The sequence below is a fragment of the Streptomyces sp. NPDC088766 genome, assembly GCF_044750845.1.
In the GTDB taxonomy this organism is placed as follows: domain Bacteria; phylum Actinomycetota; class Actinomycetes; order Streptomycetales; family Streptomycetaceae; genus Streptomyces.
In genome coordinates, this window is the sequence record NZ_JBIVKQ010000009.1 from 168,154 (window position 1) to 275,497 (window position 107,344).

Annotated in this window: 95 protein-coding genes, 1 rRNA gene and 5 pseudogenes (1 of these 101 cut by a window edge); 42 read left to right on the forward strand and 59 right to left on the reverse strand. The window is 73.0% G+C overall.

Going from position 1 to position 107,344, the window contains the following annotated elements; genetic code table 11:
• The 4 genes from ACIP5W_RS15260 to ACIP5W_RS15275 form a co-directional block, all read left to right on the forward strand.
• Nucleotides 1-73: the final stretch of a DUF202 domain-containing protein gene (locus ACIP5W_RS15260; protein ID WP_363089271.1), read on the forward strand. The gene continues 320 nt to the left of window position 1, outside the view; 73 of the gene's 393 nt are visible here — the last part of the coding sequence; its start codon lies beyond the left edge, outside the window; its stop codon occupies nucleotides 71-73.
• A complete protein-coding gene (locus ACIP5W_RS15265; protein WP_401472354.1) occupies nucleotides 70-381 on the forward strand; it encodes a DUF202 domain-containing protein in 312 nt (103 codons plus the stop codon). Before ACIP5W_RS15260 ends, ACIP5W_RS15265 begins: the two co-directional genes overlap by 4 nt.
• 373 nt (nucleotides 382-754) lie before the next feature.
• A complete protein-coding gene (locus ACIP5W_RS15270) occupies nucleotides 755-1,777 on the forward strand; it encodes a phosphotransferase family protein (protein WP_401472357.1) in 1,023 nt (340 codons plus the stop codon).
• 4 nt (nucleotides 1,778-1,781) lie between these two features.
• Nucleotides 1,782-2,996 carry an acyl-CoA dehydrogenase family protein gene (locus ACIP5W_RS15275; protein WP_401472360.1) on the forward strand — a complete coding sequence of 405 codons (1,215 nt, stop codon included), beginning with the start codon at nucleotides 1,782-1,784 and terminating at the stop codon, nucleotides 2,994-2,996.
• 130 nt (nucleotides 2,997-3,126) lie between these two features.
• Here the strand turns inward: ACIP5W_RS15275 and ACIP5W_RS15280 are convergent, their stop codons facing one another.
• From ACIP5W_RS15280 to ACIP5W_RS15290, 3 genes and pseudogenes are all read right to left on the reverse strand, one after another.
• On the reverse strand, nucleotides 3,127-3,720 hold the full coding sequence (locus ACIP5W_RS15280; RefSeq protein ID WP_401472363.1) for a TetR/AcrR family transcriptional regulator: 594 nt from the start codon (nucleotides 3,718-3,720) through the stop codon (nucleotides 3,127-3,129).
• A gap of 25 nt (nucleotides 3,721-3,745) precedes the next feature.
• Nucleotides 3,746-4,328 (reverse strand): annotated as a pseudogene (locus ACIP5W_RS15285) (AMP-binding protein); the annotation flags it as partial.
• A gap of 97 nt (nucleotides 4,329-4,425) precedes the next feature.
• On the reverse strand, nucleotides 4,426-5,190 hold the full coding sequence (locus tag ACIP5W_RS15290) for an SDR family oxidoreductase (protein WP_401472366.1): 765 nt from the start codon (nucleotides 5,188-5,190) through the stop codon (nucleotides 4,426-4,428).
• Between the two features lie 203 nt (nucleotides 5,191-5,393).
• Here ACIP5W_RS15290 and ACIP5W_RS15295 point away from each other — a divergent pair, with 203 nt between their 5' ends.
• Entirely contained in the window at nucleotides 5,394-6,626 is a 1,233-nt protein-coding gene (locus ACIP5W_RS15295; RefSeq protein WP_401472369.1) for an exo-beta-N-acetylmuramidase NamZ domain-containing protein, read from the forward strand.
• Between the two features lie 71 nt (nucleotides 6,627-6,697).
• Here the strand turns inward: ACIP5W_RS15295 and ACIP5W_RS15300 are convergent, their stop codons facing one another.
• On the reverse strand, nucleotides 6,698-9,484 hold the full coding sequence (locus tag ACIP5W_RS15300; RefSeq protein ID WP_401472372.1) for a penicillin acylase family protein: 2,787 nt from the start codon (nucleotides 9,482-9,484) through the stop codon (nucleotides 6,698-6,700).
• Nucleotides 9,485-9,716: 232 nt separating this feature from the next.
• Between ACIP5W_RS15300 and ACIP5W_RS15305 the strand changes: the two genes are divergently transcribed.
• On the forward strand, nucleotides 9,717-10,322 hold the full coding sequence (locus tag ACIP5W_RS15305; protein ID WP_401472375.1) for a hypothetical protein: 606 nt from the start codon (nucleotides 9,717-9,719) through the stop codon (nucleotides 10,320-10,322).
• A 256-nt stretch (nucleotides 10,323-10,578) separates the two neighbouring features.
• On the opposite strand, the gene soxR is transcribed toward ACIP5W_RS15305, so the two are convergent.
• On the reverse strand, nucleotides 10,579-11,094 hold the full coding sequence (soxR, locus tag ACIP5W_RS15310) for a redox-sensitive transcriptional activator SoxR (RefSeq protein ID WP_401472377.1): 516 nt from the start codon (nucleotides 11,092-11,094) through the stop codon (nucleotides 10,579-10,581).
• A 112-nt stretch (nucleotides 11,095-11,206) separates the two neighbouring features.
• On the opposite strand from soxR, the gene ACIP5W_RS15315 reads away from it, so the two are divergent.
• Nucleotides 11,207-11,668: a MaoC family dehydratase gene (locus tag ACIP5W_RS15315; RefSeq protein WP_363089285.1), complete on the forward strand. Its 462-nt coding sequence runs from the start codon at nucleotides 11,207-11,209 to the stop codon at nucleotides 11,666-11,668.
• Nucleotides 11,669-11,741: 73 nt separating this feature from the next.
• Here the strand turns inward: ACIP5W_RS15315 and ACIP5W_RS15320 are convergent, their stop codons facing one another.
• The 3 genes from ACIP5W_RS15320 to ACIP5W_RS15330 all read right to left on the reverse strand — a co-directional run bounded on the left by ACIP5W_RS15320 (nucleotide 11,742) and on the right by ACIP5W_RS15330 (nucleotide 14,007).
• The gene (locus ACIP5W_RS15320; RefSeq protein WP_401472381.1) at nucleotides 11,742-12,368 is read right to left on the reverse strand and encodes a TetR/AcrR family transcriptional regulator; all 627 of its coding nucleotides are present in this window, start codon (nucleotides 12,366-12,368) and stop codon (nucleotides 11,742-11,744) included.
• A 126-nt stretch (nucleotides 12,369-12,494) separates the two neighbouring features.
• Entirely contained in the window at nucleotides 12,495-12,782 is a 288-nt protein-coding gene (locus tag ACIP5W_RS15325; protein WP_363089287.1) for a YiaA/YiaB family inner membrane protein, read from the reverse strand.
• Between the two features lie 73 nt (nucleotides 12,783-12,855).
• Nucleotides 12,856-14,007 (reverse strand): acyl-CoA dehydrogenase family protein, encoded by a 1,152-nt coding sequence (locus ACIP5W_RS15330; RefSeq protein WP_401472384.1) that lies wholly within the window; start codon nucleotides 14,005-14,007, stop codon nucleotides 12,856-12,858.
• A 129-nt stretch (nucleotides 14,008-14,136) separates the two neighbouring features.
• Between ACIP5W_RS15330 and ACIP5W_RS15335 the strand changes: the two genes are divergently transcribed.
• From ACIP5W_RS15335 to ACIP5W_RS15345, 3 genes are all read left to right on the forward strand, one after another.
• A complete protein-coding gene (locus ACIP5W_RS15335; RefSeq protein ID WP_401472387.1) occupies nucleotides 14,137-14,778 on the forward strand; it encodes a TetR/AcrR family transcriptional regulator in 642 nt (213 codons plus the stop codon).
• A gap of 57 nt (nucleotides 14,779-14,835) precedes the next feature.
• Nucleotides 14,836-15,546, forward strand: a complete 711-nt coding sequence (locus tag ACIP5W_RS15340) for an ArsR/SmtB family transcription factor (RefSeq protein WP_401472390.1) — start codon at nucleotides 14,836-14,838, stop codon at nucleotides 15,544-15,546.
• Between the two features lie 77 nt (nucleotides 15,547-15,623).
• Complete coding sequence (locus tag ACIP5W_RS15345; RefSeq protein ID WP_401472393.1) at nucleotides 15,624-16,613, forward strand: DMT family transporter; 990 nt, start codon at nucleotides 15,624-15,626, stop codon at nucleotides 16,611-16,613.
• Nucleotides 16,614-17,183: 570 nt separating this feature from the next.
• On the opposite strand, the gene ACIP5W_RS15350 is transcribed toward ACIP5W_RS15345, so the two are convergent.
• The 9 genes from ACIP5W_RS15350 to ACIP5W_RS15390 form a co-directional block, all read right to left on the reverse strand.
• The gene (locus tag ACIP5W_RS15350) at nucleotides 17,184-18,263 is read right to left on the reverse strand and encodes a Zn-dependent alcohol dehydrogenase (RefSeq protein WP_401472396.1); all 1,080 of its coding nucleotides are present in this window, start codon (nucleotides 18,261-18,263) and stop codon (nucleotides 17,184-17,186) included.
• 10 nt (nucleotides 18,264-18,273) lie between these two features.
• Nucleotides 18,274-19,662 (reverse strand): aldehyde dehydrogenase family protein, encoded by a 1,389-nt coding sequence (locus tag ACIP5W_RS15355; RefSeq protein WP_401472399.1) that lies wholly within the window; start codon nucleotides 19,660-19,662, stop codon nucleotides 18,274-18,276.
• A gap of 116 nt (nucleotides 19,663-19,778) precedes the next feature.
• Nucleotides 19,779-21,119: an ABC transporter ATP-binding protein gene (locus ACIP5W_RS15360; RefSeq protein WP_401472402.1), complete on the reverse strand. Its 1,341-nt coding sequence runs from the start codon at nucleotides 21,117-21,119 to the stop codon at nucleotides 19,779-19,781.
• A gap of 136 nt (nucleotides 21,120-21,255) precedes the next feature.
• Entirely contained in the window at nucleotides 21,256-21,528 is a 273-nt protein-coding gene (locus ACIP5W_RS15365) for a hypothetical protein (protein ID WP_401472405.1), read from the reverse strand.
• A 21-nt stretch (nucleotides 21,529-21,549) separates the two neighbouring features.
• Nucleotides 21,550-22,899 carry an MFS transporter gene (locus tag ACIP5W_RS15370; RefSeq protein WP_401472408.1) on the reverse strand — a complete coding sequence of 450 codons (1,350 nt, stop codon included), beginning with the start codon at nucleotides 22,897-22,899 and terminating at the stop codon, nucleotides 21,550-21,552.
• 62 nt (nucleotides 22,900-22,961) lie between these two features.
• Nucleotides 22,962-24,416 (reverse strand): CitMHS family transporter, encoded by a 1,455-nt coding sequence (locus ACIP5W_RS15375; protein ID WP_401472411.1) that lies wholly within the window; start codon nucleotides 24,414-24,416, stop codon nucleotides 22,962-22,964.
• Between the two features lie 124 nt (nucleotides 24,417-24,540).
• The gene (locus ACIP5W_RS15380) at nucleotides 24,541-26,772 is read right to left on the reverse strand and encodes a molybdopterin oxidoreductase family protein (protein WP_401472414.1); all 2,232 of its coding nucleotides are present in this window, start codon (nucleotides 26,770-26,772) and stop codon (nucleotides 24,541-24,543) included.
• 103 nt (nucleotides 26,773-26,875) lie between these two features.
• Nucleotides 26,876-27,490: a TetR family transcriptional regulator gene (locus ACIP5W_RS15385; protein WP_401472417.1), complete on the reverse strand. Its 615-nt coding sequence runs from the start codon at nucleotides 27,488-27,490 to the stop codon at nucleotides 26,876-26,878.
• Nucleotides 27,487-28,191, reverse strand: coding sequence for a nuclear transport factor 2 family protein (locus ACIP5W_RS15390; protein WP_401472420.1), 705 nt, complete (start codon nucleotides 28,189-28,191; stop codon nucleotides 27,487-27,489). Before ACIP5W_RS15390 ends, ACIP5W_RS15385 begins: the two co-directional genes overlap by 4 nt.
• Nucleotides 28,192-28,351: 160 nt before the next feature.
• On the opposite strand from ACIP5W_RS15390, the gene hmgA reads away from it, so the two are divergent.
• The 3 genes from hmgA to ACIP5W_RS15405 are packed head-to-tail and all read left to right on the forward strand — an operon-like array spanning nucleotide 28,352 to nucleotide 31,601.
• Entirely contained in the window at nucleotides 28,352-29,671 is a 1,320-nt protein-coding gene (gene hmgA / locus ACIP5W_RS15395) for a homogentisate 1,2-dioxygenase (RefSeq protein WP_401472423.1), read from the forward strand.
• A gap of 28 nt (nucleotides 29,672-29,699) precedes the next feature.
• Complete coding sequence (locus tag ACIP5W_RS15400; protein ID WP_401472426.1) at nucleotides 29,700-30,449, forward strand: GntR family transcriptional regulator; 750 nt, start codon at nucleotides 29,700-29,702, stop codon at nucleotides 30,447-30,449.
• Nucleotides 30,450-30,461: 12 nt separating this feature from the next.
• Nucleotides 30,462-31,601: a type ISP restriction/modification enzyme gene (locus ACIP5W_RS15405; protein WP_401472429.1), complete on the forward strand. Its 1,140-nt coding sequence runs from the start codon at nucleotides 30,462-30,464 to the stop codon at nucleotides 31,599-31,601.
• Between the two features lie 24 nt (nucleotides 31,602-31,625).
• Here the strand turns inward: ACIP5W_RS15405 and ACIP5W_RS15410 are convergent.
• Nucleotides 31,626-31,730 (reverse strand): annotated as a pseudogene (locus tag ACIP5W_RS15410) (TetR/AcrR family transcriptional regulator); the annotation flags it as partial.
• Here ACIP5W_RS15410 and ACIP5W_RS15415 point away from each other — a divergent pair.
• Nucleotides 31,722-31,940, forward strand: a pseudogene (locus ACIP5W_RS15415) (CoA transferase); the annotation flags it as partial. The pseudogenes ACIP5W_RS15410 and ACIP5W_RS15415 overlap by 9 nt on opposite strands.
• A gap of 9 nt (nucleotides 31,941-31,949) precedes the next feature.
• Here the strand turns inward: ACIP5W_RS15415 and ACIP5W_RS15420 are convergent.
• The 3 genes from ACIP5W_RS15420 to ACIP5W_RS15430 form a co-directional block, all read right to left on the reverse strand.
• The gene (locus ACIP5W_RS15420; protein WP_401472432.1) at nucleotides 31,950-32,222 is read right to left on the reverse strand and encodes a hypothetical protein; all 273 of its coding nucleotides are present in this window, start codon (nucleotides 32,220-32,222) and stop codon (nucleotides 31,950-31,952) included.
• Nucleotides 32,223-32,348: 126 nt separating this feature from the next.
• Nucleotides 32,349-33,167, reverse strand: a complete 819-nt coding sequence (locus ACIP5W_RS15425) for an anti-sigma factor domain-containing protein (protein ID WP_401472435.1) — start codon at nucleotides 33,165-33,167, stop codon at nucleotides 32,349-32,351.
• Entirely contained in the window at nucleotides 33,164-33,706 is a 543-nt protein-coding gene (locus ACIP5W_RS15430) for a sigma-70 family RNA polymerase sigma factor (RefSeq protein ID WP_401472438.1), read from the reverse strand. The genes ACIP5W_RS15425 and ACIP5W_RS15430 overlap by 4 nt, the downstream gene beginning before the upstream one ends.
• 205 nt (nucleotides 33,707-33,911) lie before the next feature.
• On the opposite strand from ACIP5W_RS15430, the gene ACIP5W_RS15435 reads away from it, so the two are divergent.
• The 4 genes from ACIP5W_RS15435 (at nucleotide 33,912) to ACIP5W_RS15450 (ending at nucleotide 40,890) form a co-directional block, all read left to right on the forward strand.
• Complete coding sequence (locus ACIP5W_RS15435; RefSeq protein WP_401472441.1) at nucleotides 33,912-35,462, forward strand: DUF4331 domain-containing protein; 1,551 nt, start codon at nucleotides 33,912-33,914, stop codon at nucleotides 35,460-35,462.
• Between the two features lie 311 nt (nucleotides 35,463-35,773).
• Nucleotides 35,774-37,570 carry a tetratricopeptide repeat protein gene (locus ACIP5W_RS15440; protein WP_401472444.1) on the forward strand — a complete coding sequence of 599 codons (1,797 nt, stop codon included), beginning with the start codon at nucleotides 35,774-35,776 and terminating at the stop codon, nucleotides 37,568-37,570.
• Nucleotides 37,567-39,222, forward strand: coding sequence for a nickel transporter (locus ACIP5W_RS15445; RefSeq protein WP_401472447.1), 1,656 nt, complete (start codon nucleotides 37,567-37,569; stop codon nucleotides 39,220-39,222). The genes ACIP5W_RS15440 and ACIP5W_RS15445 overlap by 4 nt, the downstream gene beginning before the upstream one ends.
• Nucleotides 39,223-39,273: 51 nt before the next feature.
• Entirely contained in the window at nucleotides 39,274-40,890 is a 1,617-nt protein-coding gene (locus ACIP5W_RS15450) for a serine/threonine-protein kinase (protein ID WP_401472450.1), read from the forward strand.
• Between the two features lie 4 nt (nucleotides 40,891-40,894).
• Here ACIP5W_RS15450 and ACIP5W_RS15455 read toward each other — a convergent pair whose 3' ends face one another.
• The gene (locus ACIP5W_RS15455; RefSeq protein ID WP_401472453.1) at nucleotides 40,895-41,701 is read right to left on the reverse strand and encodes an SGNH/GDSL hydrolase family protein; all 807 of its coding nucleotides are present in this window, start codon (nucleotides 41,699-41,701) and stop codon (nucleotides 40,895-40,897) included.
• Nucleotides 41,702-42,007: 306 nt separating this feature from the next.
• Here ACIP5W_RS15455 and ACIP5W_RS15460 point away from each other — a divergent pair, with 306 nt between their 5' ends.
• The 6 genes and pseudogenes from ACIP5W_RS15460 (at nucleotide 42,008) to ACIP5W_RS15485 (ending at nucleotide 48,646) form a co-directional block, all read left to right on the forward strand.
• A complete protein-coding gene (locus ACIP5W_RS15460) occupies nucleotides 42,008-43,213 on the forward strand; it encodes a S8 family peptidase (RefSeq protein ID WP_401472456.1) in 1,206 nt (401 codons plus the stop codon).
• A gap of 630 nt (nucleotides 43,214-43,843) precedes the next feature.
• The gene (locus ACIP5W_RS15465) at nucleotides 43,844-44,674 is read left to right on the forward strand and encodes a glycosyltransferase family 2 protein (RefSeq protein WP_366059201.1); all 831 of its coding nucleotides are present in this window, start codon (nucleotides 43,844-43,846) and stop codon (nucleotides 44,672-44,674) included.
• Nucleotides 44,671-45,702 (forward strand): glycosyltransferase family 2 protein, encoded by a 1,032-nt coding sequence (locus ACIP5W_RS15470; RefSeq protein WP_401472460.1) that lies wholly within the window; start codon nucleotides 44,671-44,673, stop codon nucleotides 45,700-45,702. The genes ACIP5W_RS15465 and ACIP5W_RS15470 overlap by 4 nt, the downstream gene beginning before the upstream one ends.
• Nucleotides 45,699-46,499 carry a polysaccharide deacetylase family protein gene (locus tag ACIP5W_RS15475; RefSeq protein ID WP_401472463.1) on the forward strand — a complete coding sequence of 267 codons (801 nt, stop codon included), beginning with the start codon at nucleotides 45,699-45,701 and terminating at the stop codon, nucleotides 46,497-46,499. Before ACIP5W_RS15470 ends, ACIP5W_RS15475 begins: the two co-directional genes overlap by 4 nt.
• A gap of 268 nt (nucleotides 46,500-46,767) precedes the next feature.
• On the forward strand, nucleotides 46,768-47,862 hold the full coding sequence (locus tag ACIP5W_RS15480) for a DUF5925 domain-containing protein (protein WP_401472466.1): 1,095 nt from the start codon (nucleotides 46,768-46,770) through the stop codon (nucleotides 47,860-47,862).
• Between the two features lie 15 nt (nucleotides 47,863-47,877).
• Nucleotides 47,878-48,646: pseudogene (locus tag ACIP5W_RS15485) on the forward strand (DUF72 domain-containing protein).
• Nucleotides 48,647-49,052: 406 nt separating this feature from the next.
• Here ACIP5W_RS15485 and ACIP5W_RS15490 read toward each other — a convergent pair.
• Nucleotides 49,053-49,418 (reverse strand): GntR family transcriptional regulator, encoded by a 366-nt coding sequence (locus tag ACIP5W_RS15490; RefSeq protein WP_401472469.1) that lies wholly within the window; start codon nucleotides 49,416-49,418, stop codon nucleotides 49,053-49,055.
• Nucleotides 49,419-49,488: 70 nt separating this feature from the next.
• On the opposite strand from ACIP5W_RS15490, the gene ACIP5W_RS15495 reads away from it, so the two are divergent.
• Both ACIP5W_RS15495 and ACIP5W_RS15500 read left to right on the forward strand, forming a co-directional pair.
• Nucleotides 49,489-50,496 carry a GNAT family N-acetyltransferase gene (locus tag ACIP5W_RS15495; RefSeq protein WP_401472472.1) on the forward strand — a complete coding sequence of 336 codons (1,008 nt, stop codon included), beginning with the start codon at nucleotides 49,489-49,491 and terminating at the stop codon, nucleotides 50,494-50,496.
• Nucleotides 50,399-50,899, forward strand: coding sequence for a DUF402 domain-containing protein (locus ACIP5W_RS15500; RefSeq protein ID WP_401472475.1), 501 nt, complete (start codon nucleotides 50,399-50,401; stop codon nucleotides 50,897-50,899). The genes ACIP5W_RS15495 and ACIP5W_RS15500 overlap by 98 nt, the downstream gene beginning before the upstream one ends.
• Nucleotides 50,900-51,108: 209 nt before the next feature.
• Here ACIP5W_RS15500 and ACIP5W_RS15505 read toward each other — a convergent pair whose 3' ends face one another.
• Nucleotides 51,109-51,729, reverse strand: a complete 621-nt coding sequence (locus ACIP5W_RS15505; RefSeq protein ID WP_401472478.1) for a class I SAM-dependent methyltransferase — start codon at nucleotides 51,727-51,729, stop codon at nucleotides 51,109-51,111.
• A 140-nt stretch (nucleotides 51,730-51,869) separates the two neighbouring features.
• Here ACIP5W_RS15505 and ACIP5W_RS15510 point away from each other — a divergent pair, with 140 nt between their 5' ends.
• The 3 genes from ACIP5W_RS15510 (at nucleotide 51,870) to ACIP5W_RS15520 (ending at nucleotide 53,578) form a co-directional block, all read left to right on the forward strand.
• Entirely contained in the window at nucleotides 51,870-52,004 is a 135-nt protein-coding gene (locus ACIP5W_RS15510; RefSeq protein ID WP_401472481.1) for a hypothetical protein, read from the forward strand.
• A gap of 179 nt (nucleotides 52,005-52,183) precedes the next feature.
• Nucleotides 52,184-52,387 carry a hypothetical protein gene (locus ACIP5W_RS15515; RefSeq protein WP_401472484.1) on the forward strand — a complete coding sequence of 68 codons (204 nt, stop codon included), beginning with the start codon at nucleotides 52,184-52,186 and terminating at the stop codon, nucleotides 52,385-52,387.
• A 96-nt stretch (nucleotides 52,388-52,483) separates the two neighbouring features.
• On the forward strand, nucleotides 52,484-53,578 hold the full coding sequence (locus ACIP5W_RS15520; RefSeq protein ID WP_401472487.1) for a lytic polysaccharide monooxygenase: 1,095 nt from the start codon (nucleotides 52,484-52,486) through the stop codon (nucleotides 53,576-53,578).
• 64 nt (nucleotides 53,579-53,642) lie between these two features.
• Here the strand turns inward: ACIP5W_RS15520 and ACIP5W_RS15525 are convergent, their stop codons facing one another.
• Nucleotides 53,643-54,518 (reverse strand): esterase/lipase family protein, encoded by an 876-nt coding sequence (locus ACIP5W_RS15525; protein WP_401472490.1) that lies wholly within the window; start codon nucleotides 54,516-54,518, stop codon nucleotides 53,643-53,645.
• Nucleotides 54,519-54,689: 171 nt separating this feature from the next.
• Nucleotides 54,690-55,133, reverse strand: coding sequence for a MarR family winged helix-turn-helix transcriptional regulator (locus ACIP5W_RS15530; protein WP_401472493.1), 444 nt, complete (start codon nucleotides 55,131-55,133; stop codon nucleotides 54,690-54,692).
• Between the two features lie 98 nt (nucleotides 55,134-55,231).
• Between ACIP5W_RS15530 and ACIP5W_RS15535 the strand changes: the two genes are divergently transcribed.
• Both ACIP5W_RS15535 and ACIP5W_RS15540 read left to right on the forward strand, forming a co-directional pair.
• Nucleotides 55,232-55,606, forward strand: coding sequence for a cupin domain-containing protein (locus ACIP5W_RS15535; protein WP_401472496.1), 375 nt, complete (start codon nucleotides 55,232-55,234; stop codon nucleotides 55,604-55,606).
• Between the two features lie 186 nt (nucleotides 55,607-55,792).
• Nucleotides 55,793-56,833 carry a DUF3533 domain-containing protein gene (locus ACIP5W_RS15540; RefSeq protein WP_401472499.1) on the forward strand — a complete coding sequence of 347 codons (1,041 nt, stop codon included), beginning with the start codon at nucleotides 55,793-55,795 and terminating at the stop codon, nucleotides 56,831-56,833.
• Between the two features lie 436 nt (nucleotides 56,834-57,269).
• Here the strand turns inward: ACIP5W_RS15540 and ACIP5W_RS15545 are convergent, their stop codons facing one another.
• Nucleotides 57,270-58,175, reverse strand: a complete 906-nt coding sequence (locus ACIP5W_RS15545; protein ID WP_401472502.1) for a S1 family peptidase — start codon at nucleotides 58,173-58,175, stop codon at nucleotides 57,270-57,272.
• 666 nt (nucleotides 58,176-58,841) lie between these two features.
• The gene (locus ACIP5W_RS15550) at nucleotides 58,842-60,017 is read right to left on the reverse strand and encodes a DUF5685 family protein (RefSeq protein WP_401472505.1); all 1,176 of its coding nucleotides are present in this window, start codon (nucleotides 60,015-60,017) and stop codon (nucleotides 58,842-58,844) included.
• Nucleotides 60,018-60,362: 345 nt separating this feature from the next.
• On the opposite strand from ACIP5W_RS15550, the gene ACIP5W_RS15555 reads away from it, so the two are divergent.
• Nucleotides 60,363-60,800, forward strand: a complete 438-nt coding sequence (locus ACIP5W_RS15555) for a cell division protein SepF (RefSeq protein ID WP_401472508.1) — start codon at nucleotides 60,363-60,365, stop codon at nucleotides 60,798-60,800.
• 36 nt (nucleotides 60,801-60,836) lie between these two features.
• On the opposite strand, the gene ACIP5W_RS15560 is transcribed toward ACIP5W_RS15555, so the two are convergent.
• Both ACIP5W_RS15560 and ACIP5W_RS15565 read right to left on the reverse strand, forming a co-directional pair.
• Nucleotides 60,837-62,042, reverse strand: coding sequence for an acyl-CoA dehydrogenase family protein (locus tag ACIP5W_RS15560; protein WP_401472511.1), 1,206 nt, complete (start codon nucleotides 62,040-62,042; stop codon nucleotides 60,837-60,839).
• Between the two features lie 201 nt (nucleotides 62,043-62,243).
• Entirely contained in the window at nucleotides 62,244-63,839 is a 1,596-nt protein-coding gene (locus ACIP5W_RS15565) for an MFS transporter (protein ID WP_401472514.1), read from the reverse strand.
• Nucleotides 63,840-64,095: 256 nt separating this feature from the next.
• Between ACIP5W_RS15565 and ACIP5W_RS15570 the strand changes: the two genes are divergently transcribed.
• A complete protein-coding gene (locus ACIP5W_RS15570; protein WP_401472517.1) occupies nucleotides 64,096-65,262 on the forward strand; it encodes a glycosyltransferase family 39 protein in 1,167 nt (388 codons plus the stop codon).
• Nucleotides 65,263-65,500: 238 nt separating this feature from the next.
• Nucleotides 65,501-66,514, forward strand: coding sequence for a phosphatase PAP2 family protein (locus tag ACIP5W_RS15575; protein WP_401472520.1), 1,014 nt, complete (start codon nucleotides 65,501-65,503; stop codon nucleotides 66,512-66,514).
• Nucleotides 66,515-66,572: 58 nt separating this feature from the next.
• Here the strand turns inward: ACIP5W_RS15575 and ACIP5W_RS15580 are convergent, their stop codons facing one another.
• Entirely contained in the window at nucleotides 66,573-66,788 is a 216-nt protein-coding gene (locus ACIP5W_RS15580) for an I78 family peptidase inhibitor (protein ID WP_401472523.1), read from the reverse strand.
• 420 nt (nucleotides 66,789-67,208) lie between these two features.
• Here ACIP5W_RS15580 and ctaD point away from each other — a divergent pair, with 420 nt between their 5' ends.
• Entirely contained in the window at nucleotides 67,209-68,888 is a 1,680-nt protein-coding gene (ctaD, locus tag ACIP5W_RS15585; protein ID WP_401472526.1) for a cytochrome c oxidase subunit I, read from the forward strand.
• A gap of 60 nt (nucleotides 68,889-68,948) precedes the next feature.
• Here the strand turns inward: ctaD and ACIP5W_RS15590 are convergent, their stop codons facing one another.
• The gene (locus tag ACIP5W_RS15590; protein WP_401472529.1) at nucleotides 68,949-69,662 is read right to left on the reverse strand and encodes a transglycosylase family protein; all 714 of its coding nucleotides are present in this window, start codon (nucleotides 69,660-69,662) and stop codon (nucleotides 68,949-68,951) included.
• 517 nt (nucleotides 69,663-70,179) lie between these two features.
• Here ACIP5W_RS15590 and ACIP5W_RS15595 point away from each other — a divergent pair.
• On the forward strand, nucleotides 70,180-70,962 hold the full coding sequence (locus tag ACIP5W_RS15595; protein ID WP_401472532.1) for a hypothetical protein: 783 nt from the start codon (nucleotides 70,180-70,182) through the stop codon (nucleotides 70,960-70,962).
• Between the two features lie 92 nt (nucleotides 70,963-71,054).
• The gene (locus ACIP5W_RS15600; RefSeq protein ID WP_401472535.1) at nucleotides 71,055-71,531 is read left to right on the forward strand and encodes a hypothetical protein; all 477 of its coding nucleotides are present in this window, start codon (nucleotides 71,055-71,057) and stop codon (nucleotides 71,529-71,531) included.
• A gap of 73 nt (nucleotides 71,532-71,604) precedes the next feature.
• Here ACIP5W_RS15600 and der read toward each other — a convergent pair whose 3' ends face one another.
• From der to aroH, 5 genes are all read right to left on the reverse strand, one after another.
• Nucleotides 71,605-73,083: a ribosome biogenesis GTPase Der gene (der, locus tag ACIP5W_RS15605; RefSeq protein ID WP_401472538.1), complete on the reverse strand. Its 1,479-nt coding sequence runs from the start codon at nucleotides 73,081-73,083 to the stop codon at nucleotides 71,605-71,607.
• Nucleotides 73,084-73,218: 135 nt separating this feature from the next.
• Nucleotides 73,219-73,896: a lysophospholipid acyltransferase family protein gene (locus ACIP5W_RS15610; protein ID WP_401472541.1), complete on the reverse strand. Its 678-nt coding sequence runs from the start codon at nucleotides 73,894-73,896 to the stop codon at nucleotides 73,219-73,221.
• On the reverse strand, nucleotides 73,893-74,579 hold the full coding sequence (gene cmk, locus ACIP5W_RS15615; RefSeq protein ID WP_401472544.1) for a (d)CMP kinase: 687 nt from the start codon (nucleotides 74,577-74,579) through the stop codon (nucleotides 73,893-73,895). Before cmk ends, ACIP5W_RS15610 begins: the two co-directional genes overlap by 4 nt.
• A gap of 159 nt (nucleotides 74,580-74,738) precedes the next feature.
• Nucleotides 74,739-75,824, reverse strand: a complete 1,086-nt coding sequence (locus ACIP5W_RS15620) for a prephenate dehydrogenase (RefSeq protein ID WP_401472547.1) — start codon at nucleotides 75,822-75,824, stop codon at nucleotides 74,739-74,741.
• Nucleotides 75,821-76,183 (reverse strand): chorismate mutase, encoded by a 363-nt coding sequence (gene aroH / locus ACIP5W_RS15625; protein WP_401472550.1) that lies wholly within the window; start codon nucleotides 76,181-76,183, stop codon nucleotides 75,821-75,823. The genes ACIP5W_RS15620 and aroH overlap by 4 nt, the downstream gene beginning before the upstream one ends.
• 198 nt (nucleotides 76,184-76,381) lie before the next feature.
• Between aroH and ACIP5W_RS15630 the strand changes: the two are divergent.
• Nucleotides 76,382-76,426 (forward strand): annotated as a pseudogene (locus tag ACIP5W_RS15630) (hypothetical protein); the annotation flags it as partial.
• Nucleotides 76,427-76,570: 144 nt separating this feature from the next.
• On the opposite strand, the gene ACIP5W_RS15635 reads toward ACIP5W_RS15630, so the two are convergent.
• From ACIP5W_RS15635 to ACIP5W_RS15685, 11 genes are all read right to left on the reverse strand, one after another.
• Nucleotides 76,571-77,593 (reverse strand): ADP-ribosylglycohydrolase family protein, encoded by a 1,023-nt coding sequence (locus tag ACIP5W_RS15635; protein ID WP_401472553.1) that lies wholly within the window; start codon nucleotides 77,591-77,593, stop codon nucleotides 76,571-76,573.
• Nucleotides 77,590-78,312 carry an NUDIX hydrolase gene (locus ACIP5W_RS15640; protein WP_401472556.1) on the reverse strand — a complete coding sequence of 241 codons (723 nt, stop codon included), beginning with the start codon at nucleotides 78,310-78,312 and terminating at the stop codon, nucleotides 77,590-77,592. Before ACIP5W_RS15640 ends, ACIP5W_RS15635 begins: the two co-directional genes overlap by 4 nt.
• Nucleotides 78,313-78,437: 125 nt before the next feature.
• A complete protein-coding gene (locus tag ACIP5W_RS15645; protein ID WP_401472559.1) occupies nucleotides 78,438-79,547 on the reverse strand; it encodes a pseudouridine synthase in 1,110 nt (369 codons plus the stop codon).
• The gene (gene scpB, locus ACIP5W_RS15650; RefSeq protein WP_401472562.1) at nucleotides 79,547-80,221 is read right to left on the reverse strand and encodes an SMC-Scp complex subunit ScpB; all 675 of its coding nucleotides are present in this window, start codon (nucleotides 80,219-80,221) and stop codon (nucleotides 79,547-79,549) included. Before scpB ends, ACIP5W_RS15645 begins: the two co-directional genes overlap by 1 nt.
• Nucleotides 80,218-81,312: a segregation and condensation protein A gene (locus ACIP5W_RS15655; protein WP_401472565.1), complete on the reverse strand. Its 1,095-nt coding sequence runs from the start codon at nucleotides 81,310-81,312 to the stop codon at nucleotides 80,218-80,220. The genes scpB and ACIP5W_RS15655 overlap by 4 nt, the downstream gene beginning before the upstream one ends.
• A gap of 18 nt (nucleotides 81,313-81,330) precedes the next feature.
• Nucleotides 81,331-81,894, reverse strand: coding sequence for a hypothetical protein (locus tag ACIP5W_RS15660; RefSeq protein WP_401472568.1), 564 nt, complete (start codon nucleotides 81,892-81,894; stop codon nucleotides 81,331-81,333).
• On the reverse strand, nucleotides 81,879-83,015 hold the full coding sequence (locus ACIP5W_RS15665; protein WP_401472571.1) for a ParA family protein: 1,137 nt from the start codon (nucleotides 83,013-83,015) through the stop codon (nucleotides 81,879-81,881). The genes ACIP5W_RS15660 and ACIP5W_RS15665 overlap by 16 nt, the downstream gene beginning before the upstream one ends.
• A 401-nt stretch (nucleotides 83,016-83,416) precedes the next feature.
• The gene (ald, locus tag ACIP5W_RS15670; RefSeq protein WP_401472574.1) at nucleotides 83,417-84,541 is read right to left on the reverse strand and encodes an alanine dehydrogenase; all 1,125 of its coding nucleotides are present in this window, start codon (nucleotides 84,539-84,541) and stop codon (nucleotides 83,417-83,419) included.
• A 135-nt stretch (nucleotides 84,542-84,676) separates the two neighbouring features.
• Entirely contained in the window at nucleotides 84,677-86,734 is a 2,058-nt protein-coding gene (locus ACIP5W_RS15675; protein ID WP_401472577.1) for a tetratricopeptide repeat protein, read from the reverse strand.
• Nucleotides 86,735-86,905: 171 nt separating this feature from the next.
• A complete protein-coding gene (locus ACIP5W_RS15680) occupies nucleotides 86,906-87,532 on the reverse strand; it encodes an NUDIX domain-containing protein (protein ID WP_401472580.1) in 627 nt (208 codons plus the stop codon).
• Between the two features lie 134 nt (nucleotides 87,533-87,666).
• On the reverse strand, nucleotides 87,667-89,334 hold the full coding sequence (locus tag ACIP5W_RS15685; RefSeq protein ID WP_366059245.1) for a CTP synthase: 1,668 nt from the start codon (nucleotides 89,332-89,334) through the stop codon (nucleotides 87,667-87,669).
• A 532-nt stretch (nucleotides 89,335-89,866) separates the two neighbouring features.
• On the opposite strand from ACIP5W_RS15685, the gene ACIP5W_RS15690 reads away from it, so the two are divergent.
• Entirely contained in the window at nucleotides 89,867-91,669 is a 1,803-nt protein-coding gene (locus ACIP5W_RS15690) for a glycoside hydrolase family 15 protein (protein ID WP_401472640.1), read from the forward strand.
• Nucleotides 91,670-91,789: 120 nt separating this feature from the next.
• Complete coding sequence (locus tag ACIP5W_RS15695) at nucleotides 91,790-93,427, forward strand: PucR family transcriptional regulator (protein ID WP_401472584.1); 1,638 nt, start codon at nucleotides 91,790-91,792, stop codon at nucleotides 93,425-93,427.
• Between the two features lie 45 nt (nucleotides 93,428-93,472).
• Here the strand turns inward: ACIP5W_RS15695 and ACIP5W_RS15700 are convergent, their stop codons facing one another.
• The 5 genes from ACIP5W_RS15700 to ACIP5W_RS15720 all read right to left on the reverse strand — a co-directional run bounded on the left by ACIP5W_RS15700 (nucleotide 93,473) and on the right by ACIP5W_RS15720 (nucleotide 99,062).
• On the reverse strand, nucleotides 93,473-94,594 hold the full coding sequence (locus tag ACIP5W_RS15700; RefSeq protein WP_401472586.1) for a glycosyltransferase family 4 protein: 1,122 nt from the start codon (nucleotides 94,592-94,594) through the stop codon (nucleotides 93,473-93,475).
• A 473-nt stretch (nucleotides 94,595-95,067) separates the two neighbouring features.
• Nucleotides 95,068-96,810 carry a DNA repair protein RecN gene (gene recN, locus ACIP5W_RS15705; protein ID WP_401472589.1) on the reverse strand — a complete coding sequence of 581 codons (1,743 nt, stop codon included), beginning with the start codon at nucleotides 96,808-96,810 and terminating at the stop codon, nucleotides 95,068-95,070.
• 212 nt (nucleotides 96,811-97,022) lie between these two features.
• A complete protein-coding gene (locus ACIP5W_RS15710) occupies nucleotides 97,023-97,928 on the reverse strand; it encodes an NAD kinase (protein WP_366059249.1) in 906 nt (301 codons plus the stop codon).
• Entirely contained in the window at nucleotides 97,925-98,740 is an 816-nt protein-coding gene (locus ACIP5W_RS15715) for a TlyA family RNA methyltransferase (protein ID WP_401472593.1), read from the reverse strand. Before ACIP5W_RS15715 ends, ACIP5W_RS15710 begins: the two co-directional genes overlap by 4 nt.
• 7 nt (nucleotides 98,741-98,747) lie before the next feature.
• Nucleotides 98,748-99,062: a hypothetical protein gene (locus ACIP5W_RS15720; protein WP_401472596.1), complete on the reverse strand. Its 315-nt coding sequence runs from the start codon at nucleotides 99,060-99,062 to the stop codon at nucleotides 98,748-98,750.
• 42 nt (nucleotides 99,063-99,104) lie between these two features.
• Between ACIP5W_RS15720 and ACIP5W_RS15725 the strand changes: the two genes are divergently transcribed.
• Nucleotides 99,105-99,452 carry a sterol-binding protein gene (locus tag ACIP5W_RS15725; RefSeq protein WP_401472599.1) on the forward strand — a complete coding sequence of 116 codons (348 nt, stop codon included), beginning with the start codon at nucleotides 99,105-99,107 and terminating at the stop codon, nucleotides 99,450-99,452.
• Nucleotides 99,453-99,477: 25 nt separating this feature from the next.
• Here the strand turns inward: ACIP5W_RS15725 and ACIP5W_RS15730 are convergent, their stop codons facing one another.
• The 4 genes from ACIP5W_RS15730 to ACIP5W_RS15745 form a co-directional block, all read right to left on the reverse strand.
• The gene (locus tag ACIP5W_RS15730) at nucleotides 99,478-100,347 is read right to left on the reverse strand and encodes an ABC transporter ATP-binding protein (RefSeq protein ID WP_401472602.1); all 870 of its coding nucleotides are present in this window, start codon (nucleotides 100,345-100,347) and stop codon (nucleotides 99,478-99,480) included.
• Complete coding sequence (locus ACIP5W_RS15735) at nucleotides 100,344-101,555, reverse strand: FecCD family ABC transporter permease (protein ID WP_401472605.1); 1,212 nt, start codon at nucleotides 101,553-101,555, stop codon at nucleotides 100,344-100,346. The genes ACIP5W_RS15730 and ACIP5W_RS15735 overlap by 4 nt, the downstream gene beginning before the upstream one ends.
• On the reverse strand, nucleotides 101,552-102,595 hold the full coding sequence (locus ACIP5W_RS15740) for a FecCD family ABC transporter permease (protein WP_401472608.1): 1,044 nt from the start codon (nucleotides 102,593-102,595) through the stop codon (nucleotides 101,552-101,554). The genes ACIP5W_RS15735 and ACIP5W_RS15740 overlap by 4 nt, the downstream gene beginning before the upstream one ends.
• 147 nt (nucleotides 102,596-102,742) lie before the next feature.
• The gene (locus ACIP5W_RS15745) at nucleotides 102,743-103,771 is read right to left on the reverse strand and encodes an HAD hydrolase-like protein (protein ID WP_401472611.1); all 1,029 of its coding nucleotides are present in this window, start codon (nucleotides 103,769-103,771) and stop codon (nucleotides 102,743-102,745) included.
• 71 nt (nucleotides 103,772-103,842) lie between these two features.
• Between ACIP5W_RS15745 and ACIP5W_RS15750 the strand changes: the two genes are divergently transcribed.
• Complete coding sequence (locus ACIP5W_RS15750) at nucleotides 103,843-105,126, forward strand: DUF1015 domain-containing protein (protein WP_401472616.1); 1,284 nt, start codon at nucleotides 103,843-103,845, stop codon at nucleotides 105,124-105,126.
• A gap of 69 nt (nucleotides 105,127-105,195) precedes the next feature.
• On the opposite strand, the gene ACIP5W_RS15755 is transcribed toward ACIP5W_RS15750, so the two are convergent.
• Nucleotides 105,196-105,939 (reverse strand): hypothetical protein, encoded by a 744-nt coding sequence (locus ACIP5W_RS15755; protein WP_401472643.1) that lies wholly within the window; start codon nucleotides 105,937-105,939, stop codon nucleotides 105,196-105,198.
• A 1,310-nt stretch (nucleotides 105,940-107,249) separates the two neighbouring features.
• Nucleotides 107,250-107,344: ribosomal RNA gene (gene rrf, locus ACIP5W_RS15760) — 5S ribosomal RNA — on the reverse strand; the annotation flags it as partial.

A 107,344-nucleotide genomic window follows, 5' to 3' on the forward strand; every position in this document is an offset into this window, starting at 1 on the left:
GCTGCTCGGCGTCGTCGTCGCCGTGGTGGCCGTCGCGATGGTCGTCGCCGTGCTGCTGGGGTGGGAGGGGTGAGCGGCGACCGCGATCCGGGGCTCCAGCCGGAGCGGACCCGGCTCGCCTGGCGGCGTACGACACTGTCGGCCACCGCGGCCGCCGTGCTCGGGGCGAAGGCGGCACTGCAGGACGGCGCGTCGGCGCCCGCGGTCACCGCGTGCGTGGCGTGCTGCCTGCTCTGGCTGGTCCTCCTCGTCCTCGCCCACCACCGCATCCGCGTGCTCGCGTCGACGACGCCACCCCCGGTCCTGCACCCCCGTCGCGCCACCGCGGCGGTCCTGTGCACGGTGGCGCTGGCGGTGTGCGCGGCGGTGTTGGTGGTGTGAGCGGCGGCGCCGTCGGTGCGCACGGCCCCCACTGCGGGCGCCCGCCGCGCGAGGTGCGCGAGCACCGGCACGGCGAGGGGTGCGGACACCCGGGCGTGCTCCACGGCGACCGCCTGCACGGCGGACACGGCGACCGCCTGCGCGGCGGGCACCGGCACGCCGCGCACGAGGGCCGGCGGGACGCCCGCCGGGGCGGCCCCGCGTCCGCCCGGAAGACCTGCTTCGGGCGTTCCGCGACGGCCCCCCGGCTTCTGGCCGGGGGGCCGTCGCCCTATCGTGGCCCCGATCACTTCGGGTGCCCCCTCTGGACGTACATACCGACCGGTCGGCATCATGGGGCGGGTTCCCGTCCACCCGTCCGTAGGAGCGATGTATGACCCCCGACCACCCGCCCGGACTCGACCTCGGCCGGCTGCGCGCCCTGCTCGACCGTGAGCGCCCCGGTCTGGTCGACGGACCCCTCACCGGCCGGCTGATCGAGGGCGGACGGTCGAACCTGACCTACGCGGTCACCGACGGCGGTTCCCGGTGGGTCGTCCGACGGCCCCCGCTCGGCCACGTCCTGGCCACCGCGCACGACATGCGGCGCGAGCACCGGGTGATCGCGGCCCTGCACCCGACCAGCGTGCCGGTGCCGCGTCCGGTGCTGCTGTGCGAGGACGAGGAGGTGCTGGGAGCGCCCTTCTACGTCATGGAGTTCGTCGAGGGCACCCCGTACCGCACGGCCGACCAGCTCCTCCCGCTCGGCCCGGAGCGCACCCGCGGCGCGGTGCTGTCGCTCGTGGACACCCTGGTGGAACTGCACGCGGTGGACCCGGCCGAGGTGGGCCTCGCCGACTTCGGCCGCCCCGAGGGCTTCCTCGACCGGCAGCTGCGCCGCTGGGGCAAGCAGCTGGACGCCTCCCGCAGCCGCGACCTGGCCGGCATCGACGAGCTGCACGCCGCGCTCGGCCGGTCGCTGCCCTCCTCCCCCGCCCCCGCGGTCGTGCACGGCGACTACCGGCTCGACAACGTCCTGATCGGCGAGGACGACACGATCCGGGCGATCCTCGACTGGGAGATGTCGACGCTCGGCGACCCGCTGACCGACCTGGGCCTGCTGGTGATGTACAGCGTGCCGCTGGAGGTCCCGCACTCCCCCGTCTCCACCACCGCCTCGGCCCCCGGGCACCCGGCCCCGGCCGAGCTGATCGAGCGGTACGCCGCGCGCTCGGGGCGTGACGTGTCGGCCGTCTCCTGGTACACGGCGTTCGCCTGGTTCAAGCTCGCCGTGATCCTGGAGGGCATCCACTACCGCTACACGCTGGGCCAGACGGTGGGCCGCGGCTTCGACCGCATCGGCGAGCTGGTCCCCGTCTTCATCCACCACGGACTGACCACTCTCCAGGAAGGCTGACGCCATGGACTTCGCGTTCGACGCGCGCACCGAGGAACTGCGCGCCAGACTGCTCGCCTTCATGGACGAGTACGTGTACCCGGCCGAGGCGGTCGCCGAGGAGCAGCGGGCCCTGCTCGCCTCGCCGTGGGACACCCCGGCCGTGGTGGAGGAGCTGAAGGCCGAGGCCCGCCGCCAGGGGCTGTGGAACCTCTTCCTGCCCGACGCCGAGTACGGCGCCGGCCTCACGAACCTCCAGTACGCGCCGCTGGCCGAGATCACCGGCCGCTCCCCGCAGCTGGCGCCGACCGCGCTGAACTGTGCCGCGCCGGACACCGGGAACATGGAGGTGCTGTCGCAGTTCGGCAGCGAGCGGCAGCGGAAGCAGTGGCTGGAGCCGCTGCTGGCGGGTGAGATCCGCTCGGCGTTCGCGATGACCGAACCGGAGGTGGCCTCCTCCGACGCCACGAACATCACCACGCTCATCGAGCGGGACGGCGACGACTACGTCATCACCGGCCGCAAGTGGTACATCTCCGGGGCGATGAACCCGGACTGCGCGATCTTCATCGTGATGGGCAAGACGGACCCCGACGGTCCCGACATCCGCCGTCAGCAGTCCATGGTGCTGGTGCCCCGTGACACACCGGGAGTGACCGTCGAGCGGGCGATGAGGGTCTTCGGCTACGAGGACCACTACCACGGCGGCCACGCCGAGGTGGTCTTCGACCACGCGCGCGTGCCGGTCACCAACCTGGTCGGCGAGGAGGGCGGCGGTTTCGCCATCGCCCAGGCCCGGCTCGGTCCGGGCCGGATCCACCACTGCATGCGGCTGATCGGCATGGCCGAGCGGGCGATCGAGCTGATGTGCCGCCGGGCCGTCTCGCGCGAGGCGTTCGGCAAGGCGCTGGGGCAGCAGGGTGTGGTGCACAACTGGATCGCCGACGCGCGCGTGACGGTCGAGCAGTTGCGGCTGCTGGTCCTCAAGACGGCCTGGATGATGGACACGGTGGGCAACCGGGGGGCGCACACGGAGATCCAGTCGATCAAGATCGCGACGCCGCGGGCGGTCGTGGACATCATCGACCGGGCGATCCAGTTGCACGGCGCGGGCGGCGTCAGCCAGGACTTCCCGCTGGCCGAGCTGTACGCCGGGGCGCGGACCCTGATGATCGCCGACGGCCCGGACGAGGTGCACCAGCGTTCGCTGGCACGGCGGGAGCTGAAGAAGTACCTGTGAGGCGACGGGTGAGGGGCGGCTGCGGCGAGCAGCCGCCCCTCACCCGTGCGCCCCTCACCCGTGCGCCCCTCACCCGTGCGCGCCGCGGCCCGCCCTCGCCCGCGCCAGGGCCTGTCGTCCGGATCAGGCCCTACGGCCGCAGCGCCCGCAGCAGCAGGTCGGCCAGGTGGTCGGCGACCTCCTGGGGGCTCATGGGGCCGTCCGGCCGGTACCAGGTCGACAGGTGGTGCACGGACCCGAAGTGGTAGTCCACGATCAGGTCTGCCGGGGTCGCCCTCGAGAAGACACCGCTCTCCTGGCCCTCCTCGACGAGGGCGCGGAACCGCTCGTGGTAGCGGCGGCGCTCGGCCCGGACCTGCTTGTTCTTCTCGGGGCTGAGGTGGTGCATCGAGCGGAAGAAGATCGACGCGTCGTCGAGGTTCTCGATCGTCGTGACGACCACGTCGGCCGCGGCGCCCCGCAGCCGCTTCTCGATCGGCTCGTCGGCGTTCGCGAAGGCGTCCAGGCGTTCCTGCTGGACGCGCAGCACGCGCGCGTACACCTCGTGCAGGAGGTCGTCCTTGGAGCCGAAGTAGTGGTAGAGCGCTCCCTTGGTGACGCCCGCCGCCTCGACGATCTCCTGGACCGAGGTGCGGTCGTAGCCCTGCTCCGCGAAGAGCCGGGTGGCGGCGGCGAGGAGCCGCTGCGGGACAGGAGTCTCTGCACCGTCCGTCGTCCTGGGCACTGCCGCCACCTGCCTTCCGTTCGCCTTACCGACTGCTCTGCGTGGGGGAACGCAGTTCCCGCCGGAGGATCTTCCCACTCGCCGTCCTCGGCAGGTCGGGCAGGATCTCCACCTGCCGCGGATACTTGTGGGCGGCCGGTCTCTCCTTGCACTACGCGGCGAGTTCGCCGGGTACCGTGCCGGCGCCGGGACGCAGGCTGATGTACGCCTTCACGGTCTCCCCGCGGTACCCGTCGGGCACCCCGACGACGGCCGCCTCGCGCACCGCAGGATGGGTGTACAGCACGTCCTCGACCTCGCGCGGCCAGACCTTGAAGCCGGACGATCATGTCCTTCTTGCGGTCGACGACGTACAGCCAGCCCTGTTCGTCCATGAAGCCGATGTCGCCGGTGCGCAGCTCGCCGTCGGGGAAGGTCTCGGCGGTGGCGGCGGGGCGGCGCCAGTAGCCGGGGACCACCCGGGGACCGGGTACGACGATCTCGCCCTGTTCGCCGAAGGGCACCTCCTCGCCCCGGTCGTCGACGATCCGGACGACCGTGTCGGGGCCCGGTACGCCGACCGCGAGGGTCCCGGAGGCCGGATCGACGGGCGCCTCCGGGTGGACCGGCGCAGGGCGTGCACCAGGGAGTCGGCCCGGTCGACGGGGCCGCGCTGGGCCTCGTCGAGGAGGTCCAGCCAGGGTCTGGCGGCGTAGCGGGAGGCGGTCACCCGGCGGCCTCCCACTTCTGCTGGATGTGGTTCATGGTGGCCAGCCAGCGGTCGGGGTCACCGGCCCGCGCCTGGTAGTACCCGGCGACCTCGGGGTGCGGCAGGATCAGGAAGCGGTCCTCGGCCATCCCCTCGAAGAGGGCGTCCGCCACGTCCCGCGGCTCGATCGCGGTGGGCTTGAGCACGAGGTCGCCCGCGCTGCCGGTGGCGTCGAGCATGTCGGTGCGCACGCCCTGGGGACAGACGGCGTGGACCTTGATGCCGCGGTGGCGGTAGGTCAGCGACAGCCACTCGGCGAAGGCGTACGCGCCGTGCTTGGTCACGCTGTAGGGCGCGGCGCCGATCATGGTGAGCAGCCCGGCGGCGGAGACCGTGGAGACGAACCGGCCCGAGCCGCGCTCCAGCCAGTCGGGGATCAGGGTGTGCGCCGCGCGGACGTGGGCCATCACGTTGACGTCCCAGGCCAGCGCCCACACCGACTCGTCGGCCGCCTCGGAGCCGCCCGAGCCGACACCGGCGTTGGCGCAGTAGATGTCGACGGTGCCGCCGAGTGCCTCGCGGGCGTCCGTGACGATCGCGGAGGCGTCGCCCGGCACGGCGGTCCCGCCGATCTCCTCGGCGACGGACTTCGCCCGGTCCGCGTCGAGGTCGTTGACGACGACCCGCGCCCCCTCGGCGGCGAAACGCCGGGCGAGCGCGGCCCCGATGCCGCCTCCCGCCCCGGTGACGACGACCCCAGCACCTCGAACGGCTTCCACCATCGATCTCCTTCGACCCGGCTCCGGCCCGACTTCCTGCCCGACTTCCTGCCTGACTTCCGGCCGTCAGACTAACCGGTCGGTATGTTTCGGGAAAGGGTCGGCGCAGCATGGTTGAGGAGCGCGGGGCCGTTGCACCGAACGGCTCCGCCGCGGGGCGCCGGCCGCCCCGCCCCTCGCACCCGACCCTGCCCGCGGGAGCCCGCATGCATCCGTCCAGACGAACCCTGCTCGCGGCGGCGACGACGGCCGCCGCCCTTCCGGCGACGGCGTCCCCCGCCCGGGCGGCCCGCCGCGCGCAGACCGGCTTCGAGCGCCTGCGGGCCGCCGGCTACGACCGTCTCGACGGCCGGCGGGTCGGCATCGTCACCAACCCCACCGGGGTCACCCGCGACGTACGCCACGTCGTCGACGTCATGCACGCGGACGACCGGGTGGACCTGGTCGCCGTCTTCGGCCCCGAGCACGGCTTCCGGGGCACCGCGCAGGCGGGCGGCTCCGAGGGCCGTCACGACGACCCGGCGACCGGCCTGCCCGTCCACGACACCTACCTCAAGAGCGGGCAGCCGCTCGCGGACGTGTTCACCGCCTCCGGCGTCGACACGGTCGTCTTCGACGTCCAGGACGTCGGCGCCCGCTTCTACACCTACATCTGGACGCTGTACGACTGCATGGAGGCGGCGCGGCTGGCCGGAAAACGGTTCGTCGTGCTGGACCGGCCCAACCCGGTGACCGGGCGGGCGGCCCTGGGGCCCGTGCTGCACCCGGAGTTCGCCACCTTCGTGGGACGCGAGCCGATCGCGCAGGCGCACGGCATGACGGTGGCGGAGCTGGCCCGGCTGTTCAACGGGGAGTTCCTGGCGTCCCCGGTGGAGCTGGACACCGTGCCGATGACCGGATGGCGGCGGTCGGACTGGTACGACGACTGCGGGCTGCCGTGGGTGCCGGCCAGCCCGAACATGCCGACGCCGCAGACGGCCCTCGTGTACGCGGGGACGTGCCTGTTCGAGGGGACGAACCTGTCGGAGGGCCGGGGCACGACGCGGCCGTTCGAACTCCTGGGCGCCGAGGGCGTGGACGGGAGCTGGGCGGCGGCCGTGAACGGACTCGGGCTGCCCGGCGCGCACTTCAGGGAGGCGTACTTCGCGCCCGCCTTCTCCAAGTTCCAGGGCAGGACGGTCGGCGGGGTGCAGATCCACGTGCACGACCGGGACGCCTTCGACCCGGTCCGCACCGGCATCGCCCTCCTCGTGACCGCCAAGAAGGTCTGGAGCGGCTTCGCCTGGCGTACCGACGGGTGGATCGACAAGCTCACCGGCTCGGCGTGGGTGCGTACGGCGATCGACGCGGGTGCCGGGGTCGACGAGGTGGTGGCGGGCTGGCAGGAGGAGCTGGCCGCCTTCCGGCGGGTGCGCCGGGAGTACCTGCTGTACCGGTGAGCGGGGCGCACGGCCCGTACCGGTGAGCGGGGCGCACGGCGACGTCGTGCGCCCCGGACCGGCACGGGTGGTCACCGGTGGGAGGTGAACTCCACGACCTGCTGGTAGGTGGGCCGGTTCTGCCAGCTGATGTTGCCGTGCTTGATGCCGCCGAGGGTGCGCTGGACGATCGAGTCGGCGCACCACTGGTTGCCCGCCGCGCACAGCGTGTCGCCGGGGTAGACCTGGGCCGCGGTGCGGCCGGCCGCCTGCTTCAGGGTGGACAGGAGGACGTCGCGGCAGGCGCTGAGGCTGCCGCCGCCGCAGTAGGTGCGGCCCAGCGCGCCCCGCACCGGTTCACCGAGCACCGCCCGGATGTCCTTGTCGACATAGCTCCACCAGCCGTACTGGAAGGCGCTGCCGGCGTGCGCGCCGGTCGGGCCGTGTGCGGCCGAGGGAGTCTCGTCGACGGGCAGGTTGTTCGTCATGGCGGTGTAGAGCGCGGTACCGAGACCGGGTTCGAACTCCGCCTTCACCAGCAGCGGCCACCAGGCGTCGAGGATGCGGACGGCGTCCGCGTCGGCGTACGTCTTCGAACCGGCCGTGGTCTCCGTGCGCCGCCCGCCCGCCGCCAGCCAGGTGCGGAGCCTGGCGACCGCGGCCGAGGCCGCGGTGTCGGTGACGGGGGAGGTGTCGATCACCTTCAGCAGGTCGGGCAGCACGTCCTCGGCGCGCAGATCGGCGAGTGCCGCGTCCGCCATCGCCTTCGTCAGCGACGCCCGCGTGACGCCACCGGCCTGGACCAGCTTCTTCACCCGGTCCTCCAGCAGGTTGCCGCGGTGCACCGAACCGTTGCCCCAGGGCGCGGTCGCGTAGTCCTTGGCCTGCTTGTTGTTCCAGGAGATGTAGTAGTCCTGGTCGACGGAGTTGGGGTGCGCCGACGCGGGGGTGTACGCCGCCGTGTTGGTCGTCGGCTCCCAGTCGCGCCACTCGTACGCCGGCTGTGCCCAGACCGGGAACTCGGCGTCGACACCGCTCGCCCGGACCGGGTTGTCGCCGCTGTTGTAGTAGGCGGTGTGCTCGGAGTCGGCGTAGAACCAGTTGAAGGTGAAGTTGATGTGCTGCACCGCGCTCTGGAAGGACTGCGGTCCGGTGACGTAGGACGGGTCGTTCAGCATCTGGAAGCCGATGATGGAGTCGGCCTCGTGCAGGAACGACGAGCGCAGGGTGGTGTAGGCGACCTTCTTGCCGCCGACGGTCGCGCGGTACTCGACGGGGCCGTACTCGGTGCGCCAGACGCGCATCGTGTACGAACCGGCCGCGGTGCCGTCGGCGGTGGTCGGCTTCCAGGCGTTCTTCTGCTCGGTCTTCTCCATCGCCGTGCAGGTGCCGCGGTACAGGTAGTGGTAGTCGTCCTGGCACAGCTCGACGGCGTAGGTGTCGATGATGTCCTGGCCGGAGGTGGTGGCGCTCCACGCGTAGTCCTGGCCTCGGCCCAGCTCGACGTACATGCTGAGGCCCGCGAAGGAGGCGCCGCGGGCGCTGATGCCCGGGCCCTGGATCTCCTGGAGCAGCAGGAGTTGCGGGGCGAAGTAGCCGGTCTGCGGGCCGAAGACGGCGACCGGGTGGCCGCTCGCGGTGTGATCGCCGCTGACCACGAGGGCGTTGGACATGCCGCGCCGGGCGGAGGTGGTGGCGGCCGCGGCCGCCGTGCCGGAGGCCTCCGCGGCGGCGGCGCCGGCCGCGCTGCCCGTCCGGTCGTGGACCAGCGGTTCCTCGACCACCGAGCCGGGGTCGGGCAGGGCCTCGCCCTGCGGGTCCTCGGGCCGGACGGCGTAGGGGAAGCTCTTGCCGTCGTGCAGGGTCATGACGGCCTCGGGGTCGTTGCGCTCGCGGAAGGACTCCCAGACCGCGGTGCCCTGTTCGACGCCGTACTTCTCCTGGGCGGCGAGCAGCGATATCGCGTTGTCGACCTCGCCGCCGCCCCCGGAGCCGAAGAGGGCACCGATGACCGAGGCGAGCGCCACCAGATCGGTGATCTTGAAGTGGTCGATGGTGCCCGCGTTGGTGATTGAGTCCTTGTGGCCCGTCAGGACGTATTCACCGGGGAAGTAACGGCCGCTGTCGGAGGCGTCGATGTAGGCGTTGATGCCGGCGAGGTAGGCGTTGGCGTCGTCCAGGGCCTGCCGGCCGCGGGCGCCGTTGGTGGCGACCGCGTTGTCGATCTGGGCCTGGAGGTCGGCCTCGGAATAGGGGGCGTGCCGCCAGAACTGCTGTTCCAGGCCCTGGTTGGAGGGATCGCCGCCCGCGAAGGAGGTGAGTTGGCCCCGGCCGACGTGCCGGAAGACGTCCATGAGCCACAGCCGGTCCTCGGCGGCCGCGTAGCCGGCGCCGAACTCGGTGCCGTATCTGGTGGTACCGGTGATGTGCGGTACGCCCGTCTTCTTGTCGCGGACGATCGTCACGTCGCCGCGGCCCGCGGGCTTGACGGTGGAGGCGACTTGATCGGCGGGAACCCCGAAGGACGCGTCGTTGAAGAACGTGTTGATCGTGGAGTTGGTGAGCGTCGAGTAGCCCTTGGCCAGGTTGGCGTAGGGGCCGAGCTGGTCCTCGGCGTGCGCGGGCTGGGTGCCGAAGGCCTGGTTGAGCAGGATCTGGGCCAGCGTGGCGTTGCCGTTCTGGCCGGGCGGCAGGATGTCGGAACACTGGTTTCCGCAGTGGTCGTTGGCCGCCGTGACCTCGGCCGCTGCCGCCGCCTGGGAGAGAGGCGACAAAAGTCCGGCGATCAGGGCGCATACGGATGCGGTCTTCAGGAACCCGGGGATTCTGCCGGGAGTTCTCAGTCTGTCGAGTGCGGTTCGGGAGGTTCGCCGTGGCATCGGCAACTCCTAGCGACGGGGGTGGCGGAGAAGTTACCGCCGGTATCCCCGAGTTTGAAGATGAACATGCGTCACTTTTCGGAGTCGCCTCATACGGCTTGTGGAGGGCATCGGAAGAAGGATGGACGGGAAGGGAGCCGAATCGCGTGTCGATACGTCTATTCGGCGACGTCCGTACGACGACGCCGAAGTGACCGAAGTGCAGGTGCGAATGTGACGGAGGTGCAAGGCGATGGCCGGTTTCCGGAGTCTGGCAAGACAGGTGCGCGACCCGCGGTGCGATCTGGCACTGCGGCGCTACTCGCTCCGCAAGTGCCTTGAGCGGTTCGCCCCCTACGGGCACAGGGCGACCTGGGACCATCTGTGCTCGCGTGCCGGGTTCGGTCCCGAGGACCGCTCCCCCGATCCGGCGCGGCTCGTGGCCGCACTGGACGAGCTGGAGGAGGCGCGTGCGGTGTGGCTGGCCTACGAGGTCGAGTTCGCCGACCGCCGCAGGAAGGAGAAGCACGACGGGCTGCGCCGGCCGGGCAGTGTGGACGACTGGCACCGGATGACCTGGGGCGGCTTCGGGGTGGCCTGGTGCGACGACCCGCGGGTCCACCCCCGTGAACCGCTGGCCGAGGTGCTGCGCCGGCTGATCGCCGCGCTGGAGCGCGAGCCGGGCTCCGACTGCCCGGTGTGCGGCGGCGAGCGGCTCGTGTGGAGGTACGACCTGGACCACGAACCGTCGTCCGGTCCGGTCTGCGCGGACTGCGGGATACTCGTCCCGCGCCCCGTGCTCACCCCCGAGGCCCTGGCGTACGCCAGGCGCGGACAGCGGCTGCTCATGTCGGCCTGATCCCGCCGTCAGGGCGCGAGACACCAAGTGGACGGCGGGGTGCGCCGGGGATGCCGCACCCCCTGTTCTTCCGCAACCCCGGCAACAGGGCCTGCGTCAGGGGTGGGTGACACCGTCGAGGCATGGTGCAGGTCCGTCCGGACGGAACGCGGGGTGCCGCCGACGGCGTGGTGCCGCTGTCCCCCGAGGCGCCGGCCGGGTCCGCCGCGGCAGCCGTCGCGGCCGGGGCCACGGAGGGCCAAGGGGCGGCGGGCCGTCAGGCGCAGCAGTCCTCGCCCGGGGGCGGGGCGGCCCGGGGGCCGCCGGGAGCGGGGGCCTTGCGTTCGGGGAGGAGGCGGGAGCCCGCGTTGCGGTCGCCGAAGGCGTCGTCGGGGTTGGACAGGACGCAGGAGTCGAGCGAGAGGCAGCCGCAGCCGATGCAGTCGGTGAGGTGGTCGCGCAGGCGGTTGAGCTGCCTGATGCGTTCGTCGAGTTCGGCTCGCCAGGCCTGCGAGAGGCGGGCCCAGTCCTCGCGGGTGGGGGTGCGTTCCTCGGGGAGTTCGGCGAGTGCGTCCCGGATCGTGGCGAGCGGGATGCCGACGCGCTGCGCGGCGCGGACGAAGGCGACCCGGCGGAGCGTGTCACGGGTGTAGCGACGCTGGTTGCCCGGGGTGCGCCGGCTGCTGATCAGGCCCTTGGACTCGTAGAAGTGCAGGGCGGAGACGGCGGCACCGCTGCGGGCGGCGACCTGGCCGACCGTGAGTTCGTGGATCGTCTCTGGAATCTTCGGCACCCGCCGGAGCCTACCCATCCCGCCGGACGCCCGGTCCGTTGACATGGCCCCCCGCGGCCACCATGCTAAGCAGTCGCTTAGACATTCCGTGAGTGCGAGAGAGGCCGCAGAGATGGCAGAGCCGAGGATCTTCACGTCCCCCGACGAGCTGAGGGCGGCGGTGGGCGAGCAGCTGGGGTACACCGACTGGCTGGAGGTCGACCAGAAGCGGATCGACCTGTTCGCGGAGGCCACCGGCGACCACCAGTGGATCCATGTCGACCCCGAGCGCGCGGCCTCGGGCCCGTTCGGGACCACCATCGCGCACGGCTATCTGACCCTGTCCCTGCTGCCGCTGTTCGGTCCCCAGCTGATCGCGGTCGAGGGCGTGAAGATGGGTGTCAACTACGGAACGAACAAGGTCCGGTTCCCCGCGCCCGTCCCGGTCGGTTCCCGGCTGCGCGCCACCGCGACCATCTCCGCCGTGGACGACGTCACCGGCGGCGTCCAGGTCACCGTCGCCTTCACGGTGGAGCGCGAGGGCGGCGACAAGCCGGTGTGCGTGGCCGAGTCGGTGTCGCGCTACTACCTCTGATCCGGCATCGCGTGCGCGGCGGGCCGCCCGCCCCGGACCGCCGGGCCGCCCCGCGGCACTCTCGCCCCCGCGGCTACTTCGCCGCCCCCACCATCCGCAGCACGAGGTCGGCGTACAGCGCGCCGACCTCGTCGGGGGTGCGCGGGCCGTCCACGTTGAACCAGCGGGCCACGTCGATGCACAGGGACAGCACCGCGAGGGTCGTCCCGTGCACGTCGATGACGTCGAACTCGCCGCTCGCCACGCCTTCCTCGATGATCCCGCGCACCTCTCCGTCGACCTGCCGGCGCAGCGCGAGGATCTCGGCGCGGGCGTCGGGGCCGAGGGCGTCCAGTTCGTACTGGACGACCCGTGCGGTGGTGCGCCGGCCCGCGTGCCAGCGGACGAAGGAGCTGACGGCCTCCGCGAGCCGGTCCGTCGCGCTGCCCCCGCCGCGCGCGGCCGTGCGCAGGATGTCCAGCGCGCGGTCGTGGCCGATCCGGCTGATGCGGTGGAGCAGCTCTTCCTTGGTCTTGTAGTGGATGTAGAGCGCGGCCGGGCTCATTCCGGCGCGGCCCGCGATGTCGCGGGTCGTCGTCGCGTGGTAGCCGCGCTCGGCGAAGGCCTCCACGGCGGCGACGAGCAGTCGCCGGGCCGCGTCAGGGGTGACCTCTTCCCACGGCTCGATCTCGCCGCCGGCCGTCTCCTCCGCCGTACTCATCGCTCGTTCGCCCCTCTCGGTACCGGAGCTCCACCATACCGCCGAAGGTGAGCGCCCGCTTAGCGTGACCGTCGGTGGCCGCCGGCGGTCGCCGGTGCGGGGGGGGCGGTGCGGGGGGGGGCGGGCTCAGATCTTCTCGAAGGGGTCGTGCTCGGCGAGCAGCTTCTCCAGACGGGCCTGGTCGACCCGGCTGACGATCTGCCCGGCCTCCTGGCGGTCCCGGATCACCTTGGCGAGCGTGAAGGCGGAGGTGACCAGGTAGAGAACGGCGATGCCGAGGAAACCGCGGACCCAGGCGTCGGCGTCCAGCCGGAGGATGCCGACGGCGGTGGCCGCCATGGCGACCGCGAACGACGCGACGGCCTGGCCGTAGAAGGCGGCCGTGCTCTGCTGCTTGACGGGTGTGTCACTCATGGGACGAGCATCGGCGGACGCGGCCCGCACCACATCGGCCGGAATACTCAGACGAGGTACTCAGACGAGGTGCTCAGAACGCCGAAACCCCCGTCAGCGCCCGCCCGATGACCAGTTTCTGGATCTGGCTCGTGCCCTCGTAGAGGGTCATGACGCGGGCGTCGCGCAGCAGTTTGCCCGCCGGGTACTCGTCGATGTAGCCGTAGCCGCCGTGGACCTGGAGGGCGTTGTTGGCGGCGCGGACGGCCGCCTCCGAGGCGAAGAGTTTGGCCTTGGAGGACTCGACGGCGAAGGGCAGCCCGCGGTCGACGAGGTCCGCGACCCGCCAGGTCAGCAGGCGGGCGGCGTCCACGTCGACCGCGATGTCGCTGATCAGTTCCTGGACGAGCTGGTGGTGGGCGATGGTCCTCCCGAACTGCTCGCGCTCCCCCGCGTAGCGCACGGCGGCGTCCAGCGCGGCCTGCGCTATGCCGACGCAGCCCGCCGCGACCGACATCCGGCCCTTGGCCAGGGCCGACATCGCGACGGAGAAGCCCTTGCCCTCCGCGCCGAGCAGCGCCGACGCGGGCACCCGTACGTCCTGAAGGACCAGTTCGGCGGTGGCCTGGCCGCGCAGGCCGAGTTTGCCGTGGAGGGTGCGGCGGGTCAGCCCCGGCGTGTCCGTGGGGACCAGGAAGGCGGAGACACCCTTGTGGCCGGGGGCGTCCGTGGAGCGGGCGAAGAGCAGCACGACGTCGGCCCAGGTGCCGTTGGTGATGAACGTCTTGGTGCCGCTGATGACGTAGTCCCCGCCGTCGCGGACCGCGCGGGTGGTGAGGTTCCCGGCGTCGGAGCCGGTGCCGGGCTCGGTGAGACCGAAGCAGCCGACGTACGCGCCGGAGGTCAGTCCCGGCAGCCAGCGCCGCTTCTGCTCCTCGTCCCCCCAGGCCGCGACGGTCTTGGCGACCAGGCCGAGGGAGACCGAGACGATACCGCGCACGGAGGAGTCGCCGCGGCCCAGCTCCTCCGTGACCAGGCAGTACGCGAGGTGGTCGCCGCCGGAACCGCCGTACTCCTCGTCGATCGTCAGGCCCAGGAAGCCGACCTCGCCGAGCTTCTCGACGAGGGACCGGTCGACTTCCTCGGCGCGGTCCCAGGCCACGGCGTGCGGGGTGATCTCGCGGTCCACGAAGTCCCGGGCGAGCCGCCGTACGGCCTCCTGCTCCTCGCTGAGCCCCAGATGCATGACGCGTCACCCCACAGAGAACCGACGGACGGTGGAACGGGCGATCCGAGGACCCGTCCCCGGGCCCGGCCCGCCCGACCATTAAATTAGCACTGCTAGTTTCTTGGTCGCAGCCCTACTATGTGCGCCATGGCCCGACCGCGCAAGCCCTTGCTGAGCACCGACCGCATCGTCGAGACGGCCCGCGCGCTCGTGGACGCGGAGGGCCTCGCGGCGCTCTCGACCCGCCGGCTCGCCGCCGAACTCGGGGTGAGCGGGCCCTCGCTCTACAACCACTTCCGGACGAAGGACGAGATCCTCGAGGCGGTCGCCGACTCGGTCAGCGCCCAGGTCGACCTGTCGATGTTCGAGGACGGCCGGCAGTGGCGGACCGCGCTGCGCGACTGGGCGGTCTCCTACCGGACCGCCCTGCGCGACCATCCGAACATCGTGCCGGTCCTCGCCCGCGGCCCCGGCCGCCGGCCGGCCGGACTGCGGCTCGCGGACGCGGTCTACGGCGCGATGGTCGAGGCGGGCTGGCCGCCCGCGCAGGCCACCTCGATCGGCGCGCTGATGCGGTACTTCATCATGGGTTCCGCGCTCGGCTCCTTCGCCGGCGGCTTCGTGGACGACGCCAGCGCCTACGACCCGGCCGACTACCCGCACCTCGGACAGGCCCATCTGCTGGCCGAGCAGCAGGAGAAGGTCGACGAGCGGGCCTTCGAGACGGGCCTCGCGGCCCTGCTGGACGGGCTGGCGCAGCAGTACGAGCAGCTGCGGCGCACGGCGTGATCCCGGGCGCCGGCACTTCGGCGCCCGCCGAACCGTCCGTGTCCCATGCTGGGAGCCATGACCACCAGGGATCCCCGCGCGCCGCTGCTGGCCGGGCTGGCCGGCCTGATCGCCGACGAGACGCGCGCCGCGTGTCTGCTGGCGCTGCTCGACGGCCGGGCGTGGACCGCGGGCGAGCTGGCCCGGCACGCGGGCGTCGCCGCCTCGACCGTGAGCGAGCACCTCGGCAAGCTCGTCGCCGGCGGGATGCTCACCGAGGAACGGCAGGGCCGCCACCGGTACGTGCGGCTCGCCGACGCGCGCGTCGCCCAGCTCGTGGAGGACCTGGCCGCCCAGGTCGCCCCCGCCGACGCCGCAGGGCCCCGGACCCTGCGCGAGTCGAGCGCCGGGGCGGCCATGGCACGCGGCCGGACCTGCTACGACCATCTCGCCGGGCGGCTCGGCATCGCCGTCACCGACGCCCTGACCGCGCGCGGGCTCCTCGTCCAGGACACCGGCTTCGCGCTGACGGACGCCGGGCTCGGGTGGTTCGCGGACACCGGCATCGCCCTGGACCGCGGGAGCCGCCGTCCGCTGGCCCGCGCCTGCCTCGACTGGACCGAACGCCGGCCGCACCTCGCCGGGGTCGCGGGCGCGGCCCTGTGCCGGCACGCCCTCGACACGGGCTGGTGCGAGCGCGTCGGCTCCGGGCGGGCCGTGCGCGTGACCGCCACCGGCCGGCGGGCGCTGGGCGAGCTGCTCGGCATCGACGGGGCGGCACTGCGGTGACCGGGACACCGGCGAGCCGCGGCCGGCGTCCGGTTCCCGCGAGCCCGTCCACCCTCCGACTCCCCCTTTTCAGGAGCATGATGAACACCGCCGACCGCCCGGAACGCCGTACCCGACTGCTCGCCGCCGGTGCGGCCTCGGTCACCGTCGTACTGTGGGCCTCCGCCTTCGTGTCGATCCGCAGCGCCGGCGCCGCGTACTCCCCCGGCGCGCTGGCCCTCGGCCGCCTGCTGGCCGGCACCCTGACCCTGGGCGCGATCTGTCTCCTACGGCGGGAGGGGCTGCCGCCGCGGTCCGCCCGGCGCGGGATCGCGGTGTCGGGGGTGCTGTGGTTCGGCTTCTACATGGTGGCGCTGAACTGGGGCGAGCAGGAGGTCGACGCGGGGACGGCGGCCCTGGTCGTGAACATCGGTCCGCTGCTCATCGCCCTGCTCGGCGCGCGGTTCCTCGGCGACCGGCTGCCGCCGCGGCTGCTGGCCGGGATGGCGGTGTCGTTCGCGGGCGCGGTGACGGTCGGACTGTCGATGTCGGGCGGGGGCGGTTCCTCGCTGTTCGGGGTGGTGCTGTGCCTGCTGGCCGCCGTCGCGTACGCGGGCGGGGTCGTGGCGCAGAAGCCGGCGCTGGGGCGGGCCGGCGCCCTGCAGGTGACGACGTTCGGGTGCCTGGTGGGTGCGGTGACCTGCCTGCCCTTCGCCGGGCAGCTGGTCGGCGACGCCGCCGACGCGCCGCTGTCGGCCACGCTCAACATGGTCTACCTGGGCGTGTTCCCGACGGCACTCGCCTTCACCACCTGGGCGTACGCGCTGGCCCGGACCACGGCCGGACGGATGGGCGCGACGACGTACGCCGTGCCCTCGCTGGTGGTGCTGATGTCGTGGCTGACCCTGGGCGAGGTACCGGGGGTCCTCACCCTGGCGGGCGGGGCGCTGTGCCTGGCGGGGGTGGCGGTGTCCCGGTCGGGGGGACCGGCCGGACGGCCCGCGGCACCGCAGCCCCAGGCCCAGTCCCAGGCCCAGCCGCAGCCGCAGGCGCAGGCGCGGCCCGACGAGGCCGAGGCGCCGAACTGACGGCGCCGGGGCCGGGGAGGTCGGCCCCGAGTCGCCCCGGGAGGCCGACCCCGGGAAGCCGACCCCGGGGCCCGGCAGGCCGGCACCGGGGGACGACGCCCGCGTCCGGCAAGGCCGAGGTGGCGGGGCCGGGTCCGCGGGCCCGGCGAGGCCGGCATGCGCACCGCCGCCTCCGAGGGCCACCGCCCGCCGCACGAGCCGCCGAGCGCGACCCGGCCGCGGTGGCGGCGCGCCGGGGCCGGGGCACGACCTGGTGACGGGGCGGGAATCTCCGGGACTCCGGAAAGCCGGGACTCAAGAACTCAAGAACTCAAGAACTCAGGAATTCCGGGACTCCGGGACTCCGGGACTCCGGGACACGGCCTCCGCGGGGGCGCCGGCGCGAAATCGCAGTCCGTGGCCGCGGCTTCGGCACAGGGCCGCGGCCCGCGGCAGGGGCGCCCGCACGCAACCGCGGCCCGAGGCAGGGGCGCCGTACGCAACCGCGGCCCGAGGCGGCTCGGCCGTCGCGGTGCCGGTGCCGTCGGTGTGCCGTCCGGATCTCGGGGTTCCGGGGTCCCGTGCCAGGTGTCAGAAGACGATCAGGGCCCGGCCGCCCTTGCCCGCGAGCATGTTCTCGAAGGCCGCCGGGATGCCCTCCAGGGCGATGCGTTCGGTGATGAGGGAGCCGAGGTCCAGGCGGCCGGCGCGGACGTGCCCGGCCAGGACCGGGAGGTCGCGGGCCGGGTCGGAGTTGCCGTAGACGCAGCCGGTGAGGGTGCGGCCCCAGTGGAAGAGTTCCAGGGCGTTGAAGGTGACCTGCTGGTCCTTGCCGCCGATGCCGACGACCGCGGTGCGGCCGCCGCGGCGGGTGGACTCCCAGGCCGTGCGGATGGTGACCGCGCGGCCGACGCATTCCACGGCGACGTCGACGCCCTGCTTCCCGGTGAGGGCGCGGATCTCCCGGGCGGTGTTGTCGGAGGCCACGACGTACTCGGTGGCGCCCGCCGCGCGGGCCAGTTCCTCCTTCTCCGGGGAGACGTCGACGGCGACGATCGTCGAGGCGCCCGCGATCCGGGCCGCCTGGAGGGCCGCGAGGCCGACCCCGCCGACGCCGAACACGGCCACCGTCTCGCCGGGGCGGACCTGGGCGCAGTGGTGGACGGCGCCGTAGCCGGTGAGGACCGCGCAGCCGAGGAGGGCCGCGTCGGTGAGCGGGATGCCGTCGGGCAGGGGCAGGGTGCAGGAGACGGGGACGACGGTCTCCTCGGCGAACGCGGCGACGTTCAGGCCGGGGTGGAGGTCGGTGCCGCCGGCGGTCGTGGCGTACACGTCGGCGGAGCCGCTGAGCGCGTCGGCGCACAGCCAGACCTCGCCGAGCGAGCAGGCGTGACAGCTTCCGCAGGACGGGGCCCAGTTGAGGACCACGCGGTCGCCGGGGGCGAGGCCGGTGACGCCCTCGCCGACGGAGACGACCGTGCCCGCGCCCTCGTGGCCGAGGACGGCCGGGACCGGCACCCGCATGGTGCCGTCGGACAGGGACAGGTCGGAGTGGCAGACGCCGGCGGCGGCGAGCCGGACGCGGACCCGGCCCGGTCCGGGCTCGGGCAGCTCGATCTCGGTGATCTCCAGCGGGGCGCCCACGGCGGGAAGGACGGCGGCACGAACCACGGGGAACTCCTCAGAACTGGAGGGACTTGGTCTGGAGGTACTCGGTGAGACCGTGCGCGCCGAGTTCCCGGCCGACGCCCGACTGCTTGTAGCCGCCGAAGGGGGCGAGCGGGTTGAAGCGGCCGCCGTTGATGTCGACCTGCCCGGTGTCCATCCGGCGGGCGAAGGCGACCGCCTCCGCCTCCTCGCCGGCCCAGACGGCGCCGGCCAGGCCGTAGACCGTGCCGTTGGCGATGCGCAGGGCGTCCTCCTCGTCCTCGTAGCGCAGGACCGACAGGACGGGGCCGAAGATCTCCTCCTGGGCGATCGTCATCTCGGGGGTGACGTCGGCGAACACGGTGGGGCTGACGAACCAGCCCCGCTCGTGGGGGCTTTCGGTGCCTCCCGTGACCAGGCGCGCGCCCTCGGCGACGCCCTTGTCGATGTAACCGCGCACCCGCGCCTGCTGCTTGGCGTTGACGAGGGGGCCGATGCGGTCGCCGTACTTCGCGGCGGCGGTGGCGGCCAGCTCGACGGCCTCGTCGTACCGGTCGCGGTGGACCAGCATCCGGGTCCAGGCGCTGCACGTCTGACCGGAGTTGGACATCACGTTGGCGACGCCGACGTTGACGGCGCGGGCGAGGTCGGCGCCCGGGAGGATGACGTTGGCGGACTTGCCGCCGAGTTCGAGGGCCACCTTCTTGATCGCGGCACCGGCCGTCGCGGCGATCCGCTTGCCCACGGCGGTGGAACCGGTGAAGGAGACGAGGTCGACGCCGGGGTGTCCGGCGAGGGCCTGCCCGGCGACCGGGCCGAGGCCCGTGACGAGGTTGAGGACCCCGGCCGGGACGCCGGCCTCGTGGACCGCCTCGGCGAAGAGCTGCGCGACGAGCGGGGTGTCCTCGGCGGGCTTCAGGACGACCGTGCAGCCGGCGGCGAGGGCCGGGGCGGCCTTGGCGACGATCTGGTGGAGCGGGTAGTTCCAGGGTGTGATGGCACCGACCACGCCGACCGGCTCCTGGTACACGGTCGAGTTGCCGACCTTCTCCTCGAAGGAGTGGGTGGCGGCCAGTTCGGCGTAGGAGCCGGCGACCGCGATCGGGACGGCCGCGTGCACCGCCTGGGAGAAGGGCAGCGGGGAGCCGAGTTCGGCGGTGACCGTCTCGGCGATCTCGTCCTTGCGGGCCGCCAGCACGTCCCGGAGGGCGCTCAGGCGCGCGGCCCGCTCGGCGGGCGCCGTCGCCGCCCAGCCGGGAAGGGCGGCACGGGCGGCCCGTACGGCCGCGTCGACGTCCTCGGGACCGGCGGCCGGGACCCGGCCGATGACCTGCTCGTCCGCCGGGTTGACGACCTCGATCACGTCCTGCCCGGCGGCGGGGCGCCAGGCGCCGTCGAGGTAGATGCCGTCGTGTGCCTTCATCGCGTTCCCTCCGGGCGGTCGTCGTCGTCCGCGCCCTAAACTAGCGCCGATAGTTTTCCGGCACCAGGGGCGTTCGCCGTGCGGCGTCCCACACGGGCACGACAGCCGCCGGGGCGTCACTCGTCGAGGTCCGGCAGCCGGTCCGGGGCGGGGCAGATCCGCTCGCCGTGCTGGTCGAAGACGAACAGGTGGGCGAGGTCGACGAGGAGCGGGACCTGCATGCCGTACCGCAGGTCGAAGTCGGGTGTGGTCCGCACGACCAGGTCGCCGGGCTGGCGGCCGTCCGGGGCGGCCACCGCGAGGGGCTGCTGCGCGGGCTCGTCCAGCACCACGACCGGCCCGGCCCGCCGGCTGCCGGCCCGCCCCCGCAGCCGGTCCAGCACCCCGCTCTCCCGCCGTCGCCGCCGGGACGGCCCGGCCTGCGGGCGCGGCGCCTCCAGGTCGGGTACGACGGCGGGGCGCGAGCCGGTGTCGAAGTGCACGAGCACCTCGTGGCCCTGGAACTCCACGTGCTCCACCAGGCCGGTGATGTGCGTCTCGCCGGGACGCGCCTCGGCGAGACGGCCGACGCGGACGGCCTCCGAGCGCAGACCGACGATCACCTCGCGGCCCTGCTGCACCCGCAGCAACTTGTGGTCCAGGGACAGCGGTTCGGGCAGCCGCAGGGCCTGCTTGCCGAGGCTGACCGTCATCGCCCCGTCGAGCGGGGCCCGGACCACGCCGCGCAGGAGGTTGATGCGCGGGGTGCCGACGAAGGCGGCCACGAAGACGTTGCGGGGCAGGGCGTAGACCGAGCGGGGGGTGCCGACCTGCTGGAGGACACCGCCGCGCAGGACCGCCACCCGGTCGCCGAGGGACATGGCCTCGGCCTGGTCGTGCGTGACGTACACCGTCGTCACGCCCAGTTTGCGCGTCAGGGAGGCTATTTCGGCCCGCAACCGGTTGCGGAGCTTGGCGTCCAGGTTGGACAGCGGTTCGTCCATCAGGAAGGCGGACGGGTGGCGGGCGATGGCCCGGCCCATGGCGACCCGCTGGCGCTCCCCGCCGGAGAGCTGGCCGGGGTAACGGTCGAGGAGGTCCTCGATGCCGAGCATCCGTGCGGTGGCGTCGACGCGGGGGGCCGGATCGGCGCCCGGGGCCTCGATGCGCAGCGGGAAACCGATGTTGTCCCGGCCGGTCATGGTCGGGTAGAGGGCGAAGTTCTGGAACACCATCGCGATGTCCCGGCCGGACGGCGGCAGATCGTTCGCGTACGCGCCGTCGAGCAGCAACTGCCCTTCCGTGATCTGCTCCAGCCCGGCGATCATCCGCAGCACCGTGGACTTTCCGCAGCCGGAGGGCCCGAGCAGCACGAGGAATTCGCCGGGCGCGATGTCCAGCGACAGCCGGTCCACCACACGGCAGCCGTCGGCGCGGTAGGCCTTGCTCACGTCGTGCAGGGAGATGGCGCGTGTCATGACAGGAGTCCCCGGGGCTCACGGACCCGCCGGCGCCCGCCCCGTCCGGATCGGGACGGGGCGGGCGCCGGGCGGACCCTGGGCGCGTGTGCTCGACAGCCTCCGAAGGGTCGAACGAGGCTGTGAGTCACGGAAGTTAACGGACTGTGCGCGCCCGGGGAAGAGAACCGGCCAGATCCGTGGCCGCGAAGTGCGGGCAACCCGCTCGCCGGAGCAGCCGCCCGGCTCGGCGTGCCGGGCCGGACCGGTCCCGGATCTGGGTCAGGCGGGCGAAGACCACGAGGTTGCCGGAGTGGCCGGACCTGCGGTCGAAGGTGCCGCCGCAGGTGATGAGCCGCAGTTCGGGGCGGCCCCGGTCGCCGTACACCTCCCGGTCGGGGAAGTGGGCCTTCTCGTACCCGCCGATCACGGAAGCACCGCGTGCCGCGCCTCAGATACCGCTCTTACGGCCCAAGGAGGAGCCGGTACGCCGGACTCCGCCCCGGCTCCCGGCTCCGCCACCGGCCCCGGCTCCGCCACCGGCTCCGGCCCCGCCACTGGCCCCGGCCCCGGCCCCGGCCCCGGGAGCGTCGTCACCGCCCGCCGTCCGCTCCCCCGGCCCGCCCCGTGCCGGTGAGCGCAGCGCCACCCCCGACGAGAGCAGCAACAGCCCGCCCAGCATCACGAACGGTGCCGCCACGCCTGCCACCCCGGCGATCACACCCGCGGCGGCCGGCGCGGCGACCTGGCCCAGGCGGTTGCCGGTCAGCCGGAGCGCGAGGGCGGTGGAGCGGGCGCCGTCGGGCGCGGCCCGGACGACGGTCGTCATGGACAGGGGCTGCCCGACCCCGAGGCAGAAGCCGAGCGCCGCGAGCATCACGGCCAGCGCCCACACCGGGACCGGCAGCGCTACCCCGGCGCACAGCAGGGCGGCCAGCAGGCAGGTCACGGTGAGCAGCACGGCCCGCCCGAGCAGCCGCAGCAGGGGCGTGAGGACCAGGCGGCAGGCGATGGTGGCGGCGGCCCGCAGACTGAGCAGCAGGCCGATCACCGACGGTGCGATGCCCCGGTGCTCGCCGACCACCGGCAGATAGGCGGTGAGGATGTCGGTCGCGGACAGCACCGAGAGGCTGACGAAGATGCCCGTGGGCACGCCCCGGGTGCGCAGGATGCGGACCACGGGTACGACGGGGACGCAGCCGCCCTTCGGCGTACGCGACGCGGCGGAGGTGTCCGGGTGCTCGATGCGCCACAGCGAGGTGAACGCGACCGCGGCGCCGGCTCCGGCGACGAGGAGGGCCAGCGCGCTGGTGCCGGCCATGTCGGAGCCGCCGATCAGGGCGCCCGCGGCGATCGGGCCGACCAGCTGGCCGAGCGAGGCGCCGATCGTGAAGTGGCCGAAGTTGCGGTCCTGGTCGTGCGGTGCCGACTGGCGGGCGACGAGCGACTGGGCGCCGATGACGAAGCAGAGGTGGCCGAGTCCCATGACGCCGCTCCACAGGGCCATCGCCCACAGGGAGCCGGCGACGCCGCTCAGCGCGCAGCCGCCGGCTGTCAGGACCACGCCGAAGGGCAGCAGGGGCGCGCACCGGCCGTGGTCGGTACGGCGCCCCAGCGGGACGGCGGCGAACAGCGGAAGGAGGGCGTACACACCGGCGATGACGCCGACCGCCCGTTCGTCCGCGCCCAGCGCGAGGGCCCGGTAGGAGACGGCGGGCCGGGCCATCGACACCGCCCCCTGCACGAAGCCGAAGGCGATGACGAGGCGGAGCAGCCAGCCGCGGTTCCCACCGGGCCCCATGGGTGTCTCCTCCCGGGCAGACGCAATGAGACGAAGCGATACGGCACAGGACCGGTCGCGGATCAGATGATCCCGAACAGCATTCCCGCCCCGAGGATCACCAGGCTGGTCAGGGCGGCCCACTTGACGACGAACCGCGTGTGGTCGCCGAACTCGACCTTGGCCATGCCGACGAGGACGTAGACGGCCGGGACGAGCGGGCTCGACATGTGCAGGGGCTGGCCCACCAGGGAGGCACGGGCGATCTCCAGCGAGGAGACCCCGTGGGCCTGGCCGGCCTCGGCGAGGACGGGCAGGACACCGAAGTAGAAGCCGTCGTTCGACATGAAGTAGGTGAGCGGGATGCTCAGGACGCCGGTGACGAAGGCCATGTGCGGGCCCATGCCGTCGGGGATGTTGTCCACCAGCCAGGTGGCCATGTGGTCGACCATGCCGGTGCCGGTGAGGACGCCGGTGAAGACGGCGGCGGCGAAGACCATGCCGGCGACGTTGAGGACGTTCTCGGCGTGCGCGCCGAGGCGGGCCTTCTGGTCGGGCATGTGCGGGAAGTTGACGGTGAGCGCGAGCGCGGCGCCGAGCAGGAACAGCACCGGGATCGGCAGCCACTCCATGATCATGGCGGTGAGCAGCGCGACCGTGAGGAGTGCGTTGAACCAGTACAGCTTGGGACGCAGGGTGGCGCGGTCCGGGTCCAGTCCGGCGAGGCGCTCGTCCTCCTCGGGCTCGTCGGCGTCGGCACCCGCGTCGGCACCCGCGTCGGCGTCGGCATCGGTGCCCGAACCCGAACCGCCCGCGGGGACGGCCTTCCTGTCGGTACCGGTCCCGGTTCCGGCACCGGTGCCGGCGCCCACGAGCACCGTCTCGGTCTCCGTCTCCTCCACCAGGACCTCGTCCAGCGTCAGCACGCCGAGCCGCTTGCGCTCGCGGCGGCCGAGGACGTAGGAGAGGGCGAAGACGCCCAGGAGGCCGACGGCCAGGGCCGGGATCATCGGGACGAAGATGTCGCCGGCGTCGAGCTTCAGGGCGGTGGCGGCGCGGGCGGTCGGGCCGCCCCAGGGCAGCGTGTTCATCACGCCGTTGGCCATCGCGGCGACACCGGTCATCACGACCAGGCTCATCTTCAGGCGCTTGTACAGCGGGTACATCGCCGAGACGGTGATCATGAAGGTGGTGGAGCCGTCGCCGTCGAGCGAGACGATCGCGGCGAGGAGCGCCGTGCCGACGACGATGCGCAGCGGGTCGGCCTTGCAGAACTTCAGGATGGCCCGCACGATCGGGTCGAACAGACCGACGTCGATCATCACACCGAAGTAGACGATCGCGAACATGAGCATCGCCGCGGTGGGGGCGAGGCTGGAGACGCCGTCGAGGACGTAGTCCCCGAGCTTGGCGCCCTTCCCGACGAAGACACAGAACAGTGCCGGGATCAGGACGAGCGCCGCGATCGGCGACATCTTCTTCAGCATGATCAGGACCAGGAAGGTCGCGATCATGGCGAAGCCGAGGATGGTCAGCATGAATGGATACCTAACGTTCGCCCTTGAACATCCCACCTGGGGGTCGGCGGTGCGTCGACGTTAGGACCGTTCAAACGGTGTTAACAAGACGTTGACGTGCGAGCAATAAGCGCAAAACTCCAGGTCAGCCGGTGGGGGTGAGTTCGACGGGTACGCCGTTGAGGACGGCGTTGCCGGACAGCGGGTCGAGCAGGCTGCCGTCGAGGAGCTGGTTGACGTTGACTCCGGGGTCGGCGCAGGCGTGGCCGAGCCGGGTGCCCGGGCGGTCGTGGCCCCAGCCGTGCGGGATGCTGACGACGCCCCGGCGCACCCCGTCGGTCACCTCGGCCGGCAGGGTCACCGCTCCCCCGGCGCCCTTGACCCGCACCGGCTCCCCGTCGCGCAGCCCGAGCCGCTCGGCGTCCTCGGGGTGGACCTGGACGGTGCAGCGGTTGCTGCCGCCGGTGAGAGCGGGGACGTTGTGCATCCAGCTGTTGTTGGACCTCAGGTGCCGGCGTCCGACGAGGACGAGCCCGGCGGGTCGCTCGCCCGCCGCCCGCCGCAGCCGCGGGAGATCGTCGGCGATCGGCCGGGGCAGCAGCTCGATCTTCCCGCTGCGGGTCTTCAGCGGCTGCGGCAGGCGCGGCCGCAGCGGCCCGAGGTCGATACCGTGCGGGCGGTCGAGGAGCCGCTCCAGGCACAGCCCGTCGGGGCGGGCGCCGAAGCCGTCGCCGTAGGGGCCGAGGCGCAGCATCATGTCGAGCCGGCGTTCGGGGCCGCTGTCGCCGGCGAGCCGTGCCGCGAGGTCCTCGGGGTCGCGGCCGTGCACGGGTGAGTGCGGGTCCTCGACCGCCTTGCCGAGGGTCTGGCCGATGACCAGGTCGTCGACGGCGCGGGGGTCGGCGCCGTGCATCCCGGTGACGGCCAGGGTCAGCCGGGCGAGGATCTCGGTCTCGGCCATCCGGCCCGGCTCCAGCGGGACCGCGGGGCGGGTGTAGCGGACCTGGTTGCGGACGGCGAGGGTGTTGAAGGCGAAGTCGTGGTGGGGGCTCTGGGACGGCGGGGGCGGCGGCAGGACGACGTCGGCGTGGCGCGAGGTCTCGTTGAGGTACGGGTCCACGCTGACCATGAAGTCGAGCGAGTCGAGCGCCTTGTCCAGCCGGTCGCCGTCGGGCGCGGAGAGCACCGGGTTGGCGGCCACGGCGATCAGCGCCCGGACCGGGGTGCCCTCGTCCGTCACGGTGTCGATCTCCTCGGCGAGCGCGGAGAGCGGCAGTTCGCCCTTGGCCTCGGGGTGCCGGCTCACACGGGAGTGCCAGCGCCCGAGCGCGAAGCCCCGGCCGGGACCGGCGGGCCGGGGCGTCCGGTCCGTGGCGGCCTGCGGGAAGAGGGCACCGCCAAACCGGTCGAGGTTGCCGGTGAGGATGTTGAGGACGTCGACGAGCCAGCTCGCGAGGGTGCCGTACGGGACGGTGCAGCTGCCGATGCGGCCGTAGACGGCGGCGGTGGGGGCGGCGGCGAGTTCACGGGCGAGGGTGCGCACGAGCGCGGCGTCCACGTCGCAGGCGGCCGTCACCGCCTCCGGAGTGAAGTCGCTGACGGCGTCGCGGAGTTCGTCGACTCCCTGCACATGGTCGCTCAAGTCGCCGAGCCGCACGAGCCCTTCCTCGAACAGCACGTGTGCCATCGCCGCCAGCAGCAGGGCGTCGGCGCCGGGCCGGATCGCGATGTGCCGGTCGGCGAGCCGCGCGGTGCGGGTGCGGCGGGGGTCGACGACCGTGAGGGTGCCGCCGCGGGCCCTGAGCGCCTTGAGCTTGCCGGGGAAGTCGGGGGCGGTGCACAGACTCCCGTTGGACTCCAGGGGGTTGGCCCCGATCAGGAGCAGGTGGTCGGTGTGGTCCAGGTCGGGCACCGGGATGGCGCCCGCGTCGCCGAAGAGGAGTCCGCTGGAGACGTGCTTGGGCATCTGGTCCACCGTCGAGGCGGTGAAGAGGCTGCGGGTGCCGAGTCCGGCGAGCAGTACGGGCGGGTAGAGCGCGCCGGCCATGGTGTGCACGTTGGGGTTGCCCAGGACGACGCCGACCGCGTGCGGGCCGTGGCGCTCGACGACCGGGCGGATCCCGGCGGCGACGGCGTCGAAGGCCTCCGCCCAGGTGGCCTCGCGCAGCTCGCCGTTCCGGCGGACGAGGGGTGTGCGCAGCCGGTCGGGGTCGCCGTCGACGGCGCCGAAGGCGGCGCCCTTGGGGCAGATGAACCCGTTGCTGAAGACGTCTTCGCGGTCGCCGCGGGCACGGGTGACCCGGGTTCCCTCGATGGTCAGGGTCAGCCCGCAGGTGGCCTCGCACAGGGGGCAGATTCGCAGGGCGGTGCGGGACACGGGTCCTCCTGGGAAGGCGGCGGCTGTGGCGCTCTCGTCCGCCGAGCATACCGACCGGTATGCATGCTGGGGAGGTCCTGGCCCGCGGGATCCGGCGGACGCCTCAGTCCAGCACGCGCCCCAGGTACGCCCGCAGCAGCTCCCGCGTCTCCTCGATGACCTTCGGGTCACCCTCGGGCGTCACCCGGAAGGCCAGGTGGACGAGGGTGTCGGCGGTCTCCACGGCGATCAGCAAGGCGCGGCTCAGGTCCTCGTCGGGGGTGCGGCCGAGGTGGTCGGAGAGCAGGTCGGCGAGGCGGTCGGCGACGCGGTGGTTGGGTTCGGCGCGCGAGCCGACCGGGATCTGGTTGCCGAAGTCCACGAGCGAGAAGCCGGGCGCGGTGCGCTTCATGGCGAGGTACTCGTCGAGGACGGCGTCCATCGCGGCCCGCCAGTCCCCCTGCCGGGCGCCCCGCAGCCGCTCGGTGACCCGCTCGGCGTACCGCTCCAGGTTGCGCTGGGCCAGCGCGTCGGCCATCTGCTTCTTGTTGCCGAAGAAGCGGTAGACCGACCCGATGGGGACGCCGGCCCGCTGGGCGACGGCACGGGTGCTCAGCGCGTCGTAGCCGACCTCGTCCAGGAGGTCGGCGCAGGCGTCGAGGATCCTGGTCAGCCGTTCGGCGCTGCGCCGCTGCACGGGCGCGCGACGGAGCGATGTCGCGTGGGGCACGGGCTTCATGATGCCTTTCCGCCGCGGTCCGGTGAACCTCGCCCCTCGGTACGGAGAAAGGTGCCCGGTGCACTCAACGCGGTGGGGGACGACGCGCCCGCGCCGTCCGGAGCACCAGGCCCGGAACCGGTGCCCGGCTCCGCTTCCGGCTCAGCCTCCGGCTCCGGCGACGCCTTCGTCTCCGTCTCCGTCTCCGTCTCCGTCTCCGAGGCCGTGATGTCCGCCGTGCTCTCCACCGGCTTCCCGTCGACCGCCCACACCGTGCCGTCGTCGGCGTACAGCCGTGCGGTGACCTGATGGGTGCCGTGCGCGAGGTAGCCCTCGGGGATGCGGTAGGAGGGGTCGCGCAGGTCGGCGAGGGGCGAGCCGTCCACGAAGAGCCGGGCGATGCCGCGACCGCCGACCGCCGCCTCCGCGCCGGACGGCGACAAGCGGAAGTCGCGCAGCTTCAGGCGCACGTCCCAGCCACCCTTCGCGTCGGGTTCCACCTCGAGACCGACCTGCGGCGCGCCCTTCCCGCCGATCTCCCGGTAGTGCCGCCCGTCGTCGTCCGTGTCGTCGAGCACCTTGCCCACGGGCGAGGGCGAGGGCGAGAGCGTGCTCTCCCGCCCGGCCGGCGCGGGCGCGCCACTGGTTCCGCAACCCGCGGATCCGGTCACCGACAGGACACAGACCGCGAGCGCGGGCAGGATTCCACGCGTCCACGACATGCCCGGGAGCGTAGAACACGGGTACGACACAGGGATCCTCCCGGGGTCGGGTTCTCGCCATCTGTGATCGTCCTCCGAGAGGAGGACCCGCGCACCTCTTGCGTCCGGGAAACCGCAATCCTACGGTGATGCAGAGGAATCGGCGGTCGAGGGAGCACGCATGAACAGCGGGGACGCACGCAAGACGGCGGAGGGGCTGACGTACCTCACGGGATTCGGCAACGAGCACGCCTCCGAGGCCGTGCCCGGCGCCCTGCCCGAGGGCCGCAACTCCCCGCAGCGCGCCCCCCTGGGCCTGTACGCGGAGCAGCTCAGCGGCTCCGCCTTCACCGAGCCGCGCGCCGACAACCGCCGCTCGTGGCTGTACCGGATCCGCCCCTCGGCGGCGCACCCGGCGTTCACCCGCACGGACAACGGCCGGCTGCGCACCGCCCCCTTCACCGACACGGTCCCGGACCCGAACCGGCTGCGCTGGAACCCCCTCCCCGACCCCGCGCCGGGGACGGACTTCCTCGGGGGCCTGTGGACCCTGGGCGGCAACGGCGACGCCGCGCAGCGCGCCGGCATGGCCGTGCACCTCTACCACGCCGACGCCGCCATGGACCGGGTGTTCAGCGACGCCGACGGCGAGCTGCTGATCGTGCCGGAGCGCGGCGGCCTGCTGCTGCGCACCGAGTTCGGTCTGCTGCACGCCGAGCCGGGGCACATCGCGCTGATCCCGCGCGGGGTCCGCTTCCGGGTGGAACCGCTCGACGGGACCGCGCGCGGTTACGTGTGCGAGAACTACGGCGCCCCGTTCCGCCTCCCCGACCTCGGCCCCATCGGTGCCAACGGCCTGGCCAACCCGCGCGACTTCCGCGCGCCCGTCGCCGCGTACGAGGACGTCGAGGGTCCGGTGGAGGTGGTCAACAAGTACTGCGGCAACCTCTGGACGGCCACCTACGACCACTCGCCCCTCGACGTCGTCGCCTGGCACGGCAACCACGTCCCGTACGTCTACGACCTGCGCCGCTTCAACGTCATCGGCACGATCTCGTACGACCACCCGGACCCGTCGATCTTCACGGTGCTGACGTCCCCGTCCGACACCCCCGGTCTGGCGGGCGTGGACTTCGTGGTCTTCGCGCCGCGCTGGCTGGTGGGCGAGGACACCTTCCGGCCGCCGTACTTCCACCGGAACGTGATGAGCGAGTACATGGGCCTGATAGAGGGGGCCTACGACGCAAAGGCGGAAGGCTTCGTGCCGGGCGGCGGCTCGCTGCACAACATGATGTCGGCGCACGGCCCGGACCGCGAGACGTTCGACCGGGCCTGCGCGGCCGACCTGGTGCCGCACAAGGTCGACGACGGGCTGGCGTTCATGTTCGAGACGCGGTGGCCGCTCGCCCTCACCCCGCAGGCGGCCGGCGCGGACCACCTGCAACAGGGCTACGACGACGTGTGGTCGGGCCTCGAACGTCACTTCCGCCCCTTGCACTAGAGGATTCCCGCCGGGTACGGATGGCCCCGTGACCTCCTTCGCGCCGGACTCGATCGTCCTGAACCGCAAGCTGCCGCTCTGGTACCAGGTGTCGCAGTCGCTGCGCGCCTCGATACTCGGCCGCTCGCCCGCGGACCCCCTGCGGCTGCCCACCGAGGAGCAGCTGGCCGGGCACTACGGAGTGAGCGTGCTGACCATGCGGCAGGCGCTCAAGGAGCTGGAGGACGAGGGGCTGATCACCCGGCACCGCCGGCGCGGCACGTTCATCGAGCCGACGGCCCAGCGGGGCGCCCCGGTGCGGCTGCTGGGCTCGGTCGACGCGATCGTGGCCCAGCAGTCGGGCATGGCGGTGGAACTGCTCTCGCACGGCGCGGCGCCGGTCCCGGCGGACGTCGCCGAGTACTTCCCCGACCTGGCGGAGGTGGCGACGTACCACCGGCTGCGCGGCGACGAGAAGACGGGCGAGCCGACCAACCACGCCCGCAACTACGTCCGTCCGGAACTCGCCGCGGTGATCGACCCGCAGGACCTGGTGCGCCGGCCGATGACCAAGGTGCTGCGGGACGTGGTGGGCGCGGACATCAGCCGGATCACCGACACGGTCGAGGCCCGTCTCGCGGACCCGGAGACCGCCCGGCTGCTCCGGGTACCGCTGCTCAGCCCGATCCTGCACTACACGGGCGTCACCTACGACAGCGGCGGCCGCCCGCTGGACGTGGCCGTCATCCACTACCGCGGCGACCGCTTCTCCTTCACGGTCACCCTCGACGCGCACTGAGCACGTCGTACGATGCCACGCGTGACGCGCGACGAAGCTCCGCCGCTGGCGGACCTCATGCCGTGGTCGGTCGCACCGCCGCGGCTCGGCCGGGGGTGGCCGACGGCCCCCGACCCGGCTTCCCTGCGGGCCCGTTGGGACCGCCTCCTGAAGGCGGAGGGAGCGGACCGCGAGGCCCTCTTCCAGCCGACCCGCTCGCGCACCGCGCGCACCGCGGTCGCACAGCTGCCCGGCGGGCCCGCCGGCACCGGGAGACTGATCCGCGCCACCGGTCCCTGCCCCGAGCCGGTCCGGGTCCTGGCGGCCCCCTTCGACGAGCGGTGGCTCATCCCCGACCACCGGCTGATCGACGCGGCCCGCCCCGAGCTGTGGCGGGTGGCGGACGCACACCAGGTCTTCGTGGTGGAGTCGGCCGAGGCCCCGCACCTCCTGGCGACCTCCCGCTTCCCGACGCTCCGCGCCGGCCGGATCCGCCCGCTGTACCGCCGCCCCGGCGGCGGGGAACCCAACCTCGCGCCGGGCCTGCTGGACCACCTCGGCCACTCCCGCGACCCGCTGGACTTCCTCGCCTGGACCCTCGCCGCCGTCCGTCCCGACCTCACGGTCCCGCTCACCCGGGACCCCGGCCTGTGGTCCCGCGGCGTCGCACTGGGCCACCGCCTGCTGCGGCTCCTGCGCCGCGACGGCGAGCGCCCCAAGCTGCCCGGCGGCCGCCGCCCCTACGTCCGCGCCCCGCTCCCCGCGCTGCCCCTGACCGTCCGCTACGACCCCGTCGAGGAGGCCCTCCACCTCGACGGGGGACGCATCTCCCCGGTCACCCCGCAGGCCTGGGACTTCCAGGCGGGCGGCGTCCGGGTCCTGGAGCAGTGGCTCGCGGTCCGCACGGCACCCGGCGAGGCCGGCACCCTCTGCGCCCTCCGCCCGCGCACCTGGCCCCAGCCCTGGACCTCGGAACTCCTGGAACTCATCACGGTGTTGACCCTGCTGACGGAACTCCTGCCCCGGCGGGCCGAGTTGCAGGTGACGGACGGCGTCACGGCGTCGGACCTGCGCGCGGCGGGCGTGCTGCCGGTACCGCACCGGGCCCGCCGCCCCGCCTCGGTCCTGACCCTGGACGAGGAGGGCCCGGAGGGCCAGTTGGCGCTCCTCTAGGACGTGCTCACGGCCCGGGCGTGCTCACGGCCTGGTCGCGAAGGCGTCCAGCACCCGCTCCACCGCGAACCCGAACACCGCCTCCAGGTCGACCGGCCCGGGATCCTCGGAGAAGGCCGCGGCCATCCGCAGCCGGCGGCCCGGGGGCGGTGGCGGGAGGTGGACTCGCCGGTCGGGCCGTTGCGGGCGCTGCTGCCTCCGATCACACTGCCGGGTGGAGTGGAGGCGCGGATGGGGCCTGTGCCCGCGCTCGGGGAGCACACCGAAGCCTTGCTGCGTGCCGTGGGGATGACGGACGAGGAGATCGCAGCGCTGCGCCGGGACGGTGTGGCCTCCTGAGCGCGGGCCTCAGTGCTTGTTGTTGCCGAACAGCGAACGGCGCAGCCGGCGCAGTGGCGCGAACAGCGAGACCCCGCTGACCCGGGCGCCCCCCGGACTGCGGTGGGCGGGCGCGCGCGACGTCAGTTCCCGCATCAGGGAGGTCGCCTCGACCGTCTCCCGCTGCGGTATGGCGGGGCCCGCCAGCACCGAGAGATGACGGTCGAGACGCGAACTGGTCGCGTTGCTCCCGCAGGTGATCGCAGGGACCCTCGCCCTGCTGCGCATCGTTATCTGTTCCATGTCACTCCCCACCCGTACGAGTCCACCCGGCCCGGGCAGGGTAACCCTATCGCCCCGGCGAGGCACACGTGTATCGCGGTCACGGGAATCACCTTCCCCGTAAGGGGGTTGACGACCCCTCCGCCATTACTCTCCGAATCCGACCGATTTCAGGGTGAGTTGGACAACCGGCTGAGTAGTGGGCTGCGGTGATCCGCCGTCGGGCTCGACGGTCACGGCGAGTGACGCCGACGAGGGCTCGAGCCCGGTGGCGACCAAGGGCGTGTCACCCTCGAAGAGGCCGAGGGAGCGCGGTTGCGCGTCGGGGCGCATGACCCAGAGCTGGTGCACCCGCCCGCCGGGCAGCCCGTCGTGTCCGCTCAACGTGACGACCGCCTCGCCCGCCGAAGCGGAGGCGATCACTCCGATCGTGCCGCCCCGCGCGTCCTTGCCGGTGCTCGCGCGGGCGTCCGGAGCGGCGAGAACGTGGGCGATCTCACGTGCCCGGGCCCGCTCGGCGTCGAGCTGGTCCTGGGTGCGACCGGCCTGGACCGCGAAGAGGGAGGCGACGACGAGCGCGGCGGCGGCCGTGGCGGTGGCGAACGGCACGAACAGCGGGCGGCGCGCCCGGGGCGCACGGGAGCGTCCGGGCGGCGGCCGCATGCCCCAGACATGCGGCGGCAGTTGGGGCGCGCGCTCCCGCGACGGCTCACGCGCGGGCTCCTGCGGCGTCGTCCGTACGGCGGCCAGGACCCGGTCCCGCATCGCGGTCGGGGGCTGCGCGGCCGTCGACCAGGCCAGCCGGACGGCGTCCTCGGACAGGGCGCGCACCTCGGCGGCGCAGCGGTCGCAGCCGCTCAGGTGTTTCTCGAAGCGGCGCCGCTCGCCGGATTCGAGGGCGTCGAGGGCGTAGGGCGCCGCCAGCGAGTGCAGGTCCTCGCGGCGGAGGAAGCCGAGGACGCTCATGCGGCACCTCCCAGGCAGTGGCGCAGCCGCGTGAGTCCGTCGCGCATCCGGGTCTTGACCGTGCCCAGCGGCAGCGAGAGCCGTTCGGCGACTTCGCGGTAGGTGTAGCCGTCGTAGTAGGCGAGGGTGACGGACTGTCGTTGCAGGGCCGTCAGCCGGTCCAGGCAGCGGCGTACCCACTCGCGCTCCAGACCGGCCTCCACCTCCTCGGTCACCTGGTCGAAGGCGGGGTGGTGGGCGCGCTGCGCCTCGCGCTGCTCGCGCTCGCCGGCCGCGCGGGCAGCGCGCACCCGGTCGACGGCGCGGCGGTGGGCGAGGGTGAGGATCCACGACAGCGCGCTGCCGCGCCGGGGGTCGAACCTGGCGGCGGAGCGCCAGAGTTCGAGCAGCACCTCCTGGGAGACCTCCTCCGACTGCGCGGGGTCCCGCACGACGCGCCGCACGAGTCCGAACACCGGCCCGGACACGATGGCGTAGAGCCGCTCGAACGCGTTCTGGTCGCCTCCCGCGACGAGCACCAGCAACTCGTCCGCCTCCATCCGGTCCCCCTCCCCGCGGCCGCACCCCGGCCGTCCCGTCGTACCAGGCACTCGCAACGCACACACCTCCGGCAGGGGTACGGATTCCAGGGGCGAAAACGCGGGTGAGCAGGAAAGAAAAAGTTTTTGTTTTCCGACCAATCCAGTCGGCATCCCCATTCCGTATCACTGTCCGTCAGGCAAGTTGGCACTGAGGACGGACGGCATGACAGCTATCTCCAGGAGCGGATCCGGACGCAGGGGCGTCGCGACCCTCATATGCGGGGCACTGGCCGCCGGGGGCCTCGCGGCCGCCGGCGTCGCCACGCTGGCACCCGGGGAGGCGGCCGCCTCCAGCCACCGGGAGGCCCCGCTCATATCGGGCACCCCGCAGTACGACAACACCGACGTGTACGCCTTCGTGAGCCCGGACAAACCGGATACCACGACGATCGTCGCGAACTGGATCCCGTTCGAGGAGCCGGCCGGCGGCCCGAACTTCTTCCCGTTCGCGGAGGACGCCCAGTACGACATCCACATCGACAACAACGGTGACGCGCAGGGCGAACTGCTCTTCCGCTACACCTTCAAGACGCATGTGAAGAACAAGAAGACGTTCCTGTACAACACCGGGGCGGTCGAGAGCCTGAACGACCCCGACCTGAACGTGACCCAGACGTACGACCTCGAACTGGTCAAGCTGGAGAAGGGGAAGGCCGTCCACAGGACCAAGCTCGCGGACGACGTGCCGGTGGCACCGTCGAACGTCGGCAAGGCGTCGATGCCCGACTACGCCAAGCTGCGCAAGCAGGCGGTCTACAAGCTCTCCAACGGTTCGCAGACCTTCGCCGGCCAGGCCGACGACCCGTTCTTCCTCGACCTGCGCGTCTTCGACCTGCTGTACGGCGGGAACCTCTCCGAGGTCGGCAACGACACGCTCAAGGGCTACAACGTCAACTCGATCGCCCTCCAGGTGCCGACGGACCTGATCACCGAGTCCGAGCACCAGTCGATCGTGGGCATCTGGTCGACCACCCAGCGCCGTAACGCGCAGGGCTACTACGCGCAGGTCTCCCGGCTGGGCAACCCGCTGGTCAACGAGGTCGTCAACCCCATCAAGGACAAGGACAGGTTCAACGCGTCCGAGCCGAAGGACGACGGCCAGTTCCTGAAGAACGTCACCAACCCGGAGCTGCCGAAGCTCATCGAGGCGATCTACAAGATCAAGGCGCCCGCCGAGCCGCGCAACGACCTGGTGGACGTGTTCCTCAAGGGCGTGAAGGGACTCAACCAGCCGCCGTACGTGACGCCTTCGGAGCAGCTGCGCCTCAACACCTCCATCAAGCCGACCGCCTCCCCCAAGCGGCTCGGCGTGCTGGACGGCGACAACGCGGGCTTCCCCAACGGGCGCCGGCTCACCGACGACGTGATCGACGCCGCGCTGCAGGTCGTCGAGGGCGAACTGCTGGGCGCCAAGAACGACCTGGGTGACGCGGTCGACAAGAACGACAAGCACTTCGAGAAGGCCTTCCCCTACGTCGCACTGCCGACCGAGGGTTCACGCGGCCCGCTCGCCAAGGGCGTCAGCACGGGCAACGACGTCCGCAACCAGCTCGGCGACGCGCTCCAGCCCGCGGGCACCACGTCCGGAACGGACACCACCGTGATCGCCGCCTCGGCGGGCGCCGGCGCGGCCGGAATCCTGCTCATCGGCGGCGGACTGATGTGGTGGCGCCGGACGAGCGGCGGCCACGGCCGACGGGCGTACCGGGGCTAGGCACTCCGGCCACGGGTCCGGAGGCGGCCCTGCGGGGGCGTCGTGGCGGGTCGCGTGCCTGCGGCGGTGCCGCACGGCGACACGGCCCCGCCCCTCGGGGCACTGCCGAACCCGACCGGGCCCCATCGAGCCCACCGGCCCAGGCCCGGCCACCGCCGGGCTCCTTGTCCGGGCGGGCGGGGGAGAATCCTGCACTCCCCCGCCCGCCCCACCGACGGGCGCGGCCCGCGTACTCATCCCCCACGGCGCGGGCCGCGCCACCCCCACGCACCAGCGCAGGACGATTCACTCCAGGCGACCGAGGAGAGGGCATGCCCCCGCGTACGAACGACGGCGGACCGGAGCGCGAGCGGCCGGCCTCCGGGCCCGATGCCGCCGCCCCGGCGGAGGAAACGGCGTCCGGGGAAGCGGCGGGCCCGCCGACGGCACGGCCGCAGGCGGCAAAGACCGCCGACGCGATCGAGCCGACCGGCGGAACCCGGGCGGCCGAGAACACCGGGACGGCCCGCGAGACCGCGAAGAACCACGAGGCCGCGGAGCCCCGCGGCACCCGGCCCGCTCCGGCCGCCGGAGCCACCGAACCCGCCGAACCCGCCGAACCCGCCGGGACCACCCGAGCCGCGGGGAGCCCCGAACTCACCGAACCCACCGAGACCGCCCCGACCACCGGGACCACCGGAAGCACCGGAAGCACCGGAAGCACCGAGACCCCCGAAGCAGCCGGCCCCTCCGACGAGCGGGTCGCCGCCGTTCAACGGGTCGCCGCCGCGGGGCGCCGTTGGCGGTCCGTGCAGCTCGGGGCCTGTGCCGCCATGCTGGCCGTCGGTCTCACCGCGGGGGCGATCGCGTTCGGCGCGGCGCGGGACGGCAGGAGCGACGCGCCGGTGGTGGCGGCCGCCGCGGTCTCTCCCGGTCTGCTCGCGGCCGCCGACCTCGGCACCGGCATCGCCTCGCTCCAGGCCCATCTCCGCGACCAGCCGAGGGACTTCGGCGGCTGGGCCACCCTCGGCCTCGCCTACGTCGAGCAGGCCCGCACCCAGGGCGACCCCTCCCGCTACCCGCAGGCCGAGCAGGCGCTGAAGCGCTCCCTCGCCCTGCGCCCGGACAACGACCAGGCCCTGTCCGGCCGTGCCGCGCTCGCCGCGGCCCGCCACGAGTTCACCGACGCGCTCGCCCACGCCGACCGGGCCCTGGAGCTGAACCCCTACAACGAACGCGCCCTGTGCTCCCGCATCGACGCGCTCGTCGAGCTGGGCCGGTACGAGGAGGCGGCGCGGGCGGCCCGCACGGCCGACGAGCGACGGCCCGGCGTACCGGTGTTCACCCGCTACGCATACGTCCAGGAGCTGCGCGGCGACGTCACCACCGCCCGCCGGGTCCTGGACCGGGCGCTCGCGGCCTCGACCACGCCGGGCGACATCGCCTACGTGGCCACCCAGCTCGGCCAGCTCGCCTGGAGCCAGGGCGACGCCGACACCGCCCTCACCCACTACGCCCGCGCCCTCGCCGCCGACGAGGACCACCTCCCGGCGCTGGAGGGCCGCGCCCGCGCCCTGGCTGCGAGCGGCCGGCAGGCGGAGGCGATCGAGGGGCTGGAGAACGTGGTGGCCCGCTTCCCGCTCCCCGGCCCGCTGATCGAGTTGGGCGAGTTGTACGAGGTGCGCGGCGGCGAGGGCGACGCGGCGAGGGCGCGGGCCCAGTACCGGCTCGTCGACGCCTGGACGGCGCTCGCCCGCGCAGGCGGCGTCAACGCCGACCTGGACACCGCGCTCGCCGCCGCCGACCACGGCGACAGGGCGGCGGCACTGCGCGCGGCCCGCGCCGAATGGGACCGCCGCCGGACCGTGCACACCGCGGACGCCCTCGCCTGGGCCCTGCACGTCAACGGCGAGGACGACGAGGCGCTCCGCTACGCCCGGCAGGCCACGGCCACCGGTTACCGCAACGCCGCCTTCCTCTACCACCGGGGCGTGATCGAACAAGCCACGGGCCACCCGGACGACGCCCGCATCCACCTCACCGCGGCCCTGGAACTGAACCCGGGCTTCTCTGCCCTCGGGGCCCGCGAGGCCCGTGCCGCCCTGAAGACGCTGGAGGCGGCCGAGTGACGCTCCGTCGCGTGTTCGCCTCCTGCGCGGCCGTCCTGACGGCCGGATGCGCGCTCGCGCTGTTCCCTTCCGCCAGTGCGAGCGCGCACCCCTTGGGCAACTTCACCGTCAACCGTTACGACGGCCTCGTGGCCGCCCCCGGTCAACTGCGCATCGAGCACGTGGAGGACCTCGCGGAGATCCCGGCGACCCAGGCGAAGCCGGACGTCGAGCGGCTCGGTCCGGCCGGGTGGGCCCGGCAGCGGTGCGCCACGGCCGCCGCGGGCAGCCGCCTCACCGTCGACGGCCGTACGGTCGCCCTCACGGCCGGCGCCGCGGAGGCCGACCTGCGGCCGGGACAGGCCGGGCTCGACACCCTGCGGGTGCGGTGCCGGCTGACCGCTCCGCTGCCCGAGGCCGCGTCGGTGTCCCTGACCTTCCGGAGCGCGGGCGCCTCCTCCGGGCCCGGCTGGCGCGAGATCACCGCGCGCGGCGACCGGATGACGCTCACCGGCGCGGACGTACCCCGGGAGTCGGTGTCGGACGAACTGACGCGCTATCCGGCCGAGTTGCTGTCCTCGCCCGCCGACACCGCGACCGCTTCCCTGCGGGTGCGGCCCGGCGGCCCGGCGCTCGCCGAGGAGGAGGACGACGCGCCCGCCGCGTCCGTGCTGCCCCGGGGCGCGGACCGCTGGACGCGGGCCCTGGACGGCCTGGTCGCCCGGCAGCACCTCACCCTCGGTTTCGCCGCGCTGGCGTTGGTCCTGGCCGTCGGCCTCGGTGCGATGCACGCCCTCGCGCCGGGGCACGGCAAGACCCTCATGGCCGCGACGGCGGCCGCCCGCGGCGACCGGGCCCGCTTCAAGGACGTCCTGCCCCTGGCCGCGTCCGTCACCGTCACCCACACCCTCGGCGTGGTCGCCCTCGGCCTGCTGGTCACGGCCGGCTCGGCCGCCGCGCCCTCGGTGGTCGCCTGGCTGGGCCTGGCCAGCGGCGCCCTCGTCCTGTTCGCGGGCACGACCCTCGTACGACGGGCCTGGCACCACCGGGGACACGGCACCGGACACCGGCACCCGCGTCCGCACCGGCCGGCGAAGCCGCCCGCCCGCCGCCCGGTCCTCGTCGGCGCGCCCGCCGAACACCCCGGCCGGGCCACCGTCCACGAGCACCCGCGCGACCTCGAACACGGCCACGACCACACCCACCACGACCATGACCACGACCACGACCACCATCACCGCCACGACGGTGAGCACCGACACGGTCACGGGCACCACCACACGGACACCCACACCCACGGCGGTGTGACCCACAGCCACCCCACCGCCCCGACCCTGCGCGGCACGATCCTGCTCGGCTTCGCCGGGGGGCTGGTCCCCAGTCCCTCCGCCGTCGTCGTGCTGGTCGGTGCGGCGGCGCTCGGCCACGCCTGGTTCGGGCTGCTGCTCGTCGTCGCGTACGGGATCGGGCTGGCCCTGACCCTGACGGCCGCCGGGTTCGCCGTCGTCCGGCTGGGCACGGGTGCGGCCCGGCTGCTGGACCGCAGCCCGCTCCGGACCGGCCACCCGGCGGTGGCCCTGGTGCGCCGGAACCTGCCTCTGTGGTCGGCGCTGGTGGTCGTGGCCCTCGGTGCCGGGCTGGTGCTCAAGGGGGTCGCGTCCGTACTGGTCTGAGCTACGTTGAGGAGGTATTCACCAGGATGCGAAGGGGGAATGGGGTGCGCGGTGACCGAAGAGCCCGGCAGTGAGCGTCTGATCGCGGGCCGCTACCGTCTGCTGTCCCCGCTCGGCGAGGGCGGCATGGGCACGGTGTGGCGGGCCCGGGACGAGGTGCTGCACCGCGAGGTCGCCGTCAAGGAGGTCCGTGCCCCGGCCGGACTGCCGGCCTCGGACGTCGAGCGGCTGTACGCCCGGCTGGAGCGGGAGGCCTGGGCCGCCGCCCGGGTGGCGAACCGCAATGTGGTGACGGTGTACGACGTGGCCGTGCAGGACGGCCGGCCGTGGATCGTCATGGAGCTGGTACGGGGCATCTCTCTCGCCGAACTGCTCGACGCGGAGGGCCCGTTGGAGCCCGCGCGGGCCGCTCACATCGGGGCCGAGGTGCTGGCCGCGCTGCGGGCTGCGCACGAGGCGGGCGTGCTGCACCGGGACGTGAAACCGGCCAACGTGCTGATGTCCAACGACGGCCGGGTGGTGCTCACCGACTTCGGCATCGCCTCCGTCGAGGGCACCTCGGCGCTCACCATGACCGGCGAGGTCATCGGCTCACCCGAGTTCCTCGCGCCGGAGCGGGCGCTGGGCCGCACGCCGGGCCCCGAGTCGGACCTGTGGTCGCTGGGCGTGCTGCTGTACGCGGCGGTCGAGGGCAACTCCCCCTTCCGGCAGGACACGCCGTTGAGCACCCTGCGCGCGATCGTCGACGAGGAGCTGCCGCGGCCGCGCCGGGCGGGCGCGCTGGCCCCCGTCATCGAGGGGCTGCTGCGCAAGGACCCGGCGGAACGGGTGCCGGCCGAGGTGGCCGAGACCGATCTGCGGGTCGTCGCCGCGGGCGGCACCGCCCGGCCCGGCACGTTCCGGGCGACGACGCCGTATCCGCCGACGGCCGCCGGGCCTCCGGCGACGTCACGCACCGAGCCGCTGCCGACGCCCTCGCCGGCTCCGCCCCGGCCCGGTCCGCAGGGGGACACCACCCGGACCGGGCCCGGCCGTGACCGGCGTACCGCGGGGGTGCTGATCGCCGGAGTGGCGGTGCTGGCGCTGGCGGTCGGCGGGCTGACGTACGCGCTGCTGAGCCGGGGGGACGGGGACGGCGGCAGTGGTGGGGACGTCGTCAACAGCCGTTCGCAGGGCGTGAGTCCGTCCGCGACGCCGCGGGAGAGCGAGACCTCGGACAGCGGGGAGCCCTCGCCGGACGCCAGTCCGAGCGAGAGCGGGAGTGCCACGAGCGAGGCGCCGCCGCAGTCCGTGGCGGTCACGGTCACCGGCTCGCACACGGACTACTCGGGGTCCTGCCCGCCGCCGGATGCGCAGGCGCCCACGTTCACGGTGACGATCACGGTGGGCCGGCTGCCCGCGCAGGTGTCCTACCGGTGGGTGTCGAAGGAGGGCGAACTCGTGGACGCGGGCTGGCGGACCCTGGACCTGCCGGCGGGCGGCGGGAAGTCGGGGCAGGACAAGGTGGTCGTGACCACGCACGCCGAGAGCGGGACGTACCGCAACGCGATCGGTGTCGAGGTGCGCGAGCCGGGGCGCGTGACGTCGAACTCGGTGCCGTTCTCGGTCACGTGCGAGACGGAGGCCCCGTCGGGCGGGGCCTCCCCCTCCGCGTCACCCTCGCAGTGACGGCTCAGGCGGCGTTGTTGAGGACCGGCAGGTAGCCACCCGACTGACCGGACGCGGTCGGGTGGTAGGACTCACCGATGTTGAGCCAGTTGACGCTGTGCAGCCAGGAGCTGCCGGAGCAGATCTCGTGGCCGGTGAAGGTGGTGCGGACGTCTCCGAAGACGAAGCCGTGGGCGGCGGCGCGCTGGGCGGTGACGCTGTTGAGGAGGTCGGAGGCGTTGTTGATGGCGGTGCGCTTGGTCTCGGACAGTCCCAGGCAGGTCGTGCCGAGCTGGTAGAAGCGGGGGTAGCCGATGACGACGACGCGGGCGGCGGGCGCCTTGGAGCGGATCGCCGAGTAGACGCTGTCGAGCTGGCCGGGCAGCGTGGAACTGACGTAGGAGCGCGCGGTGTTGATGCGGCTGAGGCAGGTGCTGTCGGAGCTGGTGACGCAGGTGGTCATGACGTCGGCGAAGCCGGCGTCGTTGCCGCCGACGCTGATGGAGACCAGGCCGGTGGAGGAGTCGAGCGGGCCGAGCTGTCCGGCGAGAACATCACCCGTTCGAGCGCCCGAGCAAGCGGTGAACGAGAACGAGGCGGGGGCATGCGCGGCGTTCCAGAGGTACGGGAACGCCTTCGTGCTGCGCTTGCAGTCACCGCTGGAGCTGATGTAGCTGCCGGCTCCGACGCCTGAGGAGTAGGAGTCACCGAGGGCCACATAGCCACCGGTCGCGGCGAGTTGGGCTCCCTGCGCGGAGGCCGCCCCGGTGAGGGCGGCGCCGACGGCGAGGAGGAGCGAGCTGACGAGTACGGCAACGCGGGAACGTCTCATGGAACCTCCCTTAGCAGGATCTCTGCCGCAACCTTGTTACCAACTACGCGCGTTGACGGGAAGTGTTCATGCCAAAACTTCTCGGCCGCGAAGCGATCGATCGCCCCCCGTTTGTTACGTGGGCACGTCAAATTTGTTGACTGTCTTTCAACACCCTTGTTCTACGGCGGTAGATGACGGAGTCTTTACCCCGGCCGAGAGCGGTACGCCGCGACGCTCGACGCCGTGTGCGCGAACACCCCGCGCATCCCCCACAGACGCACGCCCCACCCCGGCGCGCGCCGCCTAGAGGAGGACTCCCTCGTAATGGCACACCTTCGCAGCAACAAGGTCCGCGTCTCCGCCGCCGCCACCGTGGCGGCCGCCGCCCTCGTCGGCGGACTGACCGCGCTCCCCGCCCAGGCCGCCCCGGCCGAGGGCAGGGTCCTCGCGGCCGGCTCCCCCACCGCCGTCAAGGACAGCTACATCGTCACCCTCAAGCAGGACGCCGGCTTCAAGGCGTCCTCGGCGACCGGCAAGGACCTCATCAAGGGCTACGGCGGCTCGGTGAAGAAGACGTTCGGCGCCGCGCTGAACGGCTACACCGCGACCCTCTCCGCCGCCGAGGCGAGGAGACTGGCCGCCGACCCCGCGGTCGCCGCGGTGGAGCAGGACCAGACCGTCCACGTGGACGCCACCCAGTCCAGCGCCCCCTGGGGCCTGGACCGCATCGACCAGACCTCGCTCCCGCTGTCCGGCACCTACACCTACCCGGACTCCGCCGGCAGCGGTGTGACGGCCTACGTCATCGACACCGGCGTACGCATCACGCACTCCCAGATCAGCGGCCGGGCCGTCAACGGCTACGACGCCGTCGACGGCGACAACGTCGCCCAGGACGGCAACGGCCACGGCACCCACGTCGCCACCACGATCGCGGGCACCACCTACGGCGTCGCCAAGCAGGCGAAGATCGTGGCCGTCCGGGTGCTGAACAACTCCGGCTCCGGCACCACGGCCGGTGTGATCGCGGGCATCGACTGGGTGACCGCGAACCACTCCGGGCCCTCGGTCGCCAACATGTCGCTCGGCGGCGGCGTCTCCACCACCCTGGACGCGGCCGTGCGCCGCTCCATAGCCAGCGGCGTCACCTACGCCGTCGCGGCGGGCAACAGCAGCACCACCGCCTCCTCGTCGTCCCCGGCCCGGGTCACCGAGGCCATCACGGTCGGCGCCACCACCAGCACCGACGCCAGGGCCAGCTACTCCAACTACGGCTCGGCCCTGGACATCTTCGCCCCCGGCTCCTCCATCACGGCGGGCTGGTACACCAGCGACACCGCCACCAACACCATCTCCGGCACGTCGATGGCGACCCCGCACGTCGCGGGCGCGGCCGCGATCTACCTGGCGGGCCACACCTCGGCCACCCCGGCCCAGGTGGCCACGGCGCTGATCAACGGCGCGACCACCGGCAAGGTCACCAGCGCGGGCACCGGCTCGCCGAACCGCCTGCTGAAGATCGTCCCGTGACCCGACGCCGCTGAGGCGGCGACCGGTCACGCCCCGTTCCCCGGAGGCGCACCCGGCCTCCGGGGGACGTTTATGTCAGGTTCCTGATCATCGAGGTCCGTCCCGGCACGGGACGAGCCGTTGTGTAACGGTCAAACGAACAAAAAGGTGAGGCCTCGTTCCAGGTCTTGCCATACGGGCGCATTCGTCAATACCGTCAGACATCTCACCCGCATCGGACCGTCGGTAAGCGGCTGGGCCCTGTCGTCACATTCCCGTCGTCCGCCCGGAGGGCGTGCATGGCGTCGCCGGGCAGACGCGAATGTGACGACAGGGCCTGGGGGAGGGCTCAAGGACCGCAGACGGTTTCCGGCGCGGGGCGCGGTAGGGGGGTGCCGTGCCCGGTGACCGAACCTGGTGACCGGGTCGTGCCGCGCAGTCGGCTGCCGTCTTTTCCGGTGGCCGTCCAGCTTTGCCAGCTCACCCGGGGTGCGCGGAGAGGTCTTCCGCCGTACCGGGCCGCAGGGCCGACGGAGAGGTCCTCCGTCATGCCGTACGGCCGTGGGTGACACAACAACCCCCCTTTCGAACCGGACTTACATCCGGGCCGCCCGGGGGTGGGCGGCCCACCGGACGAGAGGGACCAGACTGATGAGTTCCGTTCTGCATCCGGCGACACCGGGCCAGGATCGTCAGGCCCCGTCGACCGCCGGGAAGTACCGGCCCATCTCCTCTCACCTGGCCATCACGCCACCGGTGAGCGTCGTCATCCCGGCGATGAACGAGGCCGAGAACCTTCCGTACGTCTTCAAGACCCTGCCGGACTGGATCCACGAAGTGGTGCTGGTCGACGGCAACTCCACCGACGCCACCGTCGAGGTCGCGCGGGAACTGTGGCCCGGCGTCAAGGTCGTGGGGCAGCAGGGCCGGGGCAAGGGCGACGCCCTCATCACCGGCTTCGAGGCGTGCAGCGGCGACATCATCGTGATGGTCGACGCGGACGGCTCCGCCGACGGCAACGAGATCGTGTCGTACGTCTCCGCCCTCGTCTCGGGCGCGGACTTCGCCAAGGGCTCCCGCTTCGCCAACGGCGGCGGCACCGACGACATGACCTTCGTCCGCCGGCTCGGCAACCGCGTCCTGTGCGCCGTCGTCAACCGCAAGTTCGGCGCCCGCTACACCGACCTGTGCTACGGCTACAACGCCTTCTGGCGGCACTGCCTGGACAAGATCGACCTGGACTGCACCGGCTTCGAGGTCGAGACGCTGATGAACATCCGGGTCGTCAAGGCCGGACTGAGGGTGCAGGAGATCCCGAGCCACGAGTACCTGCGCATCCACGGCGTCAGCAACCTGCGCGCCGTGCGCGACGGACTGCGGGTGCTGCGGGTGATCATCGGCGAACGCTCCAACCGGCGGGCGCTGCGCCGCGGCGGCCGCCGCGCCCGGATGCTCGACGGGGGCCGGGGAGAGGTGTCTTGAGCGCGAACGGCGCCCCGGCCGGTCCGCCCGTCCGCGTCTCCGTCGTCGTCTGCGTGTACACCGAGGACCGCTGGGAGGACATCCTCGCGGCGGTCTCCTCGGTGCGCGCACAGAGCCGGCCGGCCCTGGAGACCCTGCTGGTCGTCGACCACAACCCGGTGCTCCTGGACCGGCTGGCCGGGGAGTACGAGGAGATCGCCGAGGTGCGGGTGCTGCCCAACGCGGGCCCGCGCGGGCTGTCGGCCGGCCGCAACACCGGCATCGCGGCCTCCCGCGGCGAGGTCGTCGCCTTCCTCGACGACGACGCCGTCGCCGAACGCGACTGGCTCAGCCGGTTCGCGGCCGCCTACGACGACCCGCGGGTGATGGCCGTCGGCGGCCGTACCGAGCCGGTGTGGGCGTCCGGGCGGCGGCCCGACTGGTTCCCCGACGAGTTCGACTGGGTGGTGGGCTGCTCCTACCGGGGCCTGCCGTCCGGCCTGGTCCGGGTCCGCAACATCCTCGGCGGCAACGCCTCCTTCCGGCGGACCGCGTTCGACCTCGCGGGCGGCTTCGCCACCGGTATCGGCCGCGACGGCGACAAGCGGCCGCTGGGCGGCGAGGAGACCGAGCTGTGCATCCGGATCGGCCGCGCCAGCCCCGACGCCGTCCTGCTCGTCGACGACCGCGCGGTCATCCACCACAGGGTGCCCGAGGCACGCGAGCACTTCGCGTACTTCCGCACCCGCACCTACGCCGAGGGCCTGTCCAAGGCGCTCGTCGCCCGCAGTGTCGGCGCGAACAAGGGCCTGGAGTCCGAACGCCGTTACGCCGCCCGCGTGTTGCCGGCCGGGGTGGCCCGGGGGCTGCGCGACCAGGCGCTGGCCCGCCGCGGCGGAGCCCGGCGCGCGGGCGCGATCGTCGCCGGGGTGCTCACCGCCGCCGCCGGCTACGTGGTGGGCAGCGTACGGGCGCGGCGGAACGGGACGACGTTCTCGCAGGTACGCATCGACGCGCCCGCCGGGGCGGACCGGGAGGCCGCCGCATGACACAGGCACGGATCCCGATCCTCATGTACCACGCGGTCGCGTCCGAGCCGAACGACGCCACCCGGTCCCTCTCGGTCTCCCCGGCGGCGTTCGCCGGGCAGATGGCACTGATCGCCGACCGCGGCCTGACCCCGCTCACCACCGCCGACCTCGCGGCCCGCTGGCGCTCCGGCCGCCCGCTGCCCGCCCTGCCCGTCCTGATCACCTTCGACGACGGCTACGAGGGCGTGCACCGCCACGCCCTGCCCGCCCTGGCCGAACACGGCTTCCCGGCCACCCTGTTCGTGTCCACCGGCTGGCTCCGCGGCGCGTACGACACCGGCGGCGGCCCGGACACCATGCTGGACTGGCAACAGGTGCGCGAACTGGCCCGCGCGGGCGTCGAGATCGGCGGCCACAGCCACAGCCACCCACAGCTCGACCAGCTCGACGACACCGCGCTGCACGCCGAACTGGCCCGCTGCCGGGACATCGTCGCCGGCGAACTGGGCGCCCTGCCGGTCTCGTTCGCCTACCCGTACGGCTACTCCAGCAGACGGGTGCGCACGGCCGTACGGGAGCACGGGTTCGCCCAGGCGCTCGCCGTCGGCAACGCGCTGGCCCGGCGGGCGCAGGGGCCGTACGCCCTGCGGCGGGTGACCGTGCGGCGCGGCACCGGCGTCGAGGAGTTCGAGCGGCTCCTCGACGGACGCGCCGTCGCCCGCGCCTTCGCCCGGGACCGCGCCCTCACTAAGGGATACGCGATGGTGCGCGGGGTCCGGCGGATCCACCGCAGGGCGGCCGGGGCCCTGGTCTGACGGTCCGACGGTCCGAGGCGGAAGGCGCGGTGCGGGCCGGCCGTGGAGGCCTCGTGCCGGAAGGCGCGGCGCGGGCCGGTTCGGTGGCCCTGCGCCGTGAGGCGCGGCCGGGGGTGGCGGGCCCCGGCCGCGCCTCACGGCGCACCACGCGCACCGCACGCACCGCACGCACCGCACGCACCGCACGCGCACCGGACATATCCGACACACCGGCGCGCAGTACGGAAACCGGGTGCACACCGACCGCCGGTGCCGGATCATGGCGGGCATGTCCGCGCACCCACACGACGCCCTGCCGATGCGGCTCAACGTCGACGACTCCGACTCCCCGTCCGACGTCGTCGACGCGCTGTTCCTCGGCCGCTTCGCGACGGGCGAGCAGCCGTACTCCCACGCGGTGAACATCGACCGCGTCCGCTCCGGCGCCGACCTGGTCCCACCCCACGCGCGCGTGCTGCGCGTGGCCCGCGACGACGACCGCAGCGCCACGCTCGCCGAGGGCGACGGCTGGACGCTGCTGGTGTCCCGCTGGAACCGCGGCGCGGACGTCACCGTCACCGCGACCAGCGCCGAACTCGCCGCGAAGGTGCTCGACGAGGCGACCGACGGCGCGGCGGACGAGCCCGAGCCCCAGCCGGAGAACGTCACCATGGGCTTCTGGTACGTCTCCCCGCGGCGCGGCCCGCACCGCACCACCCGCCAGATCGCCGCGGGCACCTGGGACGAGATCCGCCCCAACTACACGGCCCTCGTCGCCGAGGCGATGGACCGTGTGATGGCGACGACCCCCGACGACATCGCCGGCCGGTTGCTCCTGCTGCACGGCCCGCCCGGCACCGGCAAGACCTCCGCGCTGCGCACCCTCGCCCGCTCCTGGCGGGACTGGTGCCAGGTCGACTGCGTCCTGGACCCCGAGCGCCTGTTCTCCGACGTCGGCTATCTGATGGACATAGCGATCGGCGAGGAGGACGGCCCCGGCAAGAGCCGCTGGCGGCTGCTCCTGCTGGAGGACTGCGACGAGCTGATCCGCGGCGAGGCCAAGCACACCGCGGGCCAGGCCCTCTCCCGGCTGCTCAACCTCACCGACGGCCTGCTCGGCCAGGGGCGCAACGTCCTGGTCGGGGTGACCACCAACGAGGACCTGGAGCGGCTGCATCCGGCGGTCGTGCGGCCGGGCCGCTGCCTGGCCCGGATCGAGGTCGGGTCGCTGACCCGCCGGGAGGCGGTGGACTGGCTCGGCACCGAGGAGGGCGTCGGCCGCGAGGGCGCCACCCTCGCCGAGTTGTACGCACTGCGCCGGGGCACCTCCCCCACGTCGCTGCCGGAGCCCCGCGGCGGGGCCGACGCCGGGCTGTACCTGTAGTGCTTTGATGGATGCGTGACCCTGTTCGTCGGCACGTCGGGCTGGCAGTACAAGGACTGGAAGGGCGTCCTGTACCCGGCCGACGTGCCGGTACGGCGGTGGCTGGAGGAGTACGCGGCGCACTTCGCCACCGTCGAGATCAACAACGCGTTCTACCGGCTGCCCTCGCGGGAGACCTTCACGTCCTGGGCCGAACGGGTCCCGCCGGACTTCGTCGTCGCGGTCAAGGCCAGCCGCTACCTCACCCACGTCAAGCGGCTGCGGGACCCCGGGGAGCCCGTGCGGCGCCTGACGACCCACGCGGCCGGGCTCGGCGACCACCTGGGCCCGGTCCTCCTCCAGCTGCCGCCGACCCTGCGCGCCGACCCGGACCTGCTGGACACCTGCCTGGCCCGCTTCCCGTCCGGCACCCGGGTCGCCGTGGAACCCCGCCACGACTCCTGGTGGACCCCCCCGGGTCCGCGCGGTCCTGGAGCGCCGGGGCGCGGCCCTGTGCTGGGCCGACGCCCGGTCCCGCCCGGTGACCCCGCTGTGGCGGACCACCGACTGGGGCTACGTCCGCTTCCACCAGGGCCGCGCCCACCCGTGGCCGCGCTACGGCCGGCGCGCGCTGGAGACATGGATCGGCCGCATCGCCACCACCTGGCCGGCCGGCGCCGACGTGTACGCCTACTTCAACAACGACCCCGGCGGCGCGGCGGTGGAGAACGCGGTGCTGTTCGGGCGACTCGCGGAGCGGGCGGGGCTGCGCCCGACGCGGGCCCTCGCCGTGCCGGCGGGCTGAGCGGCCGGCCTTCCCGGCACGACGCGCGCGCGAGCACTCTGCGGGCCGGCCCGGGAAACACGAACGGCCTCCCGCCCTGCGTCTCGGAAAGACGCCCGTACGGCCGTCCACCGGCTCGGCGGCGTGCACGGGCCGCGCCCGCCGGGCTCCGAGGCGCACGTGATCTCGCACCGCGGCTCGAGGAGACGTGTGCGTGGTGTGCGGGTCCGGGCGACGCGGGTGCTTCGGCGGTGCACCGGCCGGGCCGGAACCACGGGCTGCCGGGCCGGACGGGTGGCCGGGCGAGGACCGGTTCCGGGGCGCGGCCGCACGACGGCCACCGCCCGGCCGACCGGGTCGGACGGGCGGGCGGGAGAGGACGGGGTGCGGGACGGAGCCCCGTGACCGCCGCCTCCCGGCGCGCCTCTCAGCCGTTGGCCGCTCGCAGGGCGTCCCGGACCGCTGCCAGGGCCTCCTTCTCGCCCAGGCCCAGCCGGCGGGCCCGCTCCGCGTAGGTCTGCGCGGCGGCGGCGAGTTCCCGCTCCGCCGCCGAGCCCGCGGCGGCGACGAACGTGCCGTTGCGCCCGCGAGTCTCGATCACGCCGTCCGTCTCCAGCGCCCGGTAGGCCTTGGCGACCGTGTTAGCCGCCAGGCCCAGCGACTCGGCCAGGCCGCGCACGGTGGGCAGCCGATGACCCACGGGCAGCGCTCCCGACCGGGCCTGCTCGGCGATCTGCGCCCTCACCTGTTCGTACGGCGCGACGCCCTCAACGATGTCGATCTTCAAGGTCACGGCCCGATTGTCCCGCACCCGCCGGAAAATGGGAGGCATCCCGGCAGGCCGGACGCATAGCGTGGGGCGCATGACCGTCATCGTGCGCGATCTGCGTGCCGGAGTGCCGGCGGACGTGGAGGGCTTCGTCCGGGTACGGCGGGCCGCACTGCCGTTCATGGTGTCCACCCCGGAATCCGTGGTCCACGACCTCACCCGCACCCGTCCCGACGCCCGTTTCCGCCTGCTCGTCGCCGAGGCCGACGGCGAGATCGCCGGCACGGCCCAGGTGGGCCTCGTCCACGACAGCCCGGAACCCGGCCAGGGCTCCCTCAACGTGTACGTGCACCCCGCGCACCGGGGCCGCGGGGCGGGTTCGAGGCTGACTCGAGCGGGCGAGGAGCACCTGGCGGCACACGGGGCGACGCGGTTGTTCACCTGGGTCCTGGACGAGCCGGACGACCGCGGCTTCGCCGAGCGGCGCGGCTACCGGGCGAGCCGCTCCGCGCACTTCCTCCGCCTGGACCTGGCGAACGGCTCGCTGCCCCCGCTCCAGGACCCTCCGACCGGTGTCGAACTGCGCACCGCCGCCGACTTCGCGGACGACCCCCGCCCGTTGTTCGAGCTGGACGCCGAGGTGACCGCGGACGAACCGGGCGACATCGGCGCCGAGTTCACCGACTACGAGGCCTGGCTGGAGGAGACCTGGCGGCATCCGCTGCTCGACCTCGACCTGACCTCGGTCGCCGTCGTCGAGGGCCGTCCCGTCGCTTTCACCGCGGCCCGTACGGACGGCGCGGCCCGCTACTCCACGGGCATGACCGGCACGGCGCGCGCCCACCGCGGCCGTGGCCTGGCCAAGCTCGTCAAGAACGTCTCGCTGCACCGTGCCCGCGCCGCGGGACACCGGGAGGCGTTCACCGGCAACGACACCGGCAACGGGCCGATGCTCGCCGTCAACAAGTGGTTCGGCTACGAGATCTGTGCGACAGAGGTGCGCCATGCCCGTGAACTCGACCGACCCCGCCCGGCTCGTGGACGTCGTCCTCGTCAAGGGCGGCCGGACGAAGATCCGTTACCCCGCCGAGCTGCTCCGTGACGACGGCACCAGGATCGCCGTCCGGGCCCCCTGGGCGGGCGAGGGCGTACGGGACTTCGGCTTCGTGCGGTTCGAGCCGGGTGACGTCTTCACGGAGTACTACTGGCTGGACCGCTGGTACTCCGTGAAGGAGGTCCGCGGCGTGTCCGGCGCCCTGAAGGGCTGGTACTGCGACGTCACCCGCCCCGCGACCCTCACCGGCACCGAGCTGGTCGTGGAGGATCTGGACCTGGACCTGTGGCGCTCCGCCGACGGCGACGACGTACGGCGGCTGGACGAGGACGAGTTCGCGCGGAGCGGGCTGGCCGAGCGGGACCCGGAGGCGGCGGCCGCCGCGGTGGGAGCACTCGACGAACTGGAGTCACTGGCCCGCGGGAACCGCTTCGGGGAACTGACCGCCTAGGGCGTGTTTCGAAAGTGGCGTCGTCTGCCCGAAGGGCAGGCCCGGCGGCGTCCGGTGCGTGCGATCGCAAGGCGGAGGGTCGCCCCGATACTGGTTGTATCGGGGTGATCCCGACAACGCGGCTGGGGGTGCCCCCTCCGGGGGAGTGCGTGCCAGACGTCGCCAGGCTGGGGGCACCCCCTCTGGGGGAGGGACTTTCGAAACACGCCCTAGAGCGGCACGGTCGCCACCACCGCGTACCGTTCGTCCTCCACCGCCCTCCCCCACAGCCGCGGGTCGTCCGAGAGCCGCTCCACGCGTGCGTGGACGGTGAGCGGGGCCAGCAGGGCGGCGAGCCGGTCCGCCGGTATGCCGACGGGGCTGACGGTGCCCCACACGCCCTCGACCAGCACGAGCCGGCCTCCGGGGCGCAGCAGGTCGCACCAGCGCCGCAGGGCGCGGCCGGGGTCGGGCAGGGTCCACAGCACATGCCGTACGAGGACGGTGTCGAAGCGCTCCTCCCCGACCGGGGGCGCCGCAGCGTCACCGACCAGGAACACCGCGTCACGTCCGGCGAGTTTGGCGCGGGCCCGGTCGATCATGGCCGGGGAGAGGTCGATGCCGGTGACGCGGTGTCCGCGCTCGGCGGCCAGGAGCGACAGGCTGCCGGTGCCGCAGCCGAGGTCGAGGAGGCCGCCGGGACGGTCCGGGAGCCAGCCGCGCAGCCGGCCCGCCCACGCGGCGCGCACTTCGGGGTCGCGCAGCCCGTGGTCCGGTTCCTCGTCGAAGGCGGCGGCCTGCGCGTCCCAGTCGACACGCGCCGAAGTCGTCCCGTCACTCTGGTGTGCCATGTGCTCAAGAGTGGCACCCACCACTGACATTCGAATCGTGACAGCCGCCACTGACAGAACGGGTGGCGATGAGGAACTCTCCCGGAACGGGTCTACCTCCGTGAGAACGCGGAACTCGGTGGACCCCGAAGGAGGCAGCCATGCGCCGTACGACCGTGCAGAAGCCCCTGAAGAAGACGGAACCCCGCAGGATCCGCGAGGAGAGCGACGAACGCCCCGCCGGACGTCCCGAGGTGCGCAAGGACATCGCGCGCACGTGGTGGCCGGACGGGTGAGGCGCGCCCGCGGTCCGCGCCGGTCCGGCCGCTCGCGGCGGTCGACGCGGCCGCAGGGCCCGTCGGCCCGGCGTTCCACGCCCCGGTGGCCGTAACCGGGGTGGATCCTCCGGCGCTTCCCCCTCTTCCCCCCTCCTTCCCCTCCTCCCCGTGAGCGCGTTCGTGCGGGGCCCGGCCTCGTGGTGGTCCGGCGGCTCGCCCCCGGACTCCTCGACCACCACCGGGCCGACGACGGGGTCCCCGGTGACGAACACCTCTCCGGCCGCCACGTCCGCCGCGTGGTCCGCCTCCATGGGCCGCGGCACGACGCCGAACGCCACCTGCGCGGCACGGCGCCGCACGCCGACGCCACCTACCTGATCCCTGCCTCAGCAGGTCCTTAAGGGGACCCTAAAGATCGCCGACGGAGCTCCCCTCCGGGCGATTCCGGGGTTTCTTGGTTCCGGCACACATCAGCACCGGTTCCGAGGAGATCCCCCATGCCCGCACGCCGCAAGGCCGCCGCCGTCGCCGCCGCCCTGGGCCTGACCCCGCCGGCCCTGACCGCGCTGTCCGTGCTGGTCGCGGGTCCCGCGGCCGCGCACGGCTCGATGGGCGACCCGGTCAGCCGCGTCGCACAGTGTTACGCGGAGGGCCCCGAGAGTCCGCGGTCGGACGCCTGCAAGGCGGCGGTCGCGGCGGGCGGGACGCAGGCGCTGTACGACTGGAACGGCATCCGCATCGGCGACGCCGCCGGCCGGCACCAGGAGCTGATCCCGGACGGCAAGCTGTGCAGCGCGGGCAACGCCGCGTTCAAGGGCCTCGACCTGGCCCGCGCGGACTGGCCGGCGACGAGCGTGCGCGGCGGGTCCGCCACCTTCAAGTACCGGGTGACCGCGCCGCACAAGGGCACCTTCACGGTGTACGTCACCAAGCCGGGGTACGACCCGGCGCGGCCGCTGGCCTGGTCCGACCTGGATCTGGGGCATCCGGTGGCGACGGCCACCGACCCGGTCGCGGCGGGCGGTTTCTACACGTTCTCCGGCACGCTGCCCGAGCGTTCGGGGCGGCATGTGCTGTACGCGGTGTGGCAGCGCTCGGACAGCCCGGAGGCGTTCTACTCCTGTTCGGACGTCACCTTCGGCGGGGCGGCGGGCGGTTCGGGGAGCGGCTCCGGAAGCGGTGCGCAGAGCGGCACGGAGGGCGGTTCCGCCGGCGTTTCCCCGGCCGGTTCCGCGAGCGGTTCCACCGGCGGCCCGACCGGCGGCCCGACCGGCGGCGCCGCCCCGGTTCCGGCCGCGTCCGCGCCGTCCGAGGAGCAGATCGAGGAGGGGGCAGACAAGTCGACGGTCGAGCACGGCGGTCACGGCGACGACGACCCCGCCACCACGACGGACCCGACGTCGGCGCCCTCCGCCCCCGAGGCCGACGAGCCGAAGGCGGCCGGGACCGGCGGCAGTCTCGCCGAGACCGGCGGCGACGGCAGCACGCCGTACCTCGCGGTCGGCGGGGCGGCCGTCCTGGCGCTGGGGGCGGGCGTGCTGTTCGCGTCGGTGCGGCGGCGTGCGGTGGGCGGCGGCCGCGGCGGCCGCTGATCCGACGGGCTCCGGGGCCTGACCGGCGGCTCAGGCCGGACAGGCCCCGGCACGACCACCTCCGTCAGCCGAGGACGGACGCGCAGGTGGTGGGGGCGGCGTGGGCCGGGTCGAGCGCATTGGCCACCTCGTGGAAGGCGATCCGGTCGGTCAGTCCGAGCAGCGCGTGCTCGGACAGATCGAGCGGGCAGAGGTTCTGGACGAGGACGTTCCTGACGTTCGGCCCGCTCAGGAACTGCGTCCGGTACGGCGTCACCACCTCGTCGTACCGGGTCGCGATGACGGTGTAGCGGACGCCGGGGACGGTGTCGCCGCCCTCGTTCAGCTTCGTCATGAAGTCGGAGCCGACGATCTGCTGGGCGAGGGCCGGGGTGGCGGTGGTGAGGAGGTCCTCGGCGCCGGGGAAGAAGGGCAGCAGGTTGGTCAGCCCGGCGAGGGTGGTGCCGTGGCTGCTGGGGGCGATGCCGACGAGGGCGTTCACCTTGGCGGCTCCGCCGAGGAACTTGAGGTAGTAGCGGGGCATCATGCCGCCCTGCGAGTGGCCGACGAGGTCGGCCTCGGTGGTGCCGGTCGCGGCGAGGACCCTGTCGACGTAGGCGGACAGCTGTTCCGCCGACTTGTCGATGGGGCCGAGGCCGTACAGGAGGGGGACGCCGGGCAACTGGCCGTAGTCGAGGGAGAAGACGCAGTACCCGCGGTGCTTCAGGCACGGCGCGAGGCCGAGCCAGTTGTCGACGGAGTTGCCGAAGGTGCCGTGGACGAGGACGACGGGGCGGGGGTGGGCGGCGGAGGGCTCGCAGTCGTAGTCGTTCCAGCCCCCCAGGCTCGAGGCGGTGGCGGCGTGGGCGGTGGACGCGGCCGTGGCGGCGGGGACGGCGGTGGCCGCGATCGCCAGCAGCAGGGCGGTGAGCGGTCCGAGCAGGCGTTTCCAGGGCAGCATCGCGTGATCTCCTCGCGGCTCAAGGGAGGTTCGACGGCCTTACGCCTGGTGATCCGGATCACAAGGGTGCTGTTCACCCGTCAAGTTACGGGCGAGTAGGTGAAGTGTGAAGTTACGCGTCGGTAAAAACTTCCGGCGACGGCTGGCGACGGCGGGGCGCCCGACGCCGGGTCACCAGGTGGGCCTGAGGGGACCGTAGGGGGCGATTCGCGCCAAACGGTCGCGCAACACGCGCACTTCACCCTCCCCGAGGACCTCGGCCCAGGCCCGTACGGCGTCGGCGGCGGCCTCCTCCGCGGCACGGGTGCAGTCCCGGCCGCGTTCGGTGAGGACGACCAGCCGGGCGCGCGCGTCCACGGGGTGCGGCCGCCGCTCGGCGTACCCCTTGCGGACCAGCTCGTCGACGAGCTGGCTGGCGGCCTGTTTGGTCACCCCGAGGTGCGCGGCCAGCTCGGTGACGGTCGCCCCGTCCGGAGCGAGCCGCGCGAAGGCGAAGCCGTGGGCGGGCCGCACCTCGAACCCACGTGCCTCCACGCCGTCGTTGATGCGTCGCGTGAGATCACCGGCCGCGGCGAGCAGGGCGGCGGCCAGGGCGAGGGCTTCGGAGTTCTGCACGTCCGCATTCAAACACCCTTGACGTTTCGGTCAAGGCGCTTGACTATGGACACGGCCCATTTAGTCAAGCAACTTGACCATATTCCGAGGAGACACCCATGCCGTTCGTCCGTTCCTGCGACGCCGTGACGCACGAGATCCACGGCGCCCGCTTCGTCTCGTACGCGACTCCCGGCACCGGCAGCGAGGAGCTGGCCGCCTGGCGGGGCGAGATCCCGCCGGGGACGAAGGCTCCCGCGCACACCGTCAGCCGGGAGGAGATCCTCCACGTCCTCGTCGGCGAGCTGGCCCTCACGCTCGACGGCCGCACCGAGCGGGTCGGTGCGGGCGACACCGTGATCGTCAACGCCGGGTCGACCCTGAGCGTGGAGAACCCCACCGCTCACACCGCGCTCACCTGGGTCACCACCTCCGTCGGCCTGACAGCGGAACTGGCCGACGGAACCGTGCTCGCTCCCCCGTGGGCGAACTGACCCCGGCGGCGAACACCTCGACCCCCGTCCCGCCCCGACTCCCTGCGACAAAGCCGGCGCGGCCCGCGCCCGCGAGTCGCCCACGGCCTTCGGCACCACACCGACGAACCGGCTCGAACATGTGCACGACATCCGTTCGGCCGCCTCCCACCTGCGTGAACGCCCTCGGAGCCGGACGGTTGGGACATGTCACAGGCCGTCGGCGCCCCCCACCCTCCCGACCGTTCCTTCCTCGCCGAGGTGAAGGACGCGGTCACCCCGCACGCCACCCTGCTGGTCATCGGCGTGCTCGCCCTGCACCTGCTCTTCATCGCCTCCTACGTGGGCGCGCTGCACGACCCGCGCCCCAGGGACGTGCCCTTCGGCGTCGTCGCGCCCCGGGCCGTGGCCGAGCGGACGGTGACCCGGCTGGCGGGGCTCCCGGGCGGGCCGCTGGACCCGCGGACGGTGGCCGACCGGGCGGCGGCCCGGAAGCAGATCCTGGACCGGAAGATCGACGGCGCGCTGATCGTCGACCCGGCCGGCACCACCGACACCCTCCTGGTCGCCACCGGAGGCGGCCGGGCGCTGGCCACCACCCTGGAGACGCTCGTCACCCGCGTGGAGAAGTCCGAGAACCGCACGGTACGGACCGTGGACGTGGCCCCGGCCGACACCGGCGACGCCAACGGGCTGACGTCCTTCTACGTGACCGTGGGCTGGTGCGTGGGCGGCTACCTCTGCGCATCGATCATGACGATCAGCGCGGGCGCCGCCCGTTCCACGCCACGGCGGGCGACGATCCGGCTCGCCGCCATGGCCCTCGTCGCACTCCTCGGCGGACTCGGCGGTGCCCTGATCGCCGGGCCGGTCCTGGGCGCGCTGCCCGGCAGCTTCCCGGCCCTGTGGGGGCTCGGCGCCCTGATCGTCTTCGCGGTCGGCGCGGCCACTCTCGCCTGCCAGGCCGTCTTCGGGCTTGCCGGCATCGGCCTGGCCATCCTGATCGTGGTGATCCTGGGCAACCCGAGCGCGGGCGGCGCCCTCCCGCCTCCGCTGCTGCCGCCCTTCTGGAAGGCGATCGGCCCGGCCCTGCCGCCGGGCGCGGGCACCTGGGCCGCGCGGTCGATCGCGTACTTCGAGGGCAACGCCATGACGTCCGCCCTGCTGGTGCTGTCGGCGTGGGCGGTCGCCGGAACCGCGATCACCCTGCTGGCGACGGCCCTGCGCACCCGGCGAGCCGGCCCCTGAGGCGTGTCGGTACGACGCGGAAGTCCCGCACCCGCTTGCCGCACGGGGCGGGACTTCTCCCGGCCGGGGTCCGGACCGAGGGCCGCCGCGAGGCCGCCCACCTGCTCGGACAAAGCCTGTGGGGCCAGGTCCGGACCCGGCGGCCGAAGACGTCAGCCGGTCCGGGTGCCCGTCGCCGACAGCGCCTCCGTTCTCCCCGGCCGCACAGGGAGCACACACGTTCGGACCGAGGACGAGCACAGGGTGAACACCGCGCACCCTTCCCGCCTTCACCACCTCGGGGGGCGGACCCGGCGGCCGACTCGGGCCGTCCCGAGAGCAGTTCGAACGGCGAATACCACCGGTCCCCGCGGACCCGCGCGGACGAGCGGGAGCCCCCGCACGCGGACCGCGTGCGAGGGCTCCCCTGCTGTCGGCCGAAGGCCGTACGTCCGGGCTAGAAGACGCTGACGCCGTACGCGTTCAGCGCCTCCACCACGGGCTGGAAGAACGTCGTGCCGCCGGAGGTGCAGTTGCCGCTGCCGCCGGAGGTCAGGCCGTAGGCCACGCCGTTGCTGCCGTAGAGCGAGCCGCCGGAGTCGCCGCCCTCGGCGCAGACGTTGGTCTGGATCATGCCGTAGACGACGTCGCCGCCACCGTAGTTGACGGTCGCGTTGAGCGCGGTGACCCGTCCGCTGTGGGTGCCGGTGGTCGAGCCGTCACGGTAGACCGTGGTGCCCACGGACGGGGTGCCCGCGCTGGTGATGTCCACCCCGCCGGCGGTGCCCGCCTTGGTGACCGAGGTGTTGGTGTACCGGACGATGCCGTAGTCGTTCGTCGGGAAGCTCGAGCCCGCCGTGGTGCCGAGCGTGGTGGTGTGCGACGAGTTGGACCACCACGTGCCGGCGCCGTCGGTGCAGTGACCGGCCGTCAGGAAGTAGTAGTTGCCCGCGCTGTCGCGGACGTTGAAGCCGAGGGAGCAGCGCCAGCTGCTCGCATAGATGGCGTCGCCGCCCTGGATGTACTTCTGGAACTTGCCCTCGGTCCGCTTGATCGTCAGGGCGTCGGCGTTGCCGCCCGCCTGCTCCTTGATCTTCGCGATCTCGGCCTGGGACACCGTGCTGTCGACGGTGACGACGAGCCGGTTGGTCTTGCTGTCGACCGCCCAGGCGGTGCCCGGGACGTCGGCCTTGAGCACCGCGCTGCCGGCGCTCTTGAGTTCGGCGGTGCTGAAGGGGGTGGTGTCCGCGGCGTTCGCGTGGGGGATGGCGACGGCGGCGGCGGCCACGAGACCGGTGGTGACGGCGATCAGCCGGGTGCGTCTCGTGATGCCGTTGGTGGGGGTGGTGCGCTTGATCCTCACGTTTCGTTCCCTCCCAGGGGAAATCGGGGGCCCGCGTGGGGTCGGGGCCCGTGAGGCGCAGTCGAGGGCCGTGGGGGCGTCCGGATTCCGAACAAGCCATGCCCCTGACAAGCGCTGAGGGGGAGTATTCGGCCGAACGGCCGGTCGGCGCAAGGGTGCCTTTCGGCCGTCGATCCTTGAACCACCCGTGCGCGCCGGACCCCGGCCGCCCGCCCGGAGCGCTTCCCGCCGTACGGCACGAAGCGCCCCCCGTACAGAGCAACTCGGCTCGTGCGCAAGGGCGTCGGCGCTCCGGCACCGATGCCGCGGGCACCGCTCCCGCGCTTTCGGCCGCCCGCGCCACGGGATGTCCGGAAGCAAACCCTCCGGGACATCACACCGGCCCTCCGGCGTACCGACCGACCGGCAGGGCCGGACCCAGGTGCTCCCGGAGGGCGCTTCCCGGAGAGAAGGTGCGCGACAGACCCCGGTGCGGGAGCAGCGCCGCCGTCGCCTCCGAGCCCGGTTGCTCACGCACCGACCGGGCCTGCGCCCGGCTCGCCGTCCGCACCGGTACGACATCGGCGTACCGGGCGAGGGTGCGGCGGCCGGGACCGGCGCCGGCGTCGGCCACGCCAGGTGGCCGCCGGCCGGCTCATCGCCGACGGCACCTGCGCCGGGCGCGGTTCAGCAGTCGCAGCCGCAGCCGTCGCAGCAGCAGCCGTCGCCGCAGTTGCCGCAGCAGTCACAGCATTCGCAGCAGTCCGAGCAGTTGTCGCAGCGCTGGCACAGCCCATCCTTGGGCTCCCGGGTCCACGGGTCCTCGTACGTGCCGCAGCACATCTGGCACGTGCAGGCGAGGCCCGCCCACACCAGGCACCCGGCGAGCAGTCCGCGCCGGTCCCGGTGCGGCGGCCGCGGGGGCGGCGGACTGCCGGGGCCGGACGGGGCGTAGGGGTTGCCCGGCGGCGGCCCGTACTGCTCCGGCGCGTGCGCGTGTCCGCACGAGGCGGTGCCGAAGGCCCGGTCCACGGAGGTGCGCAGCTCGTGCACGAGCAGCACATGAGCGAGCCCGGCGTCCGTGAACTCGGCGTCGCGCAGCGCCAGCCGGATCCCGTGCACGGCGTCGTCCGCGAGCCGCCGGGCCTCCGTGAGGGAGGTCCCGGTGGCCGTGAGCGGGTTCCAGGCACCGGACGCGGCGTCGCTCTCCCGGTCCTCCACCGCGTCCAGCAGGTGCGCGAGCCGGCCGAAGAGACGGCCGGCCTCGGCGAGCGGCCCGGCGTTGCCGGGCCGGCCCGCCAGGACCGCAGTGTGGGCGAAGGCCGCGGCGGTGGCCGTCTCGGTCGGCTCGGTGACGGTCAGCAACGGTGTGCCGGGCCCGGCGAGTGCCTCGATGCCGACCTGCCGGTCCACCGCGTCCACCAGGACGGCCGTGTCGAAGCCGACGGCGGAGCCGCCGCGCGCGCCCGCCCGCCCCCAGCTCGTGGCCACCCGGCGCGCGGCCAGGGCGACCGGGCGGCGTGCCAGCAGCCCGTCCCCGTCGGCGACGTGGTCGCGCACCTTGGCGGCGGCCAGCACCAGCGAGACCGCCGCCGCGAGCCGGGCCCCCTCACCCTGTGCGACGGACGCGGAGCGCATACCGCGCAACGGACAGGGCCCGGCCGTACGCCTCGCGCCCTCGGGCCGTTCGGCCTGAGCCTCCGTCAGGACGGAGACGAGCAGGCCGTCGTAGTTGGTGACGATCCGCGCGAACTGCCCGTGATCGCGCCGCAGGGCGAGGCAGAGCCCGCACAGGTGCGCCGTCCACTGGGTCCTGAGCCCCTCACCGAGCCGGTGCCGGCACGGCCTGACGATCCCGAACATGTCGATCCCCCGTGATGTGTGTCGATCCCCGCGACGCCGGGCGGCCGTGGAGACGGCCGCCGGCCGCCGCATCGTATCGACCGCTCGTCACGCGGGAACGGCGCGCCCGGTTCACCCGTCCGCTCCGCCACTCACCCGTACGCCGTGAAGAATCATATTTCACTCACAGTCAGCAGCCGTATGAGTCGCGACCCTTGGGGCACTTGGACTCTCGACGGATCGACTGTGCACCAGTAGCGTCACAAACCCCCCGCGCGGCGTCTATCCACTTGGCGCGACATCCGCATCATGGACGACCATGGGGAATGCGGAAAGCAAGAATGACCGCTGTGAGAGGAGGCGTCCATGGGATCGGTACGCAAGGCGAGTGCCTGGCTTGGCCTCGTCGACGACAACGATGACGAGCGCTACTACGACGACGACTATTCCGAGGGGACCGACCCCGGAGACGCCTGGGTCACCGACCCGCGGGTGAAGGTCGCCACCGACACGGCCCAGGAGAAGGGCCGCCGGATCGGCACCGTGACCCCGGACAGCTTCCGGGACGCGCGGGCGATCGGCGAGCTGTTCCGCGACGGTGTCCCGGTCATCATGAACCTCACGGCCATGGAGGCCGCCGACGCCAAGCGCGTGGTCGACTTCGCGGCCGGGCTGATCTTCGGGCTGCGTGGTTCGATCGAGCGGGTGTCGACCCGGGTGTTCCTGCTCAGCCCCGCCAACACCGAGATCGTCAACGGCGACCCGGCCGCGCGCCGCGCGGACGGCTTCTTCAACCAGAGCTGAGGCAGGGCCGCTCGCCGGCCCTGCCTCCTCCCGGGGTCAGCGGAAGGCGTCCAGTCCGGTGAGCGCCTTGCCCAGCACGAGCTGGTGCATCTCGACGGTGCCCTCGTAGGTCAGCACCGACTCGAGGTTGGTCGCGTGCCGCATGACGGGGTACTCGAGGGAGATCCCGTTGGCCCCGAGGACCGTCCGCGCGGTACGGCAGATCTCGATCGCCTCCCGCACGTTGTTGAGCTTGCCGAAGCTGACCTGTTCCGGACGCAGGCGGCCGGCGTCCATGCGCCGCCCCAGGTGGTGGGCGAGCAGGATCCCCTTGTGCAGTTCGACCGCCATGTCGGCGAGCTTGGCCTGGGTGAGCTGGAAGCCGCCGATCGGCCGCCCGAACTGCTCCCGCGACTTCGCGTAGTCGACGGCGGTCTCGAAACAGGCCCGCGCCGCCCCCATCGCACCCCAGACGATCCCGTACCGGGCGTGGGACAGACAGCTGAGCGGGCCCTTGAGCCCGACGACCTCCGGCAGTACGGCGTCGGCGGGCAGCCGTACGTCGTCCAGCACGAGCTCACTGGTGACACTGGCCCGCAGGGACCACTTGTGCTTGATCTCGGGCGCGGAGAACCCGGGGGCGTCGGTGGGCACGACGAAGCCCCGGATGCCGTCCTCGGTCTGCGCCCACACCACGGCGACGCCCGCGACCGACCCGTTGGTGATCCACATCTTGCGCCCGTTCAGGACCCAGTCGGAGCCGTCCCTCCTGGCGTGGGTCCGCATGCCGGCGGGGTCCGAACCGTGGTCGGGCTCGGTCAGGCCGAAGCAGCCGATGACCTCACCGGCGGCCATGCGCGGCAGCCAGGCCCGCTTCTGCTCCTCGCTGCCGAACCGGTGGACGGCGTACATGGCGAGGGAGCCCTGGACGGAGACGAGCGAGCGGATCCCGGAGTCGGCGGCCTCCAGCTCAAGGCAGGCCAGCCCGTACTGCACGTGGGTGGCACCGGCGCACCCGTAGCCCGTGAGGGACATGCCGAGGGCACCGATCCCGCCCAGTTCCCTCGCCAGTTCCCGGATCTGGGGCAGCTCGCCCTTCTCGTACCACTCGGCGACGTACGGCAGCACCCGGTCCCCGGCCCAGGAGCGCACGGTGTCCCGTACGGCGAGGTCCTCGTCGTCCAGGAGATCGTCGATCCCGAGGGGGTCGGACGGGTCGAAAGGGGGCGGCACAGACCCCGCGGGCCCCGAGGACGACGACATGATTCCCTCCGAAACCTGAAAACTAGCACCGCTAGTCACGCAACTCCCCCGACGTTACGACGCCCGGCGAACCCCGTCCACCCCACCCCTGCGATGCGCGCGGCGGACGGGAAGCCGCCGACGGCGCCGCACCACCACGGACGACGCCCGGCCCTGCGGGGATCACCCCGGGCGGTGTGCGGGCGGGAGACCGACCGGCCGTCAGGCCGAGACCCGCGGCTGCCCGACCTCCCGGGGCGCGGGCAGCCGCACCGCGGGGGCCTCGCACTGCATCACCCGCGGCAGCCGCAGCGCCATCACCGCGCCCAGCAGCAACAGCCCCGCGCTCACCATCAGCGTCACATGCAGTCCGTGCACGAAACAGTCCCGCGCCGTCTGCCGCAGGGCCTCCCCGGCGGGCCCGCCGAGCCGCCCGGCGACCTCGTACGCCTCGCCCAGCGAGTTCCCCGCCGCGGCCGACGCCGCGGCCGGCACCCCCGGCACCGACGACAGCCCCGGCGCGTAGGCCGCGTTCATCACGCTGCCCAGCAGCGCGATCCCGATCCCGGCCCCCAGCTGGTACGACGTCTCGCCGATCGCCGCCGCCCCGCCCGCCTGCTCCGGCGGCGCCTCGCTCAGCATCGACTCGTACGCCCCGAACAGCGTCGTCTCCAGCCCGAACCCGAGCAGCAGGAAGCCGACCAGCAGCAGCGCCGGGTTGTCCGCCCCGCCCATCGCGGTCAGCGTGACGACCGCGGCGGCGGTGAGGCAGAACCCGGCGCACACCATCCGCCGCGGCCCGAACCGGCGCAGCAGCCGCGCCCCGGCGAGCCCCGCGGCCATCGCCGCGAAGGTCAGCGGCAGCAGTCGCAGCCCCGTCTCCAGCGGGGACAGGTCCAGCACCAGCTGGAGGTACTGCGCCGCGATCAGTTCCAGACCCACCAGCGCCAGCATCGCCAGCACGATGCACCCCACCGCCGTACCGAACGCGGGCCGCGCGAACATGCGCAGGTCCACCAGCGGGTGCGCGCGCCGCCGCTGACGCCGTACGAACAGCACGATCAGCAGCGCGCCCACGGCCAGCGGCACCAGGGTGAGCGGACCCAGTTCGCCGCTGCCCAGCCGCTTCACGCCCAGGACGGCGCCGAACAGTCCGGCGGCGGCCGTCAGCGCGCCCACGACGTCCCACGGCCCCTCCCCCGTGCCCTTGGACTCGGGCAGCAGCAGCCGGCCCACCGGCAGACTGACCAGCATCAGGGGGATGTTGACGAGGAAGACCGAGCCCCACCAGAAGTGCTCCAGCAGGAAGCCGCCGAGCAGCGGCCCGACCGCCGCGCCGACCGCGGCCACGGCGCTCCAGATGCCGATGGCGAGCGCCCGCTCCCGCCGGTCGGGGAAGACCTGGCGCAGGATGGACAGCGTCGCGGGCATGATCATCGCGCCGCCGACGCCGAGCAGCGCCCGCGCGAGGACGAGCACCTCGGCGCTTCCGGCGAACGCCGCGAGGGCGGAGGCCACGCCGAACAGCGCGTAACCGAGCAGCAGCACCCTTCTGCGGCCGACCCTGTCGCCGAGCGTGCCGAACAGGATCAGCAGCGAGGCGCAGACCAGGGGATAGGTGTCGACGATCCAGAGCAGTTCGATCGCGCCGGGCCGGAGGTCCTCGGTGACGGCGGGCACCGCCACGTGCAGCACGGTCGCATCGACGGCGACCAGGAGCAGGCTGACGCACAGCACCACCAGCACGACCCAGCGGTTGGCACCGGCCCCGGCCGCCCGACGGCGCCACCGAACGGCGGCCGTGGTCGTCCCGGACATGAACGTACCTCCCAGAGTTTCCTCGGTCCGGCGGGCTCGCGGGGTGGGGACTCCCCGGGGCTCGGCCGGAGAGAAGCGGTGGTCTCCGGCCCGCGCAACGAACGACGAGTGACACGCAGCGTACGCGAGTTCGTGCGTCGGCCACGTGGCGGACCTCTCACAGTTCCCCGCCGAACATGTGGCGTACGCCACTCCCCTCACGGCCCGTCGCACCCCGGCGCACCCTCCGTTTCCGGGCGCCGCCGATAATCGCCCCGTGACCGATCTCGACACCCGGGTGGCGCCGCCCGGTCCCCCGACCCTGCGCCGGGCGGCCCCCGCTCTCCTGGGGTACGCGGCCGTGCGCGCGCTGGGGCTGCTCGCCCTGGCGGTGTGGAGCGCCGCGCGGGACAAGAGCGCGTACACCTTGCTGACGGCCCGCTGGGACTCCTTGTGGTACACCCGGGTCGCCGAACTGGGGTACGGCTACGAGGTGCGCCTGCCCAGCGGCGACGTCCACTCCAACCTCGCCTTCTTCCCGCTGCTGCCGTGGCTGGAGCGGCTGGTCGCGGAGCCGACACCGCTGTCGTACGCCGACGCCGGTTTCGCCGTCTCCCTGATCGCCTCGCTCGCCGCGGCCTGGGGGATCTTCGCGGTCGCCGACCGTCTGTACGGGCGCCGGGCCGGGGTGTGCGCGGTGCTGCTGTGGGCGGTGCTGCCGGTCGGGATCGTGCAGTCGATGGCGTACAGCGAGTCGCTGTTCACCGCGCTGGCCGCCTGGTCGCTGTACGCGGTCCTCACCGGCCGCTGGGTGACCGCGGGCCTGCTGGCGTCGCTCGCCGGGCTGACCCGCCCGGTGGGGATCGCCGTGGTGGCGGCGGTGTGGGCGGCGGGCACGGTCTCGTTCGTGCGAGAGCGGAGCGCGGCGGACGCGCCGGGCGCGCGCATCGCCCCGCGCGCCCTGGGTCTTCTCCTCGCCCCCCTGGGCGCCGCCGGCTACGTCCTCTGGGTCGGGCACCGCACCGGGCGGGGTCCGCTCGGCTATCTCGACGTCCAGGCGGGCTGGCGCAACGGTTTCGACGGCGGTCACGCCTTCGCCCGGTTCGTCATCGGCAAGTTCACGTCGATTCCCTCGGCCTTCGCCGGTCTCGCCCTGGTCGTCGGCGTCGCCCTGCTGATCCGGCTCTACGTCGCCTGCGTACGCGGACGCCAGCCCCTCCCCCTGCTGGTCCACACGGGGGTCGTCCTGGCGCTCGCGCTGTGCGCCTCCAGCTACTTCGGCTCGAAGCCGCGTCTGCTGCTGCCCGCCTTCCCGTTGCTGTTCCCCCTCGCCACGGCCCTCGCGCGGCTGCGGCCCTGGCGATCGGCCCTGGTCGTCGGCGGTGCCGCGGCGGCGTCGGCCGTGTACGGCGCGTGGTGGCTGAACGGCTCCGGTCCGCCCTGAGCCGCCCCGACGGACGGATGAGCGGGCGGAGAATGGCGGCCGTGCATTCGGTGAACGCATTCATAAGCCAGTCGGAACCATCCTCCGGAATGATCAAAAGAATTGCAGGGAACACGGTTCGGAGATTGCGGATTCCAGCGGAATAGCCACCCTTACGAGAGCAATCCCACATCACATCGTCATCACAAAGCCGCGGGTTCGGCGGGGAACTGCACTCACTCGCTGTAACGTCGATTGGGTGCGTACCGAACGAAACCTCACCCGTCTGGACCGGGTGTTCGCAAGGCTCGACCGTGAGCCGGAACGACCGGCCCACCTCGATGTGCCGCAGATGAGCAGGCACCGGGTCGCGCTGTTCTCGGCGACCCTGGCCTTCTACCTGGCCATCGTGTGGCTCGTGGTGACCACCTCGTGGCTGGTCCGCCTCGACTGGCAGGTCATGTTCTTCCGGCCGTACCAGCAGTGGTCGGAGATCCACTGGTTCGTGGACTACTACGTGGTCCTCGGCCAGCGCGGACCCACCGCCGTCATGGTCTGCGCCTGGCTCGGCTGGAGATCCTGGCGCCAGCACACCCTGCGGCCCCTGCTCACGCTCGGTACGTCGCTGCTGCTGCTGAACATCACCGTCGGTGCCGCCAAGATCGGCATGGGCCGTCTCGGCCCGCACTACGCCACCGCCATCGGCTCGAACGAGATGGGTCTGGGCGGCGATATATTTCCCAGCGGCCACACCGCCAACGCGGTCGTGACCTGGGGAATCCTGGCCTATCTGGCCTCCACCCCACGAGCCCGCCGCTGGCTGTCCGCGCTCTCCGCGGTGACCTCGCTCGGCGTCGGCCTGGCCACGGTCTACCTCGGTACGCACTGGCTGAGCGACGTGGTCCTCGGCTGGGCCGCCGGCCTGCTGATCCTGCTGGCGCTGCCCGCGTTCGAGCCGCTGATCGCCCGCACCGAGGCCTGGATCTTCACTCTGCGTGACCGCCTGCGCGACCGTCGCGCGAGGACGGCGCCCGTCCCGGCGCCGGTACCGGTGGCCGTGCCGCTCACACAGTGCGCCACGGCCGGCCGGCCGGACGAGACCACCGCGGCCCGCGAGGCGACGGCCCGTCCGCCCAGGGCGCCGGTCTACCTCGCCCCCGGCCCGCACACGACCCGCGCGGAGCGCGCCCCGGTCACCCCGGCCGGCAGCCGTCGCCCGCCGCACGCGGACCGGCTTCCGCACGGTTCGGCCAACCCGGCCGCCCGCCCCTGACCGGCGGCCGGCCCGCGCGCGGGGCCCATCGGTGCGCACACACCGGGCCCCGCGCGCCTCAGCCCTTCCAGGCCCGCGTCACCCGTCCTTCGCGCACCTCGAAATTCAGCCGGCCCACGAGGTACTCCATGGTGATGATCGTTCCGGGCGCCAGCGAACGCACCGTCGACCACCCTCGCTCACGGGCGAGCCGCTCGGCCCGGCCGCTCTCGAGGCCGACATATCCGTCCGGACTGTCCTGGGGCTCCGCTGGCGGAGTGGGAATCGGTGCCATACCCGCAACGCTAGGCCGGGACCGCCGTTCCGGGAACCCCGAACGGGAGATGTGGATCACTACGGTCACACTTCTGTCACAGGACCACGACACGGGTTTCCGTACGAATCCATCACTCGAACGGGCGGTTTCACAAGCCTTCCGAACCTATTCGACCGCCATTTCCGCGTGTCGCACCGGCTCCTTCCATTACCCGGCGGAAAGTTCCCGGAGAACCGTTCCCGGATCCCGTTTCCTTTCGATTCCGCGGGGCTCCGCGGGGGTCGGATCCTCATAGGAAATACACGGCTCCCCCACACATCCTCCGTATGCCCCTGTCGGGCGCGTGGCGGCGCGAGCACCGCGACGGCGGCTCGCGGGCACCCGTGCGGCGCGAGCGGGGCGGGACCCGGGACGCGACGAGCGAAGGGCGAGCGAGCAATGGGGACGGAGACCGTACCGGCGACGGCGCGCACCGCGGGCGGGAGGCGGGGCCGGGTGGTCGTCGACTGGCTGACCACCACCGACCACAAGAAGATCGGGCACCTCTACCTGATCACGTCGTTCGCGTTCTTCCTGGTCGGCGGGGCCATGGCGCTGATCATGCGGGCCGAACTGGCCCGCCCGGGCCTGCAGATCGTGGACAACCAGCAGTTCAACCAGTTGTTCACCCTGCACGGCACGATCATGCTGCTGCTGTTCGCGACCCCGTCCTTCGCGGGCTTCGCCAACGAGCTGATGCCACTGCAGATCGGCGCCCCCGACGTCGCCTTCCCCCGGCTGAACATGCTGTCGTACTGGCTGTTCCTGTTCGGCGGGGTGATCGTGCTCGGCTCGCTGCTGCTGCCGGAGGGCCCCGCCGCCTTCGGCTGGTTCGCCTACGCGCCGCTCAACAACGCCACGCACTCCCCCGGCCTCGGCCCCGACCTGTGGATCATGGGGCTGGCGCTGGCAGGCTTCGGCACGATCCTCGGCGCGGTCAACTTCATCACCACCATCATCGGGATGCGCGCGCCCGGCATGACCATGTTCCGGATGCCGATCTTCACCTGGAACACGCTGTTCACGTCGATCCTGATCCTGCTGGCGTTCCCGGTGCTGGCGGCGGCCCTGCTGGTGCTCGAGGCGGACCGGCGGTTCGGCTCGCAGGTCTTCGAGGCGGCCAACGGCGGGGCGCTGCTGTGGCAGCACCTCTTCTGGTTCTTCGGGCACCCCGAGGTGTACATCATCGCGCTGCCGTTCTTCGGGATCATCACCGAGATCATCCCGGTCTTCAGCCGCAAGCCGGTCTTCGGCTACCTGACCCTGGTCGGCGCGACGATGGCGATCACCGGGCTGTCGGTGGTCGTCTGGGCCCACCACATGTTCGCCACCGGCGCGGTGCTGCTGCCGTTCTTCTCGTTGCTGTCGTTCCTGATCGCGGTGCCGACGGGCGTGAAGTTCTTCAACTGGACCGGAACCATGCTGAAGGGCTCGCTCTCCTTCGAGACGCCCATGCTGTGGGCGACCGGCTTCCTGGTGACCTTCCTCTTCGGCGGTCTGACCGGGGTGATCCTGGCTTCACCGCCGCTGGACTTCCACGTCACCGACTCGTACTTCGTGGTGGCGCACTTCCACTACGTCGTCTTCGGCACGGTGGTCTTCGCGGTCTTCGCCGGATTCTTCTTCTGGTGGCCGAAGTTCACCGGCAAGCTGCTCGACGAGCGGCTCGGCAGGATCCAGTTCTGGACGCTGTTCGTCGGCTTCCACACCACGTTCCTGGTCCAGCACTGGCTGGGCGCCGAGGGCATGCCGCGCCGCTACCCGGACTACCTGGCCGCGGACGGCTTCACCGCCCTCAACACGGTCTCCACGATCGGCGCGTTCCTGCTCGGTCTGTCGACACTGCCGTTCCTCCTCAACGTCTGGAAGACCGCCAAGTACGGCGAGAAGGTCGGGGTCGACGACCCCTGGGGCTACGGCCGCTCCCTGGAGTGGACGACCTCCTGCCCGCCGCCCCGGCACAACTTCACCACGCTGCCCCGGATCCGCTCGGAGTCCCCGGCGTTCGACCTGCGCCATCCCGAGTACGCGGCGGAGATCCCGCAGCCGGAGCCGAAGAAGCACCAGGCGGACTCGTGAGCGGGGCCCCGTGGCCCCGTCCGGCGTGCACACCGGACGGGGCCACGGGGCCGGGCGCCGTCAGAAGTTCAGCCGCAGACCGGGCACGATCAGGTCGGGATTCCCGCCGACGGCCGTCCTGTTCGCGGCGTAGACCCGCTGCCAGGTGGTTCCGTGACGCGCGGCGATCGTGCTGAGCGTGTCGCCCGCGCGGACGGTGTAGTCGCCGTCGCCGCGGGAGGACGTACCGCGGGAGCCGTGGCCGGGAGAACGCTCGGCGGCGTCGGCCGGCTTCGAGGAGCCTCCCGTGGACGAACCGTTCTTCGACGACCCGCCGGCGGACGAGCCGCCCTGCGCGGAGCCGCTCTCGGCCGGGCCGCTCTTGGCCGGGCCGCTCGCGGCAGCGGGCGCGCCGCCGGAGGCCCCGGCGCGCGTGGAGCAGGTCGGCCACGCGCCCCATCCCTGGGAGCGCTGGACCTCGGTGGCGACGGCGATCTGCTGCTCCCTGGTGGCATGGTCGGCGGTCGGCGCATAGGCCGTGCCGCCGTAGGCGCGCCAGGTGGAGGCGGAGAACTGGAGCCCTCCGTAGTAGCCGTTGCCGGTGTTGATGTGCCAGTTGCCGCCGCTCTCGCACCGGGCGATGCGGTCCCACACTCCGGCGTCCGCCGCGGCGGCGTTGCCGCCGGCGGCCAGCAGTCCCAGGGGGGCGAGAAGCGCCGCCCCGGCGAGGACCGCCGTCGTACGCGCCTTGGCGGCGCGGGCGTCGACGCGGGTGTCATCGGCACATTCGGACATGAGGATCCCTCTCTACGAACCCGGGTCTCCCCCCGAGCGGAGCGCGCCGGCCGCGCGGGAACGCGGTCGTCGTGCTCCGCCCCGTCCGCCGGCGGTGGTGCTGCGCGATGTCTGGTTCTGCGCGGCCGGCGGACGTACCCGGGTGGTGCTCGCTGCACACGGCCGAGCAATCTAGGGAATCCGACGGCCCGTCATCAATCAACACGCGGTCATCGCAGGCCAGTTGAGGGTTACCGCTGGTATCGGCGAAATCAGGACACCTACTTCATTCCCTGATTTCCGGATTTGTCGACCGACATCCCGGCCCGCCTGTGTCCCACCTCACGCATTCAACTTCCGTGACACTCTCGTTACTTGACGATGAGTGGCCGGTTCCGCACGAATCGTGACCGTGCGCGCAGGCCGGTTCGATTCCCTTCGCCCGGCAGCGTGACCCCCGCCACAGCTCGCCCGTTGTCTCTGCATGAGCCGGGGAGCCACCCGGCCCGCCCACGCACCGCATCCGAGGGAGTCACCCGTGCCGCGCATGCTCGACGTCAGCGACGAGGTACGTGCCGAGATCGGCGCCGAAGAAGCCGACCGGCTGATCGCCGGAGAGAACGCCCCGGGCAGTTACGACTGCACGTCCTGCCGCACCCCGGGCGACTCCGAGTACGAGCGCACCAGCACCGTCCTGTTCATCGGGGACGAGACCGCCGTTCTCGCCTTCGCCCACGCCACCTGCCTGCCCTCGCAGATCGTCCAGGTCACCGAGGAGCAGCTCCAGGGCGCCGTCCGCTCCATCGGCGGCGACACCGCCGACCTGGACCCCGGCAAGACGGTGCCCGAGCAGGCCGTGCTCGGTGTGACCAGCGGACTCGTCCTGATCGCCGGGGAGCTGCACCCGGCCCTGGTCGTCGAGCCGACCGCGCCCGTCGTGCGGCCCGGCGCCACCGGCATCGGCGACGACTTCCTGCCGCTCCTCATCGAACAGGGCTTCATGCCGCTGTCCGAGCTGTCCGAGGCGCCGCCCGTGCGGCACGGCTGGTCCGTGCTGCTGGCGATGGGGCAGTTGCACGCGGTGCTCCAGCCCTCGGTCAACGGCGGGCAGCCGGTGGCCTGGTGGCAGGCCCACCAGCCGTTGCAGGTGACGGAGGGCTGGCGGGCCGCCGCCAACAAGCACCAGCAGGTGCTGATGTTCGCGGCACCGGTGGGGGCGATCGGCCGCCAGCCCCGGGAGGACCTGCTGCGGGACGCGCTGGACAAGGCCGCGGCGAACGGCCAGCTGGTCGGGGCGGCGCTGCCCCTCGCCGGAACCTGAGCCCGCAGGGCGGGGACGCGGGCCGTACCCCGCGCCCCCCGAAGGCCGGTCACCGGCCGCATCCCCCGACCCCACACGTCGTTTGGACATACGTGCACACCTACGACGTTCCCCGCCGCCAGCCCTACCCGATCCCGTCCGCGCGACCGGCCCAGGACTCACAGGGCGGCCCCTCGGCCACACCGATCTACGACGCGCTCTACGCCGAGTACGTCAAGTCGTTCCGCTCGCTGCCCGGTGACCGCAGCGGTGAGGACGAACTGGGATTCACCGCCTTCGGGAACATGCCGCACGGCACGGGGACGTACGCGGTGCCGCGGCCGGGGTCGTTCAGCAGCTCGTACAGCGCCTACAGCGCGGGCGCCCAGAGCGCACGGCTCGGGCAGCCGTCGCAGTCACCGGCATCGTCCCGGTCGCAGGAGCAGGAGCAGGAGCAGGAGCGGGCGCAGTCCCAGGCGCCGCAGTGGCAGCGGATCGGCCCGCTCGGGCAGACCGGCCGGCCGCACACGCCGGCCGGGACGCACCACGTCCCGGCGGCACTGCCCCCGGCACCCCGGCGGAGCGTCTGAGGCCCGCGGCGGGCGCGGCACGGCCGGAGGGCGGCACCCACCGCGGGTGCCGCCCTCCGGCCGTGCCGTCGGGTCACTTCTTCTTGCCGCGCTTCTCGCGCACCCGCACCGAGATGTGGATCGGCGTCCCCTCGAAGCCGAACTCCTCGCGCAGCCTGCGCTCGACGAAGCGCCGGTAGCCCGCCTCGATGAAGCCGGAGGCGAACAGCACGAACCGCGGCGGCTTGGTGCCCGCCTGGGTGCCGAAGAGGATGCGCGGCTGCTTGCCGCCCCGGATCGGGTGCGGGTGGGCGGCGACCAGCTCGCCGAGGAAGGCGTTCAGCCGGCCGGTCGGGACGCGCGTCTCCCAGCCCGCGAGGGCGGTCTCGATCGCCGGGACCAGCTTCTCCATGTGCCGTCCGGTGCGCGCCGAGACGTTCACCCGCGGCGCCCACGCCACCTGGGCCAGCTCGGTCTCGATCTCCCGCTCCAGGTAGTAGCGGCGCTCCTCGTCGAGGGTGTCCCACTTGTTGTAGGCGAGGACGATCGCGCGGCCCGCCTCCACCGCCGTGGTGACGATCCGCTGGTCCTGCACGGAGATCGACTCGGAGACGTCGATCAGGATGACCGCCACCTCGGCCTTCTCCACGGCGGCCGCCGTGCGCAGCGAGGCGTAGTAGTCGGCGCCCTGCTGGAGGTGGACCCGCTTGCGGATACCGGCCGTGTCGACGAACTTCCAGGTGACACCGCCCAGTTCGATCAGCTCGTCGACCGGGTCACGGGTGGTGCCGGCCAGCTCGTTGACGACGACGCGCTCCTCGCCGGCCACCTTGTTCAGCAGCGAGGACTTGCCGACGTTCGGGCGGCCGATGAGGGCGATGCGGCGCGGGCCGCCGACCGCCGTGCCGAAGGTCTGCGCGGGCGCCTCCGGCAGCGCCTCCAGGACCGCGTCCAGCATGTCGCCGGTGCCGCGGCCGTGCAGCGCGGAGACGGGGTGGGGCTCGCCGAGGCCCAGGGACCACAGAGAGGCGGCGTCCGCCTCGCCGCTCTGGCCGTCCACCTTGTTGGCGGCGAGCACGACGGGCTTGCCCGCCTTGCGCAGCAGTCGTACGACCGCCTCGTCGGTGTCCGTGGCACCGACCTTGGCGTCGACGACGAACACGACGGCGTCGGCGGCCTCGATCGCGTACTCGGCCTGCGCGGCCACGGAGGCGTCGATGCCGAGGACGTCCTGCTCCCAGCCGCCGGTGTCGACGACCTTGAAGCGGCGGCCCGCCCACTCGGCCTCGTAGGTGACCCGGTCGCGGGTGACGCCCGGCTTGTCCTCGACGACCGCCTCGCGCCGCCCGATGATCCGGTTGACGAGGGTCGACTTGCCGACGTTCGGGCGGCCGACGACCGCGAGGACGGGCAGCGGCCCGTGCCCGGCGGCCTCGATCGCCCCCTCGACGTCCTCGACGTCGAAGCCCTCGACCGCGGCGAGCTCCATGAACTCCGCGTACTCGGCGTCGCCGAGCGCCCCGTGATCGTGCTCGAAGGAGTCCGAGCCGTCGGGCTGGATGTGGTCGTTCATGAAGTCCGTACCTCTGCGTTCATTCGTGGTGATCGGTGGAGCATCCGTTTTCGGCGGTTTGATCCACTACTCAGTGTCGCCCAGCGCCCGCCCGGACGCCCGGCGTTTTCGTACCGTCTTCGTACCGTCGCGCCGCTATGCGTCGCGCCGCTGTCCGTCGTCCGTCGGACGGCCGGTGAGCCGTCTGGCGTGTTCCAGGTGGGCGGCCAGGTGCTTCTGGATGCGCTCGGTGGCCTCGTCCAGCGCCTTTCGGGTACGCCGCCCGCTGCCGTCGCCCGCCTCGAACGGGTCGCCGAAGACGACGTCGACGCGGGACCGCAGCGGGGGCAGTGCCTTGAACAACCGTCCGCGCCGCCCGGTGCTTCCCAGGACGGCCACCGGGACGATCGCCGCCCCGCTGCGCACCGCGAAATAGGCGAGCCCCGCGCGCAGGGAGGCGAAGTCGCCCTCGCCCCGCGTGCCCTCCGGGAAGATCCCGAGGACGCCGCCGGCCTCCAGCACGCCCAGCGCGCGGGTGATGGCCTTGCGGTCGGTGGTGTCCCGGTCGACCTTGAGCTGACCGATGCCGGTCAGGAACGGGTCGAGGGGGCCGACGAACGCCTCCTTCTTGATCAGGAAGTGCGTCGGCCGGGGCGCCACGCCCATGACCATCGGCCCGTCGATGTTGTGGGAGTGGTTGACGGCGAAGATCACGGGGCCGGTCGCCGGAACCCTCCAGGCGCCCAGCACCCGCGGCTTCCACAGCCCGAACATCAGGCCGACGCCGATGCGCCGCCCGACCTCCGCCCCTCTCTCCGAGGGCAGCTCGCTCACTTCACCGCCCGCTTCTCCCCGACGAGGGTGACCACGCACTCGATGACCTGGGCCAGCGTCAGCTCGGTGGTGTCCACCTCGACGGCGTCGTCCGCCTTGGCGAGCGGGGAGGTCTTGCGGGAGGAGTCGGCCGCGTCCCGCTTGATCAGCGCCTCGCGGGTGCTGTGCACGTCCGCGCCCTTCAGCTCGCCGCTGCGGCGGGCGGCGCGGGCCTCCGGCGAGGCGGTGAGGAAGATCTTCAGGTCGGCGTCGGGCAGCACGGTCGTCCCGATGTCCCGTCCCTCGACGACTATGCCGCGCTCGGCGGAGGCCGCCAGCGACCGCTGCAGCTCGGTGATCCGCGACCGCACCTCGGGGACGGCGCTCACCGCGCTGACCTTGGAGGTGACCTCCTGGGTGCGGATCGGACCGGCCACGTCGACGCCGTCGACCGTGATCGTCGGGTCGGCCGGGTCGGTGCCGGAGATGATCTCGGGCTTGCCGGCGACGGCGGCGATCGCCGTGGGGTCCTCGATGTCGATCCCGTTGCTGACCATCCACCACGTGATCGCCCGGTACTGGGCGCCGGTGTCCAGGTAGCTCAGCCCGAGCTGGGCGGCCACGGCCTTGGACGTGCTCGACTTGCCCGTGCCGGAGGGACCGTCGATGGCGACAATCACGGGCTGGGCGGCGCCGTTTTCCACGGGAGGACACCTTCCTGGTGCGAGGCGGTGGGCTGCGGGACGACAATGTGCCCCGCACAAGGTTACTGGCTGCGGGTCACTCGTCCGGCCGACGGCCGCGGAGGGGGCCCGTCCGGCACGGTTCTCCGACGCGGGCCGGGGCACCCGGACACCGGGTGCCTACTGCCGCAGCGCCCAGCCCCGCTCCCGCAGCGCGGCGCTCAGCACGGCCACCGCCTCCGGCTCCACCGTCAGCTGCACCAGACCGGCCTGCTGCCCCGTCGCGTGCTCGATGCGTACGTCCTCGATGTTGACCCCGGCCCGGCCGGCGTCGGCGAAGATGCGGGCCAGCTGTCCCGGCTGGTCGTCGATGAGCACCGCCACGACCTCGTACACCCGCGGAGCGGACCCGTGCTTGCCGGGGACCCGGACCTGACCGGCGTTGCCCCGCCGCAGGACGTCCTCGATGCCGCCGGCGCCGGCGCGCCGCTTGTCCTCGTCGGAGGACTGCAGGGCGCGCAGCGCCCGGACCGTCTCGTCGAGGTCGGCGGCGACGTCGCCGAGCAGGTCGGCGACCGGCCCGGGGTTCGCGGAGAGGATGTCGATCCACATCCGGGGGTCGGAGGCGGCGATCCGGGTCACGTCCCGGATGCCCTGCCCGCACAGCCGTACGGCGGCCTCCTCGGCGTTCTGCAGGCGGGCCGCGACCATGCTGGAGACCAGGTGGGGCATGTGGGAGACGAGCGCCACGGCCCGGTCGTGGGCGTCGGCGTCCATCACCACGGGGACGGCCCGGCAGTGCGAAACCAGCTCCAGGGCGAGGTTCAGCACCTCGGTGTCGGTGTCGCGGGTGGGCGTCAGCACCCAGGGGCGGCCCTCGAAGAGGTCGGCGGTCGCGGCCAGCGGGCCGGACTTCTCGCGGCCGGACATGGGGTGGGTGCCGAGGTAGGCCGACAGGTCGAGGCCGAGCGCCTCCAGTTCCCGGCGCGGCCCGCCCTTGACGCTGGCGACGTCGAGGTAGCCGCGGGCCACGCCCCGGCGCATGGCGTCGGCGAGCACGGCGGCCACGTGGGCGGGCGGGGCGGCGACGATGGCGACGTCGACCGGGCCCCGGGGGGCGTCGTCGGTGCCGGCGCCGAGCGCCGCCGCCGTACGGGCCTGCTCGGGGTCGTGGTCCTCCAGGTGGACGACGACGCCGCGCCGGGCGAGGGCGAGGGCCGCGGAGGTGCCGATGAGTCCGGTTCCGATGACGAGCGCGGTTCTCACTGGGCGATGTCCTTGCGCAGGGCGGCCGCGGCGCCGAGGTAGACGTGGTTGATCTCGGAGCGGGGCCGGTCCGACTCGATGTGCGCGAGGACGCGGACGACCCTCGGCATGGCACCCCGGACGTCGAGTTCCTGGGCGCAGATCAGCGGTACGTCGACGATGCCCAGCTTGCGCGCGGCGGCGGCCGGGAAGTCGCTGTGCAGGTCGGGGGTGGCCGTGAACCAGATGCTGATCAGGTCGTCGGCGGTGAGGGCGTTCCGCTCCATGACGGCGGTGAGCAGGGCCCCGACCCGCTCGTCCATGTGCCCGGCCTCGTCCCTGTCCAGCTGGACGGCCCCCCGGACCGCTCGTACCGCCACGGCGCTGCTCCTCGCTCACGTAGGTCACGGCTCTTCGTCGTCCAGCGTAGTCAGCGCGGACCGGCCCGGAGCACGGCGCCCGCCCGCTGAGACGCGCCCCGTGCGAGCAGCCGGCCGCGGGCCCGGGTCGTGTCCTCCGTGCCACGGGTCCGGCGCCTCACCGCGTTCGCGGTGGTCTGCGCCCATCAGGGCTGCAGCGTGGCGGCCGTCGCCGACGGCACCATCGACTGCGCCTGCCACAAGAGCGGTTTCGGCATCGGCGACGGCACGGTGACGGGTGCCCCGGCGACCGAGCCGCTGCCCGCGGCGGAGATCGTGGTGAAGGGCGACGTCATCACGCCGGCGTGGGACGAGCGGGATCGGCGGCCGGTGACGGGTGGCCGGTGCTCAGTGGTCCCACAGTGCCCCGAGGGTGACCAGCTCGCTCCGGTGCTCGATCCGGTCCGCCCACTCCGTCGGCCAGGCGTCGGCCCCGGCGTGGGCGCCCGCGAAGGCGCCGGCCAGGCAGGCGATGGAGTCGGAGTCGCCGGCGGAGCAGGCGGCCCGGCGCAGCGCGGTGACCGGCGCGTCGGGGAAGAGCAGGAAGCACAGCAGCCCGGTCGCCAGCGCCTCCTCGGCGATCCAGCCCTCCCCGGTGGCCAGGCACGGGTCGGTCTCCGGCGAGGGGTCGCGCAGAGCCTCCTGGAGGCGCTCCAGGACGTGCAGGCAGTCGTCCCAGCCCCGTGCGATGAAGTGCTCCGGGGCCGGGTCCTGGGAGCGGGTCCACAGGTCGCCGAGCCAGCGGTGGTGGTAGTGGGTGCGGTTGTCGAGGGCGTAGGACCGCAGCAGTCCGACGAGGCCCGTCGGTTCGGCGCCGTCCGCGAGCAGCCGTACGGCGTGGGCGGTGAGGTCGGAGGCGGCGAGCGCGGTGGGGTGGCCGTGGGTGAGGCCGGACTGGAGCTGGGCGGCACCGGCCCGCTGCTCGTCGCTGAGGCCGGGGGCGAGGCCGAGGGGCGCGACGCGCATGTTGGCGCCGCAGCCCTTGGAGCCGATCTGACTGGCGTCCTGCCACGGGCGCCCGTCGTCCTCCAGCATGCCGCAGGCGGTCAGGCAGGTACGGCCGGGGGCGCGGTTGTTCTCGGGCGAGCGGTACCAGGCCACGAACTCCTCGCGCAGCGGCCGCTCCAGCCCGGCCGGCTCGAGCGGCCCGCGGTCCACGGCCGTGCGCAGGGCGCGGCCGACGGCCAGCGTCATCTGCGTGTCGTCGGAGACGAAGGCCCGCCCCGGCAGTTCCGTCTCCCGCCACGGCCCGCACTTGGCGAGGATCGAGGGGACGTCGTCGAACTCGGTCGGAAAGCCGAGCGCGTCCCCCAGCGCGAGGCCCAGCAGGGCCCCCGTCGCGGCGCGCTTCCTGACGGTCGTGGTGGTCATGCGGAACGTCCTTCCCGGGGCGGTCGCAGCAGGGGCGGGTGGAGGGTGGTGGCGGTGCCCGCGCGGTAGAGGGCGGCCGGTTTGCCGCGGCCGCCGGTCAGCCGTGCGGGGCCGCCGGGAACGGGTTCGACGAAGCCGGGGGTGGCGAGGACCTTGCGGCGGAAGTTGGGCCGGTCCAGGCCGGTGCCCCAGACCGTCTCGTAGACCTGCTGGAGCTCGCCGAGGGTGAACTCGGGCGGGCAGAAGGCGGTCGCGAGACAGGTGTACTCGAGCTTGGCGCCGACCCGTTCGTGGGCGTCGGCCAGGATCCGGTCGTGGTCGAAGGCGAGCGGTGCGGCGTCGTCGTACGGCCGCCAGCGGGCCTGGGCCGCGTCGCCGCCGCCGCGCGGTTCGGGAGCGTCGGGCAGCAGGGCGGCGAAGGCGACGGAGACGACCCGCATGCGGGGGTCGCGGTCGGGTTCGCTGTAGGTGCGCAGCTGTTCCAGGTGGAGGCCGGAGACGTCGGCGATGCCGGTCTCCTCGGCGAGTTCGCGCCGGGCGGCGGCCTCGGCGGACTCGTCCGGCAGCACGAACCCGCCGGGCAGCGCCCAGCGGCCGAGGTGCGGCTCCTGCCCGCGCTCGACGAGCAGCACGTGCAGGGCGCCCGCGCGCAGGGTGAGGACGGCGAGGTCCACGGTGACGGCGAAGGGTTCGAAGGCGTACTTGTCGTAGCCCCGCATCCATCCACCCCCTTTTAATAGTCGTACCGACCATAAACCTGACCGGTGTCCGGGCACAAGAAAGCGCGGACACGAGAAAGCGGCCGGTCCCGGAAATCCGGGACCGGCCGCTCCGACGAGCCGCTCTACAGGTCGACTTCCTTCATCAGCATGCCGACCTCGGTGTTGGACAGCCGGCGCAGCCAGCCCGACTTCTGGTCGCCCAGGGTGATCGGGCCGAAGGCCGTGCGGACCAGCTTGTCGACCGGGAACCCGGCCTCCGCGAGCATCCGGCGCACGATGTGCTTGCGGCCCTCGTGGAGGGTGACCTCGACAAGGTAGTTCTTGCCGGTCTGCTCGACGACCCGGAAGTGGTCCGCCTTCGCGTACCCGTCCTCGAGCTGGATGCCGTCCTTGAGCCGCTTGCCCAGGTCGCGCGGGATCGGGCCCACGATGTGCGCGAGGTAGACCTTCTTCACGCCGTACTTCGGGTGCGTCAGGCGGTGCGCCAGCTCACCGTGGTTGGTGAGCAGGATGACGCCCTCGGTCTCGGTGTCGAGCCGCCCGACGTGGAACAGGCGGGTCTCACGGTTGGTGACGTAGTCGCCGAGGCACTGCCTGCCCTCGTTGTCCTCCATCGTCGAGACCACGCCGGCGGGCTTGTTCAGCGAGAAGAACTGGTACGACTGCGTCGCCACGGTCAGTCCGTCGACCTTGACCTCGTCCTTCTCCGGGTCGACCCGCTTGCCCTGCTCCAGGACGATCTCGCCGTTGACCTCGACCCGCGCCTGCTCGATCAGCTCCTCGCAGGCCCGCCGGGAGCCGTAGCCCGCGCGCGCGAGGATCTTCTGGAGCCGCTCGCCCTCCTGCTCGGCGCCCGGGAAGGTCCTGGGCAGCTTGACGTCCTTCTTGGCCGCGTACCGTTCGCGGTTGCGCTCCTCGGCCCGCGTCTCGTACTCGCGCGAGGTCGCCGGAGCCGACGGCCCGCGCTGCTGGGGCTTCTTCGGACCGCCCTTGGCGCCGCCGCGGGCCGCGCCGCCGCGCCCCGCCTTCGGGCCCTCGTGAGACGCGCCGGGGCCCACGTCGTAGCGGCGCTCCTCGGGGCGGGGCTTGCTGGGCCGGCCCTGGGCCTGGCCCTGGCCCCGGCTCTGTGCCTGCCCCCGGCCCTGGCCCTGCTTCTGGCCCCTGTTGTTGCCGGCGCCGCGGGGGTTACCGCGCCCACCGCTCCTGCCGCTACCGCTGCCGCTGCTTCGCATCAGATTTCCGTCGTCGTCGTGTCCGTCGTGGGACCGTCGTCCGCATCCGGGGCGTCCGGATCGAACGACGGTACGGCTTCCTGGGTCTCGGCCTCGATCGCCTCCGCCTCCGGGAGGAAGGGCGCGAGCTCCGGGAGCTCGTCCAGACCGCGCAGGCCCATCCGCTCCAGGAAGTAGTTCGTCGTCCCGTACAGGATCGCACCTGTTTCGGGTTCCGTGCCCGCCTCCTCGACCAGACCGCGCTGGAGCAGGGTGCGCATCACACCGTCGCAGTTCACTCCGCGCACCGCGGAGACCCTGCTGCGGCTGACCGGCTGGCGGTAGGCGACCACCGCGAGGGTCTCCAGCGCCGCCTGGGTCAGCCGGGCCTGCTGGCCGTCCAGGACGTACCGTTCGACGGCCGGGGCGTAGTCGGCCCGGGTGGAGAACCGCCAGCCGCCCGCGACGAACCGCAGCTCGAAGCCGCGCCCCTGCACGGTGTACTCGTCGGCCAGCTCCCGCAGCGCGTCCGCGACCTGGCGGCGCGGGCGCTCCACGATCCTCGCCAGGTGCTCCTCGGTGGCGGGCTCGTCCACGACCATCAGCACGGCCTCCAGGGCGGGCTTGAGGCCGAGGCCGGCGACGGTACGCGCTCCGGCCGGGGCCGCCGGGGCCCCCGCGGTCTCCTCGCTCACGGCTTGCGCTCCTCCTCGGTCTTCTGCGGCGGCCGGTCGAACTCGTCGGTCACCCTGGGCCGGTCGTCCCCGTCCCCGCCGGTCCAGCGCACCAGCAGCTCCCCGAGCGCGGCCTCCTGGTCGAAGGCGACGGCCTTCTCCCGGTACAGCTCCAGCAGGGCCAGGAACCTCGCCACGACGGTGAGGGTGTCGTCGGTGTCCTCGACGAGCGTACGGAAGCCGGCCTCGCCGAGCCGCCGCAGCCGTGCGACCACGATCTGGGCCTGCTCCTGCACGCTGACCAGCGGGGCGTGGATGTGGTCGACGTACACCTGCGGCTCGGGCCTGGGCTGCATCGCCTTGACGGCGAGCTTCGCGAAGCCCTCCGCGCCGATGCTGATGACGACCTCGGGCAGCAGTTCGGCGTGGTGCGGTTCGAGGCCGACGGTCCGCGGACGGCGGCGGGCCTCCGCGTCCAGCCGTTCCCGGAAGATGTCGGCGATCCGTTTGTACGCGCGGTACTGCAGCAGCCGGGCGAACAGCAGGTCGCGGGCCTCGAAGAGGGCCAGGTCCGCCTCGTCCTCGACCTCGGCGGCGGGCAGCAGGCGGGCCGCCTTCAGATCGAGCAGCGTCGCGGCGACGACGAGGAACTCGGTCGTCCGGTCCAGGTCCCAGTCGGGGCCCATCGCCCGGATGTGCGCCATGAACTCGTCGGTGACCTTCGACAGCGCGACCTCGGTGACGTCCAGCTTGTGCCGGGAGATCAGCTGGAGCAGGAGATCGAAGGGGCCCTCGAAGTTGGCGAGCCGGACCTTGAAGACACCGTCGGGGGACTCCTGGACGTCGTCCCGGGCGTCGTCACGGGCGTCGTCCCGGGGACTGCCGGCGGGCTCGTCAGCGGGTTCCGGCCCGTGCACCGGTTCCGGCTCCCGTACCTGCTCCGGTAGGGGTTCCGGCTCGTGCACCGCAGCCGGAACAAGCGTCGGCGCCGGTTCCGGTACCGGCACTGGTACCGGTTCCGCAGGCGCCGTCCCCGGCCCCCGTCCCAGCGCGCGGCGGCGGCCGACGGGTGCTCCTGGGCCGGGGGTGCGGGCGGGGTCGTTCGAGGTCATGACCCCCGCAGGCTACCGCTACCGCCCGCGAAGCCGTCGTACGAGGATGCTGGCGTCTCCGCGGCTCTCCAGGTCGGCGAGGACGACGGCGACCGCCTCGCGGACGATGCGTCCGCGGTCGACCGCGAGCCCGTGTTCGCCGCGGAGCACCAGACGGGCGTGCTCGAGGTCCATCAGTTCCTCGGCGGACACGTACACGGTGATCTTCTCGTCGTGCCGTTCGCGGCCGCTGGGCCGGCGGGCGGAGGCCCGTCCGCGCTTGCGCGACGGGGCGTCGTCCTGGGTGGCAGAACCTTCCTGCGCGCCCTGTCGGGGACCGGAACGCTCCCCGGTGCCCCGGGTGCCGCCCTGTTCGGCGCCGGCCGCCGCGTGTTCGGTTCCCTCGCCGTCCCCGCCCTGTGCGGGTACGGCGTTCGGCGCGTCGTCGGCGGGACCGGCCGCCGCCCCGTCGCGCTCCCCCGCCGGAGCGGGCACCCGGGCCTCGCCGCCCGCGGGGCGCCGGGGTGCGGACGGCTGGAGCGCCGTTCCCCCTGTCGTGCGGAAGAGTTCGTCGGCCCCCGGCAGACTCACTCGGCGTGACACCGGGCGAGCACCTCCCTGGCGAGCTGACGGTAGGCGGCGGCGCCGACGGAGTTGGAGGCGTAGGTGGTGATCGGCTCACCGGCGACCGTGGTCTCCGGGAAGCGGACCGTGCGCCCGATGACCGTGTGGTAGACGTGGTCGTCGAAGGCCTCGACGACCCGCGCCAGCACCTCACGGCTGTGCACCGTGCGCGAGTCGTACATGGTCGCCAGGATCCCGTCGAGCTCCAGCTCCGGGTTGAGCCGTTCCTGGACCTTCTCGATGGTCTCCGTCAGCAGGGCGACACCGCGCAGCGCGAAGAACTCGCACTCCAGCGGCACTATCACCTTGTGGGCGGCGGTGAGCGCGTTGACGGTGAGCAGGCCGAGCGAGGGCTGGCAGTCGATCACGATGTAGTCGTAGTCGTCCATCAGCGGCTTCAGCGCACGCTGCAGCGTCGACTCGCGCGCGACCTCGGAGACCAGCTGGACCTCGGCGGCGGACAGGTCGATGTTGCTGGGCAGCAGGTCCATGTTGGGGACCGCCGTCTTCAGGAGCACCTCGTCGGCCGACATGCCCCGCTCCATGAGCAGGTTGTAGACCGTGAGGTCGAGCTCCATGGGGTTGACGCCCAGGCCGACCGACAGCGCGCCCTGCGGGTCGAAGTCCACGAGCAGTACCCGGCGCCCGTACTCCGCGAGCGCGGCACCCAGGTTGATGGTCGACGTGGTCTTGCCGACGCCGCCCTTCTGGTTGCACATCGCGATGATCGTCGCGGGACCGTGGTTGGTCAGCGGTCCCGGGATCGGGAAGTACGGCAGCGGGCGACCGGTCGGGCCGATGCGCTCGCGGCGCTGGCGGGCGGCGTCAGGCGCGAGGGTGGCCGCGTACTCGGGGTCGGGCTCGTACTCGGCGTCGGGGTCGTAGAAGTGCCCTTCGGGCAGTTCGTCGTAGTCGGCGAAGTGGTTGCGGGGCGTGCCACTTCCGTCGCCGGCCATGGCGTTCACGTGATGGCCATCCATGCTCTGGGGTGCTGACAGAGCCGTGTGGGGGCTTGACTGGCTCTGGTGGGCTGCGAAGGTTCGGACAGCGACGGAGCCGACAGCCTCGAGCCCCGTGGAGCCCTGACTCCGCGTAGGCATTCCTGGTTGACCACCCCCGGGAGAAAATGTCGACTCATTCACAAGTCGTCTTACCTCCTTGGTGACCAGGAAACTTCTAGACAAGGTCAGCGTGGCACCATGCCGACGGTTGGCGACTCTATGGCGTGTCGGGTGTTCGCAGCAACACAATCCGCCGGACCCGACTCGATGTGTCGACAATGAAACATGCCGCTGTCAAGGGCGTACGGCCGTCGCACAGCAGGTTTCACCGGCGTGCGAATCGGTCGAAGGATCACGTTCGAGGCGAGTTGACCGAGAGCCGCAAAGTGACCATACACACATCCGGCCGGACCTTGTCGGGCAAGGTCCGGCCGGATGTGCGCGATTGACTCGTCCTGTTGACGTATCGCCTTTACGGAAAGGTGACTTGCCCGGGCGTGTCAGCCGAGGAGCGTGTCGAGCTCCACGTGGGCCAGTCCGTGCGCCTCGGCGACCTCGCGGTAAACGACCTGGCCGTCGTGGGTGTTGAGGCCCTTGGCCAGCGCGGGGTCGCGGCGCAGCGCCTCGACCCAGCCGTTGTTGGCGAGCGAGACGATGTACGGCAGCGTGGCGTTGGTGAGGGCGTTGGTGGAGGTGTTGGGCACCGCGCCCGGCATGTTCGCGACGCAGTAGAAGACCGAGTCGTGCACCGGGAAGGTCGGCTCGGCGTGGGTGGTGGGACGGGAGTCCTCGAAGCAGCCGCCCTGGTCGATCGCGATGTCGACAAGAACACTGCCGGGCTTCATCCGGGACACCAGTTCGTTGGTGACCAGCTTCGGGGCCTTGGCGCCCGGGATGAGCACGGCACCGATGACGAGGTCGGCGTCGAGGACGGCCTTCTCCAGCTCGAAGGAGTTGGACATGACGGCCTTGACCCTGGTGCCGAAGATCTTGTCGGCCTCGCGCAGCTTGTTGATGTCGCGGTCGAGCAGGGTCACGTCGAAGCCCATGCCGACGGCGATCTGGGTGGCGTTCCAGCCCGACACCCCGCCGCCGATGACGACGGCCTTGGCCGGGGTGACGCCGGGGACGCCGCCGGGCAGGACGCCGCGGCCGCCGTTGGCCCGCATCAGGTGGTAGGCGCCGACCTGCGGGGCCAGCCGGCCCGCGACCTCGGACATCGGGGCGAGCAGCGGCAGCGCGCGGTTCGGCAGCTCGACGGTCTCGTAGGCGATCGCGGTGGTGCCGGACGCGACGAGGGCGTCGGTGCACTCCTTGGAGGCGGCCAGGTGGAGGTAGGTGAAGAGGGTCTGGTCCTTGCGGAGGCGGTGGTACTCCTCGGCGACGGGCTCCTTGACCTTCAGCAGCAGGTCGGCCGTGGCCCACACCTCGTCGGCGGCGTCCAGGATCCGCGCACCGGCGGCGACGTACTCGTCGTCCGTGATCGACGATCCGACACCGGCGTTGCGCTCGATGACGACCTGGTGGCCGTTGCGTACCAGCTCGTGCACGCCGGCGGGGGTGATGGCCACCCGGAACTCGTTGTTCTTGACCTCGCGGGGGATGCCGACCTTCACGTCGATCACGGTCCTTGGCTCAGAGGGTGTGGGGAAACAGCAACACATACCCGGAGGTAGCGGACGCACCGGGATGCACCGCAGGAGAACGTGCGGCAGAGCCAGTCTAATGAAGGTGTTCCCGCTGTCTAGCCTTTCATTGCATCAATCTTCAGTGGGTGTACTGCGGATTTCGCAGGCGTTATCGCCGTGTTCCGGCTCCGGATCACGGTCTCCGGGCTCATCTCCCAGGATGCGCTCGGCCGCGCCGCGGTGCAGGCGGGCGGCCGCGGGGTCGCCGAGGTGCTCCAGGGTGTCGGCCAGCCGGAGCTGGAGGGCGGCCTGCAGACGGGTGTCGTCGGCGCGCCGGGCCCACTCCGCCGCCTCCTGGCAGGTGCGCAGCGACTCCTCCGGCCGGCCCGCGTACTCCTGGACCCGGGCCAGCTCGCTCAACGCCCGTGCGGACGCGGCCACATCGCCGGTCTTGCGGTGCCCGGCGGCCGCGGCTCGCCAGCCCCGCTGCGCCTCGCCGTACCGTCCGGCGTAGGTGTGGGCGGTGGCGATGCGGCCGTACAGCCGGGCGGCGTCCACGCGCTCGTCGCGGGCCAGCCGCTGGGCGAGGGCCCGGCCGAACCAGTCGGCGGCCCGGTCGTAGTCCCCCAGCTCCAGGTGCGCGCCGCCTACGGATTCCATCGCGCGGCCGGTCGCGTACGGGTCGTTCGCCTCCCGTCCGGCGTCCAGCGCGGCCCGGTAGCGCACCAGGGCCTTTGCCGTGCGCCCGGTGCGGGCGTCCACGTCGGCCAGGTTCAGCAGGGCGGCGGCCTTCTCGCGGGGCAGGTCGCGGCGCTCGGCCACGTCCAGGACGAGCTGGTGGACGCCGTACAGATCGGCCGCGGCCCCCTGGGTGCCGAGGTGCGCGACCATCGCCCTGACCAGCTGGGACATCAGACGCCTGGCCAGGGTGTCCAGCTCGCCGTCGGCGACCGCGAGCCGGGCGGAGGCGAGCAGGGCCGGCCGGCGGGTGCGCAGCCAGTCGGCGGCCGCGCGCGGGGTGTCGAACCGCAGGGCGCGGGGCATTTCCTGGAGCTTCTCCCGGGCCTGCGGGCTGTCCGTCTCGGTGATCGCCCGGCAGGACTGGAGCAGCCGTACGGTGCGCTCCAGCATGCGGGCGCGGGCCAGCTGGAGCTCGGCCGGACGCTCGTGGGTCTCGGCGGCCGCCCGCAGCAGGGGCTGGAGGCAGCCGGGGACCTCGTACTGGGGCACCGGCGACGGCAGGGCCCGCAGCAGGCCCAGGGCGACGAAGTCGTCCAGGGTGGTGCGCGCGGCGCCGATCGAGCAGCCGGCGAGCGCGGAGGCGGTGTGCGGGTCGGCCAGGCCGGCCGGGGCGAGGCAGAGCAGTCGCAGTATCCGGGCGGCGGCCGGGGGCAGGGTGGCGTGCACGAGCCGGAAGACCCGGCTGAGGGGGCTTCCCTCGTCGCCCTCGGCGTGCAGCTGCTTGGCGAGGTCGGCGATCGCCGACTTGGGCCGCGCGGCGAGCCAGCCGCCCGCGAGGATCAGCGCCGTGGGGTGCCCCTGGCAGGCCTCGACGAGGCCCTCGGCGGCGCGCGGGTCGACGGTGACGCGGACCGAGCCGGTGCGCCGGGTGAGCAGTTCGAGGGCGGACTTGGTGTCGAGGCCGCCCAGGGTGCAGGGCCGTACGTCGGAGATCCCGGTGAGCGGGCCCGCCGAGACGGCCACGACCAGGCACTCCGGGGTGTCCGGGAGGAGGGCGTCGACCTGGTCGGCGCCGGCCGCGTCGTCGAGCAGGAGCAGCGCGCGCCGCTCGGCGAGGGCCTCGCGCAGGGTGGCCGAAAGGTCCTCCTCGCCGGCGCCCGGCGGGACCGGCCGGCCCAGCGCGGTGAGCAGGTCGCGAGCGGCCTGCTCGACGGGCACGGGGGTGCCGTCGGGTTCGCCGAGCCGGACGCGCAGCACGCCGTCCCGGTAGCGCCCGGCGACCTGCCGGACGAACTCCTCGGCGAGCGCGGTACGGCCGGAGCCGGGCCGTCCGGCGATGAGGAGCACGCGCGCGCGAGGGGCCTTCTTCCCGGAGAGGGTGTCCAGCCCCGCGCGTTCGATGTCGGCGCGCAGTTCCTTCAACTCCCGGGTACGGCCCAGGAAATGGCCCTCCGTCGCAGCGTGTCCGGACAGCTGCACGCCGTCTGTGTCCACTGCCTGATCCGTCACGGGCCACACTCCCGTCCCACCGCACGCGCGAGCCCGCCGGAACTCCGGATCGGGCGGTTCCCGAGCCTAGTTCACGCTCTGCGACGTTCCGTGGGGAGCACGGCGGTGACGTCCCCCGATCGGATCAGCAGATCGTCACACCGCAGGGGTCGGCAGGAGGGCGCGGGACGGTCACGCCTCGAAGGGGCGGGCCGGCCACGGCGCCTGCGCCGGGCGCAGCGCGTCGAGCCCCTCGCCGCCGCGCGCGGCGACCAGCGACAGGACGCCCACGACCAGGCAGTTGTTGTGCAGCTCGCCGGCGAGCACCCCCCGCACGAGTTCGCCGACCGGCACCCGCGCGTGCTCCATGTCGGCCTCCTCGTCCTCGACCGCGAAGCGCTCCCCGTCGGCCGCGGACAGACCGCGGGCCAGGAAGATGCGCACCGCCTCGTCGCAGCCGCCGGGAGTGGTGTAGACGTCGGTCAGCACCCGCCAGTCCTCGGCCTTGACGTGGGCCTCCTCGTACAGCTCCCGCTGGGCGGCGTGCAGCGGGTTCTCGCCGGGCACGTCGAGCAGGCCGGCCGGGATCTCCCACAGCTTCTGCCGCACGGGGTGGCGGTACTGCTTGATCAGCAGGACGCGGTCCTCGTCGTCGAGGGCGAGAACGGCCACGGAGCCGGGGTGGACCTGGTAGTCGCGGTGGACGACGGAGCCGTCGGGCATGACCACCTCGTCGGTGCGGACGGAGGTCTTCTTGCCCACGAAGGGGGTCTCCGTCGCGCGGATCTCCCACGCCTGCGCGGTGTCCTTGATCGTCATGCCCTGTCCTTCCACACGTACAAAAGGAATCCGGCCAAAGGAGAACCGGCCGTGTCGGACCGGGAAACCAGAAAAAAGAGGCCGGGGTGCTCACCTTTGAAGGGATGCACCCCGGCCACCGTACAACTGGTGTGTTACTTCGAGGTCTTCCGCTCGACCGCGGCCTTCACCAGCCCGGCGAACAGCGGGTGCGGACGGGTCGGCCGCGAGCGCAGCTCCGGGTGGGCCTGCGTGGCGACCAGGTAGGGGTGGACGTCGCGCGGGTACTCCACGTACTCGACGAGCTTTCCGTCCGGCGAGGTGCCGGAGAACAGGATGCCCGCCTTCTTCTCCAGCTCCGCGCGGTAGGCGTTGTTGACCTCGTAGCGGTGCCGGTGCCGCTCCTCGACGTACTCCTTGCCGTCGTAGACCTCGCGCACGATCGAGCCCTCGGCCAGCTTCGCCGGGTACATGCCCAGCCGCATGGTGCCGCCCATGTCGCCCTCACCGGCGACGATGTCGAGCTGCTCGGCCATCGTGGAGATGACCGGGTGAGCGGTGGCCGGGTCGAACTCGGTGGAGTTCGCGTCGGAGATGTCGAGCAGGTTGCGCGCCGCCTCGATCACGATGCACTGCAGGCCCAGGCACAGGCCGAGCAGCGGGATCCTGTTCTCGCGGGCGTAGCGGATCGCACCGACCTTGCCGAGCACGCCGCGGTCGCCGAAGCCGCCGGGGATGCAGATGCCGTCCACGTCGGCGAGCTGCGCCTTGGCTCCCGCCGGGGTCTTGCAGTCGTCCGAGGTGACCCACTTGATCTTCACGCGGGCCTTGTTGGCGAAGCCGCCGGCGCGCAGCGCCTCGGTGACCGAGAGGTAGGCGTCGGGCAGGTCGATGTACTTGCCGACCAGGGCGAGGGTGATCTCGTGGTCGGGGTGGTGGACGCGGTCGAGCAGGTCGTCCCAGGTCGTCCAGTCCACGTCCCGGAAGGGCAGGTCAAGCTTGCGGACGACGTAGGCGTCCAGGCCCTCGCCGTGCACGGTCTTGGGGATGTCGTAGATCGACTTGGCGTCGGGGCAGGCGACCACGGCGGCCTCGTCGACGTCGCACATCAGCGAGATCTTCCGCTTGATCGCGGTGGGGACCTCGCGGTCGCAGCGCAGCACGATCGCGTCCGGCTGGATGCCGATGTTGCGCAGGGCGGCCACGGAGTGCTGGGTGGGCTTGGTCTTCAGCTCGCCCGAGGGACCGATGTAGGGCAGGAGCGAGATGTGAACGACGAACACGTTGTCCCGGCCGACCTCGTGGCGGACCTGGCGGACGGTCTCCAGGAACGGCAGCGACTCGATGTCGCCGACCGTGCCGCCGACCTCCGTGATCACCACGTCCACCTCGTCCGTCGCCATCCGGCGGATGCGGTGCTTGATCTCGTTGGTGATGTGCGGGATGACCTGCACGGTGTCGCCCAGGTACTCGCCGCGGCGCTCCTTGGCGATCACCGTCGAGTAGACCTGGCCGGTGGTGACGTTGGCGGAGCCGTCGAGGTCGCGGTCGAGGAAGCGCTCGTAGTGGCCGATGTCCAGGTCGGTCTCGGCGCCGTCGTTGGTGACGAACACCTCACCGTGCTGGAAGGGGTTCATCGTGCCGGGGTCGACGTTGAGATAGGGGTCGAGCTTCTGCATCACGACGCGCAGGCCCCGCGCCTTGAGCAGCATGCCGAGGCTGGAGGCGGTCAGCCCCTTGCCGAGGGAGGAGGCGACACCCCCGGTGACGAAGATGTGCTTGGTCGTCGTGGCGGAGCTGTTTCGGAAAGCAGCGGGCGGCATGGCCAAGAGGGGGCTCCCGTGGTCGCGATCTGGGGGTGCGGTGCGGCTCCCGGAGGCTTTCGCCGGCGGTTCGTGCCGGAGTTTTCCGGGGGTGCCGTCGCTGCGGTTCGGGGGTTTCGTGCCCACCGGTCCACGGGCCACCAGGGTATCAGCGCCTCGAGGGGACGGCTTCCGACCACGCTCCGCGCACGGTCCGGCACGCCGGGGCACCGGCACGCCGGGTCCTCACCCACTGCTCACCCGTTCGGCCCACCCACGTTGCCCGGAGCGGCACACAGATCATCTACGTGCGTCGTATCCTGCTCGGACACTCGCTGCCGAGCCCGGCCGGCAAGACGGCACACCCCAGCCCGTACCCACCGGAACAATGAGAGCTCGGCAGTTGGTTGAGCAAGAATTGGCCTTTTGCCAATACGGCTGAGCGACTGCTTTGCTTCACCGCTCAACGACGCATGACACATTTCCCCTTGACCGCACCAAGCGACTGCCCCCGCCTGATGGGGGCTACGTGGCCGTTCGACTGGAGTTGCACGTGGCCGGGCGCATCGAAGACTACGCACTCATCGGAGACATGCAGACCGCCGCACTGGTCTGCCGCGACGGGACGGTGGACTGGCTCTGCCTGCCCCGCTTCGACTCCCACGCGATCTTCGCCGGGCTGCTGGGCACCGAGGAGCACGGCTTCTGGCGGCTCGGCCCGGCGCACGCCTCCGACGCCGAGCCGCCGCGGGCGGCCCGGCGCAACTACCGGGGCGACTCGCTGATCCTGGAGTCCGAGTGGGACACCCCGCGCGGCACGGTCCGGGTGACCGATTTCATGCCCCCGCGCGACGGCGCCCCGCAGCTCATCCGGATCGTCGAAGGCGTCTCGGGCCGCGTCCCCATGCGTTCGACCCTGCGGATGCGTTTCTCCTACGGCCGCGTCGTGCCGTGGGTGCACAAGCACGAGGGCCGCACGGTCGCCGTCGCCGGTCCCGACTCGGTGTGGTTCGACACGGAGGCCGAGACCTACGGCAAGTCGCTGACGACGTACTCCGACTTCACGGTCGCCCCCGGTGACCGGATCGCGTTCACCATCTCGTGGGAGCCCTCGCACAAGGAGCCGCCCGCGCTGCCGGAGCCGGAGCAGTCGCTCCAGGCCACGGAGGACTTCTGGCGCGAGTGGGTCGAGCACTGCACGTACCACGGGCCCTACCGCGAGGCGGTGATCCGTTCCCTGATCACGCTGAAGGCGCTCACGTACGCCCCCACCGGCGGCATCGTGGCGGCCCCCACCACCTCCCTGCCCGAGGACATCGGCGGAGTCCGCAACTGGGACTACCGCTACACCTGGCTGCGCGACGCGGCCATCACCCTGTCCTCGCTGCTGCGCACCGGCTACCGCGAGGAGGCCCGCGCCTGGCGCGAATGGCTGCTGCGCGCGGTCGCGGGCGACCCGGAGAACCTCCAGATCATGTACGGCATCGCCGGCGAGCGCGAGCTCGGGGAGGCGGAGCTGGACTGGCTGCCCGGCTACGAGGGCTCCGCCCCGGTCCGGGTCGGCAACGGCGCGGCGCACCAGCTCCAGCTGGACGTGTACGGCGAGGTCACCGAGGCGCTGCACCTCGGCCACATGACCGGGCTGGCCCGCAACGACTACGCCTCGCTGCTCCAGCTGAAGCTGATCCGCTACCTGGAGCGGCACTGGGACGAGCCGGACGAGGGCATCTGGGAGGTGCGCGGCCCGCGCCGCCACTTCGTGCACTCCAAGGTGATGGCCTGGGTGGCCGTGGACCGCACGATCAAGCTGATCGAGTCGGGGGACGCGGACGGCCCGCTGGAGCGCTGGCGCGAGCTGCGCGACGACATCCACCGGGACGTGTGCGAGAAGGGTTACGACAAGGAGCGCAACACCTTCACGCAGTCCTACGGCTCGAAGGAACTGGACGCGTCGCTGCTGCTGATCCCGCAGATGGGCTTCCTGCCCCCGGACGACAAGCGCGTGATCGGCACCATCGAGGCGATCCAGCGCGAGCTGTCCACGGAGGACGGCTTCATCCTGCGCTACCCGACCGAGGGCGAGAGCGAGGGCGTCGACGGCCTCCCCGGCGACGAGGGCGCCTTCCTGGCCTGCTCGTTCTGGATGGCGGACGACCTGGCGATGATCGGCCGCGTGGACGAGGCCCGCAAGCTCTTCGAGAAGCTCCTGTCCCTGCGCAACGACCTGGGGCTGCTCGCCGAGGAGTGGGACCCGCGCCTGCAGCGCCAGGTGGGCAACTTCCCCCAGGCCTTCAGCCACGTCCCCCTGATCGACACGGCCCTGCGCCTGACGGCGTCGGGGGCGTACGGCGGCTGAGCCCGCCTGTCCCGCCCGGCCGCGGAGCGTTTCCGTGGCCGGACGGGAAATGCGGCCGGGCGGGAGATGTAGCCGGGCGGGAGATGTGGCCGGACGGGGTCCGCGGGTAGCGTCCGCTCCATGGACAGCCACGCGGACCACCGATTCGACAGCCGGGGCGCCGGCATCACCGTGCAGCGGGCACTGGAGCTGCCCGGTCTGCGCAGCGGGCTGCCCGAGATCCTGGCGGGCGCGGAGCGGCTGGGCCGCACGGTGCGCTGGGTGCACGCCGGGGAGGTCCCGAACATCGCCTCCCTGCTCAAGGGCGGCGAGCTGCTGCTCACCACCGGTTACGGCCTCGGCACCCGCCCGGCGGAGCAGCGGGCGTTCGTGCGCACCCTGGCCGAGCGGGGCATCGCGGCCCTGGTGGTCGAGCTGGGCCCCCGGTTCGCCCGGCTGCCCGCGGCGCTGGTGGAGACGGCCCGCGCGACCGGCCTGCCGCTGGTGCAGCTGCACCGCGAGGTGCCGTTCGTCGCGGTCACCGAGGAGATCCACACCGAGATCGTCAACGGCCACTACGCGCTGCTCCAGCAGGCCGAGGAGGTGCACCGCCGCTGCACCCAGGCGCTGCTGGGGGGCGGGGGGATCCCCCAAGTGCTGGGCATTCTCGCCGACTTCAGCGGCAACCCGGTGTTCCTGGAGACCACCGACGGACAACTGCTGTACGCCGCCGGGGCCGGGCCGGAGGGGGCGGATCCGCTCCAGGTGTGGGAGGGGCTGCGCGGCCCGCACAAGGACGCGTCCGCCGGTTCGGTGCTGGTGGACGTCCCCGGCGGCGGGCCGGGGACGGGTGCGGTGCGGGCCCGGCTGGTGCTGCTGCCGGTACGCGCCCCGCTCGCTCCGGTGCACCGGATCGCCGCCGAGCGGGCCGCCGGGATCCTGGCCGTGGTGCTGATGCAGGCGCGGCAGGAGGAGGAGCTGGCGGCGCGCGGCCGGGGCGACTTCCTGACCGACCTCGCCGAGGGGCGTATCGCGGCGGAGGACGCTCCGGCGCAGGCGCGTGTCCTCGGCTTCAAGCCCGGCGACGGTCCGCTGCTGCCGGTCGTGATGCGCCTGGGCGACACGTTGTCCCCGGGCGGCGGCTGGGCGGTGCTGGCGCGGGCGGTGGCGGAGGAGCTGGCGTCGGTGGGGGTGCCGGTCCTGCTCGGCGTGCGGCCGGTGGAGGGTCGCGTGCCGCTGCTGCTGGGCCTGCGCTCGGAGTCGGAGCGGTCGGCGGTCGCGGACCGGGTCGCGGCGGCGCTGCGGGCCGGGGTGGAACGGGCCGGGATCCAGCGGCCGGGTGCTCAGCCGCCGGTCGTGGTGGTCGGCGTCGCGGGCGGCTGGGCGGCGGCCTCGGCGGGCCTCGGGCACGCGGCGGAGACGGCGACGGCGGCGCAGGGCCTGCCGGACCGGCCCTGGTACGACGCCCGCCGCCTCGACATCGACCTGCTGCTGTGGCGGCTGCGCGACCATCCCGGCCTGGCGGCCTTCGTGGACCGCGCGATCGGCCCGGTCCGCGACCACGACCAGCGCTCGAGGCCGCCCCTGCTGCCCACCCTGGAGACCTATCTGGCGCACGCGGGCCGCAAGGCGGAGACGGCCCGCGAGCTGCACCTCAACCGGCAGACGCTGTACAACCGGCTCGCGCGCATCGGCGAGTTGCTGGGCACCGACCTCGACGACCCGCAGACGGTGCTGGCGTTGAGCCTGGCGCTGCGGGCCCGGCGGCTGGTGCCCTGAGCCGCCGCCGTGGCGGGTGCCGGGGAGCGGGATCGCGGGTGCGCGTCAGATCATCGGCAGCGGCTGCGTCAACTCGTCGTAGACGCTGAGGACCTGGGCGACGGTGTCGTCCTCGCTCGGCCAGGTGGCCGCCTGCCGGGTGCCCGACTCCCGGAGCCGCTCGCGGCGTTCGGGTGCGGCGAGCAGGCGTACGACGGCGTCGGCGAAGGCCTCCGCGTCGCCGGGCGGGACGAGTTCGGCGGCGTCGCCGACGAGTTCGCGCACTCCGCCGGTCAGCGCCGCGACGAGCGGCACGCGCGCGTGGAGGGCCTCCTGCGCCAGGACCGAACGCGACTCCCCGGCAGCGGGCAGCAGGGCGAGGTCGGCGACGGCCAGCAGTTCGCCCACGTCGTCCCGACGCCCGAGGAGCCGGACGGGCAGTCCCTCGTCCTCGATACGGTGCTGGAGTTCCGCCCGCAGCGGCCCTTCCCCCGCGACCACGACCAGTGGCACGGGGTCCAGCCGGCCCCACACGCGCGCGGCGTCGAGCAGGACGTCGTGACCGCGAAGCCGGTCGAGGGAGCCGGCGGCCATCAGCAACGGGCGGCCGGTCGCGCCGAGTTCGGCCCGCACCTTGGCCCGCGGCCGCTCCGGGTCCTCCTCGGTCGTGCGGGGTCCGGGAAGTCCCACCGCGGCGAGCCGGGCGTCCCGGGCGCCGGTGCGGCGCGCCCGGTCCACGAGGTCGGAGGTGGTGCCGAGCACCACGGCGGCCGCCTTGGCGACCCGCCGCTCCAACAGGCGCAGCAGATGGGCGCGGGCTCCCTCGGCGTGCGCCCCGTTGTGCCAGGTGACCACGAGCGGGGTGGGCCGCCCGCTGAGCGCGAGCACGGCCCGGAAGGAGGCGTGCAGTCCGTGTGCGTGGACGAGGTCGGCGTCCGTGCAGGCCGCCCGCAGCGCCGCCACGGACGCGGGATCGCTGCTGCGGGGCACGGGCACGTGGTCGGCTCCGGCGCCCGTGAAGTCGTAGAGGTGATCGGACTCGGCGGGGGCGCACACCGTCACCCGCACGCCCCGCGCGACGAGCCCCGCGGCCAGGGAGCGCACGTGGGCGCTGCTGCCGGCGTTGCCCCCGCCCAGCACCTGCACGGTGCGCAGCGGCGACTGGCCGTGCGGTGAGTGGCTGCTCACGTGGCCGGGGCTCCTGGTTCGGCATCGGTCGATCACGAAGGAACGTACAGAAGGGACTCGGGCGCGGGGGCGGACCTCTCGCGCTCCTCCACGTCCTCCACCCAAGGATGCCAGGGCGTACGGGTGTTCCGTGCCGCCGAGCACCCGCTGCCCCGGCAACACACCCCCGCGTATCACCCACACGGGTGAAGGAAGGCGGATTTCCGTTCGACGGGTGAGCCGGTTGCCGCGGCTTGGTGAGGCCCTGTCACGAGGCGGCGTCGGCCCGCGGAAGTGCGGTGCGCACCGGGCGGTCCGCCCGTGGGGCCGGTCGGCGCGCGGCCGGGTCCCGGGCACCGACGGGCGAACGCGGCCCTCCTGCTCCTTCGTGTGATCATCGGGCCGTCCCGGGGAAGCCGGCCGGGAAAGCCGGCCGGGAAAGCCGGAGGGCGGGACCGGCACGTGGGCCGCCGTCCCGCCCTCCGCCCGAGCCGTTACGCGTCCGCGCGCGCCGTCTCCAGCAGTTCCTCCGCGTGCGCGCGTGCCGTCTCCGAGTCCTCCTGGCCGGCGAGCATCCGGGACAGCTCCCGGATCCGTTCCTCGCCCTCCAGCACCTTCACGCCGGACCGGGTCACGGACCCGTCGTTGGTCTTCTCCACCAGCAACTGCCGGTCGGCGAAGGCCGCCACCTGCGGCAGGTGGGTGACGACGACGACCTGCGCGGTCTTCGCGAGCCGCGCGAGGCGCCGCCCGATCTCCACCGCCGCCTTGCCGCCCACACCCGCGTCGACCTCGTCGAAGAGGTACGTCGGTACGGGGTCCGTCCCCGCGAACACGACCTCGACGGCCAGCATCACGCGGGACAGCTCACCGCCGGACGCGCCCTTGGCGATGGGCCGCGGCGGCGCCCCCGGATGCGGGGCGAGCAGCAGCTCCACCTCGTCGGCGCCGGACGGCCCGTAGGCGACGGGACGGCCGTCGACCTCCACGCCCTCGGGGTCCTCGGTCTGGCGGATGTCGAACGACACGCGCGCGTGCGGCATCGCCAGCGAGGCCAGCTCGGCGGTCACGGCGGCGGCGAACCGCTCGGCGGTCTCCGTCCGCGCGTCGGTCAGGGCCTGTGCCAGGCCGCCCAGTTCGGCCCGCAACGCGTCGCGCTCGGCGGTCAGCTCGCCGATCCTCTCGTCGTCGCCGTCCAGTTCGCCGAGCCGAGCGGCGCCCCGCTCGGCCCAGTCGAGGACCGCGTCGATGTCCTCGCCGTACTTCCGGGTCAGCGCGGTCAGCGCGGCCCGCCGCTCCTCGACGGCCGCCAGCCGCAGCGGATCGGCGTCGAGGTCGTCGGCGTACCCTGCCAGCTCCCCCGCCACGTCGCCCAGCAGGATCCCGATCTCCCCGATGCGGTCGGCGAGCGCGGCCAGCGCCGGATCGTGCGACCGTACGGTCTCCAGGGCCCGCTGCGCGCCCGCGACGAGCGTGGTGGCGTCGATGCCCTCGGGATCCTCGGGATTGCCCGCGAGGGCGCCGTGGGCGGCAGTGGCCGCCGAGGACAGCGCCTCCGCGTGGCCGAGCCGCTCCGCCTCCTCCGCCAGTTCCGCGTCCTCGCCCGCGCGCGGCTCGACGCCGGCGATCTCGTCGAGGCCGTAGCGCAGCATGTCGGCCTCCTGGGCCCGTTCACGCGCGCGCGTGGTGATCTCGTCGAGCCGGCCGGAGACGGCCCGCAGCCGCCGGTAGGCCTCCGTGTATTTGGCGAGCGGCACGGCGACGGCGTCACCGGCGTACCGGTCGAGCGCCTGCCGCTGCCGGGACAGCTTCAGCAGCCCCTGCTGGTCGGTCTGTCCGTGCACGGCCACCAGCTCGTCCGCGAGTTCGGCGAGCACCCCGACGGGCACACTCCGCCCGCCGACGTGCGCCCGCGACCGCCCTTCGGCGGACACGCTACGGCTGATCAGCAGTGCCCCGTCGTCGAGTTCGGCCCCGGCCTCCTCGGCCCGTACGGCCACCGGAGCGCCCGCGGGCACGGTGATCCGCCCCTCCACGACCGCTTTGTCGGCGCCGAGCCGCACGAGCGCGGCGTCGGCGCGCCCGCCCAGCAGCAGCCCGAGGCTGGTGACCACCATGGTCTTGCCCGCGCCCGTCTCACCCGTGACGGCAGTGAAGCCCGGCGACAGCTCGACGACCGCGTCGTCGATGACTCCGAGCGACCGTATCCGCATCTCCTCCAACACGTCCCCGACCATACGAGGTTTTGCCGGCGGCGTGCGACGCCGCCCCCCGTAACGATGGCCGGGCGTTACTTTTGCCGGCCGATCGTCGTTGCCCTGACAGGTCCCCGCCGTGGCGGGGACGATCCGGTCGGTCGTGTCCGTCCTGGGCGAGCAGCGGATGCGGTGCTCCCCGCCGACGCGGGGGCGGCCCGGCGCCCGGGCCGTATCGGGGCGCCGGGCCTTTCCTAGTGCCGGGCCCCGCGCCACCCGGAGACGGGCAGCGCGAACTTCGCCACCAGCCGGTCCGTGAAGGACGCGTGGTGCAGGCGGGCCAGGCGCACCGGCACGGCTCCGCGCCGCACCTCGACCCGGGCCCCCGGCGGCAGCTCGAAGGTCCGCCGCCCGTCGCACCATAGGACGCCCGGCGGGATGTGCGGCAGCAGCTCCACCGCGAGCACCGAGTTCGGCGAGGTCACCAGCGGCTTGGCGAACAGGGCGTGGGCGCTGATCGGCACCATCAGCAACGCCTCGACCTCGGGCCACACCACGGGCCCGCCGGCCGAGAAGGCGTAGGCGGTGGAGCCGGTCGGCGTCGACAGCACGATCCCGTCGCAGCCGAACCCGGTGACCGGCCGCCCGTCGATCTCCAGCACCACCTCGAGCAGCTTCTCCGCGCCGGCCTTCTGCACGGCCGCCTCGTTCAGGGCCCAGTCGGTGTGCACGATGTCCCCGTTGCGGTGCACGACGACGTCGACGGTCATCCGCTCCTCGACCTCGTACGACTTCGTGACCACCCGGTCGACGACCTTGTCGAGGTCGTCCCGCTCGGCCTCCGCCAGGAAGCCGACGCTGCCGAGGTTCACGCCGAGCATCGGCACCCCGGACGCCCGCGCGAACTCCGCGCCGCGCAGCAGTGTCCCGTCACCGCCGAGGACGATGAGCAGCTCGCAGCCCTCCAGGCACTGCGGGGTGGCTTCGCAGACCAGCTCCACCTCGTCCGGCAGGGGCAGGTCGGCGGCCTCGTACTCCAGGACGCGCACCCCGATGCCCTCGCGCAGCAGCCCCTTCACCACCAGTTCCGCGCTGCGGATCGCGGCGGGCCGCCCGGTGTGGGCCAGCAGGAAAACAGTACGAGCTCGGTTCTGGGTCAACGCGGCCCCTCCGCAACTGCACGGTCGACATCGGCCGGGTCCAAAGCGGGCGCCCCGGCCCTGAGCCACAGAAAGTACTCGACGTTGCCGGAGGGCCCGGGCAGCGGACTGGCGGTGACCCCCTTCACACCGAGTCCCAGCTCCCACGCCTTGCGGGCCACGCCCCGCACCGCCTCGGCCCGCAGCTGGGGGCTGCGCACGACGCCCCCGCTGCCCAGCCGTTCCTTACCCACCTCGAACTGTGGCTTGACCATCATCACCAGGTCCGCGTCCGGCGCGGCGCACCGCGCCAGGGCCGGCAGCACCAGCCCGAGCGGGATGAAGGACAAGTCCCCCACGACAAGATCCACTGGCTCCCCATCGATCGCTTCGAGCGTCAACTCGCGTACGTTCGTACGGTCCTTGACGGTGACGCGTTCATCGCTGCGCAGAGACCAGGCGAGTTGCCCGTAGCCGACGTCGACCGCGACCACGTGCGCGGCCCCCGCCCGCAGCAGCACATCGGTGAAGCCGCCGGTGGACGCGCCGGCGTCCAGGGCACGCCGTCCCTCGACCAGGAGCCCCTGGGGCACGAACACCTCCAGGGCACCGGCGAGTTTGTGCCCGCCCCGCGACACGTAGTCGGGGTCGCTGTCGTCGACGGAGACGACGATCGCCGCCGCCGTCTCCACCTGTGTGGCGGGTTTGGTGGCGACGGTCTTCCCGACCGAGACCCGCCCCGCGGCGATCAGCTGACCGGCGTGCTCACGCGAGCGCGCGAGCTTGCGGCGCACCAGCTCCGCGTCCAGACGACGACGTGCGACTCCTGCCACGTTCGGTTCAGCTCCTACTGCCGTGCGTTGACGGGGGCCCCGGAGGTCCCGGGCGGGCGTCGAGCGCGGTGAGCGCGTCGCGCAGCCCCCGGTGTACATCCTCGTACACCTCGAGGTGTCCGTCCGTGGCGAGGTGGTCGGCATCGGCCAGCCGGTCCAGGTGGGCGTCCACCCCGGCGTCGCCGGTGGGGGTGCGGGGCACCTGGAGCGGGGCGGGAGCGGAGGGGGCGTACTCGGGCTCCCGCGCCTGCTCCTGCCTCGGCTCCTGCGCCTGTTCCTGTTCCTGAGGCGTGGCCGCCGGCTCCGGAACCGTGTCGCTCATGCCCCGACGCTACCGCGAACCGCTGGGGTACCGTCGAGCGCGATGGCCACGATCGAGGAGTGCCGCGCCGCACTCGAGAAGTTCTCGCAGAGCATGGGCCGCGCCGAGGGGGACGCCCGCGCGGCCGCCGCCCTCGACCGGTCGGTGAGCTGCTGGATCACCGACCTGGACGTCACGTTCGTCGGCCGGATGGCGGACGGCCGGATCGTCGTGCGGGACACCGTGCAGGGCCCGCCTCCGGAGAGGGCCGGGATCAGGCTGCGGATGGCCGGCGACGACCTGGTCGCGCTGGTCGACGGAGAACTGAACTTCGCGAAGGCGTGGGGCTCGGGCCGGGTGCGGCTGGAGGCGGGCTTCAGGGATCTGCTCCGGCTCAGAAAGCTCCTGTGACCTCGGGGCGGCCTCCCCGTGACCGTCAGGAGGCCTCCGTCGCCGGCACGCGTGCGCGTGCCTTGCGCGCGGCCGGCACCACCAGCGGCGTCCCCGTCTCCGGGTCGTCGATGACCTGGCAGCGCAGCCCGAAGACCTCCTCGACCAGAGACGCCGTGACGACGTCGCCGGGCGCACCCTGCGCGATGACCGTGCCGCCCTTCAGCGCGACGAGGTGGGTGGCGTACCGGGCGGCGTGGTTGAGGTCGTGCAGGACGGCGACCAGGGTGCGGCCCTGCTCCTCGTGGAGTTCGGCGCACAGGTCGAGGACGTCGATCTGGTGCTGGATGTCCAGGTAGGTGGTCGGCTCGTCGAGGAGCAGCAGCGGGGTCTGCTGGGCGAGAGCCATCGCGATCCACACCCGCTGGCGCTGACCGCCGGACAGCTCGTCGACGTACCGCTCGGCGAGTTCGGCGACCCCGGTCCGGGCCATGGACTCCTGGACGACCCGCTCGTCCTCGGCCGACCACTGGCGCAGGATGCCCTGGTGCGGATAGCGGCCGCGGCCCACCAGGTCGGCGACCGTGATGCCGTCGGGCGCGATCGAGGACTGCGGCAGCAGTCCGAGCGTCCTGGCGACCTTCTTGGCGGGCATCGACTGGATGACCTGCCCGTCGAGGAGCACCCGGCCCTCGCTCGGCCTGAGCATCCGCGACAGCGCGCGCAGGAGCGTCGACTTGCCGCAGGCGTTGGGGCCGACGATCACCGTGAACGAGTGGTCGGGGATCTCCACCGACAGTTGCTCGGCGATGACCCGCTGGTCGTAGGCGAGGGTGACGTTCTCGGCGGACAGGCGGTTCACGGTGCTCCTTCGGTCGTCCGGCCCGCGGCCGGCACGGGTGGTGGCGCTGCTCATATCCGGCCCGCCCGGCGCTCGGTGACCAGCAGCCACAGCAGGTAGACGCCGCCGAGCACGCCGGTGACGACACCCACGGGCAGCTGTCCGTCACCGAACAGCCGCTGCGCGGCCCAGTCGGCGGTGACCAGGAGGGCGGCGCCCATGAACAGGGCGGGCACCAGGTTCGGTCCGGGAGAGCGGGTCAGGCGCCGGGCGAGCTGGGGCGCGGTGAGCGCCACGAAGGCCACGGGTCCCGCGGCGGCGGTGGCGGAGGCGGTGAGGAGGACGGCGCACACCATGAGCAGCAGCCGTACCCGCTCCACGCGCACCCCGAGGGCGTGGGAGACGTCGTCGCCCATCTCCATCATCCGCAGCCCGCGCGCGTTGGCGAGGACGAGCGGGACGAGCACGCAGCACGGCACGAGCAGCGGCCAGACCTGCTTCCAGTCGCGGCCGTCGAGCGATCCGGTCATCCACACGACCGCGCGGGCCGCGTCGACCAGGTCGGCCTTGGTGATCAGGTAGCCGTTGACCGCGGCCGCGATCGCCGACACACCGATGCCGACGAGGACCAGCCGGTAGCCGTGCACGCCCCGCTTCCAGGCCAGCAGGTAGATGGCGGCACCGGTGACCAGCCCGCCGACGAGGGCGCCGACGGCGACCTGGGTGGCGGAGCCGGACATCAGCACGATCACCACGAGCGCGCCGGCTGTCGCCCCCTGCCCGAGCCCGAGGACGTCCGGGCTGCCCAGCGGGTTGCGGGAGACGGCCTGGAACACGGCGCCGCCCAGCCCCAGCGCGGCGCCGACCAGCAGCCCCACGACGACCCGCGGCAGCCGCAGTTCGTTGACGATGAACTCCTGGCCCTCGGTGCCGTTGCCGGCGAGTGTCTTCAGTACGTCGCCGGTGGAGATGGGGAAGTCGCCGGTGCCGATGAGCACCACGCTCGCGGCGAAGGCGGCCAGCGCCAGCGCGAGCACGACGGTCAGGGCGCGCGGGTGCACCCGGACCGACAGCCCGCCGGGGGTGCGCAGGGCTCGGACGGTGCCGGCATTCCGGCCTCCGGCCTCCGTCGCCTCCGTGGCCTTCGCGACTCCTGTTGCTTCTGTTGCTTCTGTTGTTTCCGCAGCTTCCGCGACTTGCGCGACTTGCGCGGCTTGCGCGGCTTGCGCGGCTTCCATGGCTTTCGTGGTCCGCTCCGGCTCGGACTGGGGTGCGGTCTTCACAGCTGGGCCGTCCTCCGCCGTCGTACGAGATGGATGAAGACCGGGCCGCCGATGAGCGCGGTGATGATGCCCACCTGGACCTCCGAGGGGCGGGCGACGACCCGGCCGATCACGTCGGAGCCCAGCAGCAGCACGGGCGACAGGACCGCCGCGTACGGCATGATCCAGCGCAGGTCGGGCCCGGTGAAGGAGCGGACCACGTGCGGGACCATCAGTCCGACGAACACGATCGGCCCGCAGGCGGCGGTCGCGGCCCCGCACAGCACGGTGGCGGCGAGCATGGACAGCGCCCGGGTGCGGTTGAGGTGGGCACCGAGGGCCTTGGCGGTGTCGTCGCCCATGGCCATGGCGTTCAGCGGCCGGGCGAGCGCGAACGCGAGGAGCGTGCCGGCCAGCAGGAAGGGCAGCACCTGCCAGATCACGTCGCCGGTCGCGGAGGACAGCGAACCGACCGTCCAGAAGCGCATCCGGGCGAGCGCCGCCTTGTCCACGATCATCACGGCCTGGACGTATCCGAAGAGCGCGGCGCTGAGCGCGGTGCCGGCGAGCGCGAGCCGCACGGGCGTGGCGCCCCGGCTGCCGCCCAGGAACCAGACCAGCGCACCGACGGCCGCCGCACCGAAGAAGGCGAACCACACGTAACCGCTGACGCTGGTCACACCGAGGAAGGTGATGGCGGTGACCACCGCGGCCGAGGCACCCGCGTTGATGCCGAGCAGTCCGGGGTCGGCCAGCGGATTGCGGGTCAGGGCCTGGAGCACCGTCCCGGACAGCCCCAGCGCGGCGCCGACCAGCAGTCCGAGGACGGTCCGCGACACCCGCTCCCCCACGACGACGTCGCCGTACGTCCCCGTGTCCTGGAACAGGCCGTGCCAGACCTGTTCGAGGGACAGCTCCTTGGCACCGATGGCGATGCTCGCCACCGCCACCAGCAGCAGGACAGCGACGGACACGAGCAGCCCAAGGGACCGTGGAGCCCGGCGGGTCGGGGGCGCGGGGGCACTCTCCGCGCGCTGTTCGGGAACACTGTCGACCAACACGCAGTTAGGTTAGCCTACCCTGCCATTCCTCCTCGCTGACTGGTTCGCTGACTGATTCGCTGACTGGTCACGGCCGCCGCCCGAAGGCCACGGCCGCGACCGAACCGCCTCACCGCGCGGGTCACCGCAGCGGGCGCGCCGCCGGGCTCACAGCCCCAGCCGGGCGAGCGCCTTCCCCGCGTCCAGCCCGCACGAGCCGTCGCCCGCCGCGGTCCAGGCCGCCGCGCACAGCGCCCGCAGCCCGTCCAGGACGGCGCCCTCACCGTCGAGTTCGAGCTTCTCCGCCCCGGCCGACGCGGTCCATCCCCCGCACCGGAAGCCGCTCCCCTCCTCGGTGACCTCCGGCTGCCCGGTCAGCAGGCCGCGCAGATCGGCGTCCACGTACGTCGGCCGGTGCTGCGGCGGCGCCGCGAGGAGCTGCGCGCCGTCGGTCACCCCGGTCAGCACGAGCAGCGAGTCGACCTCGCCGTTGAACGCGCCCTCGATGTCGGTGTCCAGCCGGTCCCCGACCACCAACGGCCGCTCGGCGCCGGTGCGCAGGATCGTCTCGCGGTGCATGGGGGGCAACGGCTTGCCCGCGACCTGCGGCTCGGCCCCGGTCGCGATCCGCACGACCTCCACCGCCGCGCCGTTCCCCGGCGCGATGCCCCGCCCGCTCGGGATCGTCAGGTCGGTGTTGGACGCGAACCAGGGCACGCCGCGCGCGACGGCGTACGACGCCTCGGCGAACCGCCCCCACGGCAGGTCGGGCCCGCCGAACCCCTGCACCACGGCCGCCGGGTCGTCCTCCGCCGATTCGACGGGTTCGAGCCCGCGCTCGCGCAGCGCGACCCGCAGGCCCTCCCCACCGATCACCAGGACCCGCGCCCCCGCCGGCACCTGTTCACCGATCAGCCGGGCGACCGCCTGCGCCGAGGTGATGACGTCGTCCGCTCCGGTGGGTATGCCCAGCTCGGTGAGGTGATCCGCGACAGCGTCGGGGGTGCGCAGCGCGTTGTTGGTGACGTACGCCAGCCGCATCCCGCCATCGCGCGCGGTCGCCAGCGACCCGACGGCGTGCACGATCGCGTTCCCGCCCGCGTACACCACCCCGTCCAGGTCGAGCAGCGCAGTGTCGTACGCCTCGCTCAGGGCCTGCCCACTGCCCTCGGGCCTCGTCCTGACGCTCCGGCTCATTCCACATCGCTCCTCGTTCGATCGCTTTCCCCGATCATCCCGCATGGCACCGACACACGTACGATGCCGGGATGAACTCAGCAGGTCACTCGGAAGCGACGGCGCCCCGAGGCCTGGAACTCACCCCGTTCCGAGGCCTGCGCTACGACCCCGACCGGGTCGGCAGTCTCGCCGCCGTCACCTCCCCGCCGTACGACGTCGTGGTCCGCCCCGACGGCCTGCACCACCTCCAGGACGCGGACCCGCACAACATCGTCCGCCTGATCCTCCCTCAGGCCACCACCGCCGGCGCCCGCAACGAACAGGCCGCGGACACCCTGCGCCGCTGGCTCGCCGAAGGCGTCCTGAAGACCGACGCCGTACCCGCCCTGTACGTCTACGAACAGCGGCACGCCGACGGCATGCTCCAGCGCGGCCTCATCGGCACCCTGCGGGTCTCCGAGCCCTCGGCCGGCGTCGTCCTCCCCCACGAGGACGTGATGCCGCACATCGTCGCCGACCGCGCGGCCCTGATGCGCGCCACCCGGGCCAACCTCGAACCGCTGCTCCTGACGTATCGCGGCGACGGCACGGCGACGGAGGCCGTCGAGCGGACCGCGGACCGGCCTCCGCTCCTGTCGACGACCACGGAGGACGGCTTCAGCCACAGCCTGTGGTCGATCACCGACCCCGCCGAGGTGGCCCGCGTCCAGGCCGGCCTCGCCCACCACCAGGCGCTGATCGCCGACGGCCACCACCGCTGGGCGACGTACCTGCGTCTACGCGCGGAGCACGCCTCCCCCAGCCCCTGGGACGACGGTCTGGTCCTCCTCGTGGACACGGCCCGCCATCCCCTGCGCGTCCGCGCCATCCACCGTCTCCTGCACGGCCTGCCGGTCGCCGAGGCTTTGGCCGCGGTGGAGGGGCTGTTCCGCGTGCAGCGTCTGGAGGTGCCGCTGCCCCGGGCCCTCGACGCCCTCGCGGACGCGACCGCCGGGGGCAACGCCTTCCTGCTGGCCGGCGACGGGGCCTTCCACCTCCTGGACCGCCCGGACCCGGCCCTGCTCGCCCGCACGGTCCCCGCCGACCGCCCGCGGGCCTGGCGCGCCCTCGACGCGACGGTCCTGCACGCCACGCTCCTCGACCACGTGTGGCACGTCCCCGAGGACGACCCCGCCCGTATCACCTACATCCACGACACCGCCGCGACGGTCGAGAAGGCGGAACGCGACGCCGGTACGGCGGTGCTGCTGCACCCGGTCCACGAGGAGGTCGTCCGCGACCTGGCCCGGCAGGGCGTCATGATGCCCCGCAAGTCGACGTCGTTCGGCCCGAAACCGGCCTCGGGCCTGGTCCTGCGCGCGCTGGACCTCTGACCGGGAAAACGAAAAAAGGGGCTCGGCTCCGGTACGGCACCGGAGCCGAGCCCCTTTCACTTCCCCACGTCAGTCCTGTTCGTCGGCCTTGCTCTCGACCGGTCGCTCGTCCTCGGCGACGACGTCCTCGTCCTCGTCCAGCGCGTCGACGAACTCCACACCGTCCAGCTCGGCCAGCCGGTCCGAGGCGTCGGTGCTGCTGTCCCGGTCGGCCTCGACGGCCTTCGCGAACCACTCGCGCGCCTCGCTCCTGCGGCCGGCGGCGAGCAGTGCGTCGGCGTACGCGTACCGCAGCCGCGCGGTCCACGGCTGCACGGAGTTCGAGGCCAGCTCGGGGCTCTGGAGCGTCACGATGGCCGCGTCCAGCTGGTCCATGTCACGCCGGGCACCGGCCGCGACGAGCCGCATCTCCACCTGACCGGCCTTGTCGAGCTTGTGCACCTCGGGCGCGCCGGCCATCTCCAGCGCCTTCTCCGGCCGTCCGAGCCCGCGCTCGCAGTCGGCCATGACGGGCCACAGTTCCACGGTCCCGGTCATCCGCCGGGCGGCACGGAACTCGGCCAGCGCCTCGCTGTACTTCTGGGTGGCGTACGCCGCGAATCCGGCCGCCTCCCGTACGGCGGCGACGCGCGACGCCAGCCGCAACGCCACCTTCGAGTACCCGTAGGCACGCTCGGGCTCCTCGTCGATGAGCCGCGCGACCATCACCAGGTTCTTGGCGACGTCCTCAGCGAGCCCCTTGGGCAGGCTCTGCAGCTCCTGCCGTACGTCCTTGTCGATCTCCTCGCCGGTGACGTCCTCGGGGATCGGCAGCCGCTTGATCGGCTCGCGGTCCCGGTCCCGGTCATCACGGAACCGGCCGCCGCCCCGTCGGTCCTCGCGTCCGCCGCGGTCGTCACGCCCCCGGAAGCCGCCGGGCCGACCACCGCGGTCGTCACGGCCCTGGAAGCCGCCGGGCCGTCCGCCACGGTCGTCACGGCCGCGGAACCCACCACGGTCGCCTCCGCGCTCGCCGCCACGGTTGTCGTCGCGCCTGTCGTCCCGGCGGAAGCCACCGCGGTCGCCGCGGTCGTCGCCCCGTCGGTCGTCGCGACGGTCGCCGGGGCGGTCGTCGCGGCGGAAGGAGGGACGGTCACCACGGTCGTCGCGGCGGAAGGGAGGCCGCTCACCGCGGTCGTCCCGACGGAAGGCGGGACGCTCACCACGGTCGTCGCGGCGCGGCCCACGGTCGCGGTCGTCACGCTGGAACGCCGGACGAGAACCCCGGTCACCGTCACGGCGATCGTCACGGCGATCGTCTCGACGCCCGTAACCACCACGGTTGTCGTCACGACGGTCGTCACGCCTGTCGTCCCGACGGAAACCACCACGATCACCACGGTTGTCATCACGACGGACGAAGCCTCCGCGCTCGCCGCCACGGTTGTCGTCGCGCCTGTCGTCCCGGCGGAAGCCACCGCGGTCGCCGCGGTCGTCGCCCCGTCGGTCGTCGCGACGGTCGCCGGGGCGGTCGTCGCGGCGGAAGGAGGGACGGTCACCACGGTCGTCGCGGCGGAAGGGAGGCCGCTCACCGCGGTCGTCCCGACGGAAGGCGGGACGCTCACCACGGTCGTCGCGGCGCGGCCCACGGTCGCGGTCGTCACGCTGGAACGCCGGACGAGAACCCCGGTCACCGTCACGGCGATCGTCACGGCGATCGTCTCGACGCCCGTAACCACCACGGTTGTCGTCACGACGGTCGTCACGCCTGTCGTCCCGACGGAAACCACCACGATCACCACGGTTGTCGTCTCGACGTCCGTAACCGCCACCGCTGTTGCCGGCGCCGCGGTTGTCGTCGCGTCGGCCGGCGCCGGGGCGGTCGTTGTCTCGACGGAAGCCGCCACGTTCCCCGCGGTCGCTACGGAAGCCTCCGCGCTCGCCACGGTCTCCGCGGTCCCCACTGTCCCGTCGCCGCTGGTCGCGCTCCGGTCGATCCTCGGGAGAGTTGGTGGACATGGGTGACTCCTGTCTTCGGTACCGCAAGTCATTCTCGCGCAGCCGGGTACCCGGCGCTTCCTGGAAAAACAAAAGGACCCCCGGTCCCCAGCTGAACGCTGGGACCAGGGGTCCTTCCAAAGATTGTTCGGCGGCGTCCTACTCTCCCACAGGGTCCCCCCTGCAGTACCATCGGCGCTGTGAGGCTTAGCTTCCGGGTTCGGAATGTGACCGGGCGTTT

Bases quoted from the DNA above. Each gene is read 5' to 3' on its own strand.
- ACIP5W_RS15320 (WP_401472381.1), bottom strand. From the start codon at position 12,368: ATGAGTACGGCGGAGGAGACGGCCGGCGGCGAGATCGAGCCGTGGGAA.
- ACIP5W_RS15725 (WP_401472599.1), top strand. From the start codon at position 99,105: ATGGCCACGATCGAGGAGTGCCGCGCCGCACTCGAGAAGTTCTCGCAG.
- ACIP5W_RS15680 (WP_401472580.1), bottom strand. From the start codon at position 87,532: ATGACGATCAAGGACACCGCGCAGGCGTGGGAGATCCGCGCGACGGAG.
- ACIP5W_RS15510 (WP_401472481.1), top strand. From the start codon at position 51,870: ATGCGCCGTACGACCGTGCAGAAGCCCCTGAAGAAGACGGAACCCCGC.
- ACIP5W_RS15745 (WP_401472611.1), bottom strand. From the start codon at position 103,771: ATGAGCCGGAGCGTCAGGACGAGGCCCGAGGGCAGTGGGCAGGCCCTG.
- ACIP5W_RS15695 (WP_401472584.1), top strand. From the start codon at position 91,790: ATGGACAGCCACGCGGACCACCGATTCGACAGCCGGGGCGCCGGCATC.
- ACIP5W_RS15455 (WP_401472453.1), bottom strand. From the start codon at position 41,701: ATGAGACGTTCCCGCGTTGCCGTACTCGTCAGCTCGCTCCTCCTCGCC.
- ACIP5W_RS15645 (WP_401472559.1), bottom strand. From the start codon at position 79,547: ATGCGAAGCAGCGGCAGCGGTAGCGGCAGGAGCGGTGGGCGCGGTAAC.
- ACIP5W_RS15580 (WP_401472523.1), bottom strand. From the start codon at position 66,788: ATGGCACCGATTCCCACTCCGCCAGCGGAGCCCCAGGACAGTCCGGAC.
- ACIP5W_RS15560 (WP_401472511.1), bottom strand. From the start codon at position 62,042: ATGTCGTCGTCCTCGGGGCCCGCGGGGTCTGTGCCGCCCCCTTTCGAC.
- ACIP5W_RS15750 (WP_401472616.1), top strand. From the start codon at position 103,843: ATGAACTCAGCAGGTCACTCGGAAGCGACGGCGCCCCGAGGCCTGGAA.
- ACIP5W_RS15635 (WP_401472553.1), bottom strand. From the start codon at position 77,593: ATGACCACCACGACCGTCAGGAAGCGCGCCGCGACGGGGGCCCTGCTG.
- ACIP5W_RS15385 (WP_401472417.1), bottom strand. From the start codon at position 27,490: ATGAAGCCCGTGCCCCACGCGACATCGCTCCGTCGCGCGCCCGTGCAG.
- ACIP5W_RS15480 (WP_401472466.1), top strand. From the start codon at position 46,768: ATGTCCGCGCACCCACACGACGCCCTGCCGATGCGGCTCAACGTCGAC.
- ACIP5W_RS15555 (WP_401472508.1), top strand. From the start codon at position 60,363: ATGGGATCGGTACGCAAGGCGAGTGCCTGGCTTGGCCTCGTCGACGAC.
- ACIP5W_RS15520 (WP_401472487.1), top strand. From the start codon at position 52,484: ATGCCCGCACGCCGCAAGGCCGCCGCCGTCGCCGCCGCCCTGGGCCTG.
- ACIP5W_RS15550 (WP_401472505.1), bottom strand. From the start codon at position 60,017: ATGTTCGGGATCGTCAGGCCGTGCCGGCACCGGCTCGGTGAGGGGCTC.
- ACIP5W_RS15290 (WP_401472366.1), bottom strand. From the start codon at position 5,190: ATGGTGGAAGCCGTTCGAGGTGCTGGGGTCGTCGTCACCGGGGCGGGA.
- hmgA (WP_401472423.1), top strand. From the start codon at position 28,352: ATGAACAGCGGGGACGCACGCAAGACGGCGGAGGGGCTGACGTACCTC.
- ACIP5W_RS15430 (WP_401472438.1), bottom strand. From the start codon at position 33,706: ATGGAGGCGGACGAGTTGCTGGTGCTCGTCGCGGGAGGCGACCAGAAC.
- ACIP5W_RS15665 (WP_401472571.1), bottom strand. From the start codon at position 83,015: ATGCCTACGCGGAGTCAGGGCTCCACGGGGCTCGAGGCTGTCGGCTCC.
- ACIP5W_RS15335 (WP_401472387.1), top strand. From the start codon at position 14,137: ATGGCCCGACCGCGCAAGCCCTTGCTGAGCACCGACCGCATCGTCGAG.
- ACIP5W_RS15370 (WP_401472408.1), bottom strand. From the start codon at position 22,899: ATGGGGCCCGGTGGGAACCGCGGCTGGCTGCTCCGCCTCGTCATCGCC.
- ACIP5W_RS15420 (WP_401472432.1), bottom strand. From the start codon at position 32,222: ATGGAACAGATAACGATGCGCAGCAGGGCGAGGGTCCCTGCGATCACC.
- ACIP5W_RS15325 (WP_363089287.1), bottom strand. From the start codon at position 12,782: ATGAGTGACACACCCGTCAAGCAGCAGAGCACGGCCGCCTTCTACGGC.
- ACIP5W_RS15540 (WP_401472499.1), top strand. From the start codon at position 55,793: ATGTCACAGGCCGTCGGCGCCCCCCACCCTCCCGACCGTTCCTTCCTC.
- ACIP5W_RS15375 (WP_401472411.1), bottom strand. From the start codon at position 24,416: ATGCTGACCATCCTCGGCTTCGCCATGATCGCGACCTTCCTGGTCCTG.
- ACIP5W_RS15465 (WP_366059201.1), top strand. From the start codon at position 43,844: ATGAGTTCCGTTCTGCATCCGGCGACACCGGGCCAGGATCGTCAGGCC.
- ACIP5W_RS15355 (WP_401472399.1), bottom strand. From the start codon at position 19,662: ATGAAGGCACACGACGGCATCTACCTCGACGGCGCCTGGCGCCCCGCC.
- ACIP5W_RS15305 (WP_401472375.1), top strand. From the start codon at position 9,717: ATGGCCGGTTTCCGGAGTCTGGCAAGACAGGTGCGCGACCCGCGGTGC.
- ACIP5W_RS15295 (WP_401472369.1), top strand. From the start codon at position 5,394: ATGCATCCGTCCAGACGAACCCTGCTCGCGGCGGCGACGACGGCCGCC.
- ACIP5W_RS15565 (WP_401472514.1), bottom strand. From the start codon at position 63,839: ATGTCCGGGACGACCACGGCCGCCGTTCGGTGGCGCCGTCGGGCGGCC.
- ACIP5W_RS15535 (WP_401472496.1), top strand. From the start codon at position 55,232: ATGCCGTTCGTCCGTTCCTGCGACGCCGTGACGCACGAGATCCACGGC.
- ACIP5W_RS15440 (WP_401472444.1), top strand. From the start codon at position 35,774: ATGCCCCCGCGTACGAACGACGGCGGACCGGAGCGCGAGCGGCCGGCC.
- ACIP5W_RS15500 (WP_401472475.1), top strand. From the start codon at position 50,399: ATGCCCGTGAACTCGACCGACCCCGCCCGGCTCGTGGACGTCGTCCTC.
- ACIP5W_RS15460 (WP_401472456.1), top strand. From the start codon at position 42,008: ATGGCACACCTTCGCAGCAACAAGGTCCGCGTCTCCGCCGCCGCCACC.
- ACIP5W_RS15525 (WP_401472490.1), bottom strand. From the start codon at position 54,518: ATGCTGCCCTGGAAACGCCTGCTCGGACCGCTCACCGCCCTGCTGCTG.
- ACIP5W_RS15720 (WP_401472596.1), bottom strand. From the start codon at position 99,062: ATGAGCGACACGGTTCCGGAGCCGGCGGCCACGCCTCAGGAACAGGAA.
- ctaD (WP_401472526.1), top strand. From the start codon at position 67,209: ATGGGGACGGAGACCGTACCGGCGACGGCGCGCACCGCGGGCGGGAGG.
- ACIP5W_RS15360 (WP_401472402.1), bottom strand. From the start codon at position 21,119: ATGACACGCGCCATCTCCCTGCACGACGTGAGCAAGGCCTACCGCGCC.
- ACIP5W_RS15685 (WP_366059245.1), bottom strand. From the start codon at position 89,334: ATGCCGCCCGCTGCTTTCCGAAACAGCTCCGCCACGACGACCAAGCAC.
- ACIP5W_RS15435 (WP_401472441.1), top strand. From the start codon at position 33,912: ATGACAGCTATCTCCAGGAGCGGATCCGGACGCAGGGGCGTCGCGACC.
- ACIP5W_RS15475 (WP_401472463.1), top strand. From the start codon at position 45,699: ATGACACAGGCACGGATCCCGATCCTCATGTACCACGCGGTCGCGTCC.
- recN (WP_401472589.1), bottom strand. From the start codon at position 96,810: ATGGTCGGGGACGTGTTGGAGGAGATGCGGATACGGTCGCTCGGAGTC.
- ACIP5W_RS15300 (WP_401472372.1), bottom strand. From the start codon at position 9,484: ATGCCACGGCGAACCTCCCGAACCGCACTCGACAGACTGAGAACTCCC.
- ACIP5W_RS15340 (WP_401472390.1), top strand. From the start codon at position 14,836: ATGACCACCAGGGATCCCCGCGCGCCGCTGCTGGCCGGGCTGGCCGGC.
- ACIP5W_RS15495 (WP_401472472.1), top strand. From the start codon at position 49,489: ATGACCGTCATCGTGCGCGATCTGCGTGCCGGAGTGCCGGCGGACGTG.
- ACIP5W_RS15640 (WP_401472556.1), bottom strand. From the start codon at position 78,312: ATGCGGGGCTACGACAAGTACGCCTTCGAACCCTTCGCCGTCACCGTG.
- ACIP5W_RS15270 (WP_401472357.1), top strand. From the start codon at position 755: ATGACCCCCGACCACCCGCCCGGACTCGACCTCGGCCGGCTGCGCGCC.
- ACIP5W_RS15730 (WP_401472602.1), bottom strand. From the start codon at position 100,347: ATGAGCAGCGCCACCACCCGTGCCGGCCGCGGGCCGGACGACCGAAGG.
- ACIP5W_RS15655 (WP_401472565.1), bottom strand. From the start codon at position 81,312: ATGACCTCGAACGACCCCGCCCGCACCCCCGGCCCAGGAGCACCCGTC.
- ACIP5W_RS15590 (WP_401472529.1), bottom strand. From the start codon at position 69,662: ATGTCCGAATGTGCCGATGACACCCGCGTCGACGCCCGCGCCGCCAAG.
- ACIP5W_RS15425 (WP_401472435.1), bottom strand. From the start codon at position 33,167: ATGAGCGTCCTCGGCTTCCTCCGCCGCGAGGACCTGCACTCGCTGGCG.
- ACIP5W_RS15275 (WP_401472360.1), top strand. From the start codon at position 1,782: ATGGACTTCGCGTTCGACGCGCGCACCGAGGAACTGCGCGCCAGACTG.
- ACIP5W_RS15390 (WP_401472420.1), bottom strand. From the start codon at position 28,191: ATGTCGTGGACGCGTGGAATCCTGCCCGCGCTCGCGGTCTGTGTCCTG.
- ACIP5W_RS15330 (WP_401472384.1), bottom strand. From the start codon at position 14,007: ATGCATCTGGGGCTCAGCGAGGAGCAGGAGGCCGTACGGCGGCTCGCC.
- ACIP5W_RS15345 (WP_401472393.1), top strand. From the start codon at position 15,624: ATGATGAACACCGCCGACCGCCCGGAACGCCGTACCCGACTGCTCGCC.
- ACIP5W_RS15315 (WP_363089285.1), top strand. From the start codon at position 11,207: ATGGCAGAGCCGAGGATCTTCACGTCCCCCGACGAGCTGAGGGCGGCG.
- ACIP5W_RS15505 (WP_401472478.1), bottom strand. From the start codon at position 51,729: ATGGCACACCAGAGTGACGGGACGACTTCGGCGCGTGTCGACTGGGAC.
- ACIP5W_RS15405 (WP_401472429.1), top strand. From the start codon at position 30,462: ATGCCACGCGTGACGCGCGACGAAGCTCCGCCGCTGGCGGACCTCATG.
- der (WP_401472538.1), bottom strand. From the start codon at position 73,083: ATGAACGACCACATCCAGCCCGACGGCTCGGACTCCTTCGAGCACGAT.